Annotated in this window: 115 protein-coding genes and 1 other RNA gene (1 of these 116 running past the window's edge); 49 read left to right on the forward strand and 67 right to left on the reverse strand. The window is 35.6% G+C overall.

The genetic code is table 11. The annotated features are described in order from the left end of the window. Positions 1-227 precede the first annotated feature (227 nt). The 4 genes from BW946_RS11295 to BW946_RS11310 all read right to left on the reverse strand — a co-directional run bounded on the left by BW946_RS11295 (position 228) and on the right by BW946_RS11310 (position 4929). Positions 228-1439, reverse strand: a complete 1212-nt coding sequence (locus BW946_RS11295; RefSeq protein ID WP_076596291.1) for an efflux RND transporter periplasmic adaptor subunit — start codon at positions 1437-1439, stop codon at positions 228-230. Between the two features lie 121 nt (positions 1440-1560). After that, complete coding sequence (locus BW946_RS11300) at positions 1561-2832, reverse strand: ABC transporter permease (protein ID WP_076596292.1); 1272 nt, start codon at positions 2830-2832, stop codon at positions 1561-1563. A gap of 86 nt (positions 2833-2918) precedes the next feature. Further along, the gene (locus BW946_RS11305) at positions 2919-4148 is read right to left on the reverse strand and encodes an ABC transporter permease (RefSeq protein ID WP_076596293.1); all 1230 of its coding nucleotides are present in this window, start codon (positions 4146-4148) and stop codon (positions 2919-2921) included. Between the two features lie 91 nt (positions 4149-4239). After that, the gene (locus BW946_RS11310; protein ID WP_076596294.1) at positions 4240-4929 is read right to left on the reverse strand and encodes an ABC transporter ATP-binding protein; all 690 of its coding nucleotides are present in this window, start codon (positions 4927-4929) and stop codon (positions 4240-4242) included. A gap of 424 nt (positions 4930-5353) precedes the next feature. On the opposite strand from BW946_RS11310, the gene BW946_RS11315 reads away from it, so the two are divergent. The 7 genes from BW946_RS11315 to BW946_RS11345 all read left to right on the forward strand — a co-directional run bounded on the left by BW946_RS11315 (position 5354) and on the right by BW946_RS11345 (position 12427). Beyond that, positions 5354-6328 (forward strand): ribonucleotide-diphosphate reductase subunit beta, encoded by a 975-nt coding sequence (locus tag BW946_RS11315; RefSeq protein WP_041461620.1) that lies wholly within the window; start codon positions 5354-5356, stop codon positions 6326-6328. 109 nt (positions 6329-6437) lie between these two features. After that, complete coding sequence (locus BW946_RS11320; RefSeq protein ID WP_076596402.1) at positions 6438-6728, forward strand: hypothetical protein; 291 nt, start codon at positions 6438-6440, stop codon at positions 6726-6728. A gap of 56 nt (positions 6729-6784) precedes the next feature. Continuing rightward, positions 6785-8443, forward strand: coding sequence for a ribonucleoside-diphosphate reductase subunit alpha (locus BW946_RS11325; protein WP_076596295.1), 1659 nt, complete (start codon positions 6785-6787; stop codon positions 8441-8443). Positions 8444-8946: 503 nt separating this feature from the next. Continuing rightward, positions 8947-9519: a hypothetical protein gene (locus BW946_RS11330; RefSeq protein WP_076596296.1), complete on the forward strand. Its 573-nt coding sequence runs from the start codon at positions 8947-8949 to the stop codon at positions 9517-9519. A gap of 6 nt (positions 9520-9525) precedes the next feature. After that, positions 9526-11094 carry a hypothetical protein gene (locus tag BW946_RS11335; RefSeq protein WP_076596297.1) on the forward strand — a complete coding sequence of 523 codons (1569 nt, stop codon included), beginning with the start codon at positions 9526-9528 and terminating at the stop codon, positions 11092-11094. Between the two features lie 80 nt (positions 11095-11174). Continuing rightward, complete coding sequence (locus tag BW946_RS11340; RefSeq protein WP_076596403.1) at positions 11175-12065, forward strand: DUF72 domain-containing protein; 891 nt, start codon at positions 11175-11177, stop codon at positions 12063-12065. Positions 12066-12196: 131 nt separating this feature from the next. Then, the gene (locus BW946_RS11345; protein WP_076596298.1) at positions 12197-12427 is read left to right on the forward strand and encodes a hypothetical protein; all 231 of its coding nucleotides are present in this window, start codon (positions 12197-12199) and stop codon (positions 12425-12427) included. A 35-nt stretch (positions 12428-12462) separates the two neighbouring features. Here the strand turns inward: BW946_RS11345 and BW946_RS11350 are convergent, their stop codons facing one another. After that, on the reverse strand, positions 12463-13065 hold the full coding sequence (locus BW946_RS11350) for a hypothetical protein (protein WP_083688857.1): 603 nt from the start codon (positions 13063-13065) through the stop codon (positions 12463-12465). A 69-nt stretch (positions 13066-13134) separates the two neighbouring features. Here BW946_RS11350 and BW946_RS11355 point away from each other — a divergent pair, with 69 nt between their 5' ends. Then, positions 13135-14379 carry a porin family protein gene (locus tag BW946_RS11355; RefSeq protein WP_076596299.1) on the forward strand — a complete coding sequence of 415 codons (1245 nt, stop codon included), beginning with the start codon at positions 13135-13137 and terminating at the stop codon, positions 14377-14379. Here the strand turns inward: BW946_RS11355 and BW946_RS11360 are convergent. The 5 genes from BW946_RS11360 to BW946_RS11380 all read right to left on the reverse strand — a co-directional run bounded on the left by BW946_RS11360 (position 14376) and on the right by BW946_RS11380 (position 20245). Continuing rightward, positions 14376-15020 carry an HD domain-containing protein gene (locus BW946_RS11360; protein ID WP_076596300.1) on the reverse strand — a complete coding sequence of 215 codons (645 nt, stop codon included), beginning with the start codon at positions 15018-15020 and terminating at the stop codon, positions 14376-14378. The genes BW946_RS11355 and BW946_RS11360 overlap by 4 nt on opposite strands. Further along, positions 15017-15862 (reverse strand): alpha/beta hydrolase family protein, encoded by an 846-nt coding sequence (locus BW946_RS11365; protein ID WP_076596301.1) that lies wholly within the window; start codon positions 15860-15862, stop codon positions 15017-15019. The genes BW946_RS11360 and BW946_RS11365 overlap by 4 nt, the downstream gene beginning before the upstream one ends. A gap of 90 nt (positions 15863-15952) precedes the next feature. Then, the gene (locus tag BW946_RS11370) at positions 15953-16843 is read right to left on the reverse strand and encodes a ribokinase (protein ID WP_076596302.1); all 891 of its coding nucleotides are present in this window, start codon (positions 16841-16843) and stop codon (positions 15953-15955) included. A 68-nt stretch (positions 16844-16911) separates the two neighbouring features. Beyond that, complete coding sequence (locus BW946_RS11375) at positions 16912-17547, reverse strand: DUF4241 domain-containing protein (protein WP_076596303.1); 636 nt, start codon at positions 17545-17547, stop codon at positions 16912-16914. An 85-nt stretch (positions 17548-17632) separates the two neighbouring features. After that, positions 17633-20245 (reverse strand): valine--tRNA ligase, encoded by a 2613-nt coding sequence (locus BW946_RS11380; protein WP_076596304.1) that lies wholly within the window; start codon positions 20243-20245, stop codon positions 17633-17635. Between the two features lie 128 nt (positions 20246-20373). On the opposite strand from BW946_RS11380, the gene BW946_RS11385 reads away from it, so the two are divergent. Both BW946_RS11385 and BW946_RS11390 read left to right on the forward strand, forming a co-directional pair. Continuing rightward, on the forward strand, positions 20374-20838 hold the full coding sequence (locus BW946_RS11385; protein WP_002977002.1) for a DUF1573 domain-containing protein: 465 nt from the start codon (positions 20374-20376) through the stop codon (positions 20836-20838). 263 nt (positions 20839-21101) lie between these two features. After that, complete coding sequence (locus tag BW946_RS11390; protein ID WP_076596305.1) at positions 21102-21971, forward strand: polyphosphate kinase 2 family protein; 870 nt, start codon at positions 21102-21104, stop codon at positions 21969-21971. Between the two features lie 95 nt (positions 21972-22066). On the opposite strand, the gene rnpB is transcribed toward BW946_RS11390, so the two are convergent. Further along, an RNA gene (rnpB, locus tag BW946_RS11395) (RNase P RNA component class A) lies at positions 22067-22391 on the reverse strand. Between the two features lie 245 nt (positions 22392-22636). On the opposite strand from rnpB, the gene BW946_RS11400 reads away from it, so the two are divergent. From BW946_RS11400 to BW946_RS11445, 10 genes are all read left to right on the forward strand, one after another. Continuing rightward, the gene (locus BW946_RS11400) at positions 22637-23128 is read left to right on the forward strand and encodes an RNA polymerase sigma factor (protein WP_047378820.1); all 492 of its coding nucleotides are present in this window, start codon (positions 22637-22639) and stop codon (positions 23126-23128) included. Beyond that, positions 23121-23795: a beta-carotene 15,15'-monooxygenase gene (locus BW946_RS11405; protein WP_076596306.1), complete on the forward strand. Its 675-nt coding sequence runs from the start codon at positions 23121-23123 to the stop codon at positions 23793-23795. Before BW946_RS11400 ends, BW946_RS11405 begins: the two co-directional genes overlap by 8 nt. A gap of 58 nt (positions 23796-23853) precedes the next feature. Next, on the forward strand, positions 23854-25482 hold the full coding sequence (locus BW946_RS11410) for an AMP-binding protein (protein WP_076596307.1): 1629 nt from the start codon (positions 23854-23856) through the stop codon (positions 25480-25482). 331 nt (positions 25483-25813) lie between these two features. Continuing rightward, entirely contained in the window at positions 25814-27442 is a 1629-nt protein-coding gene (locus BW946_RS11415) for an alpha/beta fold hydrolase (protein WP_076596308.1), read from the forward strand. Between the two features lie 66 nt (positions 27443-27508). After that, the gene (locus BW946_RS21415) at positions 27509-27691 is read left to right on the forward strand and encodes a class I lanthipeptide (RefSeq protein ID WP_076596309.1); all 183 of its coding nucleotides are present in this window, start codon (positions 27509-27511) and stop codon (positions 27689-27691) included. A gap of 68 nt (positions 27692-27759) precedes the next feature. Next, positions 27760-28677: an LLM class flavin-dependent oxidoreductase gene (locus BW946_RS11425; RefSeq protein WP_076596310.1), complete on the forward strand. Its 918-nt coding sequence runs from the start codon at positions 27760-27762 to the stop codon at positions 28675-28677. A gap of 19 nt (positions 28678-28696) precedes the next feature. Further along, complete coding sequence (locus tag BW946_RS11430) at positions 28697-29824, forward strand: lanthionine synthetase LanC family protein (protein WP_170872078.1); 1128 nt, start codon at positions 28697-28699, stop codon at positions 29822-29824. Next, positions 29821-32871, forward strand: coding sequence for a lantibiotic dehydratase (locus BW946_RS11435; RefSeq protein ID WP_076596312.1), 3051 nt, complete (start codon positions 29821-29823; stop codon positions 32869-32871). The genes BW946_RS11430 and BW946_RS11435 overlap by 4 nt, the downstream gene beginning before the upstream one ends. 1 nt (position 32872) lies before the next feature. Beyond that, positions 32873-34108: a DUF6625 family protein gene (locus BW946_RS11440; RefSeq protein ID WP_076596313.1), complete on the forward strand. Its 1236-nt coding sequence runs from the start codon at positions 32873-32875 to the stop codon at positions 34106-34108. Between the two features lie 15 nt (positions 34109-34123). After that, entirely contained in the window at positions 34124-34495 is a 372-nt protein-coding gene (locus BW946_RS11445; RefSeq protein WP_076596314.1) for a hypothetical protein, read from the forward strand. 71 nt (positions 34496-34566) lie between these two features. Here the strand turns inward: BW946_RS11445 and rpoN are convergent, their stop codons facing one another. The 6 genes from rpoN to BW946_RS11475 all read right to left on the reverse strand — a co-directional run bounded on the left by rpoN (position 34567) and on the right by BW946_RS11475 (position 42060). After that, positions 34567-36030 carry an RNA polymerase factor sigma-54 gene (gene rpoN / locus BW946_RS11450; protein WP_076596315.1) on the reverse strand — a complete coding sequence of 488 codons (1464 nt, stop codon included), beginning with the start codon at positions 36028-36030 and terminating at the stop codon, positions 34567-34569. A gap of 159 nt (positions 36031-36189) precedes the next feature. Next, positions 36190-37638 carry an asparagine--tRNA ligase gene (gene asnS / locus BW946_RS11455; RefSeq protein WP_076596316.1) on the reverse strand — a complete coding sequence of 483 codons (1449 nt, stop codon included), beginning with the start codon at positions 37636-37638 and terminating at the stop codon, positions 36190-36192. A gap of 745 nt (positions 37639-38383) precedes the next feature. Further along, positions 38384-40105: a helix-turn-helix domain-containing protein gene (locus BW946_RS11460; protein ID WP_170872079.1), complete on the reverse strand. Its 1722-nt coding sequence runs from the start codon at positions 40103-40105 to the stop codon at positions 38384-38386. Positions 40106-40283: 178 nt separating this feature from the next. After that, positions 40284-40922, reverse strand: a complete 639-nt coding sequence (locus BW946_RS11465) for a hypothetical protein (RefSeq protein WP_083688858.1) — start codon at positions 40920-40922, stop codon at positions 40284-40286. A 29-nt stretch (positions 40923-40951) separates the two neighbouring features. Beyond that, positions 40952-41416 (reverse strand): hypothetical protein, encoded by a 465-nt coding sequence (locus BW946_RS11470; protein ID WP_076596318.1) that lies wholly within the window; start codon positions 41414-41416, stop codon positions 40952-40954. Beyond that, positions 41413-42060 carry a hypothetical protein gene (locus BW946_RS11475; protein ID WP_076596319.1) on the reverse strand — a complete coding sequence of 216 codons (648 nt, stop codon included), beginning with the start codon at positions 42058-42060 and terminating at the stop codon, positions 41413-41415. The genes BW946_RS11470 and BW946_RS11475 overlap by 4 nt, the downstream gene beginning before the upstream one ends. A 195-nt stretch (positions 42061-42255) precedes the next feature. Here BW946_RS11475 and BW946_RS11480 point away from each other — a divergent pair, with 195 nt between their 5' ends. Further along, positions 42256-43302 (forward strand): helix-turn-helix domain-containing protein, encoded by a 1047-nt coding sequence (locus BW946_RS11480; RefSeq protein ID WP_228402545.1) that lies wholly within the window; start codon positions 42256-42258, stop codon positions 43300-43302. A 97-nt stretch (positions 43303-43399) separates the two neighbouring features. Here BW946_RS11480 and rimM read toward each other — a convergent pair whose 3' ends face one another. The 7 genes from rimM to BW946_RS11515 form a co-directional block, all read right to left on the reverse strand. Next, a complete protein-coding gene (gene rimM / locus BW946_RS11485) occupies positions 43400-43942 on the reverse strand; it encodes a ribosome maturation factor RimM (protein ID WP_076596321.1) in 543 nt (180 codons plus the stop codon). 14 nt (positions 43943-43956) lie between these two features. Then, complete coding sequence (locus BW946_RS11490) at positions 43957-44523, reverse strand: 30S ribosomal protein S16 (RefSeq protein ID WP_076596322.1); 567 nt, start codon at positions 44521-44523, stop codon at positions 43957-43959. 116 nt (positions 44524-44639) lie between these two features. After that, positions 44640-45224, reverse strand: coding sequence for a hypothetical protein (locus BW946_RS11495; protein WP_076596323.1), 585 nt, complete (start codon positions 45222-45224; stop codon positions 44640-44642). Between the two features lies 1 nt (position 45225). Further along, positions 45226-45735, reverse strand: coding sequence for a nitroreductase family protein (locus tag BW946_RS11500; RefSeq protein WP_076596324.1), 510 nt, complete (start codon positions 45733-45735; stop codon positions 45226-45228). Positions 45736-45781: 46 nt separating this feature from the next. Continuing rightward, positions 45782-46417, reverse strand: a complete 636-nt coding sequence (locus tag BW946_RS11505) for a DoxX family membrane protein (protein WP_076596325.1) — start codon at positions 46415-46417, stop codon at positions 45782-45784. 117 nt (positions 46418-46534) lie between these two features. Further along, complete coding sequence (locus BW946_RS11510) at positions 46535-46984, reverse strand: hypothetical protein (RefSeq protein WP_076596326.1); 450 nt, start codon at positions 46982-46984, stop codon at positions 46535-46537. A 166-nt stretch (positions 46985-47150) separates the two neighbouring features. Then, positions 47151-47681, reverse strand: a complete 531-nt coding sequence (locus BW946_RS11515) for an SRPBCC family protein (RefSeq protein ID WP_062673913.1) — start codon at positions 47679-47681, stop codon at positions 47151-47153. 213 nt (positions 47682-47894) lie between these two features. Here BW946_RS11515 and BW946_RS11520 point away from each other — a divergent pair, with 213 nt between their 5' ends. The 9 genes from BW946_RS11520 to BW946_RS11560 all read left to right on the forward strand — a co-directional run bounded on the left by BW946_RS11520 (position 47895) and on the right by BW946_RS11560 (position 55239). Next, a complete protein-coding gene (locus tag BW946_RS11520) occupies positions 47895-49943 on the forward strand; it encodes a M3 family metallopeptidase (protein WP_076596406.1) in 2049 nt (682 codons plus the stop codon). Positions 49944-50244: 301 nt separating this feature from the next. Then, a complete protein-coding gene (locus tag BW946_RS11525) occupies positions 50245-51312 on the forward strand; it encodes a tetratricopeptide repeat protein (protein ID WP_076596327.1) in 1068 nt (355 codons plus the stop codon). Positions 51313-51393: 81 nt separating this feature from the next. Then, positions 51394-51813, forward strand: coding sequence for a DUF1801 domain-containing protein (locus BW946_RS11530; RefSeq protein ID WP_076596328.1), 420 nt, complete (start codon positions 51394-51396; stop codon positions 51811-51813). Positions 51814-51862: 49 nt separating this feature from the next. Then, positions 51863-52246 (forward strand): tetratricopeptide repeat protein, encoded by a 384-nt coding sequence (locus BW946_RS11535; RefSeq protein ID WP_076596329.1) that lies wholly within the window; start codon positions 51863-51865, stop codon positions 52244-52246. 27 nt (positions 52247-52273) lie between these two features. After that, complete coding sequence (locus BW946_RS11540) at positions 52274-52474, forward strand: YqaE/Pmp3 family membrane protein (protein WP_228402547.1); 201 nt, start codon at positions 52274-52276, stop codon at positions 52472-52474. A 163-nt stretch (positions 52475-52637) separates the two neighbouring features. Next, positions 52638-52964: an ArsR/SmtB family transcription factor gene (locus BW946_RS11545; protein ID WP_076596331.1), complete on the forward strand. Its 327-nt coding sequence runs from the start codon at positions 52638-52640 to the stop codon at positions 52962-52964. 28 nt (positions 52965-52992) lie between these two features. Then, positions 52993-53496, forward strand: a complete 504-nt coding sequence (locus BW946_RS11550) for an SRPBCC family protein (RefSeq protein WP_076596332.1) — start codon at positions 52993-52995, stop codon at positions 53494-53496. A gap of 3 nt (positions 53497-53499) precedes the next feature. After that, on the forward strand, positions 53500-53913 hold the full coding sequence (locus tag BW946_RS11555; protein WP_076596333.1) for an SRPBCC family protein: 414 nt from the start codon (positions 53500-53502) through the stop codon (positions 53911-53913). A gap of 222 nt (positions 53914-54135) precedes the next feature. After that, positions 54136-55239, forward strand: coding sequence for a serine hydrolase domain-containing protein (locus tag BW946_RS11560; RefSeq protein WP_076596334.1), 1104 nt, complete (start codon positions 54136-54138; stop codon positions 55237-55239). A gap of 9 nt (positions 55240-55248) precedes the next feature. Here the strand turns inward: BW946_RS11560 and BW946_RS11565 are convergent, their stop codons facing one another. Then, entirely contained in the window at positions 55249-56655 is a 1407-nt protein-coding gene (locus BW946_RS11565) for an MFS transporter (RefSeq protein ID WP_076596335.1), read from the reverse strand. A gap of 41 nt (positions 56656-56696) precedes the next feature. After that, a complete protein-coding gene (locus BW946_RS11570; RefSeq protein ID WP_076596336.1) occupies positions 56697-57260 on the reverse strand; it encodes a TetR/AcrR family transcriptional regulator in 564 nt (187 codons plus the stop codon). A 298-nt stretch (positions 57261-57558) separates the two neighbouring features. Between BW946_RS11570 and BW946_RS11575 the strand changes: the two genes are divergently transcribed. After that, positions 57559-58182 (forward strand): hypothetical protein, encoded by a 624-nt coding sequence (locus BW946_RS11575; protein WP_076596337.1) that lies wholly within the window; start codon positions 57559-57561, stop codon positions 58180-58182. Positions 58183-58194: 12 nt separating this feature from the next. Here the strand turns inward: BW946_RS11575 and BW946_RS11580 are convergent, their stop codons facing one another. Together BW946_RS11580 and BW946_RS11585 are read right to left on the reverse strand one after the other, a co-directional pair. Continuing rightward, complete coding sequence (locus BW946_RS11580) at positions 58195-59214, reverse strand: NAD-dependent epimerase/dehydratase family protein (protein ID WP_076596338.1); 1020 nt, start codon at positions 59212-59214, stop codon at positions 58195-58197. A 59-nt stretch (positions 59215-59273) separates the two neighbouring features. Then, on the reverse strand, positions 59274-59849 hold the full coding sequence (locus BW946_RS11585) for a Crp/Fnr family transcriptional regulator (RefSeq protein WP_076596339.1): 576 nt from the start codon (positions 59847-59849) through the stop codon (positions 59274-59276). A gap of 480 nt (positions 59850-60329) precedes the next feature. Between BW946_RS11585 and BW946_RS11590 the strand changes: the two genes are divergently transcribed. The 4 genes from BW946_RS11590 to BW946_RS11605 all read left to right on the forward strand — a co-directional run bounded on the left by BW946_RS11590 (position 60330) and on the right by BW946_RS11605 (position 64243). Further along, a complete protein-coding gene (locus BW946_RS11590; protein ID WP_076596340.1) occupies positions 60330-61148 on the forward strand; it encodes a helix-turn-helix domain-containing protein in 819 nt (272 codons plus the stop codon). A 75-nt stretch (positions 61149-61223) separates the two neighbouring features. Next, a complete protein-coding gene (locus BW946_RS11595) occupies positions 61224-61814 on the forward strand; it encodes an NAD(P)H-dependent oxidoreductase (protein WP_076596341.1) in 591 nt (196 codons plus the stop codon). A gap of 475 nt (positions 61815-62289) precedes the next feature. Then, entirely contained in the window at positions 62290-63489 is a 1200-nt protein-coding gene (tyrS, locus tag BW946_RS11600) for a tyrosine--tRNA ligase (RefSeq protein ID WP_076596342.1), read from the forward strand. Between the two features lie 313 nt (positions 63490-63802). Continuing rightward, positions 63803-64243, forward strand: a complete 441-nt coding sequence (locus BW946_RS11605) for a GNAT family N-acetyltransferase (RefSeq protein ID WP_076596343.1) — start codon at positions 63803-63805, stop codon at positions 64241-64243. 197 nt (positions 64244-64440) lie between these two features. On the opposite strand, the gene BW946_RS11610 is transcribed toward BW946_RS11605, so the two are convergent. From BW946_RS11610 to panD, 8 genes are all read right to left on the reverse strand, one after another. Beyond that, entirely contained in the window at positions 64441-65952 is a 1512-nt protein-coding gene (locus BW946_RS11610; RefSeq protein ID WP_076596344.1) for a helix-hairpin-helix domain-containing protein, read from the reverse strand. 4 nt (positions 65953-65956) lie between these two features. After that, positions 65957-67183 carry a PP2C family serine/threonine-protein phosphatase gene (locus tag BW946_RS11615; protein ID WP_076596407.1) on the reverse strand — a complete coding sequence of 409 codons (1227 nt, stop codon included), beginning with the start codon at positions 67181-67183 and terminating at the stop codon, positions 65957-65959. Positions 67184-67233: 50 nt separating this feature from the next. After that, the gene (locus BW946_RS11620; protein WP_076596345.1) at positions 67234-68277 is read right to left on the reverse strand and encodes a TerY-C metal binding domain-containing protein; all 1044 of its coding nucleotides are present in this window, start codon (positions 68275-68277) and stop codon (positions 67234-67236) included. Positions 68278-68294: 17 nt separating this feature from the next. Continuing rightward, entirely contained in the window at positions 68295-68933 is a 639-nt protein-coding gene (locus BW946_RS11625) for a vWA domain-containing protein (RefSeq protein WP_076596346.1), read from the reverse strand. A gap of 85 nt (positions 68934-69018) precedes the next feature. Further along, complete coding sequence (locus BW946_RS11630; protein ID WP_076596347.1) at positions 69019-69696, reverse strand: TerD family protein; 678 nt, start codon at positions 69694-69696, stop codon at positions 69019-69021. A 27-nt stretch (positions 69697-69723) separates the two neighbouring features. Next, entirely contained in the window at positions 69724-70299 is a 576-nt protein-coding gene (locus BW946_RS11635; RefSeq protein ID WP_076596348.1) for a TerD family protein, read from the reverse strand. A gap of 178 nt (positions 70300-70477) precedes the next feature. Continuing rightward, positions 70478-71560, reverse strand: a complete 1083-nt coding sequence (locus tag BW946_RS11640) for a lysylphosphatidylglycerol synthase transmembrane domain-containing protein (protein WP_076596349.1) — start codon at positions 71558-71560, stop codon at positions 70478-70480. A 3-nt stretch (positions 71561-71563) separates the two neighbouring features. Then, complete coding sequence (gene panD / locus BW946_RS11645; RefSeq protein WP_002976902.1) at positions 71564-71914, reverse strand: aspartate 1-decarboxylase; 351 nt, start codon at positions 71912-71914, stop codon at positions 71564-71566. A gap of 399 nt (positions 71915-72313) precedes the next feature. Here panD and BW946_RS11650 point away from each other — a divergent pair, with 399 nt between their 5' ends. The 3 genes from BW946_RS11650 to BW946_RS11655 all read left to right on the forward strand — a co-directional run bounded on the left by BW946_RS11650 (position 72314) and on the right by BW946_RS11655 (position 74009). After that, a complete protein-coding gene (locus BW946_RS11650; protein WP_002976900.1) occupies positions 72314-72604 on the forward strand; it encodes an HU family DNA-binding protein in 291 nt (96 codons plus the stop codon). Between the two features lie 104 nt (positions 72605-72708). Next, the gene (locus BW946_RS21675) at positions 72709-73140 is read left to right on the forward strand and encodes a hypothetical protein (protein ID WP_228402550.1); all 432 of its coding nucleotides are present in this window, start codon (positions 72709-72711) and stop codon (positions 73138-73140) included. A gap of 14 nt (positions 73141-73154) precedes the next feature. Then, positions 73155-74009 (forward strand): IS3 family transposase, encoded by an 855-nt coding sequence (locus BW946_RS11655; RefSeq protein ID WP_262484567.1) that lies wholly within the window; start codon positions 73155-73157, stop codon positions 74007-74009. A gap of 239 nt (positions 74010-74248) precedes the next feature. Here BW946_RS11655 and pdxH read toward each other — a convergent pair whose 3' ends face one another. Continuing rightward, positions 74249-74890 carry a pyridoxamine 5'-phosphate oxidase gene (pdxH, locus tag BW946_RS11660; protein WP_076596350.1) on the reverse strand — a complete coding sequence of 214 codons (642 nt, stop codon included), beginning with the start codon at positions 74888-74890 and terminating at the stop codon, positions 74249-74251. Positions 74891-74914: 24 nt separating this feature from the next. On the opposite strand from pdxH, the gene BW946_RS11665 reads away from it, so the two are divergent. Together BW946_RS11665 and BW946_RS11670 are read left to right on the forward strand one after the other, a co-directional pair. Then, positions 74915-75463 carry a YqgE/AlgH family protein gene (locus tag BW946_RS11665; protein ID WP_076596351.1) on the forward strand — a complete coding sequence of 183 codons (549 nt, stop codon included), beginning with the start codon at positions 74915-74917 and terminating at the stop codon, positions 75461-75463. A gap of 103 nt (positions 75464-75566) precedes the next feature. Then, positions 75567-76148, forward strand: coding sequence for an N-acetylmuramoyl-L-alanine amidase family protein (locus tag BW946_RS11670; protein WP_076596352.1), 582 nt, complete (start codon positions 75567-75569; stop codon positions 76146-76148). A gap of 84 nt (positions 76149-76232) precedes the next feature. On the opposite strand, the gene BW946_RS11675 is transcribed toward BW946_RS11670, so the two are convergent. The 9 genes from BW946_RS11675 to BW946_RS11715 form a co-directional block, all read right to left on the reverse strand. Beyond that, complete coding sequence (locus BW946_RS11675; protein WP_076596353.1) at positions 76233-77048, reverse strand: aminotransferase class IV; 816 nt, start codon at positions 77046-77048, stop codon at positions 76233-76235. 78 nt (positions 77049-77126) lie between these two features. Next, positions 77127-77513, reverse strand: a complete 387-nt coding sequence (locus BW946_RS11680) for an START-like domain-containing protein (RefSeq protein ID WP_034696870.1) — start codon at positions 77511-77513, stop codon at positions 77127-77129. Between the two features lie 188 nt (positions 77514-77701). After that, the gene (locus BW946_RS11685; RefSeq protein ID WP_076596408.1) at positions 77702-78877 is read right to left on the reverse strand and encodes an aspartate aminotransferase family protein; all 1176 of its coding nucleotides are present in this window, start codon (positions 78875-78877) and stop codon (positions 77702-77704) included. A 97-nt stretch (positions 78878-78974) separates the two neighbouring features. After that, positions 78975-80714 carry an OstA-like protein gene (locus BW946_RS11690; protein ID WP_076596354.1) on the reverse strand — a complete coding sequence of 580 codons (1740 nt, stop codon included), beginning with the start codon at positions 80712-80714 and terminating at the stop codon, positions 78975-78977. A gap of 3 nt (positions 80715-80717) precedes the next feature. Continuing rightward, positions 80718-81191: a Fur family transcriptional regulator gene (locus BW946_RS11695; protein ID WP_027374694.1), complete on the reverse strand. Its 474-nt coding sequence runs from the start codon at positions 81189-81191 to the stop codon at positions 80718-80720. Between the two features lie 65 nt (positions 81192-81256). Next, positions 81257-83251: a KUP/HAK/KT family potassium transporter gene (locus tag BW946_RS11700; RefSeq protein ID WP_076596355.1), complete on the reverse strand. Its 1995-nt coding sequence runs from the start codon at positions 83249-83251 to the stop codon at positions 81257-81259. 114 nt (positions 83252-83365) lie between these two features. Next, complete coding sequence (locus BW946_RS11705) at positions 83366-84346, reverse strand: pyruvate dehydrogenase complex E1 component subunit beta (RefSeq protein ID WP_076596356.1); 981 nt, start codon at positions 84344-84346, stop codon at positions 83366-83368. A 241-nt stretch (positions 84347-84587) separates the two neighbouring features. After that, positions 84588-85007, reverse strand: coding sequence for a DUF2147 domain-containing protein (locus tag BW946_RS11710; protein ID WP_076596357.1), 420 nt, complete (start codon positions 85005-85007; stop codon positions 84588-84590). 150 nt (positions 85008-85157) lie between these two features. Further along, positions 85158-87086 carry an LTA synthase family protein gene (locus BW946_RS11715; RefSeq protein WP_076596358.1) on the reverse strand — a complete coding sequence of 643 codons (1929 nt, stop codon included), beginning with the start codon at positions 87084-87086 and terminating at the stop codon, positions 85158-85160. An 89-nt stretch (positions 87087-87175) separates the two neighbouring features. Here BW946_RS11715 and BW946_RS11720 point away from each other — a divergent pair, with 89 nt between their 5' ends. From BW946_RS11720 to BW946_RS11745, 6 genes are all read left to right on the forward strand, one after another. After that, positions 87176-87889: a CDP-alcohol phosphatidyltransferase family protein gene (locus BW946_RS11720; protein WP_076596359.1), complete on the forward strand. Its 714-nt coding sequence runs from the start codon at positions 87176-87178 to the stop codon at positions 87887-87889. 72 nt (positions 87890-87961) lie between these two features. After that, entirely contained in the window at positions 87962-88726 is a 765-nt protein-coding gene (locus BW946_RS11725; RefSeq protein ID WP_076596360.1) for a 3'-5' exonuclease, read from the forward strand. Between the two features lie 2 nt (positions 88727-88728). Next, the gene (locus BW946_RS11730; RefSeq protein WP_076596361.1) at positions 88729-89127 is read left to right on the forward strand and encodes a putative signal transducing protein; all 399 of its coding nucleotides are present in this window, start codon (positions 88729-88731) and stop codon (positions 89125-89127) included. A gap of 5 nt (positions 89128-89132) precedes the next feature. Continuing rightward, entirely contained in the window at positions 89133-89693 is a 561-nt protein-coding gene (locus BW946_RS11735; RefSeq protein WP_076596362.1) for a hypothetical protein, read from the forward strand. Between the two features lie 7 nt (positions 89694-89700). Further along, positions 89701-90306, forward strand: coding sequence for a fumarylacetoacetate hydrolase family protein (locus BW946_RS11740; RefSeq protein WP_076596363.1), 606 nt, complete (start codon positions 89701-89703; stop codon positions 90304-90306). Between the two features lie 59 nt (positions 90307-90365). Further along, on the forward strand, positions 90366-90803 hold the full coding sequence (locus tag BW946_RS11745) for a universal stress protein (RefSeq protein ID WP_076596364.1): 438 nt from the start codon (positions 90366-90368) through the stop codon (positions 90801-90803). A gap of 82 nt (positions 90804-90885) precedes the next feature. Here the strand turns inward: BW946_RS11745 and BW946_RS11750 are convergent, their stop codons facing one another. Beyond that, positions 90886-91119 carry a DUF6341 family protein gene (locus BW946_RS11750; RefSeq protein ID WP_047434770.1) on the reverse strand — a complete coding sequence of 78 codons (234 nt, stop codon included), beginning with the start codon at positions 91117-91119 and terminating at the stop codon, positions 90886-90888. 42 nt (positions 91120-91161) lie between these two features. Between BW946_RS11750 and BW946_RS11755 the strand changes: the two genes are divergently transcribed. Next, positions 91162-92067 carry a DUF6427 family protein gene (locus BW946_RS11755; RefSeq protein WP_076596365.1) on the forward strand — a complete coding sequence of 302 codons (906 nt, stop codon included), beginning with the start codon at positions 91162-91164 and terminating at the stop codon, positions 92065-92067. A gap of 6 nt (positions 92068-92073) precedes the next feature. Then, on the forward strand, positions 92074-92658 hold the full coding sequence (locus tag BW946_RS11760) for a DUF3109 family protein (protein ID WP_076596366.1): 585 nt from the start codon (positions 92074-92076) through the stop codon (positions 92656-92658). Positions 92659-92747: 89 nt separating this feature from the next. Here BW946_RS11760 and BW946_RS11765 read toward each other — a convergent pair whose 3' ends face one another. The 13 genes from BW946_RS11765 to BW946_RS11825 form a co-directional block, all read right to left on the reverse strand. Then, complete coding sequence (locus tag BW946_RS11765; RefSeq protein WP_076596367.1) at positions 92748-95582, reverse strand: M16 family metallopeptidase; 2835 nt, start codon at positions 95580-95582, stop codon at positions 92748-92750. A gap of 425 nt (positions 95583-96007) precedes the next feature. After that, entirely contained in the window at positions 96008-96694 is a 687-nt protein-coding gene (locus BW946_RS11770; protein ID WP_076596368.1) for a hypothetical protein, read from the reverse strand. A 155-nt stretch (positions 96695-96849) separates the two neighbouring features. Then, positions 96850-98184 (reverse strand): trigger factor, encoded by a 1335-nt coding sequence (locus BW946_RS11775; RefSeq protein WP_076596369.1) that lies wholly within the window; start codon positions 98182-98184, stop codon positions 96850-96852. Between the two features lie 138 nt (positions 98185-98322). Further along, positions 98323-98910, reverse strand: coding sequence for a hypothetical protein (locus BW946_RS11780; protein WP_076596370.1), 588 nt, complete (start codon positions 98908-98910; stop codon positions 98323-98325). Between the two features lie 18 nt (positions 98911-98928). After that, on the reverse strand, positions 98929-101322 hold the full coding sequence (locus BW946_RS11785) for a TonB-dependent receptor (protein ID WP_076596371.1): 2394 nt from the start codon (positions 101320-101322) through the stop codon (positions 98929-98931). Between the two features lie 263 nt (positions 101323-101585). Then, the gene (locus BW946_RS11790; RefSeq protein ID WP_076596372.1) at positions 101586-101942 is read right to left on the reverse strand and encodes a hypothetical protein; all 357 of its coding nucleotides are present in this window, start codon (positions 101940-101942) and stop codon (positions 101586-101588) included. A gap of 148 nt (positions 101943-102090) precedes the next feature. Further along, positions 102091-104019, reverse strand: coding sequence for an ABC-F family ATP-binding cassette domain-containing protein (locus tag BW946_RS11795; protein WP_076596373.1), 1929 nt, complete (start codon positions 104017-104019; stop codon positions 102091-102093). A 192-nt stretch (positions 104020-104211) separates the two neighbouring features. Next, positions 104212-105567, reverse strand: a complete 1356-nt coding sequence (locus BW946_RS11800; protein WP_076596374.1) for a T6SS phospholipase effector Tle1-like catalytic domain-containing protein — start codon at positions 105565-105567, stop codon at positions 104212-104214. 149 nt (positions 105568-105716) lie between these two features. Beyond that, positions 105717-106394 (reverse strand): response regulator transcription factor, encoded by a 678-nt coding sequence (locus tag BW946_RS11805; RefSeq protein WP_076596375.1) that lies wholly within the window; start codon positions 106392-106394, stop codon positions 105717-105719. Then, positions 106363-107079, reverse strand: a complete 717-nt coding sequence (locus BW946_RS11810; protein ID WP_228402552.1) for a sensor histidine kinase — start codon at positions 107077-107079, stop codon at positions 106363-106365. The genes BW946_RS11805 and BW946_RS11810 overlap by 32 nt, the downstream gene beginning before the upstream one ends. Before the next feature lie 65 nt (positions 107080-107144). Next, positions 107145-107768, reverse strand: coding sequence for a hypothetical protein (locus BW946_RS11815; protein ID WP_076596377.1), 624 nt, complete (start codon positions 107766-107768; stop codon positions 107145-107147). Positions 107769-107783: 15 nt separating this feature from the next. Beyond that, a complete protein-coding gene (locus tag BW946_RS11820) occupies positions 107784-108563 on the reverse strand; it encodes a hypothetical protein (RefSeq protein WP_228402554.1) in 780 nt (259 codons plus the stop codon). 62 nt (positions 108564-108625) lie between these two features. After that, a complete protein-coding gene (locus BW946_RS11825) occupies positions 108626-109246 on the reverse strand; it encodes a DUF5715 family protein (protein ID WP_076596378.1) in 621 nt (206 codons plus the stop codon). A gap of 218 nt (positions 109247-109464) precedes the next feature. Here BW946_RS11825 and aqpZ point away from each other — a divergent pair, with 218 nt between their 5' ends. Next, the gene (aqpZ, locus tag BW946_RS11830; protein ID WP_076596410.1) at positions 109465-110181 is read left to right on the forward strand and encodes an aquaporin Z; all 717 of its coding nucleotides are present in this window, start codon (positions 109465-109467) and stop codon (positions 110179-110181) included. Positions 110182-110229: 48 nt separating this feature from the next. Here the strand turns inward: aqpZ and BW946_RS11835 are convergent, their stop codons facing one another. The 7 genes from BW946_RS11835 to BW946_RS11865 all read right to left on the reverse strand — a co-directional run. After that, positions 110230-110775: a hypothetical protein gene (locus BW946_RS11835; protein WP_076596379.1), complete on the reverse strand. Its 546-nt coding sequence runs from the start codon at positions 110773-110775 to the stop codon at positions 110230-110232. A gap of 232 nt (positions 110776-111007) precedes the next feature. Then, a complete protein-coding gene (locus BW946_RS11840; RefSeq protein WP_170872080.1) occupies positions 111008-111997 on the reverse strand; it encodes a LuxE/PaaK family acyltransferase in 990 nt (329 codons plus the stop codon). Positions 111998-112191: 194 nt separating this feature from the next. Then, positions 112192-112962 (reverse strand): UDP-2,3-diacylglucosamine diphosphatase, encoded by a 771-nt coding sequence (locus BW946_RS11845; RefSeq protein WP_076596380.1) that lies wholly within the window; start codon positions 112960-112962, stop codon positions 112192-112194. Between the two features lie 20 nt (positions 112963-112982). Beyond that, the gene (locus BW946_RS11850) at positions 112983-113429 is read right to left on the reverse strand and encodes a 6-pyruvoyl trahydropterin synthase family protein (RefSeq protein ID WP_076596381.1); all 447 of its coding nucleotides are present in this window, start codon (positions 113427-113429) and stop codon (positions 112983-112985) included. A gap of 99 nt (positions 113430-113528) precedes the next feature. After that, the gene (locus BW946_RS11855; RefSeq protein ID WP_076596382.1) at positions 113529-113915 is read right to left on the reverse strand and encodes a hypothetical protein; all 387 of its coding nucleotides are present in this window, start codon (positions 113913-113915) and stop codon (positions 113529-113531) included. Positions 113916-113924: 9 nt separating this feature from the next. After that, complete coding sequence (locus BW946_RS11860) at positions 113925-115091, reverse strand: hypothetical protein (protein ID WP_076596383.1); 1167 nt, start codon at positions 115089-115091, stop codon at positions 113925-113927. Positions 115092-115123: 32 nt separating this feature from the next. After that, positions 115124-115343 carry the 3' portion of an acyl-CoA thioesterase gene (locus tag BW946_RS11865; RefSeq protein ID WP_076596384.1) on the reverse strand. It continues 167 nt past the right edge of the window, so only the last 220 of its 387 coding nucleotides appear in the window; its start codon lies beyond the right edge, outside the window — the gene reads right to left on this strand; its stop codon occupies positions 115124-115126.

The raw sequence follows: 115343 nt of genomic DNA on the forward strand, positions 1-115343 counted from the left end.
TAATAAAAAGTTATTTCCGTAAAATTTTTTGAGCTATGAGGGCTCAAAATTTTCCAGAATAACTTTTTAACTTACACAGTTAGTGAGACACTACCAAGATAAGACAGTTTAAATTTACTTTTTGTTACATTCTTTCTATTTTAGAATACTATCAATATATCAAAAAAGAATCCCGGAGAAAAAAATTTCTCCAGGATTCACAGTTTAAAAGTGTATAGTGTAGTTTATTATTTTTTATTTGCTTTTTCTTTAAGCTCTTCTTTGTCTTTATCAGACGGATTCCAAACTTTAATCTCCGTATCTTTTGTGATATTTGATCCCGGAAGAATCTGAACATTGATCCCATCACTTGCTCCCAGTTTCACGTATACTTTTTTGAACTTCCCATCTTTTTGTTTTACTTCTACGAAAGGTACATCTTTTCCTTGTTTCTTTTCATACTGAACTAAAGACTCATCCAATAATAATGCATTTTTCTGAGAACTCAACACAATTTCACCATTGGCCGAAAAACCTGCTCTAATATACTCATTATTAGGATTAGTTACATTACCTTCTACCGGAAATTTAATAGTTCCTGCGTTATCTTTACCTTTTGGAGCAATCATGGTTAGTTTTCCCGGGAATGTTTTATTCTGAAGAGCACCGATCACGATGTTCATATCCATACCTTCACTTAGCTTTCCTGCCTGCGCTTCATCAATTTCGCCTTTAAAAATCAAAACATTTAAATCTGCCACTGAACAGATTGTGGTTCCTGCGTTAAAGTTATTGGCTTCAATCACCTGGCTTCCTGCTTTTACAGGAACTTCAAGTACGGTACCTGAGGCTTTGGAACGGATTTCTGTAGTAGCTAAACCTTGTCCTTTAAGTTCCGGAGTTGCTCCTGTTTTAGCGATCTGCAATCTTTTTTGAGCGGTATTTAACTGCTGCTGAGCATTTTTCAACGTCTGCTGCTGAGTGTACAACTGCTGCTGAGAGTTCAGATACTCCTGTTTAGAAGCGACTCCTTGCTTGTATAATTTGTCCTGTATTTCAAACTGCCTTTGCATATTCCCTACATTCATCTGCGCATTACTGATCTGAATCTGCGCATTCTGAACTTCCTGCTGGGCGGCGTTTACTTCAGAGATGCTTGGAACAATTTTAACGGTAGCAATCAGCTGTCCTACTTCTACCTTATCTCCTTCTTTTACTAATATTTTATCTATAATCCCTGCAATGTTGGGTTTGATTTCAATTTCTTCTTTGGGAACAATTTTTCCTGTGGCCATCACTTTATCATCCATATTCTGAATAGTAGGCTTACGGGTAAGGAAAGCCTCGCTTTCTTTAGAGTTAGATTTAATAAGATAGCCAAGCCCCGAGAACAATGCCACTGCAAATAAAAGCCCCAACACTATATAAATGGCTTTTTTCCAGGTGAATTTCTTTTTCATATGTATAGTTTATTTTTTATTTAAAGATTGAATGATTTAAAAATTAAAAGATCAATCCGGTACTTTGATAAACCGGCCGTCTTCATTTTCAAATTTTCAAATTGTTTCATTTTCAAATTAATTACTCTGTTCTTAATGCTTCAATAGGTCTTATCTTTACGGCTCTCTGCGCAGGAATCATCCCAATTATCAATCCCAAAACCACCATTACAGCCATGGCTGCAAATACGTTTCCATAGTTAACGGTCGGATTATAGAAAGGAAATGAATCCTGGCCCTGGGTAACAGCATTGAGGATCATGAGTACAAAAATTCCAAACATAAAACCCAACAGTCCCGAGGAGAGTGTGATTACAACACTTTCCAACAAAATCTGATTTCTTACTTCAGCAGGTTTTGCTCCCAATGCTCTTCTGATTCCGATTTCTTTGGTTCTTTCTTTTACCGTAATCAAAAGAATATTTGAAATAGCGATTACTCCTGCAAGAATAGTCAGTGTCCCAACAATAATGGTCAGTAACTGCATCCCTGTAAGAAAACCAGTCAGTTTTTTAAACTCTTTTCCAAGGTTGAAGCTTCCGAAAGCATTGGTATCTTCAGGTGAAACTTTATTTTTGGTTTTTAGAACCTGCTTCACATCCTCTTCCACAGAATTGACGTTAGCATTAGGCTTGCTTACGATAGCAAACATGTCTATCTGGTCTCCTGCATTATACATTTTTGTGTAAGTGGAAAGTGGAATGAAAGCTGTCTGGTCATTTTCTAAGCCGCCTCCTTTTTTCACACGGAAAACTCCGATGACATTAAAGAAGAGACCTTTAATATTGATTGATTTTCCTATTGGATTTTCTTGTTTCTTGGAATCAAAGAAGTTTTTATAAATTTCTTCTCCAATAACGACTACATTCTTATTCCCGGAAACATCTGCATCATTGATATAGCGCCCGTAGATCAGTTTCTTTTCTGATATTTTATTTCCTACAGAATAATCTCCCGTAAGCGAATAGGTTCCGTTTTTCCCGTTTCTTGACATTGCTTCTCCCGGTGTTCCGGTAAAACTTCCTCTTGCATTTTGCGGCGATATATAATCTATGTCAGTTACTTTTCTTTTCAGCATATCCATATCTACCAGGTTCAGGTGAACTTCTCTTCCTTTAGGAAAACCGTCATATGGAATAGACGTTTTCTGTGCCCACAAGAAGATTGAATTGGTAGCAAAACCGGAAAATAATTTATCAAAACCATTCTCCATTCCTTTTGCTGCTCCAAGAAGGCTTACATACAAAAACATCCCCCATCCTACGCCGATCATGGTAAGAAATGTTCGGAGTTTATTATTCCTCAATGAATAATAAATCTCCTGCCAAGTATCTTTTTTAAATATGATATTCACCTTTTTGAATTATAAGTTATAAATTATGATTTATGAAATTCATTCATCTTTTTAACTAAAGACCTGCTTTTGCTTTTTAGTTTATATTATTCTGTTCTCAGTGCTTCAATAGGTTTTATTCTTGAAGCTCTGTACGCGGGTACAAATCCAGCAATCAATCCTGAAAAAATCAGTGCAATAAATGCCATAATAATAGCTCCCCATCCTACACTCGGGCTTTTAATAAAGAATTCTTCGAGATTGTCACCAATAAGGGTTAATGTCAAAACACCTATTCCTACTCCTATAAGTCCGGATACCACTGTAATCACAACACTTTCCTGAACAATCAGACCTACGATTCCGGCTGGTTTTGCTCCAATGGCTTTTCGTACCCCGATTTCTTTGGTTCTTTCTTTCACGATATACACCATGATATTACTGATCCCGATAATTCCAGCAAGCAATGTCCCCAGGCCAATAAATCCAACAATAGCGGTAAGAACTGCCAAAAAAGTAAATGTATCATTCATGTTTTTGGCGTTATTCCAGACACGAACTCCATTTTCATCATCAGGAGAAACATTTTTTCTGGCTTTCAATTTATCTTGTAGCTCATCACCATATTTTATAGCCTGATCCGGAGTCAGCTTATCACTATAGGTGATATATGCTATATTTACAGTATCAGAACCTTTTTTCATCTGCTGCAAAGTGGTAATAGGAACTGTAATATGTCTTTCATCTCTGTCTCCTCCATCATCTGAAAAGACTCCTATCACCTTGTACATCGTTCCATTAATATCAAGATCTTTTCCAATAGGATTTCCATTTTTGATCAAATCACGCTGAACCATTCTTCCGATTACTGCCACATTTAATTTCCTTGTCAAATCCATAGATGTCAGATAACGGCCATCAATAATTTTTCTATTCTCAATAACCTGCTCCCCCGGCTCAGCACCATTGATCTGATAAAGACCACTCTCTTTCCCATATTTCACCATTAAATTGGCGCTATACCTGGGACTTGAAGGACCCGTTTTTTCCTTATCCGCATTAATCAAAAAATCATAGTCTGCGTTATTCATTGAAACATTTCTATCAGACTGTAACCCTTTATACGCTAAAGTGGCTTTCCCGGTTGAAATAACAATAAGGTTCTTAGCATCTCCGGCAAATCCCTCAAAGAAAGCATTCTGAAGTCCTTTTCCAATTCCAAAAAGCACAATGAAAATAAACAGTCCCAGGGCTACCGTAAACCCTGAAAGTACCGTCCTGAGCACATTGCTCCGGATAGAACTGAATATTTCCTGCCAACGATCTAGGTCAAACATTTTTATTGGTATTTAAAGATTGAAAAATTTAAAGATTAAAAAACTGAATCAGTAAATTTTCAAATTATCTCATTTTCAAATTATCAAATTCCTAAAGCACAATCTGCTTAATAAACTCATCACTTTCAATAATCCCGTCCTTCAGTACTACATTCCTTTTGGTTTGTGCAGCTACATCGGGTTCGTGGGTTACAACAATGATTGTTTTCCCCTCATTATTAATATCCTGAAGCAGTTTCATAATATCATGAGTGGTTTTGGAATCCAATGCTCCTGTAGGCTCATCTGCCAGTACTACTTTAGGATCTGTAATCAAAGCTCTTGCAATAGCGACTCTTTGTTTCTGTCCTCCTGAAAGTTCACTTGGAAGGTGGTTAGCCCACTGTGCCAATCCTACTTTCTCCAGGTATTCCATCGCTTTCTGATTTCGCTCTTTTCTCGGTACATTCTGATAGTACAAAGGCAGAGAAACATTTTCCAGGGCTGTTTTATAATTGATAAGGTTAAAAGACTGGAAAATAAATCCTAAGAATCTACTTCTGTATTCGGCCGCTTTTACTTCGGACAAATGCTCAATAGGAACTCCATCCAATTCATAGATTCCTGAATCTTTTTCATCCAGAATTCCAATAATATTAAGAAGCGTGGATTTTCCGGAACCGGAACTTCCCATAATGGAAACAAACTCTCCTTCAGAAATATTCAGATTAATTCCCTTGAGAACATGAAGCTTGCTTTTCCCTGTATCGTATGACTTATTTAAATCCTGAATTACTAACATTAAGTGATGTATGTTTTATACCCAATAAGTAGATCATATTTTCAAATTGTTACAAGAATAAAAATTTATTCAAATATTTTTTTGTTTAACACATTAATCCTTTATTTATAATAGTTTATAAAATATCGTTTAACTGTAACTCCTCATTTGCATCTATTTATCCTCAAGATTGCGGTCCAGCCTATTATCCGAGCCAGTTTCATGTAAATGTGGAAAACTTTTCAGGCTAAAAGTCAGCCTATTAGTATTTACCTCTTTCAAAATCAGTTCTTTTTTTCGAACTTTGCTACTAGTTCTTTACAAGAAATATGGATTTGCGGAAGTGAATAACTTTAATTCACAACCCGCAGAAAAACAAAAAGTTAAGTATTTCCGGAACTTTATCCACAAGGATCTAAATTATTTAATTATAAAGATATTTAATATGGGAATTTTTGATAAAAGAGTAAGTTATAAGCCATTTGAATACCCGGAGGTTCTTCAATTTGTAGAGGCCATCAACAAATCGTTCTGGGTGCATTCGGAAGTGGACTTTACTGCAGATGTTCAGGATTTTCATTCGCAGTTGGAACCACATGAGAAGCATGCTGTGAAAAATGCGCTGTTAGCCATTGCACAGATCGAGGTGTCTGTAAAGACATTCTGGGGAAATTTATACAACCACCTACCAAAACCGGAGTTCAATGGATTAGGATCTACTTTTGCAGAATGCGAGTTCCGTCATTCTGAAGCATATTCCCGCTTATTAGAGGTATTAGGATATAATGACGAGTTCCTTAACGTGATCGAAATTCCTGCCGTAAAAGGAAGAATAGAGTTTCTTGGAAATGCCTTAAAGCATGCTAATTCTGCGACACCTAAAGAGTATGTTTCTGCTTTACTATTATTCAGTATTTTAGTGGAAAATGTTTCTCTTTTCTCGCAGTTTGCCATCATCCTTTCTTTCACAAGATTCAAAGGTTTCATGAAGAATGTTTCCAATATCATTGCATGGACTTCCGTAGATGAGCAGATTCACGCCAATGCAGGAATCTACCTGATCAACAAAATCCGTGAAGAACAGCCTGACTTGTTAACAGACAGCGATATCGAAGATATCTACACCTTGGTAGACGAGTCTATCGCAAGAGAAGGAGATATTCTTAGCTGGATCTTTGAACTGGGAGAAATCGACAACGTTTCCAAAGAAGACCTGTTAAACTTCATGAAATACCGTGTGGATGACAGCCTGAAGAAAATCAACATGAAAACAAGATACAACATTACTCCTGAGCAATACAGACCAATGGTATGGTTCGAGGAAGAAGTTTTCGCCAATTCATTAGATGATTTCTTTGCCAAAAGACCTGTAGACTATACGAAGCACGATAAGAGTATTACAGCAAACGATTTGTTCTAATATTCGGGCGCGAGCGAAGCGAGCGTCAAAGCAGTTAGTATCAGAATTATCCTTTTCTGATTAATAAGTGGAATTGCTGTTCATGAATAAAGCACAAATACAAAAAGAAATGATCAATGTAATAGTAACCTATACGGTAAACCCCGAATTTGTTCCAAACAATACCACCAATATCCAAAAGTTTCTGGAAGATTTCAAAAATTTAGATCCTTCCACTTTTGAATACAAAGTTTTTGTAAAGGAAGATGGTGTTACTTTTATACATTATTCAAACTACATCAATGAAGAAGTTCAGCATGAGGTTTTGAATGTTCCGTCTTTTAAAGAATTTCAGAAATTAAGAGACGAAAGCGGGCTGAACGGTTCCCACAAAGTAGAAATTTTACAATCAATACTATAAAAAAAACAAAATTCCGGAGTGATTCTCTCATTCCGGAATTCGAAAATATAACATCTATGGAAGAGCAAAATTCAAATATATGGTGGCTCAATGAAGAGTCTGAGCAAATGCTGAACAGAGGATATCTGTTAAAAGGTGAAACGGTAGACGGAGCTATCGACAGAATTACCACTGCCGCTGCAAAAAGGTTATACAAACCTGAACTTCAACCGGCATTCAAAGAAATGATCACAAAAGGATGGATCAGCTTCTCTTCTCCTGTATGGGCTAATATGGGAACGGAAAGAGGTCTTCCTATCTCATGTTTCAATGTTCACATTCCGGACAGTATTGAAGGAATTACCCACAAAATGGGTGAAGTCATCATGCAGACCAAAATCGGAGGCGGTACTTCAGGATATTTTGGAGAATTAAGAAACAGAGGAACTGCTGTAACGGATAACGGAAAATCTTCAGGAGCCGTTTCATTCATGAAGCTTTTCGATACTGCTATGGATGTAGTTTCTCAGGGAGGTGTAAGAAGAGGTGCTTTTGCAGCTTATTTAGATATTGACCACGGAGATATTGAAGAATTTTTATCCATTAAAGATATCGGCAGCCCTATCCAGAACCTGTTTACCGGAGTATGTGTACCCGATTACTGGATGCAGGATATGATTGAGGGTGATATGGAAAAACGTAAAGTTTGGGCAAGAGTATTGGAAAGCCGCCAGCAAAAAGGTCTTCCGTATATTTTCTTCACAGACAATGTGAACAGAAATAAACCTCAGGTTTATAAAGATTTGGGAATGACGGTGAATGCAAGTAACCTTTGTTCTGAAATCATGCTTCCTTCTACTATGGAAGAGTCTTTCATCTGCTGTCTGTCTTCCATGAATCTTGAGCTGTACGATGAGTGGAAAGATACCGATGCAGTAAAACTGGCAGTCTACTTCCTTGATGCTGTATTATCAGAGTTTATTGACAAAACTGAAGGTAACTACTACCTACAGGGAGCAAGAAACTTCGCTATGCGTCACAGAGCACTTGGATTAGGAGTTTTAGGATATCATTCTTATCTGCAGAAAAATATGATTCCGTTTGAAAGCTTTGAAGCGACTCAGTTCAACGCAAGAGCATTCAGACATATTAAAGAGCAGGCTGAGCAGGCTTCAAGAGAGCTTGCGAACATCTATGGAGAACCGGAAGTATTGAAAGGGTACGGATTAAGAAATACCACTACAATGGCTATTGCTCCTACCACTTCAAGTTCTGCCATCTTAGGACAGACTTCTCCTGGAATTGAGCCTTTCTCTTCCAACTATTATAAGGCAGGCCTTGCGAAAGGAAACTTTATGCGTAAAAACAAATACCTGGCGAAACTATTGAAGGAAAAAGGGTTGGATAACGAAGAAACATGGAGAACAATCATGTTGAACCACGGGTCTGTACAACACCTGAACGAGCTTACTCCTGAAGAAAAGGCAGTATTCAAAACGTTCAAAGAAATCTCTCCAATGGAAATTATTTCTCAGGCAGCCCAGAGACAACAGTATATTGACCAGGCACAGTCACTGAATCTGCAGATTCCTTCTACAATGCCTGTAAAAGATGTCAACTATCTTTATATTGAGGCCTGGAAAAAAGGAGTAAAAACACTTTATTACCAAAGAAGTTCTTCCGTTTCAAAAGAAATGATGGTTAACTTCGTATCATGTTCAAGCTGTGAGGCATAAAAAATCACAAATAATAAACATTTCTATAGTAAAACACGCTTTTTAAGCGTGTTTTTTTATTGTAACAAAAATTTAACAAATTTTAACATTTAAAGTTAAAAAAAACTATTTCTCTTTAATCATTCATTAATACTGAAAATTTATAACCATCACTCCCTAAATAGTGAATCAAGTCACTATATTATTGATTTTCCATTATTATTATAAACCATTTTTATATACATTTGTTAAAAATAAATAAAAACAAATGTATTTATAATACAAAAACCTCAATAAAAAAGTTAATACAAAATAAAGCTTATATTTTTGTTTAATTTAATAAAATAGCCGGTTTGGATAATTATAAAATAACATATATTAAAATTAATTAGCTAAAAAACACGCTGAATTAAAATACAATACAAAAAAAACACAAACTCTTCATTTAAAACACAAACAAAATTTCAATATTTAATATTATTGAAAAACTAACCCAGGTATAAACACAAACAATTATTTCGAACATGAACAAAATTATTACCTTAATGCTTGCATTGCTCAGCATTACTTTTTATGCACAGGTTGGAATTAACACTACAACTCCTGATCAAAGCACAGTTTTAGACGTTACAAGTACTTCCAAAGGCGTACTTCTGCCAAGAATCAGCAATCTAGCCGTTGTCACCACTCCGGCAACCGGTCTGATTATCTTTGATACCAATAAAAAATGTATCAGCCAAAATGTAGGAACTCCCGCAACTCCGGATTGGGTATGCCTTTCTCCCTATGTCAATAAGTTTTTCTACATGCCAAGTGTAGTTTTTGATACTACAACAATCACAACAGGCCAAACGAAAGATCTGTATACATTGTATAAAAATCAGTTTTCAAATATCCCGGCAAATGCAAGAAGTACATCTGCTCCTGCATCGATACCGTTTTTTCCCAATGCCACAGATTTATATTATTATGTGACAGGTTATGATACCACTGTTTTTAAAATAAACAGTATCAGCAGTACAGGTGTATTGAATTACGATGTTTTATCCAATGCTACTCCGGCAGCTTTTATTAACATCGTATTTGTTGTAAAATAAGCAGTTATGAAAAAGTATGTTAAAAGGCTATCATTGATGAGCCTGTTTTTTTCGCTGCTTACAAACTTCATGTATGCACAGACAGACAGTACAGAAGTAGCAAGTATATATGGATTTTATTCCTATTCGAGCTCGCTTATGAACGCTTCTTCAGCTTCCGAACTTACGATACAGGGAAATGCATCACATACCTCTACCGGAGTGCAACTTACTCCTGCAAGCTTAGGGCAGTTTGGAGGATTGTTTATCAATGGAAGAACCTTTACCTCGGTTAATGGTCTTCATGTTGAGTTTGAATATGACATGAAAAACGGAACTCCTTTCACTGGTACTTTTGGAGATGGTTTATCCTTTTTCCTGTATGATGGAGCTGTGACAAATCCAGTAATCGGAGCACCCGGAGCGGGTCTTGGATATTCTTACAACAGGGCAAAGGACACCTATGCAAGCCAGAGAAAAGCAGGTCTATCATCTGCTTATCTTGGTATTGCCCTTGATGAATTTGGGAATTTCAAATCAAAGCGTTTTCAGGGTGAATCAAGGGTAAACGGAATCACTGGAGTAACCTGGTCACAACCTACAAGCCATGTTACCCTCAGAGGAGCAAGAGGAGCTGCTATCAATACAAACGGATTAGGAGAAGGCTTTACAGGATATCCTGTTCTTATTACGCGTTCCACTTTAAGTAACTCGGGAACTGTGGGCAGGGAACTGCAAGCAGACAGAAGCTACCTTGCTACATCCAATACTCTTTCTACCGTATTTGATCTCAGAAACAATGCCGGAGAGTTCAGAAAAGTATATCTGGATCTGATTCCCCATTTTACAAGTGCTACCACTACAGACGGATTTGATATAAAAGTAGACATCCAGACGACACAAAACGGAACGCCTGTTAATGTCATCAATTATTATCATTATAAGACTTCAGTACCTTATATGGAAAATGCCAATCCTCAGACAACAGATTTCAATACTTCAGATATAGAAGGAGCTGCAACTCCTCAGACGCTTAATGCAACCGCACCTGCCTTTCTTAAATTAGGTTTTGCAGCCTCTACAGGAGCTGCATTTCAGCAACATATTATCCGAAATGTAAAATTAACCCTTCCTTATTCAGCCGTTACCAATGATGATGCAGCTTCAACGTGTAAGTATCAGGCTGTAAATATCCCTGTTTTCAATAATGATATTGCCTACAAAGGACCAATAAGCATCACAACTCCACCTACCGGAAGTAATGCCAATATTGATTATTCAACATTCAGTTTTGCAAAGACCAGCGACACGGATCTCACATTGTACCGCAAAAAAGTAACTTCTGCCGGTACCTGGACGTACAACAAGTCTACAGGCATTGTCACATTCACTCCTTCAAGCGGATTTACAGGAACTGCTACAATGACGTACAGCATAAAAGGAAAAACGGTAAAGGATTCAAGTGGTAAAATCATTGAACCTTATGGTGATACAGCCTATCGGTCTGTTCCCGCTACAATTACTGTTAATTTAAAAACTACCGGCTGCACCTATCCTGTCATTTCAAATAGAATGGTAACACAGGGGGTAAAATAAATTATCAAAAAGATCTTCAAAATAATGAAGATCTTTTTTGTTTATATTTGTGTTTATTGTTTAATACCAAAACTACAGATATGAAATTCGGACAAGTAGAAGATCCATCGAAAATAGATTTCACACTACCTAAAGACCATCCCAGAACCAAGGAAATACTGGCTCTTAATAAAAAAGGACTGGAAAACATTTCTATCGGATGTGCGAAATGGAATAAAACAGATCTTAAAGGATTCTATCCTAAAGGAACTAAGGATGAACTGACCTATTACGCCACTCAGTTTAATTCTATTGAGCTGAATGCTACTTTCTATGGAATGCCCACTCCGGATCAGGTGAAAACCTGGAAAGAAAAAACGCCGGAAAATTTTAAATTTTTCCCTAAAATCACCAATACCGTTTCCCATTTCAGAAGGCTGATTGATGTTACCGATCCTGTAACTCATTTTGCTTCCGCTATTATCAATTTTGATGAGAAACTAGGGATGGCTTTCCTTCAGCTTCACGATAATTTTAAACCTAAAGATTATGACAGACTGGAAAAGTTTGTAAAAGAATGGCCTAAAGAAGTCCCGTTAGCCATAGAACTCCGGAATACGGAATGGTTCACCAATGAGGAAATCCTGAATACAACCTGTGATCTTTTTGAAGCTCATAATATCACCAATATTATTGTAGATACTGCCGGAAGAAGAGATATGCTTCATATGCGCCTTACCACACCCAATGCATTTATCCGTTATGTAGGAGCCAACGCAGAAAGTGACTACGAAAGACTGGATGACTGGCTGAAACATCTTACCCAATGGAAAAAAGAAGGTCTTCAGAATCTTTATTTCTTTGTACACCAGAATATTGAAAAAGCATCTCCTTTATTGTCTGCTTATTTCATCAGGAAAGTGAATGAGGAATGGAAAACGAATATTCATATTCCGCAGATGGCTACGGAGACTACCGGGACACTTTTTTAATGATATAGAGTATAAAATAGAATAATTTCGATATATTTTAAAAACAGCCGTTTACTTCCTTTTCATCAAGAAAAATTCGTATATTAGAATATAATGTATTTCACTAAACATTATGCTTTAAAACATAAATCATGGAAAAGGAAATTTGCACAATCAGTATTGCTACCAACTGGCTTGGTGATGAATATATTTTTTATGAAAATCATACCATAAAAAGAGTGTATGACAACCACAGTTTGAATTCCAATAAGAGCGAATGGCTTAAACCCAAAGAAATCAGTAAACAAAATAAGGATAAACTTATTAAAGCCTGTCCTGAAGAATTTAAGGAACAGATTATGCAGATTCTGGATTATCCTTAACAGAAACAGAAAAGCTAATGAGTTTTCAATACTCATTAGCTTTTCTGTTTATTTTTTCTAAGAAGCAATACAAGATTGAGAAATAGAAGCAGAAAATCCAGTGTAATCCAGATTCCCAGTTTTGTATTCTCATAATTATAACCATCTACCTGCTTTTTTGCCGCCTCAGAAAGTTTCATACTTTGATTGATATAGTTCTGTACTTCTACAATCTGGTCAATATTCTTATTGGGTACAGAATGTTGAGAAAAATATACGAGGTTTTTCTTCCCAAGATAGCCTACTATCCAATATTCATCAGACTTATCCATTTTGAGATATTCTATTCTGTAATACTCCGGACGTATTTTTCCGATATGTTTAGGTTCAAGAACTGTATTCTGATCTGTTTTATTTACCTTGATTAAATAAAAGTCCAATGCCTGCGGAAGTTTATTAACCACCTGAAGCCCCACAGAATTATCGACAAATGCCACAGCGCTTTTCTTGATAAACCAATATGTAAAAACAGAAATTGAAAAAACCACCGTTACAATACGAAACAGTTTTGCCCATCTTGCTATGCTTCCTGATTTAACCTTAAACAGGACCAATGAAAGGACACAAGCCAGAAATATGATAAAAATAATGAGTGTCATATTTTACAAAGATACTTCTTATCTCTATTTTATCTATATTTGCGTCCATATTTTTAATTCTAAATAACCATGAAAAAAATACTTTCTGGCCTTATTTTCTTTAGTGTAGCTTCATTTTATGCACAAGTGAAATTTGAAAAAGGCTATATTATAGACCAAAATAATACAAAAAAAGAAGTTTTGATTAAAAACAAAGGATGGGTAAGCAATCCTGATAGCTTTGTTTTTAAAACAGATGAAAACTCTGCTGAAGATAAAGGTACAACTTCTACAATTAAGGAATTTGGGATATACAATGATGCCAAATATGTTACTTACAATGGTGATATCGACAACTCATCAGACGATATTTCCAGTTTTTCCCATACCAATGAACCTAAGTTTGTAAAGAGTTCAGTATTCCTGAAAGAACTTGTTACCGGAAGTAAAAAACTATATATTTATAAAGGTCATATTACAAGATATTTTTATTCTGAATCAGATGCGATCATCCATCCATTAATTTATAAAAAATATTTTTTTAATGGGAATAGTTCTCAGGTTGCTACCAATGATCAATATCTTAATCAGTTAAAAACTATTTTTTCTGATAACAGTGATGTCCAATCATTAGTAAACAGAACACAATATACAGCGTCTAGTTTAACGAAAATATTTAAGACTTATAATAGTAAAAATTCTGATGGAACAACTAACCAAATCAATGATCGGAATTTTACAGAAAATAAAAAGCAGGCGAAATTCAATCTTGCTGTCAGACCGGGAATTAATTTTTATGCACCGTTAAAATTGGAAGATTCTTACAGGAATCCAGGCTTTTCTTCAAAATCAAATTTCAGAATAGGTCTGGAAGCCGAATTGGTGTTACCTTTCAACAAGAATAAATGGTCTATCATCCTTGAGCCTACGTTCTCTCAGTATACCAATAAAAAAACAACTATCCGAACAGAGGACAATCTCTATAATATCACCATGGATAGTTATTCTTCCATTATTATTCCCGTAGGGATAAGGTACTCTATGTTTTTGAATGATAAATCTAAAATCTTTGTTAATGCTGCCATCAACATATTCAACATAAAAACAAGTTCTCCATCTTCAATAGATATAGATTATGATGGAAAAGTATTTGATAATATAGCCCTTGCTTCCAATCAAACTTTCAGAGGTTCATCACTCGGTGCTGGATTTATTTACAATAACAAATTCAGCATAGAAGCAAGATTTAATAACCGTACCAACATTCTGTATAAGGATCTTCCTCATGCAGATCTTAAATCTTTTTCTTTAATTCTGGGATATAATATTTTCTAGTCTACATTCCATTCTTTATAAAACTGGTCGAGGAAATTCAACATATAATGATGTCTTTCTTCGGCCATTTCTTTTCCTTTTTCAGTATTCATCATATCTTTCAAAAGCAGTAACTTTTCATAGAAATGATTAATAGTGGTTCCATCAGACTTTTTATATTCTTCTTTTGACATTCCCAGTTTGGGTTTTATATCCGGATGATACATCAGGTTATTTTTAAAACCTCCAAAATTGAATGTTCTTGCAATTCCAATAGCTCCTATGGCATCAATACGGTCTGCATCCTGTACAATCTGAAGTTCAACAGGTGGATTTTCGGGTGCCTGATCTCTGTTTTTAAACGAAATATTTTCAATCACAAACAACACCTTCTGAATGGTTTGTTCAGAAACATTCTGTTCTTCAAGAAATGCTCTGGATATTTTGGGAGCAATGGTTTCATCACCGTTATGAAATTTAGGATCGGCAATATCGTGAAGAAGTGCAGACAATTCTACTACTTCTTTGTCACAATCTTCTGTTTCTGCTATCTGAGCGGCCAGTTTCCAGACTCTTTCAATATGGAACCAGTCATGTCCTGCTTCTGCTCCTTCTAATTTTTCTTTTACAAATGCTACTGTGTTGTCAATCGTACTTTTCATTTATCTATCAGTTCATTTAAAATAATATCCCATAGTTTGCTGTTGTAACTTCTAAAAAAATTGATATGTCCTATTTCATTCTGATCAGATTCTGAAGCAGCGACCAATCTGTATGTAGGTTTGAGATTTGAATAGGTATTATTTAATAAACTTAATACTCCTTTTTCTGTAAGCCATATATCATCTTCAGCCCTGATTACAAATACTTTCTGGGTCAGATTTTTAGAAAAGTCATCAATTTTTTCCAACAGCTTATTGGTTGATTTCTTGTTTAAAATTAAGGTTCTCCAGTCATATGCGCAATTTTTTGGAAGACTTTCTCCCAGTCCAAACCAATGTGCGGGGAAATATCCTAACAATGAAGTTGTTAATGGCTGGGCAATTCCAAAGCCTAAATACGCTTCAACTTTTGTTCTCCCTTTAAGGTTTCCTACAAAGGCATTTTGCGTACCCACAAAAACAAATTCTTCAAAGATTTTGGAATCTGCATTCATTCCCAAAATCAATGCGCCTACAGAATGGCCCAAACAGTACTTTTTATATTCTTTAAATTCTGACTTGATATATTGAGTTACCGCTCTATAATCTTTTGAGCCCCAAAGTCTCATAGAGCCATGAAATCCTCTCATATTTTCCGGTTTTGAAAGCCCTATTCCTCTGTAATCATAGGTAACAACGGTAAATCCCTTTTCACAGAAGTAGCTGGCAAAAGAAAAGTAGACCTGCTGTTTTACTCCTGTTGCTGAGTTGATCAGGAGTAATTTCCCATTATCTTTTTCCGGTTTAAATAAATGGCCAGTCAGCGAGACATGGTCTTCTGTGGTTAATATTATTTTTTCCATACTATAAAAAGAAAAAATCCACTATAAAAGTGGACATTTTACTTATATTTTTATGTTAAGTTTCAGACTTTTGATATGCCGTAAATAGCTTTAAGAAAAGAAATCTGATATTCTCGGAAGTCCTGTCTGAGAGCCTTTGCCTCCGGAAACCCTTGATGAAACTTCATTCCCGAATTTCACACATTCTTCAATGGAATTCCCATGGCATAATGCAATGGCAAATCCTGATGTAAATGCATCACCCATCCCCATTTTATATACTTTTTCATCTTTATCGTTTCTGTAATATTTCATTTCTGTACCATCAAAATAAATGGTGGAATTGGTATCATCTCTTACAAAAACTTTATTGAAATATTTTTTAAGAACCTCTTCCCTTTTTTCTTCCCCGAAAATAACATATAATTCGTTACTTTTTGCCACAATAAAGTCAACCATTTCTAGAATTTCTTCACTGACTCTCATTGCAGGAGAAGCATACAACCCTACTTTTTTTCCGTATTTCTTAGCTTTTCTAATGGTATGCTCTACAACATCCATAGAAACTTCAAGCTGTACCAATACAAGGTCTGTGGTATGAAAATACTTGTCTGCTTCGTCTACATGGGATTTGCTAAGGTGTTTATTGGCGGCAGGTACTACAACAATCGCTGCGTTTCCGTGAGAAGTTGTTACATAAGCTGTTCCTGTAGCTTCTTTATCTGTTTCATGAACAAATCCTACATTCACATTTTCGCTTACCAGATTTCTCATAATCTGCTGCCCAAGAGGATCCATCCCGACGCATCCGATAAAATATACACTTGCTCCCAGTCTGGCTGTACCTACTGATTGATTGGCTCCCTTCCCCCCAAAATAACTATCTGACTTGACGGCTAAAACCGTTTCATTAGGCAAAGGGAGTTTTTCGGTTTCAAGAACCAAATCTATCGATGAGCTGCCCACAACAATAATACGGGGTTGTTCTGATGAGAAATTCATTGTGTTTTGTATTAGCTTTAAAATTTATAACTGACAAAAATTGTGTCTCAAAAATAACTAATTTAAAATTAACTTATTTCTATAAATTCAGTAATTATTTTCACTGGCTGTTGATCTTTGTTGTAGGCTATATAGCTGGCATAAAATCCTTCTCCATATCCGGTTTCAAAAGCAAATATAGTTCCGGGATGTTCTTTTGCCGGTTTAAGAAAGGCGTATTGATCTATTGCTCCGTTTTCATCAAAGAAATAGTCATGGAAGAATTCTTCATAGATTCCCATAAAATCACCTCCTTTATTTTGATATAATCTTTGCTCCAGTTCGTTAAGACTGTTTTGGGTATCAACATCCATCAGGCATCCCATCCCACTTTCTACAGGATATCCGAAAACCTCTCCTTCCTCAAGATCTTTTATTTTCTGTCCTGCTGTGGTAGCCATTTTCCATTCTTTAATTTCAGAATTATTGAATATAATTTCGGCATAGGCAACACAGTTGCTATCTCTTTCTTTGTGAAGCATTACTGCGAAATCTCCTTTCGGAAATTCTGTAGTGAAAGGAAGCATATCATTAGTAATCAAAGGATCACAGGCAACCAGTTTCCCGCTTGAAAGATAAATCTTTCCTACTTCAAAACTTTCAAGCAAAGGACTTTCTACAAAGTCTTTCGAGAATAGTTTTTGTATGTTTTCTATATGTATCATTGTATTTATTCTTTAAACCATCAGGCTGGATACAATTATACATGTGTATCCAGCCTGAGATTTGACAAAATTTATTGTCTATACTTTACAAACTTTTCAGTTTCTCTTCAAGGATCGCAATCTTATCCTGAGCATCTTTTTGTTTCTTACGCTCTACCTCAACAATTTCCGGCTTAGCATTGGCAACAAACTTCTCATTGGAAAGTTTTTTATCTACTGAAATCAAGAATCCTTTTAAATATTTCAATTCTTCTTCAGTTTTAGTTTTTTCTTCTGCCAAATCTAAGTTTTCACTTAATGGAATAGAAACTTCAGTTGCTCCTACCAGAAAGGTAAAACTCGGCTTATCAGTTTTCTGTCCGAAATGGATATCAGAAACATTAGCAAGCTTTCTTACTACAGCTTCATTGGCAAATTCAGATGCATTGGTATAAACCTCAACCGCTTCTCTTGGTGATATTCCTTTTGTCTGACGGTAATTTCTAACTCCTGAAATCAACTCTGCTGCCGTTTCAAAGTTTTTAATAATTGTCTCATCAAACGCTCCTGCTTCTTTCTGTTGAGCGATTACTAAAGCCTCATCAATACTTCTATCTGAGATAGTCTGCCATAGTTCTTCTGTCAGGAAAGGCATGAATGGATGAAGTAACTTCATCAGCTCTTCAAAGAAATATATTGTTTTGTTATATACTTCTTTAGAGATTCCTTCTCCATAGTTAGGTTTGATCGCTTCAAGATACCAACCGCAAAAATCATCCCAAATTAATTTATAGATCAAATGCAATGCATCAGAAATTCTGAATTTCTCGAACTGATCATTAATTTCAGCGATTGTTTTGTTCAGTTTATTTTCAAACCACTCAATAGCCTGGTTATCTGTAGCAACAGCCGGCTTATCTTCATGATTCCACATATTGATCAGACGGAATGCATTCCAGATCTTCGTCATGAAGTTTCTTCCCTGAAGCATCAGATCTTCATCAAAAAGAAGGTCATTTCCAGCCGCAGAACTCAATAGAATTCCTACACGTACTCCATCAGCTCCATATTTTTCCATTAATTCAATAGGATCAGGAGAGTTTCCTAGAGATTTAGACATCTTTCTTCTCTGCTTATCTCTTACAATTCCTGTAAAATAAACATTCTTGAACGGAACTTCTTTTCTGTATTCCAACCCGGCCATGATCATTCTGGCTACCCAGAAGAAAATAATATCCGGACCTGTAACCAAATCAGAGGTTGGATAATAATAGTTGATATCTTTATTTTCAGGATCAAGTAATCCGTCAAAAACAGACATTGGCCACAGCCATGAGGAGAACCATGTGTCTAATGCATCGTCATCTTGTCTTAAATCTTCAAGATTAGCAATAATTCCTTTTTGTTCTTCTAATACTACAAGAGCCTGATGCTTATCTTCAGCAACTACAAAATCATTTTCTCCTTCCCCATAGTAATAAGCAGGAATCTGCTGTCCCCACCAAAGCTGACGGGAAATATTCCAGTCACGGATGTTTTCCATCCAGTGCTTATAGGTATTTTTAAACTTTTCAGGATAAAACTTAACCTCATCATCCATTACTACATCCAAAGCAGGCTTAGCAATTTCAGACATTTTAAGGAACCACTGTACTGAAACTTTAGGTTCAATAACCGCACCTGTTCTCTCAGAAGTTCCTACTTTATTGACATAATCTTCTGCTTTCAACAAAAGATCTTTTTCTTCAAGTTCTTTAGCGATTTGTTTTCTTACATCAAATCTGTTTTTTCCTGCATAATGTAGACCATGCTCGTTAAGGTTTCCGTCATCATCCAGCGCATCAATCATTTTTAATTGATGTTTCTGTCCGATTTCGTAGTCATTGATATCGTGAGCAGGAGTAATTTTCAAAGCTCCTGTTCCGAATTCAATATCCACATATTCATCTTCAATGATTGGGATTACTCTGTTAACGATGGGTACGATTACATTTTTACCTTTCAGGTGAGCATATCTTTCATCATTCGGATTGATACATACCGCTGTATCCCCAAAAATAGTTTCAGGACGCGTAGTAGCCACCGAAAGAAATTCTTCAGATCCTTCGATTTTATATTTAAGAAAATATAATTTTCCGTTTTGTTCTTTAAAGATTACTTCTTCGTCAGAGATATTGGTTTTCGCTTCCGGATCCCAATTGACCATTCTGTGCCCCCTGTAGATGAGTCCTTTATTATAAAGGTCTACAAAACTTTTGATAACCTGCTGGGAAAGTTTATCTTCCATAGTGAATCTGGTTCTGTCCCAGTCGCAAGAACATCCCAGCTTTTTCAGCTGCTCAAGGATAGTTCCTCCATATTTATTGGTCCAGTCCCATGCGTGGGTTAAAAACTCCTCACGGGTAATATCTGACTTACTGACTCCTTCAGACTTCAGTTTAGCAACAACTTTGGCTTCAGTAGCAATTGAAGCGTGATCTGTTCCCGGTATCCAACAAGCATTAAAACCGCGCATTCTTGCACGACGGACCAGAACATCCTGAATGGTATTGTTCAACATATGTCCCATGTGTAGTATCCCCGTCACGTTTGGAGGAGGAATCACTATGGTATATGGTGGTTTGTCATTAGGTTCTGAGTGGAAAAATTTGTTTTCCAACCAGTAATTGTACCATTTTTGTTCTGTTTCCTGTGGATTGTACTTTTCTGAAATCTGCATAAATTCTATTTCTTTGGCTTGCAATTTGCAAAAATAGTCTAAAGAAAAAAATTTTTAAGCATGAATTAAAATAATTTTTAACTTTGTTTCACAAAAATTATCTAACAAACGTATTAACATTCAAGAATATGAAAAAATTAATTGCAGGAATTGCATTATTCGGGACTTTTGCTCTGGCATCTGCACAAACCATTACATTTGATAAAACGACTTTCGATTACGGAACTATTAAGCCTAATGCTGATGGTACAAGATTCTTTACTGTAACGAACTCTGGTGATAAGCCTTTGATTCTTTCCAATGTAAAGCCTTCTTGTGGATGTACAACTCCTGAATTCAGCCAAGATCCTATCATGCCCGGAAAGTCTGCGAAAATTAAGGTGGGATACAATACAGCTATTCCTGGCCCTTTCAACAAAATGATTGAGGTTTTCTCTAATGATCCTGCAAACAACAGAAGTGTAATCTACATCAAAGGTAACGTAGATGCTAACGCTCCTGAGCCAAAAGTGTTAACTCCTGCTGAACAGAAAGAAGCTGCTAAAGCTGAGAAAAAAGCTGCAAAACTTGCCAAAAAGGCTGCTGCGAAGTAAGCTCTACTCAAAAAAATAAAAGAACCGTCTCCATGGAGGCGGTTTTTTTATTACATTTATGTTTGATTAGGTGGCAGATGACAGGTAATAGGTGGCAGTAAATGTATTGACGTTTATCAAATATATTATTCAGGGTTTGGCTGAAGCCTTCGGATCTTTTTTAAATGGCTGGGCTAAAGCCCACCTCTATTGAATTGTAATAAAATCTTCACTTTTATCTTTTTACTTTTATCTTTTTACTTTTATCTTTAAATAAAAAAAATATGGACACCGATTTCTCAGATAACTTTAAGGTAAACGGAAAATTTTCGATAAAAAAAGCATCAACGTCTTATAATGGAAAGCTCACTAAAGAAGAGGGAGAGCAAATGCTGATTCAGGAAAAAGAAAAACTTCGTGAGCTGCAGGAAAAATTATATGCTGACGGAGGCAAGTCTTTGCTGGTTGTATTGCAGGCTATGGATGCAGCAGGAAAAGACAGTATGATAGAGCATGTTTTCGGAGGAGTGAATCCTCAGGGATGTAATGTAACCAGTTTTAAAACACCAAGCTCCAAAGAATATTCTCATGATTTTTTATGGAGACATTACCTTGCCCTGCCACAGAAAGGAATGATAGGAATTTTCAACCGCTCTCATTATGAAAGCGTTCTGGTATGCAAGGTGCATCCTGAATATAATCTGAGCGAAAAAACATGGTCTTCCGTAAAAGATTTTGACAGCAAATTCTGGGAAAACAGGTATGAAAGTATCCGGAATTTTGAAAAACATCTTTCACAAAACGGAACAACTGTTGTGAAGATCTTTTTAAATGTTTCTAAGAATGAACAGAAAAAAAGACTTTTGGACAGAATAGATGAGCAGGAAAAAAACTGGAAATTCTCTGCTGGAGATCTTCCGGAAAGAGCCTTATTTGAACAATACATGGAAGCGTATGAAACCGCTATCAACGAAACATCCAAAGATCACGCACCATGGTATGTGCTTCCTGCAGACAATAAGTGGTTCGCAAGAGTAGCCGCTATTCAGATCATTATTGATACTTTGGAGAAAATGAATCTTAAATATCCCACTCTTTCAGATAAAGACAGACAGGAATTACAGGAATCTAAAAAACAGTTGGAAAGTGAATAAACTAGGTTGAAATTTAGAGGCTTGAAGATGGAGGTTTACAATCATTACGTTAAAAAACTTCACTCTTCCAGCCTCTGACTTCCAGCTTTTAAAAAATCACGAGAAAATCTATAAGCCGGATTCTGTACTTCCGAAAAAGTGCCTGTTATTTATCTACGTATTACATTGCTGCAACACTTGAGCTGATTACCCCTCGGCTTTCAGGACGAGCCGCCCCTATTTTCATTACTGAAAAGAACCGATATACTTATCATTGCACCGCAAAGAGTTTACCTGGTTTCACTACAGCCGAACTGTACCTGCTTTCTGTTGCACTTGTCCTACCCTCACGGGTGACGGATGTTATCCGCTTTGCTGCTCTGTGGTGTCCGGACTTTCCTACCTCCCGTAAAACGGGAAATCAACAAGCCGATTTTCTCGCGGATGCAAAGGTACATAAATTTTGTGGTAAAAAAGATAAATAGAGAAATGACTACCGGGTTTTAGCTCTCTGTAAATGGTATTGATTGGTAAATATCTTTCTTTTCTTTTTTAATGAAAATACGAATTAATATTCTAAAACCTGAGCAGCTATCCGCTATTCTGCTATTTAACCTTTTTACGATTTCTTATTATAATTTTCACTAATTACTACTTTATTATTATCTTCGTGCCATTATATATCTATGGATTCCAGAGAAAAAGAATTTGCGCAGCTTATCAAAGATAATCAGGGACTGATTATTAAAGTATCGCGCCTCTATACCAATTCTCTGGAAGATGAAGAGGATCTCTTCCAGGAAATCGTGTTACAGCTCTGGAGAAGTTATGATTCCTTCAAAGGAAATTCTAAAATTTCCACATGGATGTATCGTGTAGCGCTCAATACAGCCATTACTCTTTTTAGAAAAAAAAGCAAAAGCCTTCCTACGAATGAGCTGGACGTCAACCACAAGGATTTTGTGGAAGATGATGATGAAAAACAGCAGCAGGTATCACTTTTGTATACTGTAATCAAGACTCTTCCTAATGTGGAAAGAGCCATTGTCATGATGTATCTTGACGATCTGCCTTACAAGGACATCGCAGAAAACCTCGGAATCACTGAAGTCAATGCACGCGTGAAAATGAACAGATTAAAGAAAACCCTTAAAGAACAGATGGAAAAATATGCCTGAATTTGATTTAGATAGCTTTAAGAAAACATGGCAGGAACAACCTGTACAGCATAAATATGATAACACTGAGATTCTTCAGATGTTGAATAGAAAGTCACGAAACTATGTAAAATATATTTTCTGGATCAGCGTCGTAGAATTACTGTTCTTTTCAGTATTGGGACTGTTTTTCTTTTTCCCTGAAGAGGAATCAGAAAGCTTCCGCAAAATGCTTGAAAGATTAGGTGCTCAGGAAGCTCCTGAAGTAGAAAACAACTTCGGTTATGCTTATTTAGCTATCAAGGTCTTAAGTTTATTGATCACAGCATATTTTGTATTAAAATTTTACCAGAATTACCGAAGAATCAAAATTGAAGAAAATCTGAAGGGTCTTATCACCCGAATTATTAAATTCAAAACAACAGTCAATGCTTTTATTCTCATCAGCATCGTATTATTGTTAATATTCACTTTTGTATTGGTTGCTTTTATCTTTTATATACTAGATTCTCAGAATATAGAGCCTAGTGGTTCCAATCTTACGATTATTATTGTTGGAATAGCAGTAAGCACATTGCTTGCGATTTCTATGATCTGGCTTTATTACAGACTGGTATATGGCACTATTATTAAAAAGCTTGATAAAAATCTAAAACAGCTTAAAGAAATAGATTCTCAGGAAAATTAGTATACATAGGCATAGTTCGGGATATAATTGTTAATTTTATCCCACCAAATCTTAAACTATGCCCTTATCTTATGTATATGGAACTTCTGAGGTTTCATTATTAGGACAGACTATTGGAGCCAATCTTAAAAGTACTGTCGAAAAACACCCCCACCAGGAAGCATTAGTCTGCGTTCATCAGAATTACAGAGCTACTTATCAGGAATTTTACAATCAGACTACAGCTGTTGCAAAAGCTTTATTATTTTTAGGAGCAAAAGCGGGAGACAGAATCGGAATCTGGTCTTCCAACCGTTATGAATGGGTACTTTTACAGTATGCAACGGCAAGAATAGGAACTATTTTAGTGAATATCAATCCAGCCTACAGAACTCATGAACTGACGTACGTACTCAATCAGTCTGAAGTCCGTTTTATTTTCTCTTCTTTAAGCTTTAAAACCAGCAATTATAAAGAGATGGTTGAATATGCAAAAGAAGTATGTCCAACCCTTGAGCACGAAATATTCTTTGATGAAAACTGGGAATACTTTGTGAATAACGGGCAGGAAATTTCAGATGAAGTGCTTCACAGTTTTGAAGAGCATGTACAGTTTGACGATCCTGTTAATATCCAGTATACTTCCGGAACGACCGGTTTTCCGAAAGGGGTTACTCTTTCCCATCATAATATTCTCAATAACGGTTATTTTATAGGGATCAGACTAAAATATACTGAGAAAGACCGTGTCTGCATTCCTGTACCCTTTTACCACTGTTTTGGGATGGTGATCGGAAATATATGCTGTACAGCTCATGGAGCCTGTATGGTAATCCCCAATGATAGTTTTGATCCGGAGATTACCTTAAAAGCTGTTTCGGATGAAAAATGTACTTCCTTGTATGGAGTACCCACTATGTTTATTGCTGAACTGGCAGTAAAAGATTTTGACACCTATGATTTTTCAAGTTTGAGAACCGGTGTTATGGCTGGTTCCGTATGTCCTCCGGAAATTATGAAGAAAGTGGAAAGCCTGATGAATATTAAAGAAATGAGTATCTGCTATGGAATGACAGAAACTTCACCTGTATCTACTCAGACTTTAATAGGAACACCGCTGGAAAAACAGGTCAGTACTGTAGGAACCGTTCAGGATCATCTTGAAATAAAAATTGTGGATGAAAATGGCAGAACTCTTCAGCGTGGAGAACATGGTGAACTCTGTACAAGAGGCTACTCTGTCATGCTGAAATACTGGAATGATCCCGAAAATACAAAAAAAGTTTTGGATGATGCGCGCTGGATGCACACCGGAGATATGGCAGTAATGGACAAAGACGGCTATATTACCATTTCAGGAAGAATAAAAGACCTCATCATCCGGGGTGGAGAAAACATTTCGCCTAAAGAAATTGAAGATTTTTTATATACTTACACCAACATTCTGGATGTTCAGATCATTGGTATTCCCAGTGAAAAATTGGGGGAAGAAGTGATGGCCTGGGTAAAAGTGAGAAAAGGATTTACCATCAGCGCAGAAGAGCTGCAGGAATACTGCAAAGGAAGAATTGCTCATTATAAAATACCGAAATACTGGAAATTTGTAGATGAATTCCCCATGACTATTTCCGGAAAAATAAGAAAGGTTGAAATGCGGGAGATTTCTATGAAGGAGCTGGGATTGGATCATGTAAAAAGTAATCACTAAGATTGTGTAGTATAATTAAAAGCTCCAATCAATAATTTTAACTTCCTCTTCTTATCAATGAGCTTCATTTTCACCAACCAGAAATCAATAACTCTATTTTTTTTAAAAAAATAGAGTTATTTAACACACCAGCATGTGAAAAATATAGAAAACAAGAGCATTGCAGAAATTTAATTTTACTGAAAATTTAATGTGTATTTTTTGAAATAAACTAAAAAAAACAGTAAATACGATAAATAGAAAGAATATTTGGTAAAATTTTTTTTTATTTTTTTTCCTTGTCATGTGATTAATATGAAATAAAATAATATATTTACAAAAAAACTAACTCATGAAAATTCTATCGGTACTAGGTGTCCTTTTGCTTAGTATAAACCTTTACTCTCAAAAAATCTCAGGGAAAGTTACCGATGAAAGCAATCAAGCTATTTCTTACTGCTCCATAAATCTGGAGAATCTAAATACCAGCACAATTACCGATGTTAATGGTAACTATGCAATAGATATCCCCGAACATGCAAAAAAAAGTGACTATATCATATTTGAATCTAATGGCTATAACGATAAAAAAGTTACTGTACAAGAAATAACCACAGATGCGCATATCAAATTAGGCAAAAAGATTAATGTTATTCCGGAAATTAGTATAACAGGAAAAAAAACAAAAAATGAAGCACTGGGCAATACAAAAAGACCTATGCTTACCTTCTCTAAAATGTTTGATAAAAATGTTCCAACCATAGAGCAGGGACAAATATTCAACATTTATAAGTGGACAAAACTTAATAGCTATAATTTTTTTATTATTCCGAGTTCTAAATTCAAGGAAATTACTTTAAAGCTTAATATATATTCTGTAAAGGATAATTTACCACAGCAATCTCTACTTTATGAAAATATAATATTCAAAACGAGCACTACAGGCTGGCAAACCATTGATCTACAAAAATATAAATTAATTTACACGGGTCTTGATCAAGTGGCAATTACCCTACAGCTCGTTGAAAGCGTACCTCAGGATAATGTAGACTTCGTATTTGGAATCTCTGCAAAAAAAACATTATCTAATGATCTGCTGCTCCGCTATCAAAGTCAGGGAAAATGGGAAGCTAGTAAAGGAAGTTTTATCTCTAATATTGATATTAATTATATAAAAGATAAAAATGAAAACACTCCGAAGAATATAAGCCAAACAGTTAATAACACTGAAGATCAAACGCTTGTTGATTATTATAACAATAAAGAACAGGCCAAGAAAACTATGTATGGAAAAAATAAATCCGGAAAGTATATTGATCTCAAAAATGCTAAAATATACTATGAAGAATATGGAAGTGGAGAACCACTTGTACTGCTTCATGGGAACAATGGCAGTATATCAGATTTCTATAATCAGATTCCTGATTTGGCCAAACAATTCAAAGTAATTGTATTAGATACAAGAGGACAAGGAAGAAGTACAGATCTTTCCACGGAAGATTATACTTATGAAAAGTTTTCTGATGACTTACTTGCAGTAACAAAAGAACTTAACATTAACAAATTCAATATTGTAGGATGGAGTGATGGTGGAATTACAGGTTTATTATTTACTATTAATCATCCTGAATTAGTTAATAAATTGATCGTTATTGGAGCTAATCTCAATCCGGAAGGTATAGAAACTAAAACCCTGGATATGTTTAAAAAGCAACTTGAAATAAAGGATGCTCCTAACCAAAGATTAATAAAACTGATGGTTCAGCAGCCTCATATAGAGACAGATCAGCTGAAAACCATTAAAAACCCTGTTTTGGTTATTGCTGGGAGCAATGACGTAATCAAAGAAGAACACACGAAATTAATCAATAGTACCCTACCAAATTCACAGCTATTGATCGTTCCTGATGCATCCCATTATATTCCGTTTGAGAAACCAGACATACTTAATAAGTCAATCATCAAATTCTTAAAAATATAATTTAATTGATAATAAAGCGGAAACCGAAAAGCTAACGAGTAGGTACAAATTAAAATTTTTTAAACCATGAGCAAAAAGCTTACAAAAAAGTTAACTCTTAAAAAAGAGAAGTTATCTCAATTAAACTCTGAAGAAATGAAATCAGTAAAAGCTGGAAAAGAGCTAGTAACATCTGTTTTTGATTGTTCACACTGGACATGTACTGCTGGAAGCAGCAGATCTACTAACCTTTGCGTTTGTCCTGCTTAGTAAATCAGAAACATTTTACAAAAACTGTAGCTACTCCGTAAGGGGTAGCTGCTTTTAATAGCTCTATTATGGCAAATAAATTAAAAATAGGCCTTTTAGAATTTGGCATAAGAGAAAACTCGCTCAACAATTCTAAGAAATCATTATACGATATCATTGACTATGCTACAAGAGCGGATGAACTCGGTTTCTCAAGGTTTTGGGTTACTGAAAACTATTTTTCAAAAGCACACGACATGGCCTGGTCTACTCCTGAAATGCTGATTCCCATCTTATTAGGCTTAACAGAAAAAATAAAAATAGGAATTGCAGGAGTTATTTTACCCTTACAAAGCCCTTTCAGAGTGGCTCACAATTATAAGCTGTTATCCAGTTTATATCCCAAAAGATTAGACCTCGGGTTTGTTAAAGGTCTCGTTGGTGAATATGATCTTAAATATTTTAATGTGGATGTAGATAAAGATAATTATTTCTCATCATTTCTTCCCAAACTGGAATCTACGTTAAGCTTTTTAAGAGATGAAAGTGAATTTCTCAAAAAAGATTTAATTATTCCTCCTTACAAAGGAAATATTCCGGATGTATGGTATATGGGATCTTCACATTCAGGTTTAAAAGTGGCTTTAGAGCATGATCTTAATTTTGCACGATCCATATTTCATGGAGAATCAAACAAAGAATATCTGAAAGAAGAATTACAAAATTTCAGAACAGAATACAAAGCAAAATATGGGAAAGAACCATCAATGGTCCTTACTTTTTCAGGTTGCTGTCATAAAACAAAACAAAAGGCGATCAACGTTGCTAAAAAAAGTACCAACAACGATATAAGCAACATAAGCCTTGTAGGAGACGGAAGTTTCTTTCAGGAAAAACTGCTGGAATTTAAAGAACTCTACGGATATAATGAATTTATGTTTAATAATATCTCGAGATCACACAAAGATTCCTTAACAGCTATTGAAATATTAAGCCAGTATGTATAAAGATAAAATTGACTTTTTTTTGACCCAAATTTCAGAAAAATGTAATGAAGACAAAGGTGAAAATATTACGTTTAGTCTGGGAAACGGGTATTATTCATTATTTTACAACAATGATGTTGAGATTGAAAAAATTGAGGATCTTATTGACATGGCGTCAGAAGCTTCTTATTCATCATTTGCTACCGGAAGCTTAGCCATCATCTACTTCATGAGACTTCTGCATAATTCCAATATTATTACGGATGAAGACATTGAAAGCATAGAAGAAGATTCTATTGAATTTTTCCTGGAACTGCTTTCTGCCGCTGCAGACAAAAAAGAGTACGATTTATTCACAGGTCTGATTGGGTTAGGAATCTATTTTCTTGAAATTCAAAAACTGGATGCCGTTGCAAAAATAGTGTCTCACATAGACCATTTAAAACATGAAAGAAACCAATCCTTTTTCTGGATTGATCATATAGTAAAAGAAGACAATATCATTGACCTTGGTCTTGCTCACGGCCAGCCTTCTATCATATCCTTTTTAGCCGAATGCTATCATAAAGACTGTGAGAAGGAAACATGTGCAAAACTGATCAGGGGAAGTGTCAACTTTCTAAAGGAACTTTATGAAGAAAATAAAGATGTACAATTCATATTTCCTTCAAAACTCAATATCGCCACAGGAGAGAAACAGTTATCGGAAAGACTTGCATGGTGCTATGGTGATTTAGGAGTTGCAATAAGCATCTGGAAAGCTTACACCGTTTTACAGGATGAGGAGCTGAAAACGATGTGCCACTCGATGATTTTGAATTTAACAAAAGTAAAAGCAGACAGATCCGGGGTTTTTTATAGTCAAAAAAATGAGTGTATAGACACGGGAATATGCCACGGAACATCTGGAATTTCTCATATATTCAATAAATTCCACAGGATATTTCAAAATGAAGAACTGAAAAAGGCTCACGATTACTGGATGTCTCTAACCTTACAACAACTGGATAAAGGAGCAAAATTTCCTTTCGATCTTAAGAATGACGAGTGGGCAGAACATACAGGACTTCTGGAAGGTATTTCCGGAGTAGGAATGGTATTGCTGGATTATCAGTATCCCGATAAAGCCAAAGATTGGGACAAAATTTATTTAATGAACATAGGATGAAATACAACGATATAGAAAAACTTAACTTTTACCTGCTGAGAACCCCTCTTCTTCCACAGAAAAACATTGATCAGTGGGAAGAGGACATCCATACAGAAAGTTTCCGTAATACCATTTATTTATCATCACCGGATTTATATGAACAGCTTATCAACCTGGACGAAAAAAAAATGTCCAAAGAAAAAGCGGATAAAATAAAAAAATCTCTGTTAAAATATTGGCTGAGAACTCATTTCAGAACCATCCCTTTCGGCACCAATGCCGGTGTAAGTATGGGCGAATGGAGTGACAGCACTCATATTACCCTGGATAAAGATCAGGATAAAATATTTGCAAGACTGGATATGCAGCTTTTGCATGATATTACGGTAAAGCTGGAAGAAAATATGCAGGTGAGAAAAGTTTGTAAATTCTATACCAACAATACCATCTACAGCACTAAAAATAAATACCGTTATATTGAGCCTACCATCAAGGATTCAGGGTTGAAGTATGAGATTATTTCTACCGAAAAAAACAAATATCTGAATTCAATCATAAAAGCCTGTCAGGATGGTTTAACGCTTTCAGCAATCATAGAAATATTAGTTAATCAGGAAATTTCTTATGAAGACAGTTTCGACTATATCAACGAATTGATAGATTCAAAAATTCTTGTCAGTGAACTTTCACCAAAGGTTACTGACAAGAATTTTCAGAATTTTATCTATCAGTTTTTAAAAGATTTGAAAATTCCAGCGGATGAAGAAAACAAAGAGACTGCAGAACTGATCCAAAGCCTGATTACTATCTTTGAAATTGTACAGAAAGCTAACGAAACCAATAGTACATTTCTTGCTGTTGATCAGATTTCTGAGATATTAACCTCAATCGGGATTAAAAATCACAAAAAGAATATCCTTCAGACAGACTTACTGAAAGGGAAAACATCCAATACACTGGATAAAAATATTTTTAAGGACTTTAAAAAAGTACTTTCTACAGTCTTTCAGATTGGAGCTGCAGATACTATTGACGCTCTGGATAATTTTAAAAAGGAATTCATCGCAAGATATGATCAGCAGGAAATTCCGATACTATTGGCTCTTGATCCGCTTTCAGGTATCAGCTATCCTTTACATTCGGATAATGAAAATTCTAATTTGACAGACGGAATTCAGTTTAAATCTGAAAATACTACCAACATTATTCAGGGATCTTTGAAATGGAATCAGTTTTTAGGAGAAAAGCTCATTAATGCCCTAAAAAATAATGAAGATGTAATACAGATTATACAAGAAGAAGTTTCTCCCTTTTTAGAAGAGAATAAAAACATTCCTTTTTCAATGTCTTCATTGGTCCATATCTATGAAGATCAGGAAGGAAAACCTTTTATTTTCCATAAATACAGTGACGGACCTTCATCTTCTACCTACCTGGGACGTTTTTGCCATATGGATGATCAGTTGGAGGCATCAGTAAAAAATGCACTGTTGGAAGAAGAATCTTTCTTTGACGGGCAGATCATTGCTGAAGTGGTACACAATCCGCAGCCAAGGGTTGGAAATATTACAATCAGACCTCATCTGAGAAAGTATGAAATACCAATCATCAACCGCCACAATACTGATGGCGAGCCTATTTATCTGAATGACATTATGATTTCTGTGAAAAATGACAGAATTGTTCTGCGTTCTAAAAAATATAATAAAGAAGTTATTCCAAGTCTTTCATCTGCACATAATTATAACCTGCATAAAGTACCGATGTATCATTTTCTATGTGATCTTCAGTACCAGCACACAACGCCTTCCTATAACTGGAACTGGGGTATGTTTGTTAATTATGAATATCTGCCCAGAATAATGATCAATAATGTGATTCTGTCCAGAGCATCGTGGTTGTTGGATTATGATAAAATTTTCAATGGAAAAAAAGCTTCTATTCAGGTTTTCAAAGAGTATTTAAAGGAGAAAAATATTCCTGAAATCTGTGTTTTCACAGAAAAAGACATGGAACTTCCTGTATTTACAAACAATCCTCTTTCTCTGGAAATACTTTTTGACCATTTATCAAAAGAAAAACAGATAAGAGTTTTGGAAAACCTTTCCAGTCAATACAAAACTGTTACTAAGGATGCTAACGGAAATCATCACAGCAATGAATTCCTTATCCCATGGAATAATTTCAGCAGCAAAAAGAAAGATAAACTAACCCTTTTCCCTGTAAAAAATACAGTGACCCGAAATTTTGTTCCGGGAAGTGAGTGGCTTTTCTACAAAATTTATTGCAGCACAAAGGTTTCGGATCAGATTATTAAAGATACCCTCTATAAATTTGCCAGTGGACTTGCTAAAAAAGGAATTATAAAAAAATGGTTCTTCATACGTTACAGTGATCCGGACATGCACATCAGAATAAGATTTCTGACAACTTCACAAGATCATATTCTTTCTAGCCAGATTTATCAGTTGCTTGACAAATATCTTACCCGGGAAATGATTATCCATAAAATTGTTCTGGACACCTACAACAGGGAGATTGAGCGATATGGTGAAACCACAATAGACCAGATGGAAAGTATTTTTTACTTTGACAGTGAATGCGTCTGCCAGTTACTGAAAGAAGCCGAATACACCGAAACTCCCATCTGGAAAGCTGCCGTTGCCGGAATCAACCGTATTCTTGATGATTTCGGTTATAACATGACAGAAAAAAGGGACATTCTGAATCAACTTGCCAATGGATACGGAAGTATGCTTGATGACAATTCTAAACAGACATTAAAAGATAAATACAGAGATCACAGACATCAAACCCTGGAACTTTTGGCAGGTAAAGATGAGTTCTCAAAGATCCTGGATATAAGATCAAAAAAAACAGCCCGTTATATTGCTGAAGTAAAGGAACTACAGTCTCAGCAAATGGTAAAATCATTAGTAGTAAGCTATATTCATATGTTTATCAACAGAATATTTGCTTCAAAGCCTAATATCCATGAGTCTGTTTTATACTACTTCTTACACAAAAGCTATGACTCATTACTAAATATAAAAAAACTGATGTAAGATGACCAGAATCGCATTAATAAACTGTTATTTTGGCAAAAGCTGGCCTGAGTATTTCAACCATTTTTTATACAGCTGCAAATACAATCCGGATGTTGATTTTTTATTATTCACCAACCTGGAAGCGCCTTTTCATTTACCGAATGTTCATTTTATAAAGATCAGTAGTCTTTCTGAATTCAGCACAATAGCAAGCGAAAAGCTGGATTTATCCATCAACATTCTGGATGGTTATAAATTGTGTGATTTTAAGCCTGCTTATGGATTAATATTTCAGGATTATTTAAAGGAATACGACTTTTGGGGATATTGTGACATTGATATTATTTTCGGGAATATCCGGTATTTTATCACAGAGAAATTATTGAAAAAATATGATGTTATTTCACCCCACAAAAATTACCCTGCGGGATTCTTCACCCTGTTGAAAAATAATGAACAGTGCATTAATCTTTTCAAACAGAGCAAAGATTATGCGCATATTCTACAGAATACACGTCATTTCTGTTTTGATGAATGTAACTTTGAGTTTAATCTTGTTCATACCAAAGATATTACTGAGATCCAAACTGAAATTGAAAGTTTCACTCTTGTTGTAAGGAAGCTGGAACTTCAAAAGGAAATTAAATATTATCATAAAAACATCGTTCAGGAGTTTGTTTATTCCAATGTAACCCATCACTGGGTAGAAGGTAATATTTTCAATACCGTAACGGAAAAACAATACCTGCTGATTCACCTTATCAATCTTAAGGATAATCCGTATTTCTTTATAGATCCTTTTGAAGCAAAAGGCAATTTTTCAATTTCTCCACAGGGAATTCATTATAAATCTAACAAAATATCTTATCCTTTAAAAAAGATCAGAAGAAAAATAGAGAGTAGAATAACCAATACCCGTTACAGATTTTTATTTTGGAAATCCAGGCTTCTTGCTTACAACCAAAAACAACATGTGAATTTTCTGGAAGAACAGTCTTACAAGATCGGAAAAACCCATATTACCTTTTATCCGCAAGACAAAAATAAACTAATCATTATTAACGAAAGTGAAAACGCACTCTATTACAATCAGTTTTCTCTTTATAAGCTTAAGGGCAATCAATGGATAGGGATAAGTAAAAAGAATATCAGTACGATTGATTTTCATTATAAAAACGAAGAAAATATCCCCTATAAAATAAGCATAAAGAACATAAAGAATCACATCACAGAAAATGCCTACTATATTTATTAAAAAACTTCAGCATTTATGATTGCAAAATATGAGTATCTCCTGTCCTTTAATTTTTTGTTGAAGAAATTTGTACAGCAGCATAAAAAAGCAGGAAAAATAAAAGACTATACCCTACCGCTCGAAGATTATAACTTTTTTAGCTTTTACAATATACTACAAAATGATTTTGATATTGAGGCAATGGTAATAAGGCTGGACGAGTGGGAAGATATTGAAGAACTGAGCTTTCCCGCTATTGCTTTCTTAAAGATCAATGGAGGAATTTTTGTCCTGTTGAATGATTATAAAGATGGAAAAATACATTGGGAAAGCAAAGAATATGGAAAACAGGTCAATACATTCAGTCTGTTTAGAAGAATAAGTGACAATATATTTCTGATTTCTTAGGCGTATCAGATGAATTTAAAATACAATAAAAAAGGTGAATAGATCTATTCACCTTTTTTATTTTTATCAACTTAAAGTTCTTTTCTTAATCTTGCGACAGGAATATTGAGCTGTTCACGATATTTTGCAATCGTTCTTCTGGCAATATTATACCCCTGTTCCTTCAGAATCACCACTAATGCATCATCTGTAAGCGGCTTTCTCTTATTTTCTTTGCTGATAACTTCCTGAAGATGGGTTTTGATCTCTTTGGTAGAAACCTCTTCTCCATCATCATTCGTTAAGCTGTCTGAGAACAGATCTTTTAAATATACAATACCGTTAGGAGTATCTGCATACTTACTTTTTACCACCCTTGAAATGGTAGAAATATCAAAACCTGTAATATCTGCAACATCTTTTAGAATCATTGGTTTCAGCGACTTTTCGTCTCCGGTAATGAAATAATCCTTCTGGAACTTTACAATGGCTGTAATCGTCTGTAATAATGTATTCTGACGCTGGTTAATGGCATCAATATACCATTTTGCAGCATCCAGCTTCTGTTTGATAAATAAAGCTGCCTGCTTGTGTTCCGATGAGTTTTTATCATGGGAATAGGTGGTCAGGATATCTTTATATTCTTCGGACACTCTTAATGTAGGTGCATTCTTGCTGTTCAGCATAGGAACTACCTGCCCGTCTTTCACCTGAATCACAAAGTCCGGAATAATTTCCTGATTAATGGTAATCGTCTGGGTATCAAAATTCCCTCCTACTTTCGGAGATAATTTTGAGATTTCATCCAGAGCATCTTTAAGATCATCTTCTTCAATATCATATTTCTGAATGATCTTGTTATAATGCTTATTGGTTAAAGCTTCAAACTGATGTCTTAAAATATTGGCAGCCAAAGAAACAGCTTTATCAGAGCTTACTTTCTTTTCAATCTGTAATAAAAGACATTCCTGCAGACCTCTTGCTCCTACTCCTGGCGGATCCAGCTTCTGAACATAATTTTCAAGGATATCCTCTACTCTTTCTTTAGTGGTATAGATTCCCTGTGAGAAAGCAAGATCATCAACTATTGATTTAATCTCTCTTCTCAGATATCCGTCTGTATCTAGATTCCCGATAAGGTATTCTGCAATCTTAAGATCTTCATCATTGATATTTACCAAATGAATCTGTTCTGTAAGATAATCATATAAAGACTGTCCTTCCGTTAAAAGACTCTCGTTATCAAATTCTTCATCATCCGGAGAGTAGTTGCTGGATGCGGTTTTATAGCTTGGTTCGTCGTCATAGATATATTCATTGACGTCGAAATCTGTCTCAATGCTTTCTGTACCCTCATCCTGATAAGCATCTTCCAGAGAAGAATACTCATCTTCCTTGGAATCTTCTTTCGCAATTTCCAAAGCTGGGTTTTCTTCTAACTCTCTTTCCAACTCCTCTTCAAATTCAAGAGTATGAAGCTGAATAAGCTTCATCAACTGGATCTGCTGAGGGGCCAGCTTCTGTCCTAATTTGAGTTGTAAGTGTTGTTTAAGCATATTCTTATTTACGTTTTAACATAACATATTCTACGAATTTAATAAATTTATTTGATAAAAAACACATTTAGCATGATTTTTGCATTACTTATCTTAATATAATAAACTATTAAATAATAAAAAAAGCCTTAACTTGTGATTAAGGCTTTTTTTATTGTTCTAGAATTCAGCGCTTTTCGGCGTTCTAGGGAAAGGGATTACATCTCTGATGTTCGTCATTCCCGTTACGAAAAGAACTAATCTTTCCAATCCTAAACCAAAGCCTGCATGCGGTACAGAACCGAATTTTCTGGTATCAAGGTACCACCAAAGCTCGTGTTCATCTACGTGCATATCTGCCATCTTCTGTTTCAAAACATCTAATCTTGCTTCTCTCTCTGATCCGCCAATGATCTCACCGATACCAGGGAAAAGAACATCCATAGCGGCAACGGTTTTGTTGTCATCGTTCAGTTTCATATAGAAAGCTTTGATTTCTTTCGGATAGTCAAATAATACTACCGGGCTTTCAAAGTGTTTTTCAACAAGGTATCTTTCATGCTCAGACTGAAGGTCTGTTCCCCATTTTTCAACCGGGTAAGCAAATTTTCCTTTTTTGTTTTCTTTAGAGTTCAATAAAATTTCGATGGCTTCTGTATAGCTTACACGCTTAAAACGCTTAGCGACAACATTCTGAAGTTTTTCGATAAGACCTTCTTTTGCTCTTTCTTTTTCCGGTTTTGTCTTTTGTTCTTCCGCAAAACGGTTGTCTAAGAATTCAAGATCATCTTTACAGTTATCCAATACATACTGGATCACATATTTTAAGAAATCTTCCGCAAGGTCGATATTGTCTTCAAGGTTGTTGAATGCCACTTCCGGCTCAATCATCCAGAATTCTGCAAGGTGTCTTGTGGTGTTAGAATTTTCAGCACGGAAAGTAGGTCCGAATGTATAGATTCTTCCCAATCCCATTGCAGCAGTTTCTCCTTCAAGTTGTCCTGAAACGGTAAGGTTTGTTTTTTTACCGAAGAAATCCTGTGCAAAATCAATTTCACCATCTTCAGTTTTCGGCATGTTATTCAGATCAAAGTTGGTTACCCCAAACATTTCACCTGCTCCTTCTGCATCAGCTCCTGTAATTACCGGTGTGTTGATATAGAAAAACTGATTCTGGTTGAAGAATGAATGAACGGCAAAACTTACTGCGTGACGTACTCTGAATACTGCTCCGAAAAGGTTCGTTCTGAATCTTAAGTGAGCCTGCTCACGAAGTTTTTCAAGACTGTGTTTCTTAGGCTGAAGAATTGTACTCTGAAGTTCTTCCGTAAAGTTATCTCCTAAAATAATAATTTTTTTTGCGATAATTTCCACAGACTGTCCTGCTCCCTGGCTTTCCACCACTTCTCCTACTACTTTCAGGGAAGAAGCTGTACTTATATTCTTGATGATGGCTTCATCAAAATTTTCGAAATCAACAACTATCTGCAAATTATTAATCGTAGAACCATCATTAAGCGCAATAAAGCGATTAGCACGGAAGGATCTTACCCATCCGTAAACTGTAATGTCATGATGTAATACTTTCTTGTAATCCTTTAGGACTTCTTTGATCGTTTGCTTTTTCATTTGTTGATGATAAATTTTTTATATAAAAATTAATGTCTGCAAAGTTACAAAAAAACAGCGCAACTTGATGATTGCGCCGTCTTTAAAAATCATTTAACAAGTATTTAAACTTTCTGTTCAGGAAATTCACCTTTTCTTCTGCTGGCTCTTCTTCATTTTCAGGTACATTTCCACTCAATATTATCCTGAACTTCAATAAAATCCGAAATACCCGGAATGAACACACTTACACAATCACTTTTAAAAGAATAAAATATGATTTTATTCTGAGTTTTCATGGAATTAGTCTATTGTAAATGGTTATTAGTTTTTAAGTGATACGTTTGTGGTCATTACCGGGTCTTACATCCATTTTTAGACTATACTATACTTTTAAACTGTGGCGGATTCACCGGATTTATATTGTTTAATGATTTTTAAATGATCACTACACTTTACATCTTTAAACTCTGAACAATTTCTTCATTATTTATATTTTAGTTTTATTGGTTATTTTTTTAGTTTTCATCCTCTTCATTAATAATTTTTATGATACAATTCCTGACTTGTTTTTTAAAATGATCAACATTTTGGAACTGATATCTTGTATTGTGCACATACAAAATAAATGGTTGTGTTTTTACCTGAAGCAAAGATGCAGGAAGTGGAAGAATGACACAAGGGAATGCTTTATAGATTCATAAATTTATATACCTAAAAACATGAATTTATAAACAATAAACAACTAAAAAACAATAGATTAAACTTAATCCAAAGACATATTTTCAATTTCTTTCAAGTAGACAGAAAGTGGTGTTCCCGTTCGTTTTTTGAAGGCTAAAGTGAAAGCCTGCTCATTATTATATCCTAATTCTTCGGCAATAAAAGGAATTTTATAAGACCTGAATTTTTTGTCGTTGGCCAATCTGCTGATGGCATAATCAATACGAAGATCATTGAGATAGGTTGCAAAGTTTTTCCCTTTGTAAGTATTGATAATTTCTGACAGGTATTTTGAGTTTGTTTTTATTTTTTTTGCCAGACTTCCCAACGTAATTCCTTTATTCAAAAACTGATCTTTGCTTTCAAATATTTCAAGTTCATGTAAAATATTCCGGGCAATATCTTCAGAAATAGTTCTGGATGTTTTATCTTCTGGATTTTCTGGACTTTCTGAGACAAGAGGTTCTGATGAAATTTCTTTATTCATTTCCCGGTCATTGTTTTTTCCTACCCTGTTTTCATTAACGGATTGAATAAGGTCCTGGGCGATCTTCTTATAGTTCTTTTCAGACTTTTTATATTTAAAATAAACGTTGATAAATAGCAAATGTGAAATCAACAAAAGGCTCAGCACGATATAAAAAAGGCTTTTTCTTTTGGTAAGCTCATTGGTAATGTCATCTTTCTCCTGCTGCAGCTCCGGAGTATCATATCTTCTGGGAAGTTCTCTGGAAATATACCTGAACTGATTATCCAGAACCTGATCCACCTTTAAAAACCGGTCTACATAATACAGCTGCTTTTCTTTATCATTATTTTCTTTATAATAATCAATCAGGTAAGTGTATACATCTCTCAGCTCTGGATAAATATAATTTGTTTTAAGAACCAAAGAATCAATCTTTCGAAACAATTCTGCTGCTTTCTCTTTTTCCTGAAGTCCTGCATAAGATTTCCCCAAATACAGAAGGGTATAATTATGGTTTCTTTTACTGCCATTATTTTTGGTGAAGAAATACTTTTCACACTTCAATAAACCGTTAATCGCTTTCTGATAGTTTTTCAAATGCAGATGATAATATCCCAGCAGCCCAAGGTTCTGATAATAACGGTAAACATCTTTATTTTTTTTGGAATCCAATAAGCCTTCCTGTATCAATGCATAAGCAGAATCCATTTTATTGATCTCTATATAGGCATCTGCCAGATTCAATTTCAGAGAATTCTTTTCATCCTGATTCATATAATCGGCATCATAGGCATAATGTTTCAGAACTTTTACTGTCTCGGCATGTTTTCCGATATAATTATTAAGATAGGCAATACTGGTATGCGCCATAGCAATCTGCCTTTTATTTCCTTTTTCTTTTGCATATTTTAATCCCAGGATATAATTGTTTAATGCAGCCTGGAGATTATTAGTTTTAAGATACAGGTTTCCTCTTAACAGATAGATTCTCGCCGGATAGATATTTTCTTTTGAATTTCTGGTGATGCGTTGTAAGCTGTCAAGGTATTTTAATGCATTGGGTAAATCTTCCTCAAAATGAATCATAACATATCCCTCAGCAATCTGGGTCATATTTTTTTCAGATTTTGCCTTTTTAAGATAAGAACCAGCAATACTTTTTGTACGGTTCGTATCTCCGGGCAAAGCCTTATAGAATTCATCTTCCAATTCTTTATAAGTCCTTTTTTCCGGAATTTTTTTTTCAGCATTATTGGTCTGTGCATGAAAAAACACATTTCCAATAACCAATAACATTAGTAAATATTTTAATTTCATCACTCATCCTGGCTATATTACAAAAATATTATTTTTCTTCAGTAGATGCACCACTCCTTTTGCTTTTTTCCATGTATTAATCAATATTTTCGTTAAAATCAATGATGATAAATCAACAAAGAGAGAGTACATAGTGAAATTACACTCTCTCAAAAAATCACTTCCACTCTACTTTTCCTTCCATATAATATACCCTTCCCTTATCTTCATAAAGAAGATCATATCCCTGAGAGGTCAGATAAAAATGGCAGACTTTAGTTTCGTTTTTTTCTTTAAAATCTATAACTGCAGGACACATTTTCGCCTGATCCATTTTCTTCACCATTAAATCAAAATTTTTCTGAATATTTTTCCTGCTGTACAGTGATAGCATCCGGTCATCAATAAAGCGGATATATTTCAAAGATGAAAGTGGATAAGTAATTAATTTAAAAGGTTCTCCCGCAAGCCTGGCAGCATTTTCATTGAAAAAATTCGTCATTGAAAGGCTGTCTTTTGTAATATTCTTCACCACACTTGATTCATATCTTTTCCCATCCGAAAATTCCATACTGTAGATCGCTTCCATTTTAATGGCAAAACCTTTCCCGGATTTTCTTAAATCTGTCAGATCTGTAAATTCTTTTCCTTTTTTAATGACAATCAAAACATTCCCTTCTCCAAAATCACAGTCATAATATTTTTTATAATCAAAAGGTTCTTCTGTTTGGGTATTCAATGTATCAACTGCTGTATTTTGTGAAAAAATACGGACGGACAGCATCAGTGAAAATAATATAAGTTTATAATTTTTCATAGTTGAATTATTTATGAGTTAAAAATCATTTAAAAGACAAGGTTAATTCCTATTCCGAAGCGAAATCCTTTAATGGGAAATGGTTTATACGTATGATATTCAAAGTTGTACCCGAATTCTGCACAAAAGAAATGATAAAAACTGATTCCCGCTTTGGGTGAAACCGCATAAGGCGAAACTCCTGCTCCCGCATACAAAGAGGATACTTCGGCACCGTCCCGGAACGAAACAACTTTTCTGAAATAATCAAACTCCGGAATGACCAGTAGTTTTCTTTCATCCCACCAGTTAAAATGACCTCTTAAGCTGTAGTAGTTCTTATCCCCATCAGTCAGTTTTGTTCCTATGGACAAAAATGCTTTATTATCCATTGAAGTTCCTTCAATTCTGGTACTGAGAAGAATGACCAGCCATTTTTTTTCTTTAACTTCTTCAAATTGAGCCTTCATAAAGCCAGAAAGAAATAGTACTGTAATGATAACAAACCTTCTCATAGCGTTTTATCTACTTTTTGTTTCTTAAAATTCCAGTTGATCAAAGGAAGCTTTCTTCTTCCATTCTCATTCCATCCTCCAATTTGTATTCCTCTGAAATCTTTACATTGATTGTACAAACCGATCTGTATTCCCCGGCATTTCTGCCCGATATTGGCCAATGGCGCTACAGAAACACCTTTCATCTCATGATGCAGATTAAAAAACGGAGAAACAGACACCCCATTCGTCACAGCATACGTATTGATATTACTCGAAACATTGATTTCCAGCCCATTGGTTACCGTAGGTTCCATATTGATGAGCGATAGCTGCAGTCCGTTAATGGTATTCATTTTTTCACGGGGAACAATTACATAATCATCATTAAGATTCCAATGATCAGGCTGTAAAGTAAAAAGCATGAGTGGTGGAAGAAAAATGCCCATCACATTAAAACCCATTCCTAATCCGTTCACTTTTTTAGGTTTAAAATGATCTTCCTCATCATAATATTTAAATAAAACTCCATTGACATTTCTCACATTTTTTGAAGGTGAAGCTGCAATCAGTCTTGGTTTCAAAGAATCTAATTTTAGACTGTCTGATGCATAAGCCAGACTATTGATTAAAAGACCTGCTACTAATAAAATTCGTGTTTTCATAACTCGTTATTTTAAATTACAGATCAAAATTATCCGCAGAAGACTCAGTTTCGAATGTGAAAAAAAATTAAAAAAAACATTCTGTTTGCGAAAATCGCAAAACGTGGGGTTGAAAGCAGGAAGAAAGAAGCCGGAAGTCACTTTGAGTGATCAATAGTAATAGTGATTATAAATCCAATTACTTTTAAATTGTTATTGATCTTTTCGACCTCTGATACTTCGCTTCTCGCAACTTCAAGCTTCCGTCCTTCTCAACAGAAAATCAACAACTCTTTCCACAAAAAATACTACATTTGTGAAAATCACAAAACTATGCACCAGGAAGCTTTATTGAAGGAAATCCGAAGAAAAATTGGTGAGAAATCTTTAAATGATGAGATTGCCAACATTCTTAACATCAGCTATGATGCAGCTCACAGAAGGACTTCAATGAAAGCCAAGTTCAGTTTTGAGGAAGCTCTGGAACTCGCAAAATATTATCAGATCTCTCTGGATCAGTTTCTGGGAACGGAAAATCAGTTGGTGGTCAAAAGAACGCAACCTGTAAAAACCACCGAAGATCTTTTAAATTATTTCGAGAACTCTTTGAAAATTTTGAATGTTTTTCAGAACATCACCAATTCCAAAGTATTTTATTCTGCGAAAGATATCCCGTTTTTTTATACTATTTCAGATTCAATGCTGTCTCGTTTCAAGTTTTATGTCTGGATGAATTTATTGAACCAGGATAAGTTTTTAAGTCCGTTTCATGAGTTTACGATGGAATACCATTCTGTAAAAAACGAGATGCTGAAAGATCTTTATGATAAACAAAACGTAACGGAAATATGGAATGACACCACCATTATGAGTGCTTTAAGACAAATTTCGTTCTATTATGAAATGGGTTTATTAAAGAAAAATGATGTGGATCTTATTCTGGAAGATCTGAAAAAATTACTGGAAGGGCTCGAAATCAAAACACTTGAAAAAACTAATTTTCAGATCTATGTGAATGATTTAGTCATTTTAAATAACAGTATTTTATTTAAAAATGAAGAACAATGTTCCTTTTTTGTACCTTTCAGCATGTTCGGATATATGATGACCAATGATAAAATTACGTGTGAGGATTCTCTAAGCTATTTTGAGCATCAGATCAAAAATTCCAGATCGCTGAATGAATCCGGAAACAGGGAAAGAAAAATATTTTTCAATAAAATGTACGACCAGATTGACCGATTAAAACAAAATTTATCATAAAGACCTTCTATAGCTAACGAACTTTTGAGGGATATTTTTATGAAAAAGGGTATTTTAAAAAAGCAGGAAAGAAAAACCTATTGGCTTATTGTAAAAACTATTCGTCTTTCTTTGAAGGAACCAGAAAAACATCGATAAGACCTTCAGGAAGTTCCATTTTGATGGTTCTTTCTTCTCTGTCCACTTCAAGAATCCAGTCTTTGATCATAGGAATAACCACTTCTTTCCCATCAAGATTGGTAATGAAATACACTTGCGCTGTCTGATCATTTACAGATCTGATCACGCCACAATTGTTATCATCCTGATCAAAAATCTCGAATCCGATGATTTCGTGGTAGTAGAATTGTTTTCCTGAAAGTTTAGGCAGTGAAGCAAGTGGAAGGTAAACACTTTTACCCAACACCTGATCTACCATAGCCTCAGAAGAATTTTTGAATGCAAGATTCAGAGCATCCAGTTTGCTCCATGATGATTTTTCAATAAAAAATGGAACCAATAATCCGTTGATTTCAACGAATATTGATTCCAGTTTATTGTAAAGCTCGGGCTGATCGGTATCCAATTTAAGGATTACGTTACCCGCAAGTCCATGTCTGCGTGTGATTTTACCTAAAAAATAGCAATCTTCTTTACGCATAACAGGGTTTTTTCTTAAGCTTCAGTGTTTTCTTCAGTTTCAGCAGCAGGAGCTTCTCCTTCTGTAGCTTCAGCAACAACTTCTTCAGCAGGTGCGTTTGCAGCTTCTTCAGCAGCTTTAGCATCAGCTTCAGCTTGTGCAGCAGCAGCAACTCTGGCTTCGTTTACTTTTACTTCAGCTTCTAAAGCAGCTTTCTTAGCATCAGCTTTAGCTGTAGCTAAACCGTCTACTTTACCTTGTACTTTAGCATCTTTAGCTTCTACCCAGGCATTGAATCTTTTTTCAGCTTCAGCTTCATCAAAAGCACCTTTAGCTACACCACCTTGTAAGTGTTTTTTGTAAAGAGCACCTTTGTAAGATAAAATAGCTCTAGCAGTATCAGTTGGCTGAGCACCGTTGTTTAACCACTGTACAGCAGAATCAACGTTCAATTCGATAGTTGCCGGGTTAGTAATTGGGTTGTAAGTACCTAGTTTTTCGATGAATCTACCATCTCTTCTAGCTCTAGAATCTGCAACCACGATGTGGAAAAAAGGCTTTCCTTTTTTACCGTGTCTTTGTAATCTGATTTTTACTGACATAATGTTTGAATTTTACGGGAACTCGTCCCAGTTAAATATTTAAGAGTGCAAAGATAATAAAAAAGTTTGAAGTAAAAAGCTCTGAGTGAAAAGTTTTATAAATTCAAATTGTTTTTTTAACTAAACAGTGCAAAAGAGAAGACTGTTGAAATAATAACAGAAATTAAAACAGCCATAAAAACAACAAAATTATCTCTTGTCTTTCCTGTAATCCCATAGATCACCAAATAGTTGATAATATAAGCAGGTATCATCAGAAAAAATGAAAACTGTCCGGTAGATGTAATCACAGTCTTAAAAAAAAGACTTCCAGTAAAAGAAGCTATTACAAGTCCTAAAAGGCTTTTGAAAATTATTTTCTTATCTATCTTATCGTTTTCTCTAACTTTTGAAAACTGATCAAATTTATTCAGAATAAAAATCTTCAAATCGCTGCTGCCAATCATTTCTGAAGAAATACTTTCAAGGATAGCATCTATATTTTCTCCTTTCTGTACTTTTTTGTGTACTTCAAATGAAATTCTCCCCTTTTCTTTGACTAGTATTTTTCTGTATTCTGCTGCTTTTACAAATTCATCATAATTGAATTTCTGACTGATGGCCTCACGCAATTCATCATTGACTTTGCCCGTATGATCAGTCATATGAAGATAAGCAGCATGCAAATCTTCCTCATTATAATTTCTGTAAATATCCTTCATTTTACACTTCACCCATATAGAAAAGTCCCAGACATTTCTGGTTTTCCTCAATAGTAAGAGAGTTTTTCAACTCGTCTACAATTTTGGGAGAACTCCAGTAGCAGCCGATATTATTTGCAGTGCAGGTAAGATACATATTCTGTACGGCCATTGATGTGGCTGCTATTTCTTCCCATTCCGGAACCATACCACTGAAATTGACTACGATAGAAACGACAACATTGGCTTTATTGATTTTGAAACCAATATCATTGTATTTTTTTTCCAGGAAAAGTGGTTCGGGTGTAGTGGCTTTATAGATAGCCTGCATTTCTGATGCCAGCTGTGCTTTTTCTTCCCCCTTGAATATTTTGAAACGCCAGGGTTTAGTACGTTTATGATTGGGAGCCAATGTAGCAGCGTTTAAAATCTCCTCCAAAACTTCCTGCGGGATTTCCGCATCGGTATAATCCTTCGGAAAAACACTTCTTCTTTGCTCTATGATTTCTTTTAAAATGGATGCATTATTCATACCTGCAAATTTACAACATGAAATTCAATCCATTGCATTTAAAACATCAACTATTGATAGCTATTTTATAATTTTTATACGCTTTGTAATTACTTATGATAAAGGTTATAAGAATGATTAAGATCAATAATATCCCCAGCCATCTTTCATATTCTTCTCCTTCCACAGGATTCAGCATGTACAAGGCAATAAAACTTATAGCATACACCACTCCGGCCCTTATCCAATTACGGCCGGGATCTGGATATTCTTTTACCACACTTGTCTTGTTATAATTAAAAATTGGAAGCAGTTTATGCTGATCCCACACTACCAATATGAAAACAGCTATCATCATTAAAGATGTTATCATCCATGTTCCAGTAAAGGAGAGACTGATAGTAATGATCCATATATTAGTCAATATAGCCAGAAACATCAATGCTCCAAGTGTTGCGAAACGCTGAGTCATCAGTAGAATTCCGGCTGTTAGCTGTGCCAGTCCTAAGAAATTCCAATAAAAACCAGACCGATAAAGAGCTTCAAAGAAATACCCGATCGGATGATCTGTTGAAATTCTTGTGAACCTCTCCCCCAATAGCTTTACCAGTCCTGACGGAAAAAAAGCAAAGCCCACCAGATATCTCAGATGTATAATTACCCAATGATTGAACCTGCTGGTTCTTAAATTATCAAATTTCATGGTTATATATTTCTGATGTCCAAAATATTAAATAAAAAGAAAACTTCAAATAAATTTGAAGCTTTCTTTTATGATCCATTCATGATTTAGTTGTGAGGCAAAATTTGCTATGCACATTTATAATACTTCCACAATTTTCTGATGGATTTTGTTTAGGGTAAATTCATCGCTTGGTTTCATGCCCATCATTTTTTTTGCCATAGGACTTTCCGGAGATATCGCGTAAAACCTGTCTCCTTCAAAAAAGAATTCACCTAATGACACTGATATATAAAACCTGGCTTTGTTGGTGATAACCAGCGAGCCAAGCTGTACTCTTTCTGTAGCTGTATTCAGGACTTTTGCCATATTTATTTTAAGATCATTCAAAGCCCCCAGCTGTCGCTGCATCTGATAAATCTCCTCTTGCATCTCTTCTCTCATGCTGTCATATTTCGGAGTTTTTTTAATATCGCGGCTGGCTTCAAGGGTAAATTCAATAAAGTTTTTAAGCTTTTCAATTTTCTCTGCAATGATTGTCTTCACAAAGTCTCTGATATCACTTTTTTCAAATACAATCTTCTCCATACAATCGATTCTTTATATAAAGATAATATTTTTAGAATAATATTTCAATAACGTAATGGAAAATAACTTTTGAAAAATGGGCATTATCCGCAAAAATGAAAGTATAGAAGACTATGATTACACTCTATGAATAATAAAGCCCTGTAAACTTTACAAGGCTTTCTTATTATTTTTCGGCTAATTTCTTAAGATTATCCAGACCCTGACCAAACATTTTATCCATGTTATTATCCATCATAGGCTTCATAATCTTCATCATACTATTCAGTTCATTATCTATCATCCAGGTTACTCTGGTTCCATTCCCTTCACGAGTCAGCACAATATTAGCTTTTGCATCTCCTTCAAAAGGTTCTATAAAGTGAAGTTTTGTCGCCATTTTCTGATTAGGGATCAGTTCGGTAATAGATTGTTCACCTTCCCCTACATTTTTATCTCCTTTCCAGTGATAAGAATCTCCTAATTTATCTCCTTCTCCTGAATAGGTAATCACAATGTTTTTATCGGCTTTGGAGAAAGGATCCCATTGGTTATATCCTTTTAAGTTCCCCGTATAAGTCCATACTTTTTCCTGGGGTGCGTTGATGACAACAGATTTTTCATAGTGATAGTCTTTACTGAAAGCCAGCACAGCAATGACAGCATAGATAAGAATCAGTACGATGATGATACCGATAATTTTTAAGAGTGTTTTCATAGTCTATATATTTAAGGTTATTTATTTTAATGATGACTTTTAAATCTGTTTTCAAAATTAAATATTCCCACATCACTCCTTCTTTCCATATGACAAGATTAATTAAAGATAAGGTATTTTTGTCACAACTTGCCAGTGAGGCATTATTTTTGAGCATTTGAGCTGTGATTCCCAATGAATCATTACATTTACCTTATACAAAAAGATCCAAAAATGAATATTTTAACAGAAAAATTTAACACTCCATATCATTCAGCCCCGTTTGATGTCATTAAAAATGAAGATTATCTTCCGGCATTTAAAGATTTAATTCAACAATCTGAAGCAGAAATTGATGCGATTGTCAATAATTCTGAAGCTCCTACTTTTGAAAATGTTATTGAAGCATTGGCCTATTCCGGAGAACAGCTGGATGTGGTATCCAATATTTTTTTCAATTTAAATTCTGCAGAGACCAGCGATGAAATTCAGCAGATTGCACAGGAGGTTTCACCAATTTTAACGGAATATTCTTCAAAAATTTCTCAAAACGAAGCCCTTTTCAACAAAATTAAAAAAGTATATGATGAAAAGGAAAAATATAATCTGAATGAAGAGCAGGAAATGCTTTTGAATGAAACCTACAAAGGTTTTGTAAGAAGCGGTGCTTTACTGAATGAGGAAGACAAAGAAAAATTAAAGAAAATCAGCATGGATCTTTCTTTAAAATCTTTACAGTTCGGACAAAATGTACTGGCATCCACCAATGCTTATTTTAAACATATCACTAATAAAGAAGATCTTGCAGGAATTCCTGGGGCGATCATTGATCAATATGCTGAAGAAGCGAAAGAAAGGAATCTTGAAGGCTGGGTGGTCACTTTACAGTATCCAAGCTATATTCCATTCATGACCTATGCTGAAAACCGTGAACTGAGAAAGGAGCTGGCTTTAGCCAATGGTAAAAAGTCTTTCGATGGTGGTGAATTTGACAATCAGAATTTGATTAAAGAACTTCTGAATTTAAAACAACAAAAAGCTGAACTTTTAGGATATAAAAACTACGCTGATTTCGTTCTTGAAGAAAGAATGGCCAAGTCTCCGGTAAAAGTTTTGGATTTTTTAAATGAACTTCTGACCAAAGCAAAACCGTATGCTGATAAAGAAATTGAAGAATTAAAAGCGTTAGCAAAAGCTGACGGAATTGAGGAAATGCAAGGTTACGACCATGCATTCTATGCTGAAAAACTTCGTAAGGCGAAATTTGATCTTAATGATGAAGAATTAAAACCCTATTTTCCGTTAAACCAGGTACAGGATGCTGTATTCGGGCTGGCTGGAGAACTTTTCGGACTGACTTTTGAGGAAAGAAATGACATTCCGAAATACCACGACGATGTAAAAGTATATGAAGTAAAAGAAATTATAGCGGTTTCCAGTACAGGAAAGACAGAATCTGATTATAAGGCGTTATTATACGTTGATTATTTTCCGAGAAAAGGAAAAAGAGCCGGCGCATGGATGACCAGCTACAAAAACCAATACAAGCGAAACGGGGAAAATTCCCGTCCTCATATTTCCATTGTCTGCAACTTCAGCAAACCAACAAAAGATACCCCTAGCTTACTGACTTTCCAGGAAGTGACTACTTTATTCCACGAGTTTGGGCATGCACTTCACGGGATGATGGCAGATACTCAATATCCTACTCTTTCCGGAACTTCTGTGAAATGGGACTTTGTAGAACTTCCGTCACAGTTTCTGGAAAATTTCTGCTATGAGCCGGAATTCTTAAAAACTTTTGCAACACATTATAAGACCGGAGAAGTACTTCCTGACGAAAAAATTGAAAAAATTGAGCAGTCTAAAAACTTCATGGAAGGATATCAGACTTTAAGACAGCTAGGTTTTGGACTTCTGGATATGAACTATCACACAAAAGTGGCAGAACTGGAGAACGAAAGCGTTAAAGAGTTTGAAGATAAATATACCCAAGCAACCACTCTTTACCCTTCTAATGCTGAAACAGCAATGAGCCCAAGTTTCTCACACATTTTCCAGGGAGGATATTCTGCAGGATATTATTCTTACAAATGGGCGGAAGTTCTGGATGCTGATGCTTTCCAGTATTTCAAAGAAAACGGAATTTTTAATCCTGAGATTGCAGCCAAATATAAAGTATTACTTTCTTCGGGCGGAACAAAAGATCCGATGGAGCTTTATAAAAATTTCAGAGGTAGTGAGCCAAAAGTAGAAAGCTTGCTGAAAAGAGCGTTTGGATAATCAATAAAAACTGATTGAACAGATCAGGAAAATACAATATAAAAAGAACAGTGATTGCTGTTCTTTTTTGTTTTTCAATTTTTAGTGTCCAAAATATCTTATATATGGAGATCATTTTATCTTTTTTTCTATTAAATTTGATACCGGTCTTATGATACAATTTCCATTAAAATTATTGGAAGAAATATAATTCAAACAAAAAATCCATGAAAACATTATTAATTTCGATTCATCTCTTAGCTTACGAAGAAAACAGATGAATTAAAATTTAATTTTATCTCTTATAAAAATGAGTTATTCAATGAAAAATAAATTCAAGATTTTAATTTTAACTGTTCTCTTAAGTAATTTATCTTTTGCTCAAAACAATAAGGAAATTGCCTTACAAAAAGGTAATGAAGCGATTAAACTAATGGATGACGGGAAAATTGAAGAAAGTATTATATTGCTTGAAGAAAGTCAGAAATTAGATCCCGAAAACTTTAATTATCCTTACGAAATTGCATACGCTTATTATTTAAAAAAGGATTATAAAAAAGCAATTGAAATTGCGGAGAAATTGCAAAACTATAAAGATGTAAATGTTCAGCTTTATTCACTTTGGGGAAACGCCTATGACTATCTTAACAATCGTCAAAAAGCAATAGAAATATATGACACGGGAATTAACAAATTTCCCAAAAAAGGATTGTTATATCTCGAAAAGGGAGTTGTTTATGAATTAGACAAAGAATATAATAAGGCAGCTGCATCTTATCAAAAAGGAATTTCGGTTGATCCAGAATATGCTTCAAATTATTATAGAATTGCTAATCTTTATCTTAATTCTGATGATAAAGTTCCTGGTTTAATTTATGGAGAAATCTTTCTCAACCTCGAAAGAAATACTGACAGAACCAAAGAAATGAGTAAAAATTTATTTGATACTTATAAAAACTCGATCGTATTTGAAAACGGGCATATGAAAGAATTGAGTCTTTGCAAACAAATGAAAATGACTCCAACAGATAAAAGCCTTCCTCTATGTTTAATGTTTGGAAAATGGTTTATTTATGGATTATTAAATTCCAAGGCAGAAGAGTTCAATCTGGATGCATTATCCAAAATAAGACAAGAATTTTTAAAATCATATTTCAAAAGTGATAACAAAGATTATCCCAATATACTTTTCGACTATCAGGATTTAATGTCTAAAAAAAATATTTTTGATGCCTACAATCATTATTTATTTCAAATGGGAGCTCAGGAAGAGTTCTCAAACTGGCTTCAAAAAAATGAAGCTGAATATAATAAATTTGTAGAATGGTATGTTAAACGGGAAAATGGCATCAATATCAATGAAAGTAATTTTTTTCATTTTACCAACTAAAAAACAGTCTACCGAACTCAAGATGAGCAGGATTAATTATTAATAATAGTCTTCGTTAATATTAAACCATCTAAATTTCACATGACCACCCAAGAACAAATTCAGGACTATATCAACAGCCAACCGGAAGTTAAACGTAATGATATGGAGGAACTCCATCAAATCATTCTCGAACTCATGCCGGATTGCCAGCTGTGGTTCCTCGATGGTAAAAACAGCGAAAACAAGACAGTTTCCAATCCCAATATCGGATATGGATCATATACCATGCAGTATGCTGGCGGAAAAACAAGAGATTTTTATCAGATTGGAATGAGCGCCAATACAACAGGTATTTCCCTTTATATCATGAATATCAGTGATAAAACTTATTTATCTAAAACCTATGGAGAAAAAATAGGTAAAGCCAGCGTCACTGGATATTGTATTAAGTTCAAAGCATTGAAAGATATCAATATTCAAATCCTGAAAGCTGCCATACTGGATGGACTTAAAGAGTAAAAAGCTAAATTTGCACATTAAGTAAGCATTCATTCTGTAATTTTAAATAATGAGCACGATAACAACAAGATTAGAAAACGTAAAAAAACTTCAGGCTAAAAGATGGGAAAATGAAGACCATTGGGACACTTTGAACGAGCTTTTAGTGAAAGAATTAGAGGAAATTTTACTTATTGAACCTGAAAATACTTCAGCTTTAATCAATATTGGTGCTATTTATTCTGATATGGGAGAAAATGAAATGGCTCTGGAGTATTTAAAAAAGGCATTGGATTTAGGTTCCAAAGACAAAAATCTTTTTGTAAATCTTGCCATTGTTCTTGTTTATATGGAAAAACATCAGGAAGAGTATTTGGAATATCTTGAAGAAGCGGAGGATAAAACGGAAGACCCTCTCACTTTTAAAGCCTATTTTGATCCTGAGTCCCGTTAAAAATCAATTCATTAAAAACAAAAAATCATGTTACTAGCCATATTACTCCCATTCTTATCTTTCATGGTCCGTGGAAAAGTTCTCACCGGAATCGTATGTCTGATTTTACAGATCACTCTGATCGGATGGCTTCCTGCTGCCATTTGGGCTGTGCTTTCTTTAAATAATGCAAGAGCCGATAAAAGAAATGACAGGCTAATAAAAGCTATGCGGGAAAACAAAAGGTAAAGCCTACTCAAAACCAACGCAAACAACTGATTTAAAACCAATTAATAAACACCATCTATTATTTTCTAATTTTTGATTTATAATTTTCATGATAAAAACTTGCGAAACCGAAAAGTTGCATATACATTTGCAACCATATGGTTTCATTTAAAAATCATCATCTATGAGAAGAGATATTTTCCAGGCAATAGCAGATCCCACACGCAGGGCCATTATTGCGCTGATCGCAGTACAGGCAATGACACCCAATGCCATTGCAGAGCATTTTGATACCACAAGACAGGCTGTTTCAAAACACCTTAAAATCCTGACAGAATGTGAATTGGTGACTCAAAATCACCAGGGAAGGGAAATTTATTACTTGTTAGAAATTGATAAGATGAAAGAAATAGATCATTGGCTGGAACAATTCAGAAAAATCTGGGAAAGCCGTTTCGGGCAGCTTGATACTTTACTGACCACATTAAAAAGCCAGCAGAATAAAATTTAATACAACAACCAAACTATAAAATAGTATTATGAAACATCATCTTCAGTTCGATTTTCTTGCAGACAAAGAAAAGAACACCTTAACGATCAGACGTGAGTTTATGGCCAACCGACAATTGGTATGGGACTGCTACACAAAAAGTGAACTTCTGGACCGCTGGTTTGCCCCGAAACCACTGACCACAAAAACAAAATCAATGGAATTCCGTGAAGGCGGACACTGGCATTATGCTATGGTAGAGCCCAATGGAACAGAATATTGGGGCCGGGTAAGCTACCATAAGATCAACTCCATTGATTCTTATACTTCCAGCGATGCATTCTGTAATGAAAAAGGAGAAATCAACACAGACCTTCCTCAGGCAGAATGGGTAGTCAATTTCACGGATAAAAATGAAAACACCCTTGTAGAAACTATTGTCACCTATCAATCCTTAACTGATCTGGAAACCATTATCGAAATGGGTATGGAACAGGGAATGATAGCTACATTGGAAAAACTTGACGAATTATTACTCACATTAAACCCATAAAAAATGAGCCAAAAAATCACAGTTTCTGCTACCATTAATGCAGATGCAAAAAAAGTATGGAATTATTACACAAATCCCGAAAACATCACCCAATGGAACTTTGCTGATCCTTCATGGCAGTGTCCTTCTGCTTCCAATGATATGAAAGTAGGCGGAAAATATGCGGCAAGAATGGAAGCTAAAGATGGAAGCTTCGGTTTCGACTTTGAGGCTGTATATGACGAAATAAAAGATGGGGAAAGCTTTAAGTACAGTATGCCGGACGGAAGACAGGTACAGGTTGATTTTAAAGAAAAAGAGGGTCAGACCCATGTAGATGTAGCTTTCGATCCGGAAAACCAGAACCCTGAAGAAATGCAGAAAGGAGGCTGGCAGGCTATTCTTGATAATTTCAAGAAATATACGGAAGCCAATTAGAATATTTTCCATCAAAGATGGATACAAAGTTGGATGTTTTACATTCAACTTTTGTTTTTAAATGTTCAATTCTTTTATTCTTGTCAAGGTTTAAAATCTTGACAAGAATAGTTTCTTAGAAACTCACAACTACTTCTTTTTAAAAATAAAAATCTCAGATACTATATTGTATAGCATAGTAATATAAATAAATCATATCTTTGCATAACAAATTACATATATATGATTTCAAAAAAACTGATCACTGCTTTTACTCTGTTACCATTATTAAGCAATACAATGGATGCTCAGTTACAATCAAAAGGATATGAAAAGAAAATTGACAGTATTATTCAAACTGAATTCGGAAATAAAAATGAACCGGGAGGTGTATTTCTGATCACTCAAAACGGAAAAAACCTATACCGGAAAGCATTTGGTAAAGCCAATCTTGAACTCAATGTGAATATGACTCCGGACAATGTTTTCCAGATCGGTTCTATGACCAAACAGTTTACTGCCATAGCCATTCTGATGCTCGAGCAGCAAGGGAAACTCAATGTTAATAATCCTGTTTCCCAATACATCAAAGATTATCCTAACGGAGATAAGATCACTATTCATCATCTTCTGACGCATACTTCCGGAATAAAAGATTTTACGAAAATAAAATCGCTTTCTTCCATCGCTCAAAAAGAGATGAAACCTGAAGAGATGGTCAATTTTTTCAAAAACGAACCTGTAGATTTCGCTCCGGGAGAAAAATTTGATTACAACAATTCCGGCTACGTTGTTTTGGGATATATTATCGAACTTGTTTCGGGGATCACTTATGAAGATTTTATTAAGAAAAATATTTTTGATAAGGCAGGAATGAATCATTCCTATTACGCTTCCGACAGAAAAGTTATTCCTCAAAGAGCATATGGCTACCACAAAAAAGAACAGGGATTTGTAAATAAAACCGTTATCAGTTTCAGCATTCCGTTTTCTTCCGGTTCATTGATGTCTACGGCAGATGATATGCTGAAATGGCAGCAGGCTTTACAGCAAAATCTATTGCTGGATTCAACAGAAACTCAAAAAGCTTTTCAGAAATATAAACTGAATAATGGTGAAGAATTTACTTACGGATACGGATGGCATTTGAAAGAGATCAATGGAATTTCTGACCGCGAGCATGGTGGAAGTGTCTTTGGATTTAAAAGCATGGGTATTTACATTCCCAGTGAAAATATCTACGTAATTGGCCTCAGCAACTGTGACTGCCACTCTCCTACTGAAATAACCAGAAATATGGCAAAAGCCACTTTAAATGAAATTAAAACCTCATCAAAAAAACAATAAAAGCAGTATTTATTTTTTATGCCTCGTTTCAGGAAGAACATGATCCGGAACTTTAAAAATACAGATCATTACAAAAATCAGACAGAAAATATTAATCAGCAGAGCAACAGAGAAAGCATTGTTATAATGCTTTACAACAGGTTTTTCTCCAAGAAAATAATAAAAAATACTACCTACAGCAACTATTCCGACAATGGCTGCAATCTGCTGAAAAGTATTATAAACACCGGATGCATTCCCGATCAGCTTTTCAGACATTCCCGACAAGGCAATAGTAGCCAGCGATGGTATGACAGATCCTATTCCCAGTCCATGCAAAAATAACAGCAGACAGAAAAACGGAAAGCAAGTCTCCATTCTGAATAAAAACAACTGAAAGACAAGAACTACAATAATAAAGAAAAGTCCTGCTATCAGGGCTTTTTTGCCATATCTTAAAATCAGCTTTACTGAAAGAACGGAAGCCAAAATAAAACCCAATCCCTGAAAAACTATAATCTCACCTGCATCTAAAGGACTGATCTTTAATCCATTTTGAAAAAAGAGAGACAGAATATAAAAATAAGAGTCCAGCATGATAAAAAAGAAGGAAACCGCTACAATCCCCAGGTTAAAGTTTGTAAAACGGAACAGTTCAAAATCAATCAGATAAGAACGTTTATTGTGGATTCTTTTCTTCTGATCTTTTATAAAAATGAACAAAATTCCGGCTGAAATAATCATTAATAACCCATTCTTGAAATTAAACCCTTCATGCTCAGACATAGTAAAGGCATAAGTAGCACAGAACAATCCTCCAGAAAGAACTAAAACACCGCCGGCATTAAAAGACTGCTGTACAGAAATTTTAGACTCATCCAATAGTTTCAGGGTAAAGAAAACAGCCGGTAAACATATGGGAATATTCATCAGGAAAATAAGTCTCCAGGGTTCTTCTATCATTGTCAGAGACGAAAAATAACCTCCAAGAAACTGCCCCAGAACAGTTCCTATTCCAATGGTAATCCCATACCAGCCCATCGCTTTGATACGTTTCTGATGATCAGGAAACATAATCTGTATCATGGAAAGTACCTGCGGAGCCATCATAGCAGCGCTTATCCCCTGTACAAACCTTGAAATAACCAGCTGCTCCGCACCTGCAGAAAGCCCACACGCAATGGAACTGACCATGAAAGCTAATAATCCGGTGATATAGATCTTTTTTCTTCCGTACAGATCTCCCAATCTTCCTCCGGTAATCAGTAAAGAAGCAAAACCGATAAGATAAGCTGCAATCATAAACTGCATTTCTCCATGAGAAGCATGAAGGTCTCTTTGTATCGAAGGTATGGACACATTGATGATAAAAATATCCATTATCGTCAACAACTGACCCAACAATATCACCAATAATTTCAAATACTTATATTTCATTTTTATATAGATATATCTATTTTTAACGTATCAAAAAAAAGTTAAGGCAATAAACCCTGAACAATTTTTTTCACCTGGTCAAAAGCATCATTTTGTCTATTGATCGTGGATGTAACAACTGCTCCCTCTATTAAAAGGAAAATATTTTCTGCTATTAAATCAGAATCTATCTTCTGCACTTGAACTGCATATTCATTAACGAGTGTTCTAATCATCTCTTTTTGCTTTTCTTTATGCTGTTTAGCAAAAGCTGAAACGGAAGGATTACCTTCTCCTATTTCGGACACAATTTTAATGAAGTGGCACCCTGCAAACTTTGAGGTCTGCTGCAGTTTTTTTCTGTAATCAATAAGCCCCAAAAGTTTTTCTCTCGGGTTTGAAATTTTAGAGGTGCTGTTTTCAAACCCTTCAAACCAGCTAAGTTCCTCTTTGACAAGATAAGCCTGAAGAAGATCATTTTTAGATGAAAAGTGATTATACAAAGAACCAATGGCGATATCAGCTTCAGCAATAATCTGATTGATTCCCGTAGAATTATACCCTTGTCTGTAAAACAGATCTGAAGCAACCCTGATAATTCTTTCGCGCACTTTTTCTTTTTTCATCGTAAAAATTTTTACAAATGTAAATAAAAAATAGATAGGTCTATCTATTTTTTATAATTGAGATAAAATTCTATTTTAGATTCAGGAAATAATCTACTGACTGTTATCATACCTAAAAAAGCAGACAAAAAATGTGTTTTTGCAGTAGCAGAATTTGAAGAATCAGAAGGAAACAGAATTGCACTTCATAAAACGGTAAAATAGTCATACCATTCACAGCATATTAATTTTTTTAATACAGTTGACGCATATTTCGTATATTTAAACAACCATTTGAAATCTAATTTGGTAAATAACTATGGCAGAAGAACTTTATTTCATCAAGACCAATCCTACTATTGCCAAAATTAATTTGTACAATAAGCTCTGCCGTGAAGAAGAAAATATTCTGAAATTCCTTCAGCCTGAAGCGCAAAATACCCTTGAAACCATTAAAGAAAAAGTAAAAGATTCCGTTGAAGAACTTACTCAGGAAGAACTTCTGCTTATTTTCCAGTGGTTTCATCAAGTATATTCTTCAGATCACGAGGAAACCAAAACACAGCTTTTCATCAATGGTATTGATCTTTTTTATGAAATTCCAACAACTGTTCATGCCGAAAATTTCGTGCAGATTCTTTCAGATTATGAAAAGCTTCTGAAGCAGGACATGAATTACATGGTAGATGCTAAAAATTTTAATCAATTTCTGATCTACGGAATATTCCTCACAGAAATTCTCAACAGAGAACAGCATCAGGATAATATACTTTGTGAATATCTGAAACCGGACAACAAATCTTTATATCTCCTGGCAGAAAACCAATGTGGACTGAAAGAGCCTGATCATAAACAGATCCCGGATCTTCAGCATTACTTTACAGATCTGTATGATCTGACCAAATTTTACAAAGGTTCTATCATCAAGCTCGAGAATCAATAAAAATGAGGCTTTTTAAGTCTCTACAAGCATTCCGGGATTTTTCATGAGATAATCTAATGCTTCTTTCACAGCTTCTTCGGGACTTTTGGGATTGAATCCCAATTCAGTTTTGGCTTTAGAAATATCAAAATCCTGCTGTAACCCTGAAAACATGGCAATATCTTTTCGGGTGAGTATGGGTGGCTTTCCGCTTAGTTTTGCAGTCAATTCCATGATACCGGCAATTGTAAACAAGATACTCCTGGGAACGGAACGCGGAATATTCAGTTTCAGCTCCGGATAAAGGGTATTGGCCAGAATGGTGGTATCCGTGATGGTCATACACTTTTCATTGGCAAGGATATAACGTTCACCGGAACGTCCTTTTTCAGCTGCCAGAAAGCATCCTTCTGCAACATCTTTCACATCAATCCAGTTCAGGGTAATTTTTGTATCTACAGGAATTTTTCTATTCAAAATTAATTTGAGGACTCCATAGGAAACATTTAACGGTAAAAATGCTTTACTTCCAATCATAGCGGAAGGCAAGACGGAAACAATTTTTATACCGTGTTTTGCCGCCAGATCAAAAGCCAGTTTCTCTCCATCATTTTTAGAATTATAATACATATCTCTACGATCCGGATTATAACCGTTACTTTCTCTGGCAGGTAACTTTGTATAATCGAGTGCGGCAATAGAACTTACATACACTATTTTCTTTACGCCTGCTTCTGCAGCGGCTTCGATGGTATTCCGGGTACCATTGATATTAACGTCATAGATTTCTTTTTTGGGATCTTTAGCCCATAATTTAAAAGAAGCTCCTACCGCATAAAATGTTTCCACACCCTGAAGGGCTTTTACAAAAGAGGCCTTGTCGGTAATATCCGCCTGTACCAGCTCACAATCCAATCCTTCAAAAGGCTTTCTGTTCTTTGTATTTCTTACTGCTGCCCGTACCGGAAGTCCCTGTTTTAATAAAAATCTTACTAAATTATTTCCCAGATGTCCATTAGCTCCTGAGACAAGGCTTAGATTATTTTTTGTCATTGCATAAATTTTAATGCTGCAAAGTTCATCTTCCCGGAACCGGAACCACTTGACTTTTGTTAGTTAATTATTTTTCTCCGGATTCTGCTCAGACTTTCTGGCTTCATCCCTAAAAATGAAGCGATGTACCGGATAGGAACATTTTGAATAATTTCAGGATAATCATTCATCAGTTTCAGATAGCGCTGTTCGGCATTCAAAACAGATAATTCTCTGGAACGCTTTTCATTATAGGATATCGACTGTTGAAAAACTGAAATGCTAAAATCTTTCATAGCCTGACTTTGGCTGATCAAATGATCGAGATTTTCTTTGGAAATTCTCAAAAGTTCAGAATCAGTGACAGATTCTATCGTATTTTCTGAAACAGTACTGTTGATAAAATCGGAATAAGACGTAAAAAATCCCGGTGGACAATTGATATGTGTTGTCACTTCATTACCCTTTTCATCTGTATAAAAAAGCCTAAGATAACCTGAAACAATATAATAAAGATATTGAGGTACTCTTCCAGCCTCTTCTATTATTGTATTTTTAGAAAATGCCACAGGCTCAAAATATTTTCTGACCGTCTCTGTTTCTTCCTGAGTGAAACCATAACCGGAATGCATATATTGTAAAAGCTTGTCGTACATTGAAATAAATCTGTTTTAATCTTACACAAAAATACCAAAAGAAAATTTCAATAGTAATGAGTTAAAAAAATATTGACTTCCAATGTAACTTCCTGCACTCAATAATTGTCTTGTAAATATAACCGGAAAAAACTGTCACTTAAAGTGCGGCAAAAATAATTTGTGAATCAGGATAAAAACTATAACACAGCCGGCAGTCTCATATTATGATATGAAACTGCTTGCTTTTTTTGGAAATTTTCTGACCTCAGGTTATGGAACAGCAAAAGCTCAATGAGCAAGATTATATCAGATCATCATCAGATTGAAAAAGAGGCTTTATTGAATCATCAAAATAAGATTACTGCTGATGTAAGCAAATAGTCAGACTATTTTTGAGAAAGCAGGCTTTCAAACTGTTCAGGAAAACAGTCCATGTAAAATGAATTATAATGACTAATTTTAAATGATGAAACACTTCATAGGTTAATCTTCAAGCGTATGGAATTACATTCTGAATATAACGAATACAGAGTTTCAGTTCCTCAGGAATTTGAAAGTGTATTTACTCATTTTTATTTTGCTGAAAATTCTTCTGAAGCATCAGTTACCAAAACACTTTTACCCACTTATCAGACGATTATGTTATTTTGTTTTGGGGAAAATGCTACCATGTCTACTCTTGAAAAAACCATCATAAGTATAGATAAATGCGTGGTATTCGGACCTGTGAGACAGGCTTTTGAGTATACGCTTCCCGCTGGCTGTTCTATTATGGCTGCTAATTTCAAGGATGATGCATTTTTTAGATTTTTCGGTAAGACATCTATTGAACATTCGGTAAGACATCCGGATGAGCTGTTGGAAGAAAATTGTTTTACGGATCTTTGGCATCAGCTTACTCAATTGAATTCAACCACAGAACAGGTAAATCATATTCTTGAATTCTGCAGACCCTATCTTCAGCATCAGGATTCTACCAGCCAGCTTTTGAGCAGTTTTGATAATCATCTTTTAAATCCTGTTAAAGTAATTGCGGAGCAGACTCAACAGACGGAAAGAAATATTCAGCGAAAGCAGAAAGAACAGTTTGGATATTCTTTAAAAGAGCTTAACCGTTATAATCGTTTTTTAAAAGCGATAAAAATCATTGAAGAGGAAACCGAAAAACAAAAACAGGTCAAATGGTTCACCATCATTGATGAATGCGGTTACTATGATCAGAGCCAGCTTATTCATGATTTCAAGCATTTTATCAACATTTCACCGGCTCAGTATTTAAAATTCCAGCAGGAAATCTGTAATCCTAAATCCCAATAGACCATTTCGTTTTCTTACAATTTTTGAGAAGTACCCCGCAGTACTTTTGTCTCATTAATCTTAACAATCCAAACAATGAGACATTTAATCATCTACGCGCATCCTAATGAAAACAGCTTAAATCATCATCTTTTAAGCACTGTTGTTGAAACACTCCAATCCCGTAACGAGGAAATTATTGTAAGGGATCTTTATACAATCGGTTTCGATCCGGTACTTTCTCTCGCAGATATGCAGGGACAGCGTATGGGAGAAATATCGGATGATGTAAGGACTGAACAGGAGCATATTTCATGGGCAGAACGGATTACCTTTATTTATCCGATCTGGTGGACGGGACTTCCGGCTATGATGAAAGGATATATAGACCGTGTATTCAGTTATGGGTTTGCTTACCGTTATGATCAGGGTATACAGAAAGGGCTTCTGAAAGGTAAAAAAACTGTAATTATCAATACCCATGGAAAATCTCATGAAGAATATGAAAAAACAGGAATGGATAAAGCGCTTACATTGACCTCCGACAATGGTATTTTCATCTATTCCGGACTGGAGATCATCAGCCATTTATTTTTTGATAAAGCAGATAAAGCGTCTGCAGAAAATCTGGACATCTGGAAAGATCAGATTAAAAATTTATACTCTGAACATGTCCTTAAAGATTAATTTTTCTATAATAACGTCTATTGAAAACTGGAAGATCAGCCCTGTTATAAAGGCTTCTTACCAAGTGACGAAAAAAATAATAAAACACTGTTTTTATATCTTTATCCTGTATTTTGCTTTTAAGGGATTTGTGGCATGAAATTGGCTTCAAAAATCGCAAGTAAAATTGTTTTGAACCATTATTTTAAGCCATTAAGATTGATGGATGGTTAAGTTTTTTATTAAAAACAAATCTTGTTATAACCCTGCAATGCGTCTTAATGGTTTAAATACTGGCTCCTCAGGAAATCCCTGTATATCGTCACAATGAAACATCTGAACAGCATATTACGTCTTCCATTCTTCAGTGAATATTACACTCCGGACTATCGTTCGGGAAGACTTTCTATATCTGTAATCCAATAAAATAATCTAACGTATATATAGAGCCCGGACAGTACCTGTCCGGGCTTTTTTCATTTTAAAACTATTCAACATGATTGATTCATTACAAGAAAATGTGGCTATCATCCTGCCGGAAAATGGTTTGGAAGAAAAACTGGCTCAAGCCGAAAAGGAAAACAGAAAACTTATCATCAAGCTAGGCTTTGATCCCACGGCTCCGGATCTGCATCTGGGACATGCCGTAGTCTTAAAAAAACTGAAACAGTTTCAGGACCTGGGGCATCAGATCGTTATTGTGGTAGGAAGTTTTACGGCAAGAATTGGTGATCCCACCGGAAAAAACAAAGCAAGAAAACCTTTGAGTGCTGAAGATGTGCGGCATAATGCCCAGACCTATATCAATCAGCTTTCCAAGATAATTGATGTACAGAAGACGAAGATTGTTTTCAATTCTGACTGGCTGGATGCTTTAAACTTTTCTGAGGCAATTCAGCTGCTTTCAAAAGTTACCGTTGCTCAATTGATGCACCGCAATGATTTTAATAAAAGGTTTACAGAAAATACTCCTATTGCCATGCATGAACTGGTATACCCTATTCTTCAGGGTTTTGATTCTGTAAAAATAAAATGTGATATTGAAATGGGCGGTACGGATCAGCTTTTCAACTGTACCATGGGAAGACAGCTTCAGGAAGTACACCAAATGCCAGCTCAGATTGTGATGTGCATGCCATTACTGAAAGGGCTTGACGGAAAGGAAAAAATGAGTAAATCCCTGAACAATATTATCGGGCTAACGGACGAACCCAATGAAATGTTTGGAAAAACCATGTCTATTCCGGATGCTTTGATTGAGGAGTTTATCAATCTTACCACTGATTTTTCTGTAGAGGAAAAAACAGCACTTTTTTCGAGAATAAAAGAAGGTGAAAACCCTATGAATATTAAAAAGCTGATTGCTAAAAATATCATCAGCCAATACCATAATTCGGCTTCAGCGGAAAATGCAGAACAGTTTTTCATCAATCAGTTTCAGAATAAAAATTTTGAGGATAAAGTCTATGAACCTGTAGCCATTGGTCTATTGAAAGGTATGGAAAACAGAATTTCTATTATTGAACTTTGTCATCAGCTTAAAAATGACCTCAGTAAATCGGCCATACGAAGATTAATTGAGAGTGGAGGTATTCAGATCAATACCATTAAAATGACGGACGTAAATGAAGAAATGGAACTGATCCCTCAAACTAAAATAAAAATTGGGAGAAGGGGCTTTTTTGAACTGGTATGAAGATGGAAGCAGGAAGCTGGATGATGGAAGTCTTTGACAGACGATGAACTTATGAATTTTTTTGACAGGAATTTTTTTTTAACAAAAGCTAAAATGTAAATAAGGCTGGAAGATGGGAGAAGGAAGTTTTTGGCAGACGTGAAACTTATGAAGTTCTTTGACAGAAATATTTTTTTTAACAAAAGCGATTAAAAAAGGCAAAAGACCTCTACGACACAATAGTAACATCCAGCTTCCTTCTTCCAGCTTCCAACCTTTAAAAAATGGGACTGAAAGTTGTATTAAAATAAGCTTTAATTTTTTATTTTTGAATATGGATCTTAACCTTCGCTATAAACAAGCTGATGAAACTGATATTGATTTTCTTCTCAATCTCAGAATGAAAACCATGAATCCTCATTATGAAGCTTCCGGACTTTCCACGGATAGGGAAACGACTATGCAAAGAATTCTTTATCAGTTTGAAAAAGCCAATATTATCTATTTAAACAATCAACCTATCGGACTGTTAAAACTAGACAGAACATTTACCAATATTGATATTCTGCAGCTTCAGATAGATCCCAGCCAACAGGGCAAAGGACTTGGAAAAAAGATTTTGTCTGATATTCTGGAGGAAGCCTCATTAGCAGGAAAAACGGTGTCATTAAGTGTCTTAAAAACCAATAAGGCTCAGTATCTTTATAAAAGTCTTGGTTTCAGAATCGTGGATGAAGATCAGTATTCTTATTTTATGGAAACGGAAAGGGAGTAAATTGAAATTATTTATGTTTTGGCTAAAGTCGTTGGATGTTTCCCTTGATGAAAATAGGGTTTTTAAAAAATCAAATGATTTGATTTTTGCCATTCTGACAAAGGAAGAATCTCATACATAAACATCCATATGAGATTCTTCACTACATTTCATTTCATTCAGAATGACAAGCCTGAAACAAGCATCTATTATGTATTTTACTGATTTGCCATGGTTACGTAGATCAATCTTCCGCCTTCTTCTGAAGATAAAAGTATTTTTTTACCATCGGTGAGTTCTACCATAGAACCTGACGGAATTTCTTTTTGTTCTGTGACATCTTTCATTCCGGATAATCCCTGATTCACCAATACCCATTTTCCCTGATGGAATGTGAAATATCCCACAGGCATTTTATCCTGCATGGTCAGATTTTCGTTGCGTATTACTTTTCTGGAAACATGCCATTTAAAAAGATACTGGTTATGATAAACCATCAGCCTGTGATTTTCGGGCTTCCATACCTCATCATCAAATCTGAAATAAAGATCTAATACCGGAAGTGTTCCCTGATGAGGTGTTCCGCAGAACGGACATTTTGGATTGCTGGTATTATCAAAGACATACCATTTTTCAGTACAGCCGGAATTATGGCAAGGCTGGATAAGATCTACGGTTTTAAGCAAAGCGGCTTCCCATTCATTGGCCGTGGGACGTCTGATGGGATCATGTAATCCGTCTATGAATGTTTTTCTGAATAATTCTGAAAGATAAGGGCCTGTAACCGTATAAGGAATCTTCTGAGGATCACCCCAGAATGCATCCCATTTTCTGAGATGATCTGCTTTTACCTGATTGGAAGGGTTTTCGGGATGTTCTACAAACAACGCTTTTTCTCCCATGGATAAAATTTCATCTTTTTCGGAATCCAGATCCCAGATTTTACCTCCACGAAGAGGATGTCTTCTCAGCAGATACATATAAATCAGAACGGCAAGAGCATGCAGATCTGTTTTTTGATTGGGTAAATGTCTGTTAGGATCCTGAAGATTCAAATGTTTTGTTTTCAACACCTCAGGGGCAATAAAATCTGCGGTGCCTATCACTTCCGGTGGAAAGAGCTTGGGAACAACAAGGCCATCAATATCAATGATACATGCGGATTTTGTAACAGGATCTACCAAAATATTATTGTATGATAAATCGGAATGTGCCAGCCCCATCTGATGCAGCTTTTTTACTCCTCTGCTGATATTGACTGCAATCTGGAAATAGCTCAGCCAATCTCCCAGTTCTGACTGGTCCAGTCTCAGCGGATACTGCTGATTCCTGAACATGGGGGCAGTAAACCACTTCCCTACTTTATCCTGTCCCTGTATATTATCTGAACCAATATAGCCTTTGGTAAAATAAAATTTATGGTGATAAACAGGAACTACAATTCCTGTGAGCTTATTTCTTTCAACAATATCATAAGGCCACCTGAAAATTTCATTCAGGAAGTATTCAGAAGTATTTCCGTTCTGTATGCTTTGAAGATAGGTGGATACAATTCTCATAATCCTTTCTTTCTGTCCTTCATCCAGCGGATTCCGGTAGAAAGCGACTACATATTCTTTATCAGGCGAAAAATAAACATCTTTCACACCGCCCCGGATAGGGTTTTCATCTACATATTCATAGGATTTGGCTGTGTCCAGAACAGAAACAACCTTAATGGTCTTTTTCATGGTATTAATAGATTATTGCCAATGTACGGTCATCGTGGTTTCCTCTGCTCCAGAAATCGCTCCAGATCAAAAGTTCTTCATCAATTTTTTCATCGTTGATAAAATCTGCTTTTGTTCTGTCATCATTATTTCCTGCAAGGTCTTCAAAAAAGGCTTTCCAGCTTTCTGTATTTTCCAGTTTACTTTCTGTGGTAAATTTAGGATCATAAATACCATCCGTCATCAGTACCAGATAAGAAAAATCTTCCACACACGTAATTCTAAAACGGGAAGCTATTTTCTCATTAAAAATCTCTTTCATGGTGATAAAACGAGTGCCACCACCAAACTCTCCCACATCCATTTGATTTAAAAGTTTTACTTCAGAAAAGTCAGTGTTAATCAGATTGATGGGGCAATCTCCTACTCCAAAGCTCAGAATAACATATCCGAAACTGAACTTTTTAACCAAAGTAAAAATAAGAGTTGCATGCAGATCATTCAAAGAAAGTTCATTTTCTGCGGCTATTTTTTCTAATGCGTGATAAACATGTACAACACTTTCCGATAAAACATTGATAATTTTCTGTTGAGCTTCCAATTTTTCTTCGTCGGAAGATTGACGGTTGTACAGCATGCTGATATTATCTTCAATCCGGTTTAAAACCTCCTGTGAATTGAAAAACTGATTGATGGTTGTTGTTGCCAGTCTTGAACCTTCTCTTGCGGCCTTTGCTGAGCCTGCTCCATCTGAAACAGAAACAATATTCCAGTTTAAGGGAACCGAATTTACGGCAAAATCATCTTCGCGAAATTTGCCTTCATGGGCATGGGAACGCCCTCTTTTGGAAGCCACCACAATTTTTTTATCTGAAAAAGAACCTTTGAATGAATCTTCTTCCGGCTTATAAAAAACTGCATTTTTATCGCCTGGAATATTTTTCCATAGGTCTTTCGGATCTGCATTCACAAAGAGCTGTATTTTCTTTGTTTCAATCTGATTCTGATCCTGAATGTGATAAAACTGAACATCCAGATGATACATATTATTAGTAACCGGAGTTCCTGAAATTTTTCCGTTTTCAAAACTAAGTCCTGTTTCTTCCAGGTTCCCGATTTTCTGAATCTTGATGTTAGGAAACTCTTCCATATCGAAACTGAATTCATAGAACTGTTTGGCACTGGCATTTTTCAATACCCAATGAGCATCTTTAAATTCTTCTTTTTCTTTATAAATAAGTGTTTGCTCCATAGTTTTCGGTTTGGATCTATCAGCAGACTTTCTGAAAAATTTGCCCATCATTAGCCCAGAGTTCTGTTAATATCAAATCCGCCACCTGAAAATCCATAATAATCGGAAGTTCCGCACCATGGGCATTTACTGTATCCCTCTCCTCTCAGGCAGTGAATTCCACCACATGAGCAGGTAGCCAGGGCAATTGGATTCGCACAATGAGGACATGAAGTTCCTCCGTCCAGTTCTTCTATATTGATTTTAAGCTGTGTTTTCTGATTGGAGGAAAGCCTGTAGTAGGCTTTTTCATCAATTTTATACGCTCCGTCAAGCCTGTAGTATCTTGTAGCCATTCCCGGAATACTTGATTCTGCAAATGCTTTTTTAAACTTCATCAGATAAAGTTTTTCCGTTTCCTGGCATTTTCCGTTCAATACTACAAAATTATTATCCGGGAATCTCTGTTCCATTTCAGGATCTACTTTCTCAAGGATAAGAGAATCGATTTTAGACAAATTAATTCCTTCTTTTTTAGCTTCTGTTACACTCTGGCTGGTAGTTTTAATAGAATCTGTTACCCACTTGAAAAACTCTTTGTAAGAATTTTCATCAGAATTATTGAACAGCAAAACATTATCTGCCAGAGAACCGAGAAGTTTGTAATTGGTATTTTCCCCAATTGATACGGCAATTGTATTGGATTTCCCACTGTACTTATTATTCCACCTCTCAATGGCTTTGGTAGCATCATCAGTAGGAACTCCGTCTGTAAAAAGAAAGACGATAGGTTTCCAGTCGCCTTTTCTTTCGTACGTTGTTTTCACAATATCCCTGTCGATACAATCCATCACTTTGATCAAGCCCTGAGAAAGTGATGTACCGCTTCCAATTGGAATTTTAGGGGGATAAAAACTGATGATATCCTGCATTGGGGTAATCACTTCAGCTTCTCCCGCAAAACCAATCACGGAAATATAAACCGTTTCAAGTGAATAGGGATCTTTTTTTAATTCCCTTATAATATTGGCGATACCTTCCTGTACCTGCTCAATAGGTTCTCCTACCATAGATTCGGAGATGTCTACTAAAAAATAAATAGGCAGTCTTCTCATTGTGTAAAGACAGTTTTTTAAATAATAATATTAAGTTCCGATGGTGGCGGAGGTAATATGAGATTTTCTCCGGTATTCTGTGATTGCCCTCCCTGTGTAATAGAAGAACTCACCCATTTGAAAAAAGAAGAAAGTGTAATAGCGTCCGTAGTATCCAGCTTCACGACATGATCGGTCAGTTCTTTGAGAAACTGTTCATCTGCTTTCGGGCCTGCAGCACATCCTACGATGGCACCAAATTCCAGTCCCCTGATCACCGGAATCATCTGTCTGTATTTCTGAATATCTGAAGGTTTTCCATCTGTAAATATAAATAACAGTGGCTGCCAGTCTCCCTTTGTATCGGCAGATTCTTTGATTATTTCCTTCTGCACCAATTCCGAAACCATTTCCAGCGCTGCTCCAGTATGCGTTGGACCACTATCCGGACAGGTTATTTCCATGGGATAAAAACTTACCAGATCTGTTAATGGGATGATATTTTTAACTTCTCTGTCGAAGGTAATGACACTCAAATGCAGGCTGTCCATCGCCTGCGGATCTGCACGAAGCATACTGATAAGGCCGTTAAAACCATTGTTCAGCGCCTGAATAGGTTCTCCGTTCATAGATCCCGAAGTATCTAATAAAAAATAAGCTAATAATCTCCTGCTCATTATAGACAAATATTAATTCTGAAGCCGGCGGAGGAAATCGGAGACTTCCAAGCCGGCTTTTGTGTGAGTTGAAAAAATTGAAAATCTAGTTGGAATACGCGTATTGCTGTCTCAGAATATCAATAAAGTTATCTGTATGATGCGGCTCTCCAACAGCACGGAATTTCCAGTCTCCGTTATGACGATATGCTTCTGCAAAAACCATTGCACACATTCCGTTCATACTTGAATCACCGGAAAGGCTGTATTTCGTAATTTCTTTTCCTGTAGCATCTACCGCACGGATAAATGCATTTTCAATCATTCCGAAGTGCTGGTTATTGGTTCTTCCCTGATAAATGGTAACCAGGAATACAATTTTCTGGTAGCTCTGATCCAGCTGATCCAGTTTTACGATGATTTGTTCATCATCTCCATCTCCTGCTCCCGTTCTGTTGTCTCCGGTAAGCCATACATTCCCGCTTGGATGCTGCATGGAATTGAAGAATACCACATCTCCCTGATAAAGCCCCATCTGTCTTCCGTCATTGGTTTGCACCGTTCTTCCAAGATTAGCTACTTTTCCGTTGCCATCTAAAAGAAATGCTACTGCATCAAGGTCATATTCTGCTTCTTTACTGAAGAGTTTCCCAAAAAATCCGCTGCCTTGCTTTCTTACGTCCCATCCCAAACCGATGGTTACTTTTGAAAGATCATAAACGCTTTCGCCACGGTCATTTTTTCTCAAATCTATCGTTTGTCCTTTCTGTAAATTGATTGCCATAGTTATAGTTTTTTTGTATTTGATGATTTATTTGATGATTTGTCCTTTGTAGTATTTTTCAAGGAAGAAGCCAAGATCTGCTCTGTATCCTATTCCTGAGGCTTCAAATTTCCAGCTTCCGTTTCTTTTATACAGTCTTCCGAACTCTACACCGGTTTCAATAGAAAAGTCTTCATCCAGTTCATATTTTGCAATTTCCTGGTTGGAGTTATTATCTACCACTCTGATATAGGAATTTCTTACCTGTCCGAAATTCTGTCTTCTTCTTTCAAAATCTTCAATGGTTACCACAAAAAGAATCTCTTCCACTCTTGAATCTACTTTATCAAGGTCTATAATAATCGCTTCATCATCATCACCATCGCTGTTTTTACCACTCGGATCATCCCCTGTATGGGTAAGAGCTCCGTCCGGAGAATTCAGGTTATTGTAAAAAACAAAGTATTCTTCGCTTACTAATTTTCTGTCAGAATCAATCATGATTGCAGAAGCATCCAGGTCAAAGTCGTAGCCGGTTCCTTCATTCGGATCCCAGCCTAATCCAATCGTCATTTTAGTTAATCCTATCTCGATCTTTTGTCCTTTCTGGAGATTAATTGCCATAGTGTTTTATATTATGATTATTTTTTGCATTAAGATAGAAGTGATTTATGAACTGACCAAATTTATTGATGAAAAAATGTTCCCTACCGATTAATTTTAAACTCTTTAAGTCACAAAATGGCCATAAAAAAAGGTTCAATTAAAAAATTGAACCTTGTATATTTAAAAATGTGTTGAATTAATTTTCAAATTCTTTATCCAAAACAGCGGCATTTCTTGCTTTTGTCAGCATAGGAATTGAGATTAATCCCATGACCAGCATAATCACAATCTGCAGCGGTAAAGAAATAAAGGAATAGGTAAGCCCCATTTCACCCCCGAAATCTGCACTTTTTCCTACTGAAATGAAAAGAGCCATAAAACCATACTTCATGGCCAGGTTATACGCTCCGATTCCTCCACTGGCAGGGATAATCATCCCTAATGTTCCTACAACAATAATGAAGAAACCGTCTGCAAAGGTAAATGCGGATGTTTCAGGAAGAGCAAAACACACCAGATAAGCGGCCAGATAATAGCAAATCCAGATTCCTAATGTATAAAGAATGAATTTTCCTTTTTCTTTTAATTTAAAGATGGAAGTTATCCCTTGAAGAATTCCTTTTCCAAAATTGATAAGTTTCTCTTTTTTATATTTATAAAGAAGGGCTAACCCAATTAAAACCAATATCACAACACCAATTTTAACACATAGATAAAAAGAATCAAAATCACTTATTCCCAATTTCATCATTTGTCTTTCAAAAAAGTTAGGAACAAACTCTTCTTTCTCATCCTTCTTATCCATTACAAAATGATAGAAAGCAAGAATTGCTTTAAATTTAAAAATTCCTGTCAGAATTAAAAACCCTCCCATACAAATAAGATCCACTACTCTTTCCAAAATAATAGTCCCAATAGATTTATCCACAGGTACTTTTTCCACTCCATATAAAGCAGTCGCTCTTGCCACTTCTCCACTTCTGGGGATGGTAAGATTCATAAGATATCCAAATGATATGGACCAAAGCGCATTGGAATTTGAAATTCTGTGCCCCATTGGCTCCAGCATCAGATTCCATCGGATCGCTCTGAACCAGTACGCCAAAAGACCAAATACGGAAGCAAACAATACCCAAAGATAATTTGCTTTCGCCAGAGACTTCTGAATGACTTTAAAATCCAGTCCCCTTAAGGCAAGCCATAAAAAAAAGCCTGCAAAAGCAAGCGATATTACTATTGTAAGTATTGATTTTACCGGACTTTTTGATGTTTTCTCCATGTACTATGTAAGAAGATTTGTTTTTTCATCCGGGAAAACGATTTTCGGCTGGAAGTCTTTTGCTTCTTCCGGGGTCATCTGAGCATAGGCAATGATGATAATGATATCATCTTTCTGTACTTTTCTTGCTGCAGGACCATTCAGGCATACTTCTCCTGATTTTCTTTTCCCTTTGATCACGTAGGTATCAAAACGTTCTCCGTTATTCACATTCACGATATAGACTCTTTCTCCCACTACCAGGCCGGCAGCTTCTATAAGATCTTCATCGATCGTTATACTCCCTATATAATTAAGGTCAGAGGCAGTTACTCTCACCCTATGAATCTTAGACTTGAAAACTTCTATTAACATGCTGCAAATTTATTAATAAAAATTAATAAAACAGGCCTTTATTAACATTTTAAAACTCCCACAAACACAGGGATTTAATTTAACAAAACACAAAAAATATAAAAATTAATTATAAATTTAATAATCATATGGTCAAAAAAATTAATTGTTTATATATAATTTAGGATTTAATAAATACGAAAAATAATATCAGCTTTTTGCTAAAGTCAATACACATAAGCATTTGGCATGATTTTAGTGACCTGTAACGTAGATTTTCTGTGAAAAGTGGAATTATCATATTTTAACTGATTTCAGTGAAAAGTAAAAAATTTTCACAAGTTTTAATAAAAAAATTGCACAATTAGAAAATAGTACTATATTTGCTATAATTACGAACTAACTTTAATATTAAAAATTATGAACAAGTCTGAATTAATCGACGCAATCGCAAAAGATGCAGGTATCACTAAAGTTGCAGCAAAAGCTGCTTTAGAGTCTTTTATTGGTAACGTTACAACTACTTTAAAGAAAAAAGATGGAAAAGTTTCTTTAGTAGGTTTCGGTACTTTCTCAGTAGCTGAGAGAGCAGCTAGACAAGGTATTAACCCTGCAACTAAAAAACCGATCAAAATTGCTGCTAAAAAAGTTGCTAAATTCAAAGCTGGAGCAGATTTATCAAATGCAGTTTCAGGTGCTAAGAAAAAATAATCATTCAGATTAAAAAAATTCAAGGGCTGTTTCTAAGAAATAGCCTTTTTTGTTTTCAAACATGTCTCGTCCTAACATAGCGTTACACATAAAAAAGTTATGTTATGGAACAATTTAATAATCAGTATGTAAAACGTAGTCAAAAAGATTACAGTTTATCCTTTAAATTAGCCGTAGTGGGTGAAGTAGAAAGTGGTTCGATTGGAAATCGGGCAGCCATGCGCAAATATGGTATCCAGGGACATGGTACTATTACCGAATGGCGGAGAAAATATGGTAACTTTGATATAGACAACCATTCACAAAGTAAATCTATGCAAACCCCCGAACAAAAAATTCAAGAGCTTCAAGAGAAAATAAAGCGATTGGAACGTCAGAATGGATTCCTTGAAAACCGTTTAACAGAGTCGGAAGACAAAGCTTTGATTTTAGATAAGCTGATTGATCTGGCAGAAGAAGAATATTTAATTAAGGTAAGAAAAAACTTCTCTCCCGATCAATCCAATCTATCAGCAAAGAAAACCAAAAAGCGATAAGCTATCTTTGCGGATTGGTCGGGATCAACCGACAGTATTACTATCGTAGCTTTTGGCTTGTTAAAGAAAAAAGGAACAGAGCTGATCAGGTTATTAATCTGGTGAATAATTTACGGGGCATGATGCCTCGCCTGGGAACAAGGAAGCTTTATCATATGCTTCAACCCTCGCTGGGCAAATTGAATGTAGGAAGAGATAAACTATTCAGGATTCTAAAGGCTAATAATATGTTGATAAAGCCTAAAAGAAATTATCGAATAACCACTGATTCCCATCATCGGTTCAGAAAGCATAAAAATCTGATAGAAAAAATTTCATTAGAGCGGCCTGAACAGGTCTGGGTCTCAGATATTACTTATATTGGAGACAGAAACCGTAATTGTTATCTTGCTTTGATAACCGATGCTTATTCAAAGAAAATAATGGGGTATGATGTTTCTGAGAGTCTGGCAGCAGAAGGTGCTCTCAGGGCACTGAATAGAGCCTTAAAGCAAAGAATGTATAGTAATAAAAGTCTGATTCATCATTCGGACAGAGGATTACAGTATTGTAGTACAGAATATCAGAAAGCATTGCAAAAGAAAAATATTAAACCTTCAATGACTGAAAGCTATGATCCATATGCTAATGCAATTGCAGAGAGGGTAAACGGTATACTCAAGCAGGAGTTCTTCTTAGAAGATTATCGTGTCAATATACAAACTATGAGATTACTGGTAAAAGATGCTATTGCTATTTACAATACAAAAAGACCACATTGGTCATGTTATATGAAAACCCCTGAACAAATGCACAAACAAAATAGGGTAAGAATAAGAACATATAAAAACAAATATAGTTGTCGGAACAATCCAACAACTATATCATAAATATTAGTATTTTTATATTATTAATCGGTAACGATTATTTAGGACTAGTCAACAATAACAGGAAACTTAAACCATTAAGAAGTTTTTAAGCTCCTAAAGATGATTATGTTTTGGCTATTATACTTAAAAAATAAGCGGGCTAAAGCCCGCTCCATTGATATTACAAAGTTTATATTTTCAGGATGATGATATGATATTTCACAAACATCATCACTGGCTTCTACCCCCAGATTCTCTCATTACGGAGCCAGTCTCGAAATCTTCCAGTCAAGGTCCTCAAGTTCATAAATTATCCTGTCATGAAGACGGTTTGGCCTTCCCTGCCAGAATTCTATTTCATAAGGTCTTGCAATATATCCGCCCCAATTGGCGGGTCTTGGTACTTCCGTATTTTCATACTCCTTTTCCAGTTCTTTTAATTTCTCTTCCAGAAACTCTTTGTTTGGGATCACCTGGCTTTGCGGGGAGACCACAGCTCCAAGCTGACTTCCTTTCGGCCTTGAATGAAAATAACCGTCACTAAGGTTTTCTGCCACTTTCTCAAGATCAGCCTTGATGATAATCTGTCTTTCAAGATTAGGCCAGAAAAAATGCAGGCAGGCTTTATGATTGTCTTCTATTGCTTTTCCTTTTCTGCTGTTATAATTGGTATAAAAAATAAACCCTTCATGGGTATATGCTTTAAGAAGCACCATTCTTGTTCTTGGACAACCATCTTCTTCTACTGTAGAAACCGCCATAGCATTAGCTTCTGAGATCATTGGGTTCTCGCTTGCCTCTAAAAACCAGTCTCTAAACTGTTCAATTGGATTTTGTTTTATCTCACTTTCAATAAGTTGGGATTTCTCGTACACTTTTCTTTTGTCGTGCAGGTTTTCCATAAATATTTTTTATTAAATTTGAGTATGAATCACTCATACAAAGGTAAAATATTAATCTCGACACCCGACATTTCCGGTGATATTTTTTCAAGATCAGTAGTATTGGTTATTGAACATAATGAAAGTGGTGCATTTGGTTTGATATTGAATAAAAAGAACAGCCAGATGAGTAGCAAATTCAAAGATTTTTTTGACTTTAAAATTGAGGTATATGATGGAGGACCTGTAGAAAATGACAAGGTATTCTTCATTGTAAAAGGCAAAAGAGTTACAGAAATTTATACAGACATTACTGATGAATACTACCTTACAGAAGATATTGAGCGGATCATTAATGCGGTTTTAAGCGGTGAACTTGATATTGAACACATTAAAATATTTTCGGGATACTCTGGCTGGTCTCCTAATCAGCTGGATACGGAGGTTCAAAGGAAAATGTGGACGGTTGTGGATGTCTATAATCTTGATTATACCCTTCCCAATGATCAGACACTCTGGAAGTCTATTATGCAGAATCTTGGAGGGGAATTTCTTCTCTGGGCCAATTCACCTGAAGACATATCACTAAATTAAATGTATATTTTTCATATTATTCCGAAAATTAACAAACTTTAAGATTATCTTAACCAATTTTAAAGAAAGTTTTTCCGTTCTTTGGAAAACCAAAATCACTGATATGAAAGGTATTACCCTACTTGCTTTATCAATAGTTTCTACAGCGTTTTTATCATTTACTCCTACCAATAAAAAATATATTGTCATTGATGCCGGACATGGCGGAAATGATTTTGGGGCTGTTTATGGTGAAATTCTGGAAAAAAATATTTCATTAAGCATTGCTAAGGAAATCCGGAAAATCAATGAAAACCAGGATAAATATGAAATTATTCTAACAAGGGATTCAGACAGTTCTCCTACCCTTACTGAAAGAACAGATCTGATCAATAGGCTGAACCCTGAAATGGTCCTTTCCCTTCACGTTAACAGTTCTCCGCAAAAAGAAAGATCTGACAACGGATTTGAAGTTTACGTTCAGAATTCTGACGTTTCAAAGGAACTGGCCGGAAAAATCTACAAGAAATTCAATGCCTGTAAAATTGAGGAGCGTAATCTTCACATGCTAAGAGAGACCAAAGCACCTGCTGTATTGGTAGAGCTTGGCTTCATTAATAATTCCGACAACAGGAATTATATTACCAGTGAAAAGGGGCAGAAAGAAATCGCACAGAAATTTGTTGAGATTATCAACGAATATTAAATAAAGAAACAATTTCTGATTTACTCAGAATAAAACCCGGTAAAGGACTTCTGGAACTTTGTTGTTTACCGGGTTTGTCAATTTCTATTGATTAAAACTTTGTTTCCAGCTTTCTACCAGCTCGGAGAAGCGGGTCGTTTCAAAAGTTTTGTTTCTTATCTTACCTACGGAAAATATACCTTTCTCATCAGAAATCATTAAAATTTCTTCAGCCTTCTGGGATTCAAAAGCAATAATCTCGTGTTCCTGAATATCAGCAAGGTTATTTTTGTGTAAAAAAGTAACAAAGTTTTCCATCAGAGGAGAAATGTAAGCTCCTTCTGTCTGCTTTGGTACTTTGATAACGTCGCCCTCTAAAAAGAGAAGATTTCCGGCTGTGGTACGCGCTATTCTTTTGTTTGGATTCAGAAGAATCACATCGTCAAGGTCATTTTCCTGGGCATAAATTACCCCGTAGATATTTTCCGGACAGTGAACTCTGATGCTGCTTAAAAGGTTGTTATTAACGTTGATTTCTTTAATCAAATCCAATTCAAGAGGTCTCTGATGAACAGCAAGTACATCCGCTATTTCCGTCACTTCGTAAAAATAGGAAACAGAAGATTTCGCTAGTGTTACTCCATCATCATTTCTGAACACCTGAAAATTGATAATTCCATTTTCTACTCCTTTACTTTCAATAATTTCTTTTTGAAAAAGAGTCTGGAAAAACTCCAGGGTGTACGTCAAAGGAATATTAAGTCTCATCTTTCTCATGGAAGCCATCAGAAAAAAATAGCACTCTTCGTCCATGATCAATCTACCATTTCTTACAAAGAAAGAAACTTTTACTGAGTCTCCCCAAAGAAAAGCTCTGTTCTTTACATTTAACTCGTCTGATGTAAAATATTGATTTTCCAATTTTTGATGTAATTTATTTACAAAAAAATAATGAACGATAAATCGTTCATCAGTTTTATCATTTCCTATAGCCCGGTATTATGCCGCACCTAGTTTTATTCTAAGGTTTTCGATAAGATTTTCCCAATACATTGCATTTTCCTCTTCATCACCTTCTTCACAGAAATCTGTAATATTTAAAGCAAGGTCTTCTGTAATATCATCAATTGTGATAGTCATTTCAAAGAAATTTTTTGTTCCTTCATCTTCTTCCCATCTGAAACGCACGAAACCTTCAGGCTTATATCTGATCAAAGTGGCCTTCTCAGCAGGACCTCCACCCCAGCTAAAAAAGAAATCATCGCCTTTCTCTGTTACCTCATCCGCAAACCATTCAGACAATCCCTCTGCAGTTGCCAGATATTCATATAAAATCTCTGATAAACAGTGCATTGGAAATTCGTAATGGACTTTATGTTTCGCCATATAATCTTTGTTTTATCGTCCCGCAATATATAAATTAATTTTTTTATTACGCAAAAAAACAATTACTTTTTTATAGAATCTGCATGATATTTATCACGGGATTTGAATCACTGCGGTGTTATGTTTTAAAGCTAAAAATTACCATGCAAAAAATAAAAAAATCTCTCATTTACAGAGAGATTTTATTTTTAATTTTCATTCAGTATATCAAGAATAATCTGGCATCCTTCTCTGATTTCGTCCAGAGATAATGTAAGAGGCGGAGATATTCTCAGGTATTCATTTCTGTACAGCTGCCAGAAAACAATAAGCCCTCTTTCCATACATTTTTTAGCTACTTCCAGCGTGTATTCAGGAGTTCCTAAGTTTACGGCAAGCATCAAGCCTTTACCATTGATATTTTTGATTTTAGGGTGAACCAAAAGTTCCCTGAACAACTTCTCTTTTTCCTCTACTTCGTTCATTAAACCGCTTTCCAGAACTTCTTTTAATGTGGCATAACTTGCTGCTGCAATGAGTGGATTTCCTCCAAAAGTAGTAATGTGCCCCAATTTAGGCGAATGTGAAAGGGTTTCCATGATTTCTCTGGAACTCATAAAAGCTCCTACAGGAACCCCGCCTCCCATTCCTTTTCCCATGACAAGAATATCCGGCACAATTCCGAAGTGTTCAAAAGAGAATAACTTCCCTGTTCTTCCAAATCCCGGCTGTATTTCATCCAAAATTAAAAGCGCTCCTACTTCTTCACATCTTTTCTTGAGCTTGATCAGGTAGTCATTATCCGGAACCAGAAACCCTGCTGCTCCCTGAATGGTTTCAAGGATAACACAAGCAGTCTTCTCCGTGATTTTACCGAAGTCTTCTTCATTATTAAATTCAATAAAAGAAACCATAGGTAACAAAGGACGGAATTCTCTCTTGTGCGTTTCATTTCCGGAAACACTTAAAGCGCCATGAGTATTTCCGTGGTAAGAATTTTTAAAGGAAACAATTTCTTCTCTTCCGGTATATCTTTTGGCCAGTTTTAGGCTTCCGTCAATGGCTTCTGCACCGCTATTCACAAGGTAAGTAACTTCCAGAGGATCCGGAGTAGCTTCTGCAAGCAGTCTGCATAATGCAACAGGTTTTTCCTGCGCATATTCTCCGTAAACCATTACGTGAAGATATTTATCGGTCTGTTCTTTAATGGCATCCCCTATTTTAGGATGTGAATGTCCCAGCGTATTGGCAGAAACTCCTGCTACAAAGTCAAGATATTTTTTTCCATCTGTACCGTAAATATAACTTCCTACTGCTTTTTCCACTTCAAAACCAGCAGCAAACTTGGTGGTTTGAGCCTGATATGTAAAAAAATCTTTATGCATTTCCATTGTCTACAAAAATTTCAGCAAAGCTATAAAAGATTCATTAAACGCTGAAATTAATCCACAAAAAAGACCAGTGAGTTACTGGTCTTTTCTATTATTTTCTGGTACGTTTGGGCTTTTTAGCTTCCTCTTTCGCTTTTTCGTCATCTATGGCTTTCTGAGCTTTATCGAAGAGCTCATTATCTGCTGTATATTGTATTTCTTCGTTATTCGGACTGTCTACAAGGATGTCCTGCCATTTCCGGATCCTGTCTTTGGTATTCCAGTTAAAATCCGGGAATTTTCTTTTCGAAGGTTCTATCATACTCATCGGATAGGTATCGGAAGCAGCTCCGATACTGCAGGAAATAATCTGTAGTGCTCTTTCTTCAAACAATGCTCCGATAATTCCGCAGGTAGACAATGTAATTCCTATTCTTTCCGGTTTTTTGGTTTCCTGATCGGTATCATCAACATAGACGATGGACTGAGCATTTCCAACAACTCTTGCTTCTTTAATAGCATTTTTCTCGTAGTAAACCGTCATGAATTTTCCTTTTACCTGATTGAACTCATCTTTCAGCGTAAGTGAGTCTACTTTACTGATGGCAAAGGCATTTCCTATTACTTTTAAGGAGTCAATATCTTCTGTCTTCGTATTGAAGTAAGCTTCCACTTTATCTCCGGTAACCTGTTTTTCACCGCTCCATAGAATTGGGTTGGTATACATATGCATAATTCCGTCCGTTTCATTGAAGGCAATGGAATCTGCCCTTCCCTGTGCATTGGATTTATAGATGCGGGCTTTTTTAAAGGCTCTCAGATAGCTTTTCTTGACTTTGATATCCAACGTATCCGGTCTTTGATAAGAGATAATTTTTTCTGCGGCAAAATAGATAGAGTCTTTTTCCATTGCTTTTACAGCATAAGGATTTTTCGTCATCATTGCGGAGTCTTTTTTCTCAAAAATTTCCCCGTAACCTCCTTTTATATATCTTTTTTCTTTAGGATCATCAAGGGTTACATTGCCCGTTGCTTTGCCAAACCCTGAGATCTGATTATAATACATATCATCACCGGTAAGGATTTTCTCATTATAAAAGATCCTGGAATTTTTGGTTAGAAAAGCTTCCTTGGAATCCATTTTATATGTTCCTTTTTCGGTATAGATTCTGTTTCTTGGATTCGTTTTGCTGGTAATGGTTGTAGGACCTAGAAAATCAGCAATTTTTGTATTCTGATTCTGTTTGATATTAGGGCCTTCTATTGTATATTGAGGTGTTTCAATCTTTACATTTCCGGTAAGATCCACCACTCTTGTATTGAGAAAATAGGTTCCTACTTTGGCATAGGTAACATTCTGACCATCAGAGATCGTTCCTCCTGTATTAAAATAAGCCTGATTGGCCAGCCTGTCATAGTACAGGATATCTGTTTTTATGGTTTGTTTAGGATCCGTTAGGACTACATTTTTCCTGGCAACACCTTTCTGGGTATTGGCATCATATTCCATCTCACCTGCCGTGATTACAGACCCGTCTGTATTTTGAAGCCTTGTATTGCCTATTGCTTTTACAAAGTTCTCTTCATTGTACAGGATTACTTCATCCGCAGTTAGAATAGATCCCTGGTGTTCAATCTTAACATTTCCTGTAAAATATTGATTCCCGTCATATTTGTCAGGGCTTTTCTTGATCTCGTCGGCATTAATAATCTTTATTTTATCTTCAGGTCTCACCTGTTTAGGCTGAGCTGGTGAAGGAGCCTGCAAATAAGGATCTCTCTTCACAGGTGTTTTATCCTGCGCAAAATTGAGCGTAGAAATAAAGAGTAACAGAAAAAGGGCTATTCTCATTAATTAATCATTCTTAGTGCCATAGAAATACAGCGAATGAGAATCAATTTTTACGCCAAATGCTTCTTCAATGGCTTCTTTGATTCCTTGGATTCTTGGGTCACAGAATTCAATAATTTCTTCAATTTCTTTATCAGAGTCTTTTTTGTAGATCACCAGGTGGTCATGCTGTTTGTCAAAATAAGACTTTTCATAAGACGAAGAAGTCAATGTCTTTTCTCCGAACTGATGCTTACGGATTAAGCCTGCATCAAGGAAAATTTCAATCGTGTTGTAAATGGTTGCTTTGGAAACATGATATTTTTTCTGCATCATCAGAAGATACAGATCATCAACATTAAAGTGATGATCCATATTATAAATCTCTTCCAATATCGTATATCTTTCAGGTGTGTTTCTGAACCCCTTTTCTAATAAGTAGTTTCTCAAAACATCCTTGATCAAAGCTATATTTTTTTCTTTTTGTACTGTATCCATTAAAAAAATTATCTACAAATTTATTGAATTTTATTTAAATAGATAGCATGGTTAAATACGAGTGACTACGAGTTGTGACGGAAATAGCCGGACTGCTCGATCTTATTGTCATAAACTGTTAATTCTGTGATGGGTGCAGATTCTACTTCAACGTTATGAGAAGATACTCCCCAGGCCTTAAAGTCATCACTTCCGATATACTTCACAAAGTTGTAAATATTAAGTGTAATCTTCTGTTTAACAGTTAAAAGGATATCGTTGATATAGGTGTTATCTATGATCACATATTTAAGATCCGGTGGTATATCATGAGCTCTTAAAGATGGATGGCTGCTTCTTGATGGAATAGTTCCGTCTGCCATTAAGTCTTTAAGAACCATATTGAAATAATCGTTGATTCTCCGGTCTACTTTAAATCCTAAAAGGAAGTTGATTTTATATACTGTTCCGGGAAGAATTTCATCTACTGTATATCTGAAAGTGTATGGATCTTCCTGGTTTACGATGCTCAGGATAAAGTAATGATCTGCTCTTTTCGGCTGTTTTTTGATGATGGAATAGATAATTTTAGATTCCACTTCATCATTTCTTTTTGCTCTGCTCAGATAGGCAAGATTGGTAGCATATTTCGGAATGGTTTCGTCCAGTTTCATGTCTTTAAGAATAGACACATATTTTTCTATTTTCACAAACTGGATAAATCTTGTTTTAATCAATCTTCCGTTATACCATGCATACATAGAAATTCCGATAGAACCAGCTAATACAACGGTGATCCATCCACCTTCCATGAATTTGATGATATTCGCACTGAAGAAACCTAATTCTATTGCCATATAAACCATTGCGAAAACCAGAATCAGGACTTTGCTTACTCTGTGTTTCAGCAGCCAGAAGACCAGCAAAACGGTTGTCATCAGCATGGTCACCGTAATGGAAAGTCCATAAGCAGCTTCCATTTTTCCTGACTCTCTGAAGTGAAGAACAACAATGATACACAGGATAAGAAGTCCCCAGTTGATTCTTGGAATATACATCTGTCCTTTTACTCCGGAAGGATAATCAATTTTCTGATTCGGCCAAAGGTTAAGAGACATTGCTTCCGAGAATATGGTGAAAGAACCTGTAATCAATGCCTGGCTGGCAATAATTGCGGCGGCAGTGGCTAAAATTACTCCCGGGATGATCATCCATTCCTGCATAATTCCAAAGAACGGGTTTACTACAGAAAATCCTGGTTTATTATGATTGGTCAAAAGCCACGCTCCCTGCCCAAGGTAGTTTAGGATAAGCATAATCTTAACGAATGCCCAGCTTATTCTGATGTTTTTAGCGCCACAGTGTCCTAAATCGGAATACAATGCTTCTGCTCCGGTTGTACAAAGGAAAACAGCTCCTAAAATAACAATAGCACTCGGAGAGTTGGCAATAAGCTTGTAAGCATAGTAAGGATTGAAAGATCTTAAAATCTCAAAATTTTCACTTAGGTGCATTACTCCCAGGCCTCCCAATACCAGAAACCAAACCACCATTATAGGACCAAAAAACTTCCCGATAAAGCTGGTCCCGAATTGCTGCACCACAAAAATGGCAATCAGAATTCCAATGGTAATAGGCACAACAGGGGTGTGCGGGTTATAGATTTCAAGACCTTCAATAGCTGACATTACTGTCAGTGAAGGGGTGATTACTCCGTCTGCAATAAGCGCCGCAGCACCAATGATTGCTATGAGGTACAACCATCCTTTCTTAAGGTTTCTTACTAATGAAAACAATGCAAGAATACCACCCTCACCTTTGTTATCTGCTCTCAAAGCAATGATCACATATTTGATTGTGGTCTGCAGGGTAAGAGTCCAGATAATACAGGAAAGAGCTCCTTCTATGTACTCATTGAAAGGCATATTGCTTCCCTCGGACCTTGCATTCACAATTGCTTTCATTACGTAAAGCGGAGAGGTACCAATATCTCCAAAAACAATTCCTAGAGACACTAAAACTCCCATGAAGGAAAGTTTCTTTATGTCGAAGTGGTAACCATCTTCTGTAACTTCTGCCATATCAGCTTAATTTATTTTAAAGGCGCAAATTTATACTAATTTTATGACGTCAAGAATTTTTCTTCATGAATATAATAAATGAAAAAACTTCCTTTCGGAAGTTTTTCTCTATAACTATTTTACGTACATCGCTTTTTTAATTTCCTCTTTCACTTTTTCAAGTTTAGGGAACCATTCTGCAAATAATGCAGCAGAATAAGGTGCAGGTGCATCAGGAGTAGTAATTCTCTTGATAGGAGCATCTAAATAATCAAATGCTTTTTGCTGTACCATATAAGTAATTTCTGAAGAGACGGAACCAAATGGCCAGGCTTCTTCTAAAATAACAAGTCTGTTTGTTTTCTTTACAGATTCTAAAATTGTATCAAAATCAAGAGGACGAACTGTTCTAAGGTCAATAACTTCTACAGAAATTCCTTCTTTAGCCATATCTTCTGCAGCCTGTAAAGCCAGCTTCATGATCTTTCCGAAAGAAACCAAAGTAACGTCTGTACCCTGTCTCTTGATATCTGCTTTTCCTATTGGTAAGTAATATTCTTCTTCAGGAATTTCCATTTTATCTCCATACATCTGCTCGGATTCCATGAAAATAACAGGGTCATTATCCTGGATTGCCGTTTTCAATAATCCTTTTGCATCGTATGGGTTAGAAGGTACTACTACTTTAAGTCCCGGACAGTTGGCAAACCAGCCTTCGAAAGCCTGAGAGTGAGTTGCTCCTAATTGTCCTGCAGAAGCAGTAGGTCCACGGAAAACGATTGGGCAATTCCACTGTCCTCCACTCATCTGACGGATTTTCGCCGCATTATTGATAATCTGATCAATTCCTACCAATGAGAAATTGAATGTCATAAATTCTACAATGGGTCTGTTACCATTCATTGCTGCTCCCACAGAGATTCCAGTAAATCCAAGTTCTGCAATCGGTGTATCAATTACTCTTTTCGGACCAAATTCATCCAGCATTCCTTTTGAAGCTTTATATGCACCATTATATTCTGCAACTTCCTCCCCCATCAGATAGATGGATTCGTCTTTACGCATTTCCTCGCTCATTGCCTGTGCAATTACCTCACGAAAAGTATATTCTGCCATATTTTCTTGAAAAATTTAGACTACAAAAGTAGTGTTTTTTTATTATACACATCATAAAAAGGCGTTTCATTTGAATGGAAAATTTTAATGCTTAATTTTATTTATAACGGCTTTTCTTCGTAATAGCTCTCTTATCTGCAGTTTTTCTGAAGCCTCCAAAAAAAATTCCCGATATTTCTTTTATATAAAAAAATGACACCTTAATTCTGAGGTGTCATCTAAAATTCTATTTAAACTTATATTAATTAGCTTTCTCCCAAACCTGGGTTCTTCCTAATAAAGATAATCCTAAGTAACCTCTTACATTCAGTTTATCACCAGTTCTTGTAATGGTACATTTGTATGTTTTTCCTGTTTTAGGATCCGTAATAGTTCCTCCTGTGAACTCATCACCGTCTTTTTTCAATCCTCTGATGATTTCCAATCCTAAAATTGGTTTTCCCTTTCTGTCATCCTTACAAGCTGTACAGTTAGGATCAGCAGGCTTTATCAATAACTGAGAAACTTTCCCATAATATTTCCCATCAGATTTTTTATATACCTCCACAATAGATTTCGCCTGTTTTGTCTCATCATCTATCGTTTTCCACTTACCTTCTATCTGTGCAAACGTAAGCACACTGAACAGCGAAAGCACGAATGTTAACAATAATTTTTTCATATTTCTTATAGTTTTAATTTTAATACAATATTCTTATCTACGTATTGATAAAAATATAAATTAATTTTCAACAAACAAAAACTTTTATTATACAAAGCATAAAGAGCTAAAGAAAAACAAGAATGTCAATCAAAAATCGATTATTTATCCTTAGTAAAGCTTCCTGTTAATTACCCTGTCCATATAATCCTGATACCAGGCCTTTGCCGTTTTCTTCCCTTGCTCTACTTCAGGATTTTTAACTTCATTCATAAGATTTTTTTCAAGGCTCAGATCAGATTGAGCATACACTCCGATGATTTCTTTTCCATCAAAGCGGTAAATATAATTTCCGATCATGAACTGATCCGTACTTCCATCTGAGTTGACTATGATGAAAGGATATTTTTTATCACTCACCAAACTTCTACCCCAGCTTCTGATAGGTTTGTTATACCCGATAAGATCAGCCAGTGTAGGATAAATATCAGCCTGCTGTGCAATTTCCTGGCTGACTCCTTTTAACTGATAGGCAGGATTCGGAGAATAGAAGACCAATGGAACTGCATAGCGGTTCATCGCTCTCTCATATTCAGGATAATAGACCTGATTGGTATGATCTCCCGTGAAAACAAAGATTGTATTATTGTACCAGGGCTGTTTTTTAGCCGTCTCAAAATATTGTTTGATTGCATAATCTGTATACTGCATCGGCTCGTGGATTTCTATTTTTCCCTTTCTAAATTTCCCGTTATATTTTTCAGGGATTTTAAAAGGGTGATGTGATGATGCTGTAAATACGGTGGCCATAAAAGGCTGTTTCTTTCCTACATTCTTAGCAAAATACTGAAGGAAAGGTTCATCCCAGATCGCCCACATTCCATCAAAATCCTCATCATGATTGTATTCTGTTTTTCCGAAATAATGTTTAAATCCTAAGATATTCCCGAATCCAAGGAATCCCATAGAACCATTAGGGGCACCATGATAAAAAGAAGTATCATAGCCAAGGTCATTACACACGGAAACAATAGACTGAATTTTCTGATTGGAATACGGAGATCCTGTAAATGCGTCGGTAAGACTCGGAATTCCGGCCAATACGCTGCTCATCCCATGAATAGACTGTCTTCCGTTTGCAAAAGTATTTGGGAAAATAAGACTTTGATTAGCTAAACTATCCATAAACGGAGTATAAGAAACGTAGTCTTTAATATTTTTGTCTTTATTGAAGGCTCCAGAATACTCTCTTCCGAAAGATTCTACAATGAAAATAACAATATTGGGACGGTTCTCCACTTTCCTGTCGTATACTTTATAGGGCTGAACATTTTCTTCGATAAACTTTTCATCTACAAAATGAACTTCCTTGAAATTATTGGTATTTAAAGTCCTGAAAAAGGAAAATGTACTATTGAGCACCATATTTCCCTGCAGCGGATTGGTTACAAAACGGGTTGCATCCACCATATTGATCGGTCTTGTACTGTGTTTAAAATCTCCTCGGATTCCTCCCACAACCAGCACCGCTGTAATACACAGCGTAAGAATGGAAGTGATAAAGTAAGGAAGTAGTTTCAAAGGTTTCACATCATCCACTTTCACCCTTTTGTAAAGGAAAACCCATAAAATCATCAGCACGACGTACCAAATCAGCACAAAAGGATGTTCTCCAATAGAGATCATCAGTGTTTTGGAAACATTAGACTCATGTTCTGCCACCTGAAATACAGCCGAAGTAAGCCTTGCCTGAGAAAATTTATAGTAAATAAAATCTCCGAAATTCATCGCATACGCAATCCCGTTGGTAATGAAATACAGCCAGAAAAGAATCTTCTGAAAAACTTTCTTTGTATTGATCACCAAAGGCAATAAACTAAGGAGTATAAATAAGGCATTGACATATAAAATAGCTGTGGTATCAAAGGCTGTACCATGGAAAGCCAGCTTTATATATTCTGAAATGGAATCAACTTTAATCAGATCTTTATTAAAGTACCAGAATAAAAGTCTGGCAATCTGATAAAAAACATAGGCTAAAAAAATTCTGTAAACCAGTGCCAGAACTTCCTGTTTTCTAAATCCTTTTAAAAATTTCATGGGACAAATTTACATCAAAATCACTGTAATGCATTTTTTAGTTCATATTATTTTGAGTTAGAATTTCTAAAAACTGTAATTTTGTGCTTATGGATTTTATAAAGAATAATCTGGCCAATGCCTTAACCCTCGCTAATTTATTTGCAGGCTCTATTGGGGCAATACATCTAATATTAGGAGATTATCAGACAACAGCTATCTGTCTTATTCTCTCCTCGGTTTTTGATTTTTTTGACGGCTTTGTTGCCAGAGCTTTAAAATCAAATTCCAATCTTGGGCTTCAGCTGGACTCGCTTGCAGATATGGTAAGTTTTGGGGTAATCCCCGGACTTACGATGTACAAAGCCCTTGAACCTTTTGGTGCAGAACTGCTTGGCATGCATTTTCCGTTTGAGATCAAATATCTGGGACTCATTGTCACTGTATTTTCCTGCCTGAGGCTTGCTATTTTTAATCTTGATGAAGAGCAGCGTTATTATTTCAAAGGATTGAATACACCAACCAATACCGTTTTGCTGTTCGGTCTTTATTATGCCTTTAAAGAAACCGGATCTTTCAGCTTTTTATTTGATAATGAATTGCTACTGGTTCTGCTTACTCTTCTTACTTCATGGCTTCTGATCAGCCCGATCAAGATGATGGCAATGAAATTCAAATCCAAACAGTTAAAAGATAACTATCCAAAAGTCTTACTATTAGTGGGAGGAATTGCTATTCTTGCCCTGTTCCAGACTGTGGGAATCCCGATGCTTGTTTTGTATTATATATTAGTATCAATAATATTCCAAAAACAATTAAATTAAGCTGTACAATTGATGAGGAATGCTATATCCTCATTTCAAATTATCAAATTAACACATTTTCAAATAGAAAAAATGAATTTAAAACTCCATAAACCACTTTGTATTTTTGACCTGGAAACTACAGGAACCAATATCGGAAAAGACAGAATTGTTGAAATCTGTATTTTAAAAGTAAACCCGGATGCTTCCAGAGAAAGCAAAACATGGCGTGTAAACCCGGAAATGCCTATCCCTAAAGAAAGCAGCGAAATTCACGGCATTTATGATGAAGATGTAAAAGATGCTCCTACTTTCAGAGATATTGCTTCTAAAATTATGGAAATGATTACCGGAAGTGATTTGGGAGGATTTAATTCCAACCGATTTGATGTTCCGCTTTTGGCAGAAGAGCTTTTAAGAGTAGGAATGGATTTTGATCTGAGTAAATTCAGACTGGTAGATGCACAGACTATTTTCCATAAAAAAGAACCCAGGAATTTAGGAGCAGCTTACCAGTTCTACTGTGGAAAAACACTGGAAAACGCCCATTCTGCAGAGGCTGATGTAATGGCGACATTTGAAGTTCTTGACGCTCAGGTAGGAAAATATGACGATATTCCCAATGAAATAGCACCTTTAAGTGAGTTTACATTCCATAATAAGAATGCAGATCTTGCCGGATTTATCGGATATAATGAAAAAATGGAAGAAGTTTTCAACTTTGGAAAATATAAAGGCCAGGGTGTTAAAGCGGTATTCCAAAAAGACTTAGGATATTTCGGATGGCTTCAGAATGCTGATTTTCCGTTGTATACGAAGAAGATTTTTACAAAAATTCAACTCTCAAGCAGATTTTAAATATGTCTGAACTGGTTCGTTTTAAATTTTATGAAACTGCTCTTGAAGCTAACAGGGATAAACAGATATTGACTGAAAACGGCATCAACAGCTTTATCGCCAATGAACAGCTCATCCAGTCGGATTGGCTTTTGTCACAGGCGGTAGGCGGCATACAGCTTCAGGTTTTTGAAGAAGATCTGGAAAAAGCCAAGCAGGTATTACAGGATTATAAGGACAATGAACAGTATTCGCTGGAAGTAGAACACACCATTGAAGATCCTGAGTTTGATTTTGTCTGCCCGAAATGTGGATCCAATCATATTTACAGGGACGACAGTGCTACCAGCTTCTTTGGAATTTCAATTCTGACGAGCCATAAATTCAAATGTTACTATTGCGGGAATGAGTTTACGCATTAAAAACTATGATCAAAAGGATTGGAAAAATTATACTCATCATTATTCTTGGCTCTCTTGTTTTCATAACGGGAAAGTTCTTATTAGTATGGAAAAGTGTTGAAATTGATCACAGTTTGAGCCAAAAACCTATTTTTAAAGCATTTAATCAACAAAAACAGGCAACTCTTTGGAGTCAGAAGGGTGAGGATCATAAAACCAATGACTTCAAAATAACATCAGATAACACAAGCTTTGAGTACTATAGTTGTTATATTAACAGAAATCCAACACTGAAGATTACATTTTCTGTTGGAGATGGTTTTAGTGGTGGTGGTTATCAAATCGATATTTTACAGAACCGCTATAAAGTTTCCCCTTATTCTTACACGGATAATATCAAACCTTTTGATTTTCTGAATACGGGAGAATATTATAAAGTTCTGGACAGTAAAGTTGTTCTGGATAAGGAATCTTATCAAAAAGGAGACAGTATCTTCGGCTATACCGAACTTAAAATTCAAGAAGGATACGGGCCCAGAAAATACATAGAAGAAGGTAAAGGATATTTTAAAGGTAAAGTAAATTAATTAAGTTATGAAAATAATCTGCATAGGAAGAAACTACAGTGAACACGCGAAAGAATTGGGAAATGAAATTCCTGAAAATCCTGTTATCTTTATGAAACCGGATACGGCAGTTCTGAAGGGAAATGATTTCTATATCCCTGAATTCTCCAATGATATTCATTACGAGCTTGAAGTGGTAATAAAAATTTCAAAGGGAGGAAAATATATTCAGAAAGAAACAGCGCACAAGCATTATGAAGAAATTGGTCTTGGAATAGATTTTACAGCCAGAGATCTTCAGAGTGAACTGAAATCAAAAGGGCTTCCATGGGAACTTGCCAAAGGTTTTGACGGTTCTGCTGTGGTAAGCAGTTTCTTTAAAAAAGAGAGTTTCAGCCTTGAAAACCTTCAGTTTTCGTTGTTAAAAAATAAAGAAAAAGTACAGGATGGTAATACTAAAGATATGATGTTCAGTTTTGATGATATTGTAACTTTTGCTTCCCAGTATTTTACACTGAGAGTAGGTGATCTGATCTTCACAGGAACTCCGAAAGGGGTTGGAAAGGTGGAAGAAAATGATATTCTGGAAGCTTACCTTGAAGAGGAAAAAATCCTTGATATCCGAATATTATAAGTATTTAATACCAAAGTCTGACAAATTTTTCCTATCTTTAGGTAACAAAACCAGAGGTTATGATAAATATTGTATTACCCGTAGATTTTGGGGACAAGACAGACCAATTGGTAGACGGTGCCATAAAATTTGCAAAACAGCTTAATGGCAGAATTTACCTGATCCACGTAGCACCATCAGATATCGGCTTTGCCATTGGTGATATGGGATTTCAATATTTTCCGGAAGTGGAAGCCAACGAAATCAGAGAAGAGCTGGTGCAGCTTAATAAAATTGAGCAAAGAATCATCAGCCATGATATCGATTGTGAGCATCTTTTAAAACAGGGACTTGCAAAAGATATTATTCTGGAACATGCAAAGGAAAAAAATGCAGATTATATTGTGATGGGATCACACGGCAGAAGCGGAATTTATGATGTATTCGTGGGAAGTTTAACCAAAGGAATTACTAAAAGTTCAACTATTCCTGTTCTGGTACTTCCAATTCACGACTAAAAAATAAAATTTTAATCGTTAGTAATAAAAAAACCGATCAAATCACAATGTTTGATCGGTTTTTTACTATATAACCAATTAATTAACCTTCTTTTTTGTAGATATTCGGATCGTAGTAAGGATGCTTACCTTCCGTTGGGGAATAATAGTCTTTATCTTTGTCACCACCTAGCGTAACCACAAGTACGTAGCACCAATAAGTAAATAGTACACAGCAAACTATAAATAGAATCCAGTTTAAAACATTTCCAAACGCATCAAAGAAACCGAAAGTCCATTTGAAAACTTTGCTTAAGAATAGAAAGAAAGACGTCATTATTTTCCTTTTTTAAATTAACTTTGTACAAATTTATAAAAAATGTTTAAATTACTTTCAAAAGAAAGCAATATTTTTTCAATTCCTGTTTATATTGGTTTTCTTCTTTTAGTAGTAATAATATTTAACATACTGAATTTCAATACATATGAAGCCATAGTTGCCGGGATAACTTTTCTGGGAATTGCTTTGGGATATTTTGGTTTTCACAGCATTGCCCTTAATTATCAGACCCATCTGCCATTATTTTTATACACCTTTTTTATTTTCGGGCTGTATCCCGGAAATCTGGATATAGGAATTGCCGTTTCTCTGCTTACCAATTCCTTTCTTATACTTCTTTTGACAAGTACAGATGAAGATATCAGAAAGAAGTCCTATGTATTGGTAGGATCTATTGTAGCCCTGAACTTTATATTTCTTCCTACCACGTGGCCGATGGCTGTTTTTGTAATCATACACGTGGTTGCGACCTCTGCCAAAATCGGGTTGAATCTTTTCAGGTTTCTTCTGGGAATTGGTCTGATTGCGTTCAGTTATTTCTCTGTAATGTATTTCGTTCAGTTCACTTCATGGAATATTGATTATTTTCCGTTTGGAAAAATGAAGCCGGTAACAGATTATACTGAACTTCTGCCGTTGATCCCTGTATTGCTGATGCTTATTTACGCAGTGTATGACCATTTTAAAAATTATAACAAGAAAAGTCCGATAAGCAGATATAAATATACTTTCCTGCTGGTCTTTTCTGTAGCACAGCTTATTTCCATCATTCTATATATGAATAAAAGCTATGAATATCTGCTTCTTCTGGCCTTTCCTTCAAGTATTATTCTGAGCAGAATGATGAGATTTTTACCTAAATACTGGATGCGTGAAGCCAGTGTATGGCTTATTATTATTAGTTTACTGACCTTTAAAGCGGGTACAGTTTTTGATTTATTTTAAAAAATTATGATTCAGATAGACGATAAATTGATTTCTGAGGAAATTTTTTCCGAAGAATTTGTTTGCAACCTTACGAAATGTAAAGGTGCATGTTGTGTGGAAGGAGATGTGGGAGCTCCGTTGGATAAAGACGAGCTTGAAATATTGGACAGTATTTTTGATAAAATAAAGCCTTACCTTACCCAGGAAGGAATTAAAGCCCTTGAAGAACAGGGAACATGGACTACTGATCCACACGACGGAATGTATGTTACTCCCATGGTGGAGGACCGCGAATGTGCCTATGTAACCTTTGATGAAAAAGGAATTACCAAATGTGGTATTGAGAAAGCATATGAAGATGGTGCTGTAGACTGGCAGAAGCCTATTTCATGCCATCTTTACCCCATCCGTGTTACGGAATATTCTTCCTTTACCGCATTGAATTATCATGAGTGGAATGTATGCAGCGATGCCTGTACACTCGGAAAAGAAATTCAGGTTCCTGTTTATAAATTTTTAAAAACTCCACTGACGAGAAAGTATGGTGAAGAATTTTATACTGTTCTCAGCGAAGCCGCTGAAGAATGGAAAAAAGAATATGGTTCTTAACTGATACGTATTTGAATGAAATAATAAAAACCGCAGAGAGATCTGCGGTTTTCTTATTGCTTACGGTAAAGAAAAAATGAATTAGTTCACTATTCCTGCTTTTTGGGTTCATCTTTTTTAGCTTTTTCCCATCCATCTTCCGGCATTAGTATCGCTATATTTTTTTCCTTTGTGAGGTATTTTTTTGCAACATCCTGGAGGTCTTTTACAGTAAGTGCTTTTACTTTATCCTGGTAATTCAGAATAGCATATTGATCACTTCCGTCTAATTGATTTTGGGCAATGCCCTGCAGCCAGAATCCATTGTCTTTAAGGCTGGTTTGATATTCATTGTATTCTCCTTCTTTATATTTATCAAGATCCTTTTGTTCCGGTCCTTTATCTATTAATTTCTGTAATTCGGTCATTACACTTTTGGTAAGCTTATCTGCATTTTCAGGACCACAAGGGAAATTGATACTAAAATCATAGGCACTATATGGGACTTTACTGAAACTTCCTCCTGCACCTCCGTTGTAAATACCGCTTTCGTCTTCTCTCAGTTTTTCAAGAACTTTAATCGTAGCTACTTCTCCAAGAGCTGAAAGCGCCAAAGCTTCCTTCTCATTATAAGGCGCTTCACCACTGTAAGAAATTGTTACAAGACTCTTCGGCTCTTTTCCTTTTTTATAAACTTTTGTGTATCCTCCTTTCAGTGGCCTGTAACCTGTATCTTTAAATGTAGATGATTTTCCTGTTGCAGGAAGTGAAGCAATATACTGCAGAACTTCATTTTTAAGCTGCCCTTCCTCTATACTCCCTACAAAATAGAAGTGGAAATTACCTGCATTGGCAAATTTCTGTTTGTAGATATCATAGGCTTTTTTATAATCTGTATTTGCCCAATCTTTTTCGGTAGGTTCAAGGCTTGTAAATCTTGGGTTTTTCTGATTGATAAATTTGGAATATTCATTGGAGAAATAATATTGCGGATCTGAATCTACATTCGCCAGCATTGAAGATTTCTTTGTTTTGTAGGCGCTGAATGATTCGGGATTGTAATTCAAGTCTGTAAAACAGGCATAAATCAATTCCATAGCTGTTTTCAGATCTTTTTTCGAACTTGTTCCGGAGATCCCGTCTGTAAGACCACCTACATAAGAGCTTACACTTACCTGTTTTCCTGCAAGATAATGGGTAAGATCTGTCTTGGAAAGACCTGCTAATCCAGCTTCCAGCAAAGCATCGAATGCAAATTTTGTTGTATTGTAATCAGCATCCGGAATGACAGAAACACCTCCCAGGCTTATTCCTGCAAAAACAATTTCATCGTCTTTAAAATCTGTTTTTTTGAAGGTTACTTTAGCTCCGTTGCTTAATGTCCAGGTGGTTGTTCCTAATTTGGCATCCGTTTCCGTTTTTGTTATTTTTCCTTCAGATTTGAAAGGTTTTATCAGACTTTCAATTTTAGTTTTTTCTTCGTAAGGTTTAAGATCAGCTATTTTAACAGTATCAAATGTATTCAGCACCATAGCCTCTGTCGGCATTTTAATATTATCTTTTTTTGGCCCTGTAATGACGATTACCCTGCTGTCATCTTTTACAAACTTTTTGATAATTCCGTTGGTTTGCTCCAGTACTATGGTTGGAAGGATTTCTTTAATATGCTCATATCCCCATGTAATCCCAGGTATGGGCTCCTGTCTCAAGAAATTGTTCACATAACCATCTATCAGATCACCGCTTTCGTTTTTGTCTTTGTTGTTGTAGGCCCATTCATAAGATGAAAGCATCTGATCTTTTGCTCTGTCCAATTCAGATTGGGTAAAACCGAATCTTTTTGCTCTTTCCACTTCTTCCAAAAGGACTCTCAGTGCATTCAGCTGATCGCCGTCTTTTGTATCTGCTGCTCCCTGAAATGCCTCTTTACTTCTTGCATAAGTTCCTCCGTGGTAAACAGATCCATAAGTAAAGGGTGGATTCGTAGAGTTAACCAGTTCTGCCAATCTGCTGTTCAGCATCATATTCACAAGACTTTCTACAATACTCTGATCATATTGCTGAACCGTTACATCCGGCTGGTACGTTTCAGAATCTTTGATGATGAATTGTACTCCTGAACCTGTTGCATCAGGATCAGTTTCAATAGCTACCATTGCTTCTTCATGATTCGGAAGATCAAAAGATTTTCTTTCTCTAGGTTTTGAAGGATTTTTATATTTGCTGAAATTATCCTTAATTTTTCTCTCGATTTCATCTATATTGATATCTCCAACTACAACAATTGCCATCAGATCGGGCCTGTACCAATCCTGATGAAATTTTCGGATAAGATCAGGTTTGAAATTTTCAATTACTTCTTTTTTACCAATAGGAAGTCTTTCTGCATATTGAGATTGGTATAAAAGCTTAGGAAGGTATTTATCCATCATTCTTTTATCAGGTCCAAGACCTAATCTGAGTTCTTCCAGTACCACTCCTCTTTCTTTATTGATCTGTTCGTCAGAAAGTGTCGCATTAAATGCCCAGTCTTCCATCACTTTCAGTCCGGCATCGAGATTACCGGGTTTATCCAACGGAACAGGAAGCATGTAAACCGTTTCATCGAAACCTGTAGAAGCATTAAGGTGCTGACCGAACTTTACCCCAATCGACTGTAAAAAATCTACTAATTTGTTATCCGGAAAATTCCTGGTTCCATTGAAATTCATGTGCTCCATAAAGTGAGCAAGCCCTCTTTGATTTTCGTCTTCAAGAATAGATCCGGCATTAATCGCCAGACGGAATTCTACTTTTTTCTCAGGTAAAGCATTTTTTTTGATGTAGTACTTCATTCCGTTGGAAAGAGTACCAATTCTTAAGGACGGATCCACAGGGATGTTTTGTCCATACATATTGACAGACATCAGGAAGATGACTGAAAACGAAGATAACATTCTTTTCATCTACATTATTTTGACCTTTCAAAAATATTAATTCTCCCAGCGATGAGGCTTTGCCAGAGGGTTAAATTCAAGTTAAAAAATGTAATTATAATAAAATGAAAACAAATTATTGTTTTTATGTTACTTAAATTGATTTTTAATTAAAAAAATTCATCAATTAGTTAAAATAGACTAATTAAAAATAATGTTATTTTCTTATTTTACTCTTAAATTATGGTAAATCCACTATGATATTCCCTTTCTAAAACAAAAAAAATATTATATCGTACTATGGTTTTATCATTTTAATTAAAAAAATTCAGTTATCAACCTATTTCTAAAACAACGCAATAGCACTTTCAACGAGCTTATGTGCTTTTCGGGTACATATTCTATACTAAAAAAACCGGGAAATTCCCGGTTCTTTATCTCTTAAAAAGCAATTTTTACTTAAAATCAGCATCCGAAACTCCGGAATTGATGACCACTTTGCTCGTTTTAATTGTCATTTTCTGACCTCCTCCCTCAGCTTCTACTTCAGCCGGAAACTGTATTCCATCTACAGCCATATAGCTTTTAATGGTTGCTTTACCTTCCCCTGCATCCGTCTTATATAAAAGTCCTGTTCCAGCATCGAAATAAAATTTTCCTTTGTCTGAAGACAATACATTATAGTCTTTTCCATCAAGTTTTTCTGTAGATACAGTCTGGAAATTAGACGCATCAAATGCTAAAGCATCCATTGGTTTTCCTTTTTTAAGGTCTGCAATTTTGTCAGCAGGAATATCTGTTTTAGTTCCCATCTGATCAAAATATCCTTTCTCACCGTCAAAAAGCTGCACCATTTCTTTCCCCATGAAAGATTGTACAGATTTGAATTTATTCCCTAATTTCTTAGTAGTCATTTGGATTTCCATTCCCTGCACAGCAACTGTGTTATCAGTAATAGTAGATTTTACAGCGTCCAGTTTATCTTTTCCACCTAATGCTTTGAAATAATTATCAACAACTTCTTTAGGTGTAAGTTTTGATTTCACTGCTTCTGTTTTAGCAGATGCAGCCGCTTTTTTCTGAGCTGCTGCAGGTACTGAGAAAAGTACAGCGCAGAAAAACGGAATAATGATCTTTTTCATATTTATAATAAAGTTTAAAGGGTAAATATAGGAATATTGGCGGACATACAGATAAATGATGAATGATAAGTGATGAATGATGAGTGATGAATATTTACAGCATAAAAAAACCGCCAAAGAATTGACGGTTTTCAAATATTTATATCTGACTATAATTATTTCTTAAGTTCTTCTAAAAATTCGTCGTGAGAAATTTTAGTTTCTTTTTTGCTCGCTTTTTCAAGAATTACATCTTTCAGTTTAGCCATCGCTACTTCAGAAGAAATTTGTCTTACCTGCTCCTGGTCTTTCAACATTTCAACAGCATATTTCTGGATTTCTTCATCTCCTAAGTGGTGGATTCCGTAGATAGCCAATTGGTTTTTTACTAACTGTTCAGCCTGAGCCAATACATCAGCATAGTCAAGGTTAATTTCGTTTTCAGTCATCAATTTACCTTCGATGATCTGATGTTTCAACTGGTTTTTCTCGGCTTCAAGAATTTCTTTAGCCTGATCTTCAGACTGGATATTCTGGTTAGAGAATAACAACCACTTCACAAGGAAAGATTCAGGAAGTTTTACTTCTTCTTTCTCAGTTACTTGTTCTAATACTTTATTCACGAAGTGAACATCAGCATTCTGTTGGAAATACTCGTCTAATTCAGTCTTAACTTTATCTTTAAGTTCTTCTTCGGACTTAATGTTTCCTTCTCCGTATACTTTGTCGAAAAGATCCTGATTAAGTTCAGCCAACTTTAATGAATAGAAATCTTTCACTTTAACTTCTAATTCATTGTGGTGCAGGTGCTCAACTTCTTCTTTGCTGAATCCTAATTCTTTAGCCAATTCTTCGTCACCTGCAAGAGTTTCTTTCGTTACTTTTACAGAACCTTCCATTTTCAAACCTTTTACCAATTTGAAAGCTTCTTTGTTTTCAGCTGTGATGGTAAGGTTTTTTGGGTGGTGGTGGTGCTCTCCTTCAGCATCTTCTTCCACAACCTGAGAAACTTCTAAAACAATGTAAGAATCTTTAGTGATTTTATCTTGAGGAACCTGCTCTGCAAAACGCTTCTGCATGTTTTCAATACTCTTGCTGATTTCTTTATCGGAAGCTTCTACTTTGTAATGAGGTGCTTCATATTTAGCTAAATCTATAGTGAATTCAGGCTCATATCCTACCTCGAAAGCAACTTCTAATTGATCAGCATTGTAATCTAATTCGTTTACTGGCTGAGGAACAGGCTGACCAACTAATCTTAATTTATTTTCATTAACATAGTTGTTTAAAGCATCAGAAACCTGTCTGTTGATTTCTTCAAATGCAATACCTGCTTCATATTGTTTTTTAACCATACTCAAAGGCACTTTCCCTTTTCTGAATCCAGGAACTTGCGCATTTTTAGCATAATTAATCAACTGCTTCTCTACTTTTTCTTTGTAGTCAGATTTTTCCAATGTTACTGTAAGCAATGCACTTACGTCATCATGGTTTTGTGCGGTAACCTTCATTATTGATTAAAATTTTAGGTTGCAAAAATAGGAATTTTTTATGAAAAAAACTCATTTAAAATCAACTTATAACGCCAAATATTGTTAAATAAAAAACCACCGGAGAATTCCGGTGGCCCAAACAAGATTAAAGGTATATTAATTAATAATATTATAGTTGGCCTGTGCATCTGTTTCACCTCCTGTATGAGTTCCGTAAATCACTCCGTTTCCACTAACAGCAGAAGCTTCAGAAACTGTTACCGGCTCATGGAATAATGTAAGAACCAGCTGGCTAGGTGCAGAAGCATTTTTTACCGCAGTATTGACTACCCATTTTGTTTTCAGCCCCACACGGTTTCCGTCATCTCTTTTGGAAGATTCATCATCTGTACGGGTTAAGGTGATATCTGAGTTTGGAAAGTTGTATACCAGGAAATGTTCATTTTTTGCTTCTTTAATTTCCTGAGTGGCATCTTCGTCACCATTTTTGAAAATAACTTCTACATTATAAGTGTGGCCATTGATCAGTTTAACATTAGGGTTCGTGGTACTGTTCACCTGATAATCATAAACTACAGGAACTCCTGTAGCTTCATCCGTTACTTTTAAAAGAACATCTGACAGTTCTTCCTGAGGAAGATCATCTGCTTCATCATCGCTTCTGTTACACGATGTTAAGCTTAAAGAAACGGCTAAGAATAAAAGTCCTAAGATAAGCGTTGTATTTTTAAAAATATTTTTCATGTTTTTGATTTTAAGTAATTAAAATTGATATTTAAGAGTTAAAATAAAGTTTCTTCCCATTTCGTTGGAAAAGAAACGAAGTCTGTTCAGATAATCTCTGTACGACGTATTGAATACATTTCGGACTGAAAAATCAATTCCGAAATTTTTAGACAGATTCACCCCTGTCTGAAGGTTCCAAAGGGAATATCCGTTTGGAGGTGTAGAAATATCCACTTCTTCATTGTAAGGATTTCCGTCCGAATCGAATAATCTGATCGGAACGTTATAAACAGGAAATCTTGTCTGTTTCAGATAAGTATTGTTACTTACTGTAAAATAAAAGCCTTTCCATTCTTTCTTATTGAATTCCAAGGAATTGTTAAAATTCGGCGGCATCATTAAAATAAGCGGTACATCATGAGTAGTGTCCTGTCCATACACATAGGAACCGCTTCCTTTATAAGTCAGATTATCTGTAATTTTAAGCTGAGCATCGATATCCAGTCCATACATTTTTGCATTGATCTGCTGATAACTATACTCTACAAAAGCTCCACCCCATTGTGTATTCAGATAACCTGTAGGAATCTGATTGATGAAATTCTGAGTATAAAAGAAATATGGGTTTACAGAAATGTTCAATCCTTTTAGGACATTTGCTTTTATATCTGCCACTAAATTAAACTGATTTCCGGTTTCACTCTTCATTCTCATATTTCCTCTCTCAATGATCGCTGCAGAATGGTGAAGCCCATCTGCAAAAAGCTCTGCGATATTTGGAGATCTTGAAACTCTGGCGTAATTGAATTTCAGGTTAAAATATTCGGATGGGTGATAGACAATTCCACCGTTTACTGAAACATTATTATACGTTAATGATGGCTTGGTAAGAATTCTGTTTTGGTTTATTCTTACTACAAAATTTGAATAATCTGCCGCATATTTTTTATTCCAGTCGCTCAGACCAAACCATTTTGTTACATCATAATGATCGTAATCATATCTCCCCCCCAGTTCAATATCCAGTTCCGGCGCAATTTTATATTTTAGTACAGAATAGATTCCTGCATAATATCTGTCATAGTTCGGGACAAGACGTCTTGCCTCGGTCTGCGTATTGGAATAGTTGTTCTGATACCCTGCGTTAATCCCTGTTTCAAGATTCCAGTTTCCTCTTTCTATCAGGTGATTTACATTAAGATCGTTGGTGATCAGCTCAAGATTCAATGCCGGTTTTTTACTCAAAGCTTCTGTACGTCTGATATCATACTCTTTTCTATGATTGTACTGAAAGCTGTAAGTAGCCGTTATTTTTCCAAAATTTTCAAACCTTTTGTAAGCCGAAACTTTAGCGATATGATGTTCAATTTCCTGTTTAGGATTGTCAATATCATAGCTAAAATCCCTCTGATAAATTGGTTCCGGAGATGTAAGAGCATTACGCAGATCTTCAGAGTTTCCTGCGTGAGAACTTCTAAGGATTCCGACTGTGCTTTTCGTCAGATAGTAATCAAATGAAAAACCTTTTTCAAATGTCATTTTCTGTACACCAAAATTAAATCCTGAACTCTCAAGCCCTGTATTCATCAAACCATACTCAGGAGCTTCAAGATCCCCCAGCTTTTTATAGCTTCCATTGGTTTTGATGGCCCAGCCATTCTCCCAGGTTTTTGCAAGCTTAACATTGAGATCAGCCCCTCTTCCGTTTGAAATTCCGGAAAGAGAAACATTTCCCATAATAGTATCTTTCTTTGGTAAAATCTGAGGTTGTAAAACAACGACTCCACCTACTGCACCCGCTCCATATTTCAAAGCAGATGCTCCTTTGATCACATCGATATGTTCAAAATTATTGACATCCACGTTAGGAGCGTGTTCTACTCCCCATTCTTGTTCAGCCAGCTTCACCCCATCATTAAGAATGGAAACTCTGCTTCCATAAAGACCATGAATAATAGGCTTAGCGATATTATTTCCGGTTTTAAGAACATTGACACCGGAAATATTGGTTAATAAATTCCCTAAGTTTTCGGTGACATTTCTTGAAAGCGTTGATTTATCAAGTGTTTTCACCACCATGCTTCCATTGTTCTTGTGGCTTCCGTGAACGGTCACTGTTTCAATGTCTTTGACGTGATGCTCCAGCGTAATAACCAGATGTACATCCTGATAGACTCCTATATTTTCAGTATAATCATCACAATCCGGATGTTGTGCACTGAGTGTATACTTCCCTGCAGGAATTTTATCTAAAGAAAATTTACCTTTCTTGTCTGTTTTGGCTGTAAAGTTCCCGATTTTAATCACTGAATTTTCCAGCAATGTTTTATCATGGAAATCCTGAACGGTTCCCTCTACAGTATACGTTTTTTGTGCACTTGTAAATACTGATCCACAAAAGATCAGCAGCAGGCAATATATCAATTTCATTGTAAATAGATTGATTGCGCACCCTTTTCAACAGGGTACATTTTTCGTTAAAATTTGTGGGAAGGGTTCGATTGATTGTACAATGTATTCCTGGTAAGAAGTTAGAGGTTAGAAATTAGTAATTGAACATTATTTAGATATCTATTACAGATAATCAGGTGTTTTTCCCAACAACTTTAAACTTTAAACTTTAAACATTGAATTTAAAGCAGTAAACATTGAACTTTAAAGTACAAAACTTTAAACCCTATAGAATCTATGAATTATGCAATTGCGGGCGGTCCCCGAAGCTGGAAGGTGAATTTGGTCTGTGACCAGATTTTCTCCTGAACGGCGATAATTTGTTTTACTTCATGGCTGTAATGCTCAAAAGTAAAGTTGAATTCTTCAGGAGCTAATGTATGTCCGGTAACCAAAAAGTGGCAGGCCAGACAGTCGCCAGCTTTCTCTTTAGTAACGGCTTTCGTCATCGTATTCTCAACTTTTTTAAGATGAAAAGCCTTAAAATAGTCTACCGAATCGTGATGGTGAAAGCTTTGAGAAAGCAGCGCAAGGAAATATACTCCAAACAACAGCTTGGAGATAAAACTCTTTAGGTTTCTGCTTTCTTTAAAAATCATGGTTCAAAATTATGAAAATAATTTAATTGTTTCCTTAAACTTTTATTAAATTACTTAACAACTATTGATAATATGTAGAAATGAGTACGATTTTGTTACAAAAAAATGCTTCATCCTATTGAGTTGATGAAGCATTTATATTTTAAATTTAATCCAGTTGTGTTCCAAGATATTCCCACTCCTGTAAAGCTGTATCCAGCTCTTCCTTAGTTTTATTGTATTGTTCTAAGGTTTCATCTGAAGGATTTTCTTTGGCAAAAGAAGCTTCCATTTGCTCTACTTTTGTTTCAAGCTCGGAAATTTTCTCTTCCACTTTCTTAATTTTATTCTGAATATTTTTTTGCTCTTTACTTACAATATTTGAAGATTGACTGCTCGTTACTACAGGTTTTTCTTCCACTTTCTTAGGTTCTACCTTTACTTCGCTGTGAAGCTTAGCTTTTTCTGCAGAGATCTCTCTGATGGTTTCCTTTTGTCTGTACTCAAGGTATTCGTTGATATCTCCCAGGAATTCTTTCATTTTTCCGTCACGGAATTCGTAGATCTTATCACACAGCCCCTGAAGGAATTCCCTGTCGTGCGAGATGACAATTAAAGTTCCTTCAAAATTCTGCAGTGCCAGCTTGATAATTTCCTTAGACTGGATATCCAGGTGGTTGGTAGGTTCGTCCATGATCAGCGTGTTGAAAGGACGAAGTAACAGTTTACAAAGTGCCAGACGGTTTCTTTCTCCTCCGGAAAGTACTTTTGTCTTTTTAGTAACAGCATCTCCCTGGAAAAGGAAAGATCCTAATAAATCTCTTACTCTTGGTCTTGTTTCTTCTGTTGCTGCATCTTCTGCTTCTTCCAGAACTGTTTTATTAGGCGTTAAAACCTCTTCCTGATTCTGAGCGAAATATCCGATGTTAACATTATGCCCAAGATTCCATGTTCCGGAATAGTCTTTAATATCTCCGGCTAAAATTTTAGCCAAAGTTGTTTTTCCCTGTCCGTTCTGTCCTAAAAGAGCAATTCTGTCTCCTCTCTGAACGATAAAATCCACATCATCAAAAATCTGCTTCTGCCCGTACGCTTTTCCAAGATTGATGGCTTCGAAGATTACTTTCCCCGGAACCATAGACTGTACGAAACGGATGTTGAACTTTGAAACGTCTTCGTTATCCACTTCGATACGTTCAATCTTATCTAATTTTTTAATAAGTGACTGTGCAAAAGAAGCTTTGGTAGCACTTGCACGGAACTTATTAATGTTATCTTCCATCTGCTTGATCTCCGCATCCTGATTTTTTTTAGCCTGAATCAGTTTTTCACGGCGGTCTTCTCTCATGACAAGATATTTGGAATAGTTCGCTTTATAGTCGTCAACTTTTTTGTTGTTGATATCAAAAGTACGGTTACATACCGCTGTCATAAACTGTTTATCGTGACTTACCAGAACAATAGCTCCCGGATAATCTTTGAGGAAGTTCTCCAGCCAGATGATAGATTCCATATCCAGGTGGTTGGTAGGCTCATCGAGAAGCATAATATCGTTCTTCTGAAGAAGCAGTTTTGCCAATTCGATTCTCATTCTCCACCCTCCGGAAAATTCATCAGTAATTTTCTGGAAATCATCGGCTTTAAATCCTAAACCAAATAATACCTTTTCCATATCGCCTTCAAGATTGTAGGCATCATGATTCATCAGAAGGTCATTCAGTTCGGTCATTTTATTAATCAGATCCGTGTAGGAATCACTTTCATAGTCAGTTCTCACTGTCATCTGGTGATTCACCTCTTCCAGTTCATCTTTCCAGGCATTGATCTGCTCAAAAGCCTGCATGGTTTCAGCCCATACCGTTCTTCCTTTTACAAAATCAAGATCCTGTTTAAGGAAACCAATGGTAACACTACCTTCCGTCACAACCTCTCCTTCGTAGAAATTAATTTCTCCGGAAAGCATTTTCAATAAAGTAGATTTTCCGGCTCCGTTTTTACCAACGAGACCCACTTTATCATCCTTTTTAATGGTGAAATTGACATTTTGAAATAAATAATTTCCTGAATGGTGTAACCCTAAACTTTGAACCGAAAGCATCTTAATTAATAATTAGTAATGAATAATGAATTTTCGGGTGCAAAAATACGGAAAAAGAAATGAATAGACGAGAAATAAAAAAAGCAGCCAGTTTCGAAGCTTTTTCCTTCTATGAAGGTAGATGTTACCCTTTAAAAAGGAGACACCATAAGATGTCCCCTAACCTAAATTTAAAACTGAGAAGTCTTTTCACTAATTCTTCCATTCATTTAATCTAACAGCTGCCGGCGTTTTTATAATAGAACGAACCCAGATATCATTGTTGGGTACGTTTGTTCCATAAAGAAAGTCAGCAACAAAGCTGTCTTCCGGCAGATGGAGTTCTACGGAAAGCCTTTTTGTCCGGCTTGTTTCATCAACGGAGGTACTGCTTGATACATTTAATCCGTTATTGATTAGTTCAATATTAATTTCACGTTGGGTTCTATACCGGAAACTATTACTATACAATCCGAAGTTTGACGAAATGTGAGTATAATCTGCAAATCTTCCGAAATCATATATTGGCTTTTTGTTTCCGGAAAGGTCTCTCAGGTATTCTTTCATTTTGATATAATATCTATTGAGAAAAGCATGTTTATTATAATCTGTTCCGAAGTAGGCTTCATTTTCTGTACTAAATACTGACAATATGGTATTGGTCTCGTCCATCATCAGTTTTCCATATACTTTTGACAGGTCATTGTATACTTTATCACGGCAAACATACGCCTGTGAAATGCCATCCACCGTTTCCACTTTATATCCTGAGAGTAAAGCATCCCAGATTTTATTTCCCTCAGCATTGGTTTTTGTATTTCTGATATCTGAAACATAATTATGCAGATCATTAACATTTATGAAATCTGTAGAGATATAAACAGATTGCGGTCCTTCCAGATAGCCTCCTCCAATATCAGCATGATCTCCTGGGACAAATATTTCTTTCCAAACTGATGGCTTATTTTCTGATTTCTGATCCTGCATTGTTTTCGAATTCTCAAAAATACCGGTAAGCGGAAAGAAAAATCTGCTCTCATTGACTGCACAGAAATGTAAAACATTTTCTACCTGCGAAGATATCTTCATATTATAAGTATTGAAAGGTTTGGACTCTACCGTATCAAAAAGTCCTAAAAATTTTATTATACAATTTCCTACCGCATAAAAGGTCAAAAGCTGATTACCGAAAGTTCTTGCCAGCATACCTCCTCTCCCGAATCCATAGATGTAGAAATGATATTCCTTAGTCTCATCACAGGCTGTTTTTTGTACAAAATCTCCGGCTTTCCGAAGTTTATCATCAGATGAATATCCGCTTCCATACGGCGGGTTTGCACATGTTGCCATGGCAAAATTATTATCTTCATTCCCTGTTACAGTACCAATTCCTTCAATATATATCTTTTGATCTCCAAGGAACAGACTGTATAATTTATAGATATTGCTGAAAGTACCATAGTAGCTTTCATTATTGTTCAGCGGTTTATCCGGTGAAAGAATATTGACCCCATTGTTTCCTGTACCGTCAAAGAAAATCCCGACGGAAATCACTCTGTTACCATTCATGTTTCTACTTTAATTTTTTACTAAAGATCCTGTTGTGTTTTTTTCAACTGACATCCCTAAAAGAGACATTCCAAAATAACAGAAGAAAAACAAGGTTAGCTAGAGTGAAAAGTACCAAATAAAAAATTCCGTATTTCTACGGAATCAATTTAAATTTTTTCAAGAGAGTAAATATTGTTGACAATAGCATAAATCACTATTCCCACTGTATTTTTGGCTCCTATTTTTTCAAGAATACGTTGCCTGTGGCTTTCTACAGTTCTTGGGCTGATAAAGAGTTTTTCTCCAATTTCGTTGTTAGTCAATTCCTGGCAGATCAGTTTTACCACATCTTTTTCTCTTTCTGATAATTCATCTTCAGTTTCAAACAGAGAATTTTTCTTGGCAGAGCTGTTCATATAAGTAAACAGCATCTGATGATCTTCAGCCGTGAAAAACACCCCATTTTTATCCACCATTGTGATGGCATCAATAAAGGTTTTCTTATTTGAATTTTTGGGAAGAAATGCTGATACTCCCAATTTGACCATGTATCCCAGAATAGAGGTCTTATAATGGGATGACAGAATAATAATTTTAAGATCCGGATATTTTTCCTTGAGGATTTCCACCAGTTCAAAACCGTTCATAGGTTTCATCTGAACATCTACGAGAGCAATATCAGGAAAATCATCTTTTAAAAGTTTTCCGAGGTCTTCTATAAAATCGGGGCCATTATCTGCGGTAAGGCAAACTGATATATTTTTTTCATTGGAAAGCAGCATTTTTACCCCTTCGAGGATCAGCTGTTCATCATCAATCAGTGCTAGTTTGATTTGGGAACTCATGATATTTTGGAATTTTTATAATTAAACGACTTCCTTTATTCGAAAAACTTTTTTTCCATTTGTGTATTGCGTTCATAGATTTGATACGGGATTCTATATTTTTGATTCCCATTCCTTTTTTCACTTTTTCATATTCAAAACCCTGTCCGTTATCAGAAATCACCACTGCCATATTATCAGGATAATCTTTAATGTAAATCCAGATATCCGTTGCATCGGAATGCTTGATCACATTGGTGGTAAATTCCTGAATAATCCTGTACAGCTGTACTTCCACGAAAAGATCTTTCTTTTCATATCCCTGCATTACCTGCAAAGAGATATTAATTTTATGGGAAAGATTGGCTATTAATTCTTCAACATATAAAACCAGCCCTACCGACTCCAGATTTACCGGGTATAATGAATGGGAAATACTTCTGGAAGCGTCAATCAGCGAAGACATCTGGCTGTAGATATTTTTTTTGATCTGCTCATCACCCTGGGTATCAAGGTTATTCAGCCATAAAGAAAGAATATTAAGGCGGTTTCCGATGTCATCATGAATCATCACTGCAATTCTTTTTCTTTCTTCTTCCTGAGCTTTAATATTTTCCAGAACTAATTTTTTCTGATGGAGTACTTCTGCTTCATGCTGTACGTTTTTTTCCTTTATAATTCTGGTAATAAAAGCTCTGTAGGCCAACAGAATAAAGGATACTATAATTGCTATGGTAACAATTATAAGGATCAGCAGATTGATATTTAAAGTTACTTCTTTAATCTGAAAAATGTGTATAAAAATGAACAGTACAAAATACTCGATAGAATATTATTGGCACTGAGAATGGTATAGTAATCGTTTTCCGATAGATTGGCAATCTGATGCTGAATAATAAAAATAAATACTGAAACTGAGTAATAGAAAAAAATACTGGCATCTACAACAAGAAAACGGTTCTGAGCAGAGGTATTCTTAATCTCGAGAATCAGGGTAAATCCGGAAAGGCAAATAATTATAATATTGGAAACCACTTTCGCAATATCAGCATTTGCAGGATAGTCAAATCCGTATTTCGAGATCATAAAGCCCGCAGCCAATACACCTACAGTTAACAGAACATATCTTGACCAGTCCAGTTTCCTGATAAATAAGCCGGTCAGTAAAAAAAACTCTCCTGCAATGTATAAAGGATATAGGAATGATGTGTCATTCAATCTGAAGATATAAGGCAGAGCCAGATTCAGCAGTTCAATAAAAAAAAGAAAAGCAATACAATGAAAATACTGCTTTTCTTTATGATTTAATATGCGGTATTTTGCTGCTCCCAGCAGTATAACAGATAGGAGCAGTGCATAGTTCAGGAATAAAATTGCCTTATAAAGTTCAGCCATTCCTCAGTGTATCATTTAAAATTCGCATCCTACACCTTCATCCGGTATACGGCAGATAGGAGGACATGGTTTTGCCCAATCGTATGTATTTGAAATAGCTTCGGCTCCAAGTTCTGCATTCCTAAGGTTTTCACGGAAAGAGATAAAAATAAGAGTTACCAGCATTTTCCCATAAATATCATTGTATCTGATACCAAAAGAACAGGTAATACCTGCCAAACCATCATCAGAAAGGCAAAGGTCTGCAGTAGGAACATAGAATTTTCTGAAGATTCCACTTCCCTGATTTTCTCTGCTCTCTTTGTAAAACCAATCCATACCTTGATTTCTCCAGCGTTCAATAGCATCTACAGCTTTGTCCTGCTCAAGAATTGGTGTATTGGAAACCGGTAATCCCATATTGGCATTCTTTTCCATGCTTTCAAGATCTTTAGACAGAACAGCATTTTTAATAAGAGTGTATTCCTGGATCTCCTGGAGTCTAATATCTTTTTCCAGCTGGGTAAGGAAGCTGTATGGATATTCTTTTGCATCTATTTTTACTCCCTCGTTATCGATAGGATAAAAAATAAGAATCAATCTGTCTCTGTAAACTCCTACTGCAGCACAAAAGTCTTTATACTCCCTGAACCCTTTCATCCACTCAAGGTGTTCTCTGGAAATATTAAAAACATAGTTAGTAGGGATAAGTTTTTGAATTTTGGAAAAGTCAGAAAGGGACGCTTTCCACTGGTTTGATGCTGCTCTACATTCTTCTCCAGGCAGCATATAGTCTACAATGTTTAATGTTGACATAAGTATAGTTTTTAGTCGTATAAAAATATACAAACTAAACATGCTACGCAAGAAGATTTTAATTAATAATTTTTCACAGTAATATGATAACAGCTCTGTTGCTTCTCTTTGATATAATATATTCTACCAATCTTCTCATAATGCTTTAAAACTTTCTCCAGAGCTATTTCCATTTTCGGATTGTATTTTAGAACATTGTTAAATCTCACATAAGAAATATCAAAAGAATTCCCATAATTATGAGAACTAATCCCTAATGAGGCATTAGAATTCACTCTTCTTAGCCTGCACTGATCTTCAAGCGTTCTTGTAATGGATGAAACAGTAAATGTACCGCCTTTTGTATCCTTGCTGAACTTAGATGCTATTTTCTCCAGCGTGGTTTTTGCCTTTGATACCATATAAGCCCTGCTGTAATCAAGCCTTTGAACATGATATCCCTTCCCGGATTTTTTTACTTTGTGGAATTTACCGCTATTGATGTATTTCTGTACGGTCCTGGAATCTTTCAGCAGCTGTACCCCAAAACTTTTTGAGGCATCAAGATGAGATTTATAAAGCGGCGTTGGTTCAACCTTCAGTACAGTGGCAAGATCATAACAGGGAAAATCTTTTTTAGCTGCCTGCGAATAATGTAAACTATAAATAAAAGGTACAAAGACCACGCAAAAAAACTTTCTCATTCACCATCCTTTTAAATTACAAATGAAAGATAAAACATTTATGTTATATCTTTCAAAACTGACTATTATACTCTCTCAATAAATCCCAAACAAACTTTACACCAAATTGCAGATTTTACAATTTTTGTTCTCTCTTTTTTGAAATATTTTTAAGATTTATCTTTTTACTTTAAGATTTAAATTTTACATTTGAGATACTTTAAACAATAAACAACATGATAAAAAAACTTTTCGCTGAATTTTTCGGCACATTTTGGCTTGTTTTCGGAGGATGTGGAAGCGCTGTTTTCGCAGCCGGTGTTCCAGATATTGGCATCGGACTTTTAGGAGTTGCTTTAGCCTTCGGTCTTACTGTTCTTACTATGGCTTACGCTGTAGGACATATCTCAGGAGGGCATTTTAATCCGGCGGTTTCGTTTGGACTTTTAGCAGGAGGAAGATTTTCTGCAAAAGACCTTATTCCTTACATTGTAGCACAATGTCTGGGCGCAATTGTAGCAGCAGGATGCCTGTACACGATTCTTAACGGAGCCGGAGCGGTAGAATTCTCAAAACCCGGAGATTTCGCCACCAACTTCTACGGTGAAGCCGTTTATAACGGAAAAGCTTTCAGTATGGGAGCAGCATTTCTTGCTGAGTTTTTATTAACCGCATTTTTCCTTATTGTAATCATGGGAGCTACGGATAAGTGGGCGAATGGTAAATTTGCAGGTCTTGCTATTGGTCTTGCTCTTACTTTGATCCACCTGATCTCTATCCCGATTACGAATACTTCTGTAAACCCTGCCAGATCACTTTCTCAGGCAGTCTTTGTGGGAGGAACTGCAATGTCACAGCTTTGGCTGTTCTGGGTAGCTCCTATTTTGGGAGGAATTGTAGGAGGTTTAATCTACAAGTTCTTACTTCAGAGAGATACTGCTGAAATTGCAGATTAATTTTAAAATAACATTCAATGATAAAATCCTGTCAGGCGGCAGGATTTTTTATTTTATTTTTTTGATTTCAAAAGGATTTTTAAAGATCAGCTCTTCATGCTTTCCTTTGATTTCCATTTTACGCTGGAGAAGATTCAGAGCCATTTTTCTGATAAAAAGATCCTTGTCATTCAGTTTCCAGTAAGAATCCTTATGAAGATTTTTAGGCTGGCGAATCAGATAAAATTCAGTTTCCCAGGTATCCACATTATGATAGAACTCTATGATTCCGCAGTGTTCAGGGATAAGGGCTGCATCTACCATTCCCATTGGAAGCAAAAAGCTAAAGGAATTGCATACATAATCGCCACAGGAAATTTTATCATGTTTCAGAAATTTTTCTCCGGTATCTTTATTCAGGTATGATTTTTTGAAATCATTTTTGAAATCACTTTTTGAAAGCTTAATTTCAATTTCGTGACTTTCACCTTCTGAATTGATGATTAAGATATCTGCTTCCCAATCTGCCTGAAAATAATTCGTCAGTACGATTTCTTTTTCAAAATCGCAATGGGAATGAATGTAGGCGTGTATGAGTTCTTCTATTTTGATCATTGATATAATTGTAAAATGTACAATGTAAAAAGTATTAATGATGATGCGCTCTCCTAAAAGTCAATATTGTAAACGCTAAGTTCACAAAGTTTTTTTATTTACCGACTGTTTAAAATGTTCGCAGAGTTGTTTCACTCAGCAAAAGCCGCAAGGTATTTTTATTTATTATGATCATACAAAAATTGACAAGCGAAGCAAATTGACGATTCACAATTGCTTTTATATTTAACTTTTAGCTTACCAGCAGACTGCATCCTCTGATATCGGAATGATCTATTCTTCCTAAGACCTGAAATTTATCTCCTATTATTTTTCCCAAATCCTGTGTTGCAATAAATGAGCAGGAATGGGTGTTGGCAAGATCAATAATATTAATAGCTCCTGTTCGGCCTTCTTTTTCATAAGCTAAAGGATCTTCTGCGTTGCGAACCATAATTCTCATCCAGTTTGGACACTCATATTCATTATTTCCAAGGGAATAAGCCTGTGAAAGCAACTCTGTCATAGAGTATTCGGAATAGATTTTCTCTGTTTTAAGACCTTCCTGTAATATTTTCAGCAATTCATCCTTTGTCATTTCTTCCTTTCGCCCTTTCATACCGCCGGTTTCAATTACCACTAAATTTTCGGGGAAGTTCATGGATTCTTCGCTTTGTTCATGGCAATAATCCAAAAAGTCCAGAAGAGCAAAGGAAACTCCGAAAAGAATCACTTTTTTATCCTTCAATGTGTTCAGGAGTTCAAAGAGTTCGGCATGGTTATAAAGAAAATATCCGTTTTCCGGTTTCCCTGATTTTTTCATCAGATAATCTACCATATAGATCAGTGATGAATTCTGTCTCTCCAGATAACTTGGAAGCAGCCCCAGAAAAATAAAATCTTCCGGTTTTCCGATAAACTGATCAAAGCTTTTGTAAATACTCTCCTCATAAAGCTCAGTATCTGCGATGAAATGTTTTGAAAGGTTCATTTGGGTTGTTCCTGAACTTTGAAAGAAAAGATCCGTATCAATATTTTTATCCAGAATCTGATGGTTTTTAAACATTTCAATAGGAAGAAACGGGATTTTCACCAGACTATCGACCTCATCAGGATTAACCTTCAGAAAATCAACAAATTTCCTATATATTTCAACATTTCCATATTGATAACGAAATGTTTTCAATGAGGCATTCAGAAAATTCTGTTCATTCTCTATGTTGAATATATTTTTCAATTCCATAATTTTTGAGTTTCTTAATCCCTTACTACAAGGCAATTACAGAGATAAAATATTGTTTTTAAATAATTTTTTAATGCATTAAACCTATTTTGGTAGACTTATTGCAATGTGTTACTTGGAATATGGATTAAAAACAAGAGTGGGTTTTTCCACCCGTTCGAAAGTTACCTCTTTTAGGGGTAATTTTTTTTGCTTTATTTTTGAAAAATTTTCAGTTCAAAATCTTTTTCAAAAACCCCGTACGTGAAATAGGAAATCCAGTCTCCAAGGTTGATATATTTTGCATTATGGTCCAGATCCAGTACCATGGGCAGGTGTCTGTGTCCATAGATAAAGTAATCAATCTTCTGAGTTTTCAGTTTTTCTTTGGAATAAATAATCAGAAACTCTTTATCTTCTCCCAGAAAAGCTTTGTCTTCTTCTCCTGAGATCATTTTATTTTTTTGGGAAAGATACAACGCTACTTTCATTGCAATATCGGGATGAAGCCATTTGAAGAACCATTGTGCCAAAGGATTTGTGAATAGTTTTTTCATTCTTTTATATCCTTTGTCTCCGGGTCCCAAGCCATCTCCGTGAGCCAGCAGAAACTGCTTCCCTCCCATTTCAAAATATTGTTTCTGATAGAATACGGTGCAGCCAATCTCTTCTTCCAGATAATCTTTCATCCAGAGATCATGATTTCCGACAAAGAAATAAATATGAATTCCTCTGTCTTTGAGTTCTGCAATTTTTCCAAGTACCCGGACATATCCTTTGGGAATAACATGCTTCCATTCATGCCAGAAGTCAAAAAGGTCACCCATTAAAAACAAAACCTGAGCATCTTCTTTGATCTCATCCATCCAGCGTATAAATCTATCCTCCCGTACCTTGCTTTCCTTGGGTGTAGGAGCACCAAAATGCTGATCCGAAGCGAAATATACTTTTTTTCCAGGTTCTAAATTAATTGTTGTTTTTAACACCTTCTGAGTTTTGTGAAAAATTATTGATTATCTTCTGCAAACCATTCTCCATAAGAGTTTTCTGTCTCATGAAGTTTAAGATAGGCTAAAGAAATTCCTTCGGGAAGTCTTGATTTGATTTTAGCAGCAATGGCGTACAACATGTTTTCACAGGTTGGCTGGAAGCTGCAATAGATTACTTTATGTCCTTTCTGCTCAAGGTCATCTCCCAGTTCTTTATGAGGAGACAGCGCATTGACAAGGACCGCATGATCCCATACGTCCACGATCTCAGATTTTACGATACTTTTGATATCTCCGAAATCTACCACCATTCCATTTTTAGGATTTTCAATATCATTAATCGGTCTCCCTTTCACTGTTACAAACAGCTTATAGGAGTGTCCATGCATATTTTTACACTTCCCATCGTAGTTGTAAAGCACGTGAGCCGTTTCGAATGTAAAAATTTTTGTAATACGTATCATATTACAAAGATATGACAAAACCGCTTAATAGAGAAAAGACTGTTTCTATTACAGCGATTTTAAAATATTTTTTTAGCAGGTTTTCAAAATTGATATCTATTACTTCTTGAAAATTAATTGGTCTACTTCAAAACCTAATTGACACAAATAATCCAATCCATCTTGAACTGCTATTGAATTAACACCTGACCACCCATTTTTTAATCCAAGCAAAATAAACTGTTTAATGTACTTTGGCTCATTAAGATTAACGGTATCTTCTGAGTTTGTTAATTTATTTCTCAACTTAATACCGGATTTTAAAGGCTGACCCATAATATAATGATCAAATGTTACAAACTCAACGATCAAAGGAGTCTGTTTATGCTCTCTTAGAAAAACTTTCAATGTTAGAGTATTAATTTCAGTTTCAGCGTTCAATTGATCCGTAACCGAATACAAATATTCATTATTATCGATGACTATCTTTCTTAATTTGTTTTTCATCACCTCTCTTTATCTGATCGTTTTTTCAAATCTGTTAATGACTTTATATTCTTTATTTTTAATGACAATCTCATATTCTCCTTTGTCCAGAATTAAATAACGACTGTCTTTAGATGTTTTGAGTTCAATGATATCGGCAGGAATTCCTTTTTGTTCATACTCCCCTTTTCTATAGGCAAAAATCAATACCGGATATTCTGAAACTTCACAAACCGGAATCTTATACCACTTTCTATTTTTCGTCAGCATCCAATCTGGTCTGCCTTTGATGTATTTTGTAATGGGATGAATGATTTTAATATCGGTATACAGCTCTTTATCTTCTCCGTTATAGATTGCCTGATTTCCATCTTTTAAAACAACAGGGATAGTATTATTTACCAATCTTAAAAGTGGTTCGTTATACTTCGGGTTACTTTTTTCTGAAAACTGAGTCTGATCAATGGTAAAAGGATTTATTCCAGTAAGGTCTGAAAGTCTTCCCGCCATTGTTTTTTCCCAGGATTTATGAACACCTTCATACGCATGCTGGTAACCGCAGTAGATGAAATATTTGCCATCTTTATTTTTCTGCATAAAATCGAAGATATTGTTTGCCTCTCCTATTTCTCTTTGTTTATTATTTCCTTCTGCTTCATATGGGAAAAGCTTGAACCCAATTTTCAAGGCATTGTAAATAAAGTTTCCGAATTCTGGTTCTTTGGAATAATATCCACTGTTAAGAGCAGCAAATTTCGTGGTGTTTACAGAGTCACTCGCTAATGTTTCAAGTCCCAAATATCTGTATCCGTTATCATATAACCCCTGAAGCAAGGAAGATGCGAAAGTTCGGTGACTGGCATTGTGATGGGCTTCATTAATGATGATAATCTGTTCACTAACGGATCTTTTCAAGATATAATCTTTTGCGTTGACAGGGATTAGTTTTGTAAATCTTAAACTATCTGCAGTGCTCAGCTTTTTCACTCTTCCAAAAGTCATATCCCAACTTTTCAATGCAGTGTTATATTGTCCGCTTATCGAGTAAAATGTTGCACCCATCTGGCTTCTCCAGGATTGACTTTGGGTGGAGTCTGCCACCTTTTTTTTAATATCATCTGTAAACCAGTAAGGGTTTTCCTGGCCATAACCTGCCATGCTTAAGAAGAGCAATGTCAGTGAATATAAGAGCTTCATATGTATTTAGTTTTTTAATTTGATGCAAATAGTCAAAAAAACTTCTCCAACCAGTCATTTTCCAAACGTTTGATCTTTTTAGTTTCAGGATCAAACAAAATCCAGAGTGTGCTTGAATTTACCACCAGTTCATCATTGCAATAGAATTCTACTTTCCTTGGCTGCTTAGCTCCTTCCGGAGCCATTGGATAGGTTCTTACCGTAATGATATCATGCAGATAAACCTGTTTTTTGTATTGAATATGATGATCC

Source organism: Chryseobacterium sp. RU33C, from assembly GCF_900156015.1.
Lineage (GTDB): Bacteria > Bacteroidota > Bacteroidia > Flavobacteriales > Weeksellaceae > Chryseobacterium > Chryseobacterium candidae.

Excerpts from the sequence above, each read along its gene's own strand:
- BW946_RS11380 (WP_076596304.1), bottom strand. The coding sequence starts at position 20,245 with ATGCAGATTTCAGAAAAGTACAATCCACAGGAAACAGAACAAAAATGG.
- BW946_RS11610 (WP_076596344.1), bottom strand. The coding sequence starts at position 65,952 with ATGAAAAAGACCATTAAGGTTGTTTCTGTTCTGGACACAGCCAAATCC.
- BW946_RS11530 (WP_076596328.1), top strand. The coding sequence starts at position 51,394 with ATGACCACCCAAGAACAAATTCAGGACTATATCAACAGCCAACCGGAA.
- BW946_RS11705 (WP_076596356.1), bottom strand. The coding sequence starts at position 84,346 with ATGGCAGAATATACTTTTCGTGAGGTAATTGCACAGGCAATGAGCGAG.
- BW946_RS11805 (WP_076596375.1), bottom strand. The coding sequence starts at position 106,394 with ATGAGTTCCCAAATCAAACTAGCACTGATTGATGATGAACAGCTGATC.
- BW946_RS11505 (WP_076596325.1), bottom strand. The coding sequence starts at position 46,417 with ATGAAATTTGATAATTTAAGAACCAGCAGGTTCAATCATTGGGTAATT.
- BW946_RS11760 (WP_076596366.1), top strand. The coding sequence starts at position 92,074 with ATGATTCAGATAGACGATAAATTGATTTCTGAGGAAATTTTTTCCGAA.
- BW946_RS11720 (WP_076596359.1), top strand. The coding sequence starts at position 87,176 with ATGGATTTTATAAAGAATAATCTGGCCAATGCCTTAACCCTCGCTAAT.
- BW946_RS11835 (WP_076596379.1), bottom strand. The coding sequence starts at position 110,775 with ATGATCAAAATAGAAGAACTCATACACGCCTACATTCATTCCCATTGC.
- BW946_RS11620 (WP_076596345.1), bottom strand. The coding sequence starts at position 68,277 with ATGAGAAGACTGCCTATTTATTTTTTAGTAGACATCTCCGAATCTATG.
- BW946_RS11340 (WP_076596403.1), top strand. The coding sequence starts at position 11,175 with ATGAAATTCGGACAAGTAGAAGATCCATCGAAAATAGATTTCACACTA.
- asnS (WP_076596316.1), bottom strand. The coding sequence starts at position 37,638 with ATGAAAAAGCAAACGATCAAAGAAGTCCTAAAGGATTACAAGAAAGTA.
- BW946_RS11575 (WP_076596337.1), top strand. The coding sequence starts at position 57,559 with ATGGCAGAAGAACTTTATTTCATCAAGACCAATCCTACTATTGCCAAA.
- BW946_RS11440 (WP_076596313.1), top strand. The coding sequence starts at position 32,873 with ATGACCAGAATCGCATTAATAAACTGTTATTTTGGCAAAAGCTGGCCT.
- BW946_RS11860 (WP_076596383.1), bottom strand. The coding sequence starts at position 115,091 with ATGAAGCTCTTATATTCACTGACATTGCTCTTCTTAAGCATGGCAGGT.
- BW946_RS11690 (WP_076596354.1), bottom strand. The coding sequence starts at position 80,714 with ATGAGAATAGCCCTTTTTCTGTTACTCTTTATTTCTACGCTCAATTTT.
- BW946_RS11545 (WP_076596331.1), top strand. The coding sequence starts at position 52,638 with ATGAGAAGAGATATTTTCCAGGCAATAGCAGATCCCACACGCAGGGCC.
- BW946_RS11585 (WP_076596339.1), bottom strand. The coding sequence starts at position 59,849 with ATGTACGACAAGCTTTTACAATATATGCATTCCGGTTATGGTTTCACT.
- BW946_RS11820 (WP_228402554.1), bottom strand. The coding sequence starts at position 108,563 with ATGTCAACATTAAACATTGTAGACTATATGCTGCCTGGAGAAGAATGT.
- BW946_RS11310 (WP_076596294.1), bottom strand. The coding sequence starts at position 4,929 with ATGTTAGTAATTCAGGATTTAAATAAGTCATACGATACAGGGAAAAGC.
- BW946_RS11335 (WP_076596297.1), top strand. The coding sequence starts at position 9,526 with ATGAAAAAGTATGTTAAAAGGCTATCATTGATGAGCCTGTTTTTTTCG.
- BW946_RS11325 (WP_076596295.1), top strand. The coding sequence starts at position 6,785 with ATGGAAGAGCAAAATTCAAATATATGGTGGCTCAATGAAGAGTCTGAG.
- BW946_RS11330 (WP_076596296.1), top strand. The coding sequence starts at position 8,947 with ATGAACAAAATTATTACCTTAATGCTTGCATTGCTCAGCATTACTTTT.
- BW946_RS11570 (WP_076596336.1), bottom strand. The coding sequence starts at position 57,260 with ATGAAAAAAGAAAAAGTGCGCGAAAGAATTATCAGGGTTGCTTCAGAT.
- BW946_RS11695 (WP_027374694.1), bottom strand. The coding sequence starts at position 81,191 with ATGGATACAGTACAAAAAGAAAAAAATATAGCTTTGATCAAGGATGTT.
- BW946_RS11460 (WP_170872079.1), bottom strand. The coding sequence starts at position 40,105 with ATGTTATTGGTTATTGGAAATGTGTTTTTTCATGCACAGACCAATAAT.
- BW946_RS11580 (WP_076596338.1), bottom strand. The coding sequence starts at position 59,214 with ATGACAAAAAATAATCTAAGCCTTGTCTCAGGAGCTAATGGACATCTG.
- BW946_RS11525 (WP_076596327.1), top strand. The coding sequence starts at position 50,245 with ATGAAAAATAAATTCAAGATTTTAATTTTAACTGTTCTCTTAAGTAAT.
- BW946_RS11375 (WP_076596303.1), bottom strand. The coding sequence starts at position 17,547 with ATGATACATATAGAAAACATACAAAAACTATTCTCGAAAGACTTTGTA.
- BW946_RS11470 (WP_076596318.1), bottom strand. The coding sequence starts at position 41,416 with ATGAGAAGGTTTGTTATCATTACAGTACTATTTCTTTCTGGCTTTATG.
- BW946_RS11550 (WP_076596332.1), top strand. The coding sequence starts at position 52,993 with ATGAAACATCATCTTCAGTTCGATTTTCTTGCAGACAAAGAAAAGAAC.
- BW946_RS11315 (WP_041461620.1), top strand. The coding sequence starts at position 5,354 with ATGGGAATTTTTGATAAAAGAGTAAGTTATAAGCCATTTGAATACCCG.
- BW946_RS11715 (WP_076596358.1), bottom strand. The coding sequence starts at position 87,086 with ATGAAATTTTTAAAAGGATTTAGAAAACAGGAAGTTCTGGCACTGGTT.
- rpoN (WP_076596315.1), bottom strand. The coding sequence starts at position 36,030 with ATGCTTAAACAACACTTACAACTCAAATTAGGACAGAAGCTGGCCCCT.
- BW946_RS11680 (WP_034696870.1), bottom strand. The coding sequence starts at position 77,513 with ATGGCGAAACATAAAGTCCATTACGAATTTCCAATGCACTGTTTATCA.
- BW946_RS11855 (WP_076596382.1), bottom strand. The coding sequence starts at position 113,915 with ATGAAAAACAAATTAAGAAAGATAGTCATCGATAATAATGAATATTTG.
- BW946_RS11790 (WP_076596372.1), bottom strand. The coding sequence starts at position 101,942 with ATGATTTTTAAAGAAAGCAGAAACCTAAAGAGTTTTATCTCCAAGCTG.
- BW946_RS11590 (WP_076596340.1), top strand. The coding sequence starts at position 60,330 with ATGGAATTACATTCTGAATATAACGAATACAGAGTTTCAGTTCCTCAG.
- BW946_RS11615 (WP_076596407.1), bottom strand. The coding sequence starts at position 67,183 with ATGGAGCAAACACTTATTTATAAAGAAAAAGAAGAATTTAAAGATGCT.
- BW946_RS11665 (WP_076596351.1), top strand. The coding sequence starts at position 74,915 with ATGAATCACTCATACAAAGGTAAAATATTAATCTCGACACCCGACATT.
- BW946_RS11780 (WP_076596370.1), bottom strand. The coding sequence starts at position 98,910 with ATGAAAAATATTTTTAAAAATACAACGCTTATCTTAGGACTTTTATTC.
- BW946_RS11355 (WP_076596299.1), top strand. The coding sequence starts at position 13,135 with ATGAAAAAAATACTTTCTGGCCTTATTTTCTTTAGTGTAGCTTCATTT.
- BW946_RS11850 (WP_076596381.1), bottom strand. The coding sequence starts at position 113,429 with ATGATACGTATTACAAAAATTTTTACATTCGAAACGGCTCACGTGCTT.
- BW946_RS11625 (WP_076596346.1), bottom strand. The coding sequence starts at position 68,933 with ATGAGCAGGAGATTATTAGCTTATTTTTTATTAGATACTTCGGGATCT.
- BW946_RS11385 (WP_002977002.1), top strand. The coding sequence starts at position 20,374 with ATGAAAAAATTAATTGCAGGAATTGCATTATTCGGGACTTTTGCTCTG.
- BW946_RS11840 (WP_170872080.1), bottom strand. The coding sequence starts at position 111,997 with ATGGAATTGAAAAATATATTCAACATAGAGAATGAACAGAATTTTCTG.
- BW946_RS11700 (WP_076596355.1), bottom strand. The coding sequence starts at position 83,251 with ATGGCAGAAGTTACAGAAGATGGTTACCACTTCGACATAAAGAAACTT.
- BW946_RS11640 (WP_076596349.1), bottom strand. The coding sequence starts at position 71,560 with ATGGAGAAAACATCAAAAAGTCCGGTAAAATCAATACTTACAATAGTA.
- BW946_RS11800 (WP_076596374.1), bottom strand. The coding sequence starts at position 105,567 with ATGAATGGTAACAGAGTGATTTCCGTCGGGATTTTCTTTGACGGTACA.
- BW946_RS21415 (WP_076596309.1), top strand. The coding sequence starts at position 27,509 with ATGAGCAAAAAGCTTACAAAAAAGTTAACTCTTAAAAAAGAGAAGTTA.
- BW946_RS11465 (WP_083688858.1), bottom strand. The coding sequence starts at position 40,922 with ATGAAAAATTATAAACTTATATTATTTTCACTGATGCTGTCCGTCCGT.
- BW946_RS11605 (WP_076596343.1), top strand. The coding sequence starts at position 63,803 with ATGGATCTTAACCTTCGCTATAAACAAGCTGATGAAACTGATATTGAT.
- panD (WP_002976902.1), bottom strand. The coding sequence starts at position 71,914 with ATGTTAATAGAAGTTTTCAAGTCTAAGATTCATAGGGTGAGAGTAACT.
- BW946_RS11390 (WP_076596305.1), top strand. The coding sequence starts at position 21,102 with ATGGACACCGATTTCTCAGATAACTTTAAGGTAAACGGAAAATTTTCG.
- BW946_RS11500 (WP_076596324.1), bottom strand. The coding sequence starts at position 45,735 with ATGAATAATGCATCCATTTTAAAAGAAATCATAGAGCAAAGAAGAAGT.
- BW946_RS11725 (WP_076596360.1), top strand. The coding sequence starts at position 87,962 with ATGAATTTAAAACTCCATAAACCACTTTGTATTTTTGACCTGGAAACT.
- pdxH (WP_076596350.1), bottom strand. The coding sequence starts at position 74,890 with ATGGAAAACCTGCACGACAAAAGAAAAGTGTACGAGAAATCCCAACTT.
- BW946_RS11750 (WP_047434770.1), bottom strand. The coding sequence starts at position 91,119 with ATGACGTCTTTCTTTCTATTCTTAAGCAAAGTTTTCAAATGGACTTTC.
- BW946_RS11305 (WP_076596293.1), bottom strand. The coding sequence starts at position 4,148 with ATGTTTGACCTAGATCGTTGGCAGGAAATATTCAGTTCTATCCGGAGC.
- BW946_RS11405 (WP_076596306.1), top strand. The coding sequence starts at position 23,121 with ATGCCTGAATTTGATTTAGATAGCTTTAAGAAAACATGGCAGGAACAA.
- BW946_RS11345 (WP_076596298.1), top strand. The coding sequence starts at position 12,197 with ATGGAAAAGGAAATTTGCACAATCAGTATTGCTACCAACTGGCTTGGT.
- BW946_RS11710 (WP_076596357.1), bottom strand. The coding sequence starts at position 85,007 with ATGAAAAAATTATTGTTAACATTCGTGCTTTCGCTGTTCAGTGTGCTT.
- BW946_RS11825 (WP_076596378.1), bottom strand. The coding sequence starts at position 109,246 with ATGAGAAAGTTTTTTTGCGTGGTCTTTGTACCTTTTATTTATAGTTTA.
- BW946_RS11400 (WP_047378820.1), top strand. The coding sequence starts at position 22,637 with ATGGATTCCAGAGAAAAAGAATTTGCGCAGCTTATCAAAGATAATCAG.
- BW946_RS11520 (WP_076596406.1), top strand. The coding sequence starts at position 47,895 with ATGAATATTTTAACAGAAAAATTTAACACTCCATATCATTCAGCCCCG.
- BW946_RS11735 (WP_076596362.1), top strand. The coding sequence starts at position 89,133 with ATGATCAAAAGGATTGGAAAAATTATACTCATCATTATTCTTGGCTCT.
- BW946_RS11685 (WP_076596408.1), bottom strand. The coding sequence starts at position 78,877 with ATGCATAAAGATTTTTTTACATATCAGGCTCAAACCACCAAGTTTGCT.
- BW946_RS11495 (WP_076596323.1), bottom strand. The coding sequence starts at position 45,224 with ATGAAGGATATTTACAGAAATTATAATGAGGAAGATTTGCATGCTGCT.
- BW946_RS11815 (WP_076596377.1), bottom strand. The coding sequence starts at position 107,768 with ATGGCTGAACTTTATAAGGCAATTTTATTCCTGAACTATGCACTGCTC.
- BW946_RS11595 (WP_076596341.1), top strand. The coding sequence starts at position 61,224 with ATGAGACATTTAATCATCTACGCGCATCCTAATGAAAACAGCTTAAAT.
- BW946_RS11630 (WP_076596347.1), bottom strand. The coding sequence starts at position 69,696 with ATGGCAATCAATTTACAGAAAGGACAAACGATAGATTTGAGAAAAAAT.
- BW946_RS11650 (WP_002976900.1), top strand. The coding sequence starts at position 72,314 with ATGAACAAGTCTGAATTAATCGACGCAATCGCAAAAGATGCAGGTATC.
- BW946_RS11425 (WP_076596310.1), top strand. The coding sequence starts at position 27,760 with ATGGCAAATAAATTAAAAATAGGCCTTTTAGAATTTGGCATAAGAGAA.
- BW946_RS11515 (WP_062673913.1), bottom strand. The coding sequence starts at position 47,681 with ATGAAAACACTCTTAAAAATTATCGGTATCATCATCGTACTGATTCTT.
- BW946_RS11410 (WP_076596307.1), top strand. The coding sequence starts at position 23,854 with ATGCCCTTATCTTATGTATATGGAACTTCTGAGGTTTCATTATTAGGA.
- BW946_RS11635 (WP_076596348.1), bottom strand. The coding sequence starts at position 70,299 with ATGGCAATTAATCTCCAGAAAGGACAAAAGATCGAGATAGGATTAACT.
- BW946_RS11670 (WP_076596352.1), top strand. The coding sequence starts at position 75,567 with ATGAAAGGTATTACCCTACTTGCTTTATCAATAGTTTCTACAGCGTTT.
- BW946_RS21675 (WP_228402550.1), top strand. The coding sequence starts at position 72,709 with ATGGAACAATTTAATAATCAGTATGTAAAACGTAGTCAAAAAGATTAC.
- BW946_RS11350 (WP_083688857.1), bottom strand. The coding sequence starts at position 13,065 with ATGACACTCATTATTTTTATCATATTTCTGGCTTGTGTCCTTTCATTG.
- BW946_RS11565 (WP_076596335.1), bottom strand. The coding sequence starts at position 56,655 with ATGAAATATAAGTATTTGAAATTATTGGTGATATTGTTGGGTCAGTTG.
- BW946_RS11445 (WP_076596314.1), top strand. The coding sequence starts at position 34,124 with ATGATTGCAAAATATGAGTATCTCCTGTCCTTTAATTTTTTGTTGAAG.
- BW946_RS11490 (WP_076596322.1), bottom strand. The coding sequence starts at position 44,523 with ATGTCAGTAAAAATCAGATTACAAAGACACGGTAAAAAAGGAAAGCCT.
- BW946_RS11770 (WP_076596368.1), bottom strand. The coding sequence starts at position 96,694 with ATGAAAAAGATCATTATTCCGTTTTTCTGCGCTGTACTTTTCTCAGTA.
- BW946_RS11475 (WP_076596319.1), bottom strand. The coding sequence starts at position 42,060 with ATGAAAACACGAATTTTATTAGTAGCAGGTCTTTTAATCAATAGTCTG.
- BW946_RS11765 (WP_076596367.1), bottom strand. The coding sequence starts at position 95,582 with ATGAAAAGAATGTTATCTTCGTTTTCAGTCATCTTCCTGATGTCTGTC.
- BW946_RS11555 (WP_076596333.1), top strand. The coding sequence starts at position 53,500 with ATGAGCCAAAAAATCACAGTTTCTGCTACCATTAATGCAGATGCAAAA.
- BW946_RS11435 (WP_076596312.1), top strand. The coding sequence starts at position 29,821 with ATGAAATACAACGATATAGAAAAACTTAACTTTTACCTGCTGAGAACC.
- BW946_RS11415 (WP_076596308.1), top strand. The coding sequence starts at position 25,814 with ATGAAAATTCTATCGGTACTAGGTGTCCTTTTGCTTAGTATAAACCTT.
- BW946_RS11795 (WP_076596373.1), bottom strand. The coding sequence starts at position 104,019 with ATGCTTTCGGTTCAAAGTTTAGGGTTACACCATTCAGGAAATTATTTA.
- BW946_RS11560 (WP_076596334.1), top strand. The coding sequence starts at position 54,136 with ATGATTTCAAAAAAACTGATCACTGCTTTTACTCTGTTACCATTATTA.
- BW946_RS11745 (WP_076596364.1), top strand. The coding sequence starts at position 90,366 with ATGATAAATATTGTATTACCCGTAGATTTTGGGGACAAGACAGACCAA.
- BW946_RS11775 (WP_076596369.1), bottom strand. The coding sequence starts at position 98,184 with ATGAAGGTTACCGCACAAAACCATGATGACGTAAGTGCATTGCTTACA.
- BW946_RS11535 (WP_076596329.1), top strand. The coding sequence starts at position 51,863 with ATGAGCACGATAACAACAAGATTAGAAAACGTAAAAAAACTTCAGGCT.
- BW946_RS11370 (WP_076596302.1), bottom strand. The coding sequence starts at position 16,843 with ATGAATTTCTCATCAGAACAACCCCGTATTATTGTTGTGGGCAGCTCA.
- tyrS (WP_076596342.1), top strand. The coding sequence starts at position 62,290 with ATGATTGATTCATTACAAGAAAATGTGGCTATCATCCTGCCGGAAAAT.
- BW946_RS11755 (WP_076596365.1), top strand. The coding sequence starts at position 91,162 with ATGTTTAAATTACTTTCAAAAGAAAGCAATATTTTTTCAATTCCTGTT.
- rimM (WP_076596321.1), bottom strand. The coding sequence starts at position 43,942 with ATGCGTAAAGAAGATTGCTATTTTTTAGGTAAAATCACACGCAGACAT.
- BW946_RS11510 (WP_076596326.1), bottom strand. The coding sequence starts at position 46,984 with ATGGAGAAGATTGTATTTGAAAAAAGTGATATCAGAGACTTTGTGAAG.
- BW946_RS11360 (WP_076596300.1), bottom strand. The coding sequence starts at position 15,020 with ATGAAAAGTACGATTGACAACACAGTAGCATTTGTAAAAGAAAAATTA.
- BW946_RS11785 (WP_076596371.1), bottom strand. The coding sequence starts at position 101,322 with ATGAAATTGATATATTGCCTGCTGCTGATCTTTTGTGGATCAGTATTT.
- BW946_RS11365 (WP_076596301.1), bottom strand. The coding sequence starts at position 15,862 with ATGGAAAAAATAATATTAACCACAGAAGACCATGTCTCGCTGACTGGC.
- BW946_RS11295 (WP_076596291.1), bottom strand. The coding sequence starts at position 1,439 with ATGAAAAAGAAATTCACCTGGAAAAAAGCCATTTATATAGTGTTGGGG.
- BW946_RS11320 (WP_076596402.1), top strand. The coding sequence starts at position 6,438 with ATGATCAATGTAATAGTAACCTATACGGTAAACCCCGAATTTGTTCCA.
- BW946_RS11730 (WP_076596361.1), top strand. The coding sequence starts at position 88,729 with ATGTCTGAACTGGTTCGTTTTAAATTTTATGAAACTGCTCTTGAAGCT.
- BW946_RS11740 (WP_076596363.1), top strand. The coding sequence starts at position 89,701 with ATGAAAATAATCTGCATAGGAAGAAACTACAGTGAACACGCGAAAGAA.
- BW946_RS11540 (WP_228402547.1), top strand. The coding sequence starts at position 52,274 with ATGTTACTAGCCATATTACTCCCATTCTTATCTTTCATGGTCCGTGGA.